This window comes from Providencia sp. M-27 (genome assembly GCF_011077905.1).
Lineage (GTDB): Bacteria > Pseudomonadota > Gammaproteobacteria > Enterobacterales > Enterobacteriaceae > Providencia > Providencia huaxiensis.
This window is the reverse complement of the sequence record NZ_JAALBT010000015.1, coordinates 1-88,524: the sequence shown is the minus strand read 5'-3', so window position 1 is coordinate 88,524 and position 88,524 is coordinate 1. Positions and strand designations below refer to the sequence as shown.

The window sequence follows — 88,524 nt, the reverse complement described above, 5'->3', positions numbered from 1 at the left end:
GTCACGCTGAAAATGCCGGCCTTTGAATGGGTTCATGTGCAGCTCCATCAGCAAAAGGGGATGATAAGTTTATCACCACCGACTATTTGCAACAGTGCCCAGAAAGCCACCTTTTCCATGACCGTTACACACTGATCCGGAATCGACTGGCTTTGGAAAGCCGGAGGGCAGGCTGATGCGGAGCTTGTTTATTCTTCCGTTTGCTGAGCTTCAACACATTGCGGCATGCGCACTGCGTTACCCGCTCATCTCTCGACGTAGTCTTTTGTGCTGCCTTAGCGTGATGTGCGTTTTCTGCCTTTGCTGGTTCTCTCTGGCCGGGTTTGAGGAAACCTCGTTGACACAGTCAACGCTATTGGGTGTCGGCTATATTTGTGGGGCTACATCCGCTATCGGTTGGGGCTTGAAAACCTCTGAAATGTCACACAATGCTCTGCGTATTGGCTTCGGTGTTTTCGCGATCATTGTTCTCTTGCTGAACATTGCGGATAACGGGTTTATTCGTGCCGTACACCTGCTTGCGGAAGGGCAATTATATTCACAGACCAACCGAGCTTCAGTGATGATGGCGCTGCGGGATATGTTACTGATTAACGCCGCTGCCAGTCTTAGCCCGTATGTCTTTTGGATCGGGTTGATGTGGATTGAGTTTCGCAACTTCCGCCATAATGCAACCTTTCGGACACATGCGCTATTGCGTATGGTCGCCAACTACAAGCTGGTGCTTTATCAGATTTTCATTGTGGCAGGGGCATCGTTGAGCCTGCTCCTATTGACCACCTGGACAGTGTTGCCGTTCATGCTTTCGCCGCTTATGACTGTCTGGGTTGCGCTATTTGTCTTCTTATCCATCTATCGCATTGAAAACGGATCCCCTCCAGAGTTTATCTTGCACGGCATTGCCACTGTAGGGCAGGTGCGCCGATGAAACTACCCTCGTCATTCTGCGCGCGCCTGCGTGTTTTCATTCAACTCGGTAAAGCGATCTGCACGAAAGGAGTGCTGAATATCATGTTTGACTCTCAATCATTTTCACCAATGGCGGATGACGCCAACCACAATCCAATTCCTACTGCGAACGTTTGTTGGCATCCCGTGGGCACCAAGGGGGAAGGGTTACCAAGCACTCCCGGCGTGTATCGCTTCCGTGTCCCGATGGAATCCAAGCCGGAGGAAACAGTTGAATTTCTGGCGCAGTTACGCTGGCGTAAACACGGTGTGCATCACGTCTTGATGCCAACCTTTGAATACGTACTGGACGATGAATTCATCACCTTGCCAGAAGGCACCCACTGGCGTCATCGCATGCCGGGTGATCCGGAAATGTTAGGTGCTACACAATTCCCGATCGCGCCAGAAATGGCAGACGGTGCAGCGGCATGCCCGTTCTGCCACCAACACCCCGTCATTGCCGGTGAAAAAATCAAAGAAGATGACGGCGATCGGTATTACACCCACATCCCCTACAAATTTAACCGATTCTGGTTCACCTGCTGCGAGTGGATAGGCAAAGCCCCGCGCCCAAGCATATCTGCACTGAAGCACGACTGGAGCCAACGTTAAGATGAAATACGCCAACCAGTATCTGGAGAAGAGCGTGCGTCCTCACTGGGCTAACGCCACTTTCACACAAAAAGTCTATCTGACGCTCTTCATGTTGTGGTTCAAAATCATGATGGCGCGAAATGGTGCGAAGCAGCAATATCGAAAACGTGGGTTACTGTCTGTTGCACTCTGGGCCAGTGCCGTCGGGTTTGTTGTGCGGGTCATCACCACTGATGTAGACAGCTGGCATTCACTGGCCGCGTTGTTCCTGTCGTGCATGATGTTATGCCTGATTGCGTTTGCAACACTTTGGACGCTATTCACAGCATTTATTCTACTGTTCAATTACACGTTAAGCTGGTGGGCTGGCTGGGTATATCCCACCAGCCATACCGAAGCTTTCATAACTATAGCGCAGGTGGAAGACGAGAACGCTCGTGCCGCTGCGCAGGCATATATCATGGCGTTTAGCCATCGCACAGTCACCCAGGTCACTATCGCGTTATCAATGATGTTTGCGGCAGATCAGGAGGTCAATGCCCAATGAGTCACTATGCTGACCACATGATTAAACACAACCGACGTTTCGGTACGCATGATGGTGTGGAATGTAGCTTTACCACTTACCTGCCTCACCAGCCTGAGTTCGCTTCGCCTGACAGCAACGATATGACGGAAGCTGAAATTGCCGCGTGCGTTGAAGCCTGGATGAAGTGGCTGCATTGGGAGGTCTATCCCGAAGTACATTTAAAACACCACGGAAAGCGTCCTGATTTTGTTGCCACGAAAGGTCCTTTTGTACAGGTCATTGAGTGCAAAAAAGCGATCGGTTTGCCGGTACTGGAACAAGCTATGGCCTGGTTCTATCCATATCGCAATAACAAGGTAGGCCTTCCCCATCTCATCTATGTGGCCTGTAAGAAGTCGTCTGCCCGCCGAGACTTTCCATTGTTACTCATGCGTCAGTGGGGTATCGGTTTGCTGGAAGTTGAGAAGTCGCCTTCACGAAAACTGCGTTATGACGGAGTCACCGAAAAGATCAGTGAAGCCCATTACTCTCTCAGGGTTCAGCTTGAACCTCGCATGGTTCCTGGCTCTCGTCATCAAGGGAAAATCTTGCGGGCTCAGCTTCACGACGATATGCGGATCGCCGTTGCGGGCACCACAGGCACGGGACAATTTATGACCGACTGGAAACGCACCATGATCCGTATTGAAACGTTGATGGGGGATGGTAAACAAAGGCATGTTGCTGAGATTGTTGACTGGTTAAACGTCAACGGTGGCTATCACTGGGCGAGCCGGAGTAGTGCGGTCAGCGGCATAAACACGTCATTGATGCGCCAAGGCTACGAATGTGAAGCCTATGGTTTTGAAGGTCGCGGCCATCGGTGGAAATTCGTTGAAGGAGTAACCCAAAAGGTCCTGAAAACTTCGTCACCCGAATGACTCGTGATTAACTCTCTACATACGAACTAACACTATCGTTGAGGTATCTCATGACATTTTGGCTGCTCAGTATTATCACACTACTGGTGCAACTCAGTTGGATTGCCATTTCTCCAGACAGCTATCATTCCTGGGCTTATATCCCTTGGATTGCTGCTGATTTGGGCATTGTCGCCTGGTACTTTTTTCGTCCCCATTCTGCGGACGTTTAATGCTGAGCGTCCTGCGTAATTTTTGTATCCTTCATCCGACCACCTGAGAGGTTGCTCATTTGCTAACGTTCATTGCTGCATTGCTGAGCATTACCTGCCTGACATTTTTGGGGCTGTCACTTATGCCTTATTTGTGCAGTCGGGCAGATGGCCTTGTCATGCGCAGGCGTGAAAAAGAGTGGTCATTTCTCTGTGGCTTAATTGCTCTGCTATCCGGCACCGGGGCCTACAAGTTGGCCGCTTACGTTTTTATGATCGGTTAGATGTTTTAAGGGGGTTACAGTGGTTTGGATTTGGGTGGGACTGGGCGCACTTTTTGGCATTATTGAGCTGTTCACATTGACTTTTTTTGGCCTATGGATGGCGCTGGCCGCGATAATTCCAGCAGCTATCACGCTGATTGCTCCTGATGTGAGTTTGCAGTGGCAGATTAGCATTTGGTGCATTGCAACGGTGTGTTGTGCGTTTTTCTGGGTGAAGTTCTCACGCAATAAGCCGAAGCGATACGTGGAAGAACCATTGATCGGCGAGGTCGGTCAATTGGCATTTGCGTTACCGGAAGGTGGGGAAAGTGTGATTTTGCTGACAAAGCCGGTTCAGGGTAACCAGCAATGGCCGTGTAAATCACAAGAGGTGCTGCCACGCGACGCTCGTGTCAGAATTGTGAGTGTTGGTAGTGGTGTTGTTTTAGTCGCCGCAGTGACTGCGGAATAACGTTGATTGGATAGGAAAAAAACATGATTGGACTTATCAGTCTTGCTGTTGTTGTTGTGTTTCTCGGTATCACGCTGTACCAGTGTGTGCGCATCGTGCCTCAGGCGGACCAATGGGTGGTCGAGCGCCTGGGTAAATACCATACGACGTTAAATCCCGGACTGAACATCCTGATCCCGTTTTTGGATAACATCGCCTACCGTATGTCGGCGAAAGATCAGATGATCGAAGTGAAAGGCATTGAAGCCATCACAAAAGATAACGCCATGACGCAGGTTAATGCGATTTGTTTCATTCGCGTCGCAGATCCGAAAAAAGCTGCCTACGGGGTTGATAACTTCAACACCGCCGTGCGTAATCTGGTCATGACCACGATCCGCAACGCCGTTGGTGGGATGGAGCTCGATGAGACGCTGACCAACCGTGACGAACTGGCCGCACGTTTACGTCAGAGTATGGACGTGCAGATGGTTGATTGGGGCCTAAGCCTGCGTACTGTGGATATTCAGGATATTACACCTTCCGACTCAATGCTGAAGTCAATGGAAAAGCAAGCTGCTGCGGTTCGTGAACGCAAAGCGACCGAAGAGCTCGCGGCCGGTAATAAAAATGCTGCCATTATGGAGGCGCAAGGCAAGAAGGAAGCCATGATCCTGGATGCAGAGGCGAAGCAGCAATCGGCTGTTCGCGAAGCTACTGCGCTGGAAACGCTGGCTAATGGGCAATTCAAAGCTTCGTCGAAATTGGCTGAAGCACTCACGATTGAGGGGGGGCGCGAAGCAATGAGTTTCCAGTTAGCGAACAACTATATTGAGACTCTCTCTGTGCTGGCAACCAGCCCTAACGCGAAAGTGGTGGCTATGCCCGCTGATTTGGCGCAAAGCGTTGGTGGTCTCATCAATGCAGGTTCCCTGATGTCTGTCGGTTCTGCTGTGTCCAAATAACCTCAATCGGCCATCACTTTGGTGGCCTTATCAGAAACGAAAGCCCGAGTCTGGTTCTCAAAATCTGTAAAACGAAACACAGACTCTGGCTCTGAAAATGGCGTAACCACATGAATAAATTAATCATTTTACCTCTGGCTTTTTTTCTGGCAGGATGTTCAACCACGTTTGGGTTATCACTTGATGAACGCTACCAATCTGCCTATGAAGAGGTGGTTACGGATCCCAGTTCTGACAACATGACTCGATATATGCAGCTGAGCAAAGAAGTCGCCGAGCGTGACATGCGAAAAGCAACTGCGGCCGCTGAATCTGCAACGCGTGAAAGCGATAAAGGCTTCACTGAATATTTCAAACAATATGGAAGCGAAAGCTTCAAGCGACAAAAAAGATAAGGACTCCCATGACTACACTAACTTCAAATGAATTCAACGCTGGCGCTCTGTGGGCTGCTTATATTTTGATGTCCACGACCCGCGACACCGCCAGTGCGGCTGAAATTTTAAGCCGCATCCCAAACCTTCATTATCTGGCAACACAAACCGCTGAGAAAGAACTCGTGTCGCTACGTGAGTTTGTCCTTAACGAATTGCCTCTGGGAACAGGGCACGGCTTTATCCGCATTGCTTACGGTGCCGAAGGTATCGGTAACGAAATCATTGATCTTCCGGCGAGCGGCGATGTCGATGAGCTGGTTGCAGCGCCTGGCGATACGCTACGATGGGTGGTGTACGGAGTCAGTGCTGACGGCGCTAAGCATGCGCTTATCTCTGCCATCGATATTCCTGATATTGCTCAAAAACATGCTGCGGAATTGGCATCACAACTCCTATAGCAATTGCGCCTCACCAGGGAATGCAATACAGTTAGCCAGCACCACTATTAAATATAAAAAAAGTGTTTTACCTCGTTAGACATAACGATCACCATGCCCGGCTTCCGGGCTTTTTTTATTTTCCTTTCCCTAAGAATGTTTCTGGAAAAGCACCCCATTTTGTCCCCCTTAAAGGTTTGTCATCTGACGCACATCCGTAAAATAAAGATGGTAATTCAGTCAACCATCAATACCAGAAGGATAGTCGTATGGCACAACGTGGTGTTAACAAAGTCATCATTGTCGGGAATCTCGGCCAAGATCCCGAACTCCGTGCAATGCAAAATGGTGGCTCTGTAGCCAATATTTCAATCGCAACATCTGAAACCTGGCGTGACAAGCAGACGGGTGAGCAACGAGAAAAAACAGAGTGGCATCGCGTTGTTTTCTTTGGAAAATTAGCCGATGTTGTTGGTGAGTACCTGCACAAAGGCTCGCAAATATATATCGAAGGACAACTTTCCACGCGTAAGTGGCAAGACCAAAGCGGCACGGATCGCTACACGACTGAGATCGTAGTCAATCCGGCTTCTGGTGGCACTATGCAAATGCTCGGTTCAGCCCCTGCCAGCGGGCAGCAACAGAACCAGCAAAACCCCCGCCAGGCAAATAATCAACCGAATAATGCACCTGGCGGCCAGCAAGGAGGATGGGGTGCTCCGCAACAAAATTCGCAACAGCACAGCCAAGGCGGTTGGGGTGCGCCAAATACCGACGACCCACCATTCTAACATCCACCATCGTTCCGTTATGCAGCCTTCCGGGCTGCATTACTGTTTCTATCTCTCGGAGTCTGACATGAACGAAATACAGGCATCACTGAATGCCATTCTCAACAACGGTAGTATCGGCCAGGCACTCAGTTACGCGGGGATTGCTGTGGCAGGCTTTGCTGTTGCGTCATTGCTGTTTCGTAGTGTGATGATGGTCATGCTGGGGGCGGTTGCTACATTCTATGTATTCTTCCTGAATACCCCTGAAGCGGCACTGGATAAGGCTACCGCAGCATCTTCCCAGCTGGTTACGCAAATGGCGCAGGCCAGTGAATGTGCGGCAGGCAAGATTGAGCATATCCGTAACATTGGTGTTGTGATCCGCAATGGTGACGTTTTAACCATTGCCGGAGATTGTGGATTGTTGCCGAGATAAGGTGTTTCGACAGCGGTTAAACCGGTGGTAGCATTCTTGTGTTACCACTTTTCACTCGCAGATATCACTGATTAAGAAATAAATTCTGCCGTAAATCAGAGAGGCTAAATTGAAAGCGTTCTTCAAAAAATTAATTTCATCGTTGTCTTGGGGAAACAAAAACAATAACACGATGGATGCCAAACAGCACCGCGATACCCTGTACCACATGCGACATGGCCGCGCGCCAGTGCATACGCATCCCGCTGATATGGAAAATCAGCATGATTGACCCAAAAACAACTAAAGCCCTGAATGAACTCGCGATGGGCGCTCAACACCATGAACATACCCTCCTGGCTGAAAATAGCCATTTAATGGAGGTTTTTATCTCGGATCCCCTGGAGAGAGGCTTTACCAAGTTCTTTTGGCGTCCCGAGTTTGGAAGCGACCGAACAAGAAGGGGAACGCTTCTTGGCTTGCGTGAGTGAGGCTTGGGCAACTCGGTATAACGCGAAAGCCCAAGAAACACTGTCAAAAAAAATCGCCGATAACAGTTCGACTGAGAATGACAACCTGTATCTGCTGACAATGTTCTATGCGCTACGCGGCCTGCTGGATAACCTGCTGCCGTTCATTGACTTACACAACTACCAACAATTTGAGCCAGAAGGCGCATTGGCACTTAACGAAATCGTTAATGGATTTGAGGCTGTCACCAATGGTGTTATCACCACTGAAAAGGTGAAGACTGACGTGTTTAGTGCTGGTGTTGAAAATGCCATCATGGCGCTGAATGAGCAAAAGCACATCCTTGCCAATAAAGGGCAAGATACCCGTGGCATTGAGCAATCCATAGGGATTATCAAAGCCTCACTACGTGGAGACAGATCGAATCCAATGCCAGGCCAACGTATCAATTAGCCCCTTGGGCGTAACAAGTGGAGAAATAACGTGAAAAACGGACAGTCTACGCACTCAATGACGACTAAAAAGCTACGCCGGAAGCTGTCCGGATACGGCCTTCGTGGTCAGTTTCTGAAACAACGGGTCCGCGATATCATCGCTGGGCCTCAATCTGGTAGTGGTGGTGATCGTGAATTTGCCTTCGGCTGGTCGCGTGACCAAATGGACAGACACATGCGGCGAGCGCTGATAGGGAAGGGCTACCGCGTGAAGTTTCAAGTCGATAATGCCGAGCGTGTAATTGATAAGCAAGCAGCTTTATTACCAGCTCGTCGTCGCAGTGTTATTTCCATTAGCCGTCGTTATTTAGGTTAGCCTTTGAACCGGCACGCCCTGTGCCGGTCTTCTTTTCCTCATTCGTCCTCGCGCCCTTTGCGGATAGTCTCTGCCAATTCAATGCCAATCTCGCTTAATGTGTACGCGACTTTTAGTGAGCGTGGGTCACGGTACTTGAGCAACAGCCTTCGCTCCACCAACGTTCTACAAGATATGCGCAAATTGGGGCGTTCTACCTCACAGGAACGGCCTTTGTTAAGGATCGAGAAGATGGCTGTGAAAGGAATTGGATTGCTGTTACGCGCCCTAATTTTAAGCAATACGTACATTACGTCTTGTTGTAACGATGAGTTCCGGTGTTGCGTGGTGTTTTCCATGTTTACGCCTAATCATATACGATATGAATAAGCTATCTTTAGCCTGGCTCCATGTCATCGTTTTTAGTCCTCGTTTTGTTGGCCTTTTCGGGCGAGTGGAAATCATGTCCGTAGTAGGATCGAGCTACCCGTCTGGGTGAACATTAACAAGGTGAAAAAACATGTTTAAACGTATCCGTGGCGTACCATTTCTGGCCGGAGCCATTGCCGCATTGTGTATGACCAGTGCCTTTGCTGAAATTCCTACCAATGCGAGTGGGCGACCTGTTGCCGGAAAATCAATGGCAGAATTCCAATCCTACAAAGCCAGCTGCCCTGAGTGCTTACAGGTTGCTCAGGACATTATTAAAATGCGCACCCAGCATTGTCAGCAAGCTGGTGATGTGGATCAGACTATCTTGCAGGACCCGATTTATCCCTACCTCAACGGCATCCGCGTCATGCTTGCCAATCGTGGGGGGTACAACAGCCCCATGTACACATCCGCACGCCAGGTATTCGAAGCCAACGTTAACTGTGAAAACAGCAGCGACTGGGTTGAACGCAGTCAGAAAGTTATCGAAAACACCTTTAGTGGCCCCAAGTAACCCAGCCAGATCATCAACCCGCTAAACCAGCGGGTTTTCTACGCAAAAATTTCGTGAGCCATATCACCCACGTTATGCTATCTCAAATTATCCAGAAGGACACACCATGAAAGACCCATGCTTATTGAACCTGCGGCAGTTGTTCATACAGGATCTGCAATCGCGCTTAAACATCAACCACGCCACGGCCGCTGAGCTAGTAGCCGCAGGCTTTGTCGATGATGATGATGACTCTGAACGTATCGACCTCAACGTGGAATGGAATGCCTGGGTCCGCTGCCACCATGCTCGCCTGAAACAACCGGCATCGCAATTGCTGACACCCGAAACGCATTCCGCTATCGCTACGATGCGTGCGTTGGCTGACGAATTTCGCGAGCACTTCGAAGAGCATGGCGAACATCACCATGCCGTCATCGCCCTGTATGACCGGGCAGACAGTGATTTTGGCTATGAGAATGTCACGCACCTAATTGCGGCACTGGATCGTCTGGTGGAGCACATCAACCAACCCGTCGATTTATCTTCTGACAGGGTCTATACCGCACAGGTCGCGGGGGCAGTTGCCGCCTATCGTCAAACCGTTATCGCCGCATTAGATGCGGTGGGTAAACCTTGGTCAGCATAATGCTCGCGTAGGTGAGTGAACTTTTTTCAACATCAGCAACCGGAGTAATTCATCATGAACATGAAGTCGATTTTGAACCAAACACTTGAGACGCTGAAAGAGAAAGGGGTCTGTGCTGACAATCTGCGAAAAGTCACGGCCCCCTCAGAGCTCATCACACAGCTGATCTCAACGCTGGCTAACCTGTCCGGTGATTACAAAGGCAGCTATTCCCCGGCTCCTGACTATCAAGGTTTGTTGCGCCAATTTAATGCCCTCCAGCAACTGAACGTCTCATTCGGCAAGCAACTGACTTTCTACCGTGAAAAAGCCAAGCAAGACAGAGACAATCCGGCTGAACTCAAGCGACTTCAAGATGAAGTTAACTCTGAGCGTGGGGCTAACGAGCAGTTGACAGCTGAAAATGAGCGCCTTCGTGCTGAACGACTGGAAGCGGATGCGGAAACGGAAAGACTCAAGGCGTTGGTGCTGACGCTGGGAGGGAACCCAGAGGCATGGGAAAGGAATGCACTATGACCGTTAATTCAGCGGCTGATCTGGCAATTACATTGAACGTCAGTGAAGCCGAAGCAACTCAGTTTGCACTCACTACTTGCCATCTTATGTTACAGCAGCCTGAATTACTGGCCGGGGATATTCTGCATTTTGCACAGCACGGAGCCTGGCTGGAGAATACAGATAAGCCCCTGCTCAAAGGTGAACCCGATACAGAAAGTGTGTTGATGGGGATGCGCGTTCTGATCTACAAATTGGGTAAGCACGAAGGTCCTAACGGTAAAGCCCGCCAGATGTACGACATGATGCGGCGGCTCGGATATTTTACTATGGCGGATTGTCTGCGTTAACAGAAGGCGATGGGGTCAAGTGACCCCATTTATTTTGTGAAGCCATAATACTTCACTTATCCTAAATAATTCGCTGTTTTGCTATTCGTCACCAGTTTGGGTCGAGGTAGTCTAATTATGACTACTTACTAAATTATAGGGATCCGACATGACCACAACTCTGAATCAGCAAGCGGCACCAAAGAAGCGTACCTTCAAAGATCTGCCAGGCTTCGACATCTCTGCAAATGACATGCTGCGTATCATCGATGCGCCTTGCATGATCATTAAGCGTGGTAACGTTCAGTTCAAAGTATTGGAAATGTTGACCCTGACCCTGGTAGGGGACAACCTGAGCGCGCTCGGTGTTGATTACAATACCGGGCAAGTGATCTCCCGTGGAGTGGTCCATAAAGCCAACGGTGATATGGTGGCCTCTGTACCTGCAACCCATATCAGCACCTTGTTCCGTAACATGAAAGGTGAAGAAACCGTGAATGTACGATGCGACCAAGACCGAAATCGCCTCATCATTCGTACCGGCAAAAATGCTTACAACATTCCTCTGTGTATGGACACAATCCCGGTTGTAGACGAGTCCGATTTGACAGCCAAGTACAGCATCACTTTCCCTGCCAATATGCTGCATCGAACCTTGCAACGTGTCATGCACTCTGCGGGTAAGAATGACGTTCGCCATTACATGAATGGGGTTTTCCTGAGTCTGGATAAAAATACCTTCAACGCCGTCGCGACCGATGGGCACCGAATGTCTGTAATGACTCAAGACGTACTGTTTACGAACGAACCACAAGAAGAGATCGTGACACCAGTAGCCCCTGCATCTCTGTCTGGGACTTCTTCTGGGGTCATCCTGCCGATCGAAGTATGTCCTATCCTCATGAAGTTGCTGGGTGCAAACCAAGGAAATTTCCGTATTGACTACAGCGAAAGTTACCTGACCTTTAACCTGGGTGATGTCACCTTGGTCTCCAATCTGATTAATGGCAGCTATCCCGATTGGCATCGTGTTGCAGGTGTTGTTAAGCACAATACAGAGAAGTTCAGCATAAATGCCTTGGTGCTCCGTGACGCATTAAGCCGTGCGCTGCCGCTCATCAATGCAGGCGCAGTCAGTAAGAATGCGAACAGTACAGGCGTATTCGTTTTCAAAAGTAATGCGCTGATGATTAAGTCCCCTAATCAAAACCTGATCGAGTGCAAGGAAGTGCTGGATATCGAAAAAGTGGCAGGGGAGCAGGAAGACAAAATTGAAATCGGCATCAACTGCGAATACCTGCTTCGCGCACTGAATAGCTTGATCTCACATTCAGACGAAGAAACAGAAATAACTGTTGCCCTGAAAGACACGGTAACAGGGTTGGAAATCGGCTTCGGCGATGACTGCTGCGACATCATCATGCCAGTCAGATTCTAACAAGTCGCACTAACTGTTTGTTTTGTTAACCAAAAGCAATCGCACGTCAATCGTGCAAAGCTGCTGGCATTTCCCACTGAAAAACAACGACAAATTGACCGCCTTTTCGAAGGGAATGGGAAACGTCAACGGTTATGATGAGAGCACTTTCTCCCGCATGGGTAACATTTATTTTTCAAAAGTTACCTCTTGCTCCACCAGCAATAAAGAAACTTGAGGATTTTACGTGGAACTGAAGCAATACCATGAAGAAGCCCTTCGCACCGAATCGGTGATCCCTAACATCAGCGGCGTGAGTGTGCCTCACCTGTATCTGTTGTTGTCAGCGGCTCACTCACTGGGTGAAATGCTGGACCAGTTTAAAAAAGGTATTTTTTACCGTAAACCGATTGACATTAATCGCTTTAAAAAAGGCCTGGCCGACCTGCAAGACCTGATCGGCACGCTTTCGCCGGAGTCCATTTCCGCTGATGAGCTGCATGACGACACCAACACCATGATGATGACTGGTTTTGACGGCAAAGCACACAATATCGGCCTCGGTTCCCTGGGTGCAATCGACTCGCGCATTCTGCATGCCTCTCTGGGTGTGTTTACTGAATCCGCAGAAATCTGCAAAGCGCTGGTGAACACGATTGAAGGACAGTCGCTGGACCTGGTTAACCTGTCTGAAGAGTTCGGCGACCTGAACTGGTATAGCCTGGGTGTTTTCCCATCGGCCTCCGGTATCCATTATGGCCGTATTCTGGAAACCAATATCGTCAAGCTGGCCGTCCGTTATCCAGAGAAGTTTGAAGCGTTCCTGGCACACGATGAGAACCGTAATCTCGTCGAAGAGCGCAAAGCGTTGGTAAACGGCATCAAGTAAGCCTTATCCATTCATGTGGGCAACGTGGGGTTGCCCGCTTTCTATGGTGAAATAATGAATACAGTTCTGAAGTGGGTTGGGGGTAAGCAAGGCGTCATGGCTCAGCTGAAGTTGGCGCTGCCAAAGGGTGCCCGTCTGATCGAACCTTTCTGTGGTTCGGGTGCAGTGATGATGAATACCGCGTATTCAAACTACGTACTGGCTGACATCAACGCCGACGTAATCAACACTTACGACACCATCCGCAACGCTGCTGAAAGCGTTATTGCTGCACTGTCTGAACTCTATGCTACGTGCCGTACTCGCGAACACTACGATGCGATCCGTAAAGAATTTAACGAACGTACAGCTGAGCCAGTCCGTATGGCCGCGATGTTCATCTACATGAACCGCCACGGGTATCGTGGTCTGTGCCGGTACAACAAGCGTAAAGGGGAGTTTAACGTACCCTGGGGCGATTACCGCAAACCCTATCTGCCAGAGAAAGAAATCCGCTACATGGCTGACCGCCTTGCAAATGTGGATCTGCTTTGCGCAGGCTATGAAGAAACGCTGAAACTGGCCGGTGAAGGTGACGTGGTCTACTGTGACCCGCCTTATGTCAATCCGGGCAAATTTACAGGTTATCACGCAAGCGGATTCTCTGAAGCCCAACAACGCGAGCTGGTGGGCATTTTGAATACTCTGCCGGAGGAAGGGGTGCATGTGGTGGCTTCCAGCCATGATGCCGAGAACATCCGCGAGATGTATGCCGGATTCGCAGTTAAAGGGTTTTCTGCCCCACGCAGTGTTTATAACGGAACGGGGGAAGGGAAAAAGGCGAATGAAATTATCGCTATCCGTCGGGCTGTATCTTCCGGCAAGACCTCAGCATGACCGTGCCGGTGTTTGAAATTCCACCGCTCAAGGATCCTCTAACTGAGCGATTCTGCGATGAAATTGCCATCATTCACCGGTATGACCCTGCTGAAGCTAGTCGCCAATACCTTGAATTTATCAAAGACAACAATGTGGTGTATTGGGTGCAATTGGCTATTCGTGACCGCATCCAGTACCTGTCAAAACAAAAATCAAAGGGCAAGCCCCTTCTGATTAAAAATCATAGTGAGGGAGCTATGCCTCTTTTTCGTCCCAAAAGTGTCGTGGTGTACCGCATCACCCGCCAGATTGACTTCAGTAACATCACAGAACAACTGAAACCCTTCATGTTTCAGCCGTGCGGCCCGCAGGATATGGCGCGCACTGGTTGGGTCAGCCCGCTGGGTGAAGAGTACGAAGAGCTTACTCACCAGGCGAATGGCCTCATTCTGCTGACTCAGCGTAACGAGAGCAAAATCATTCCTCCGGCCACGGTAAAAGAGCTCGTGCGCCAGCGTGTGACCAAGCTGGAAAAAGAGCAAAATCGTCGTCTGAAACGCACAGAAATTTCAGCGCTGAACGACCTGGTGCTAGGGGAATTGCTACCCAAAGCACTGAGTAAATACGCCAACATGAACATGTGGATTGATCCCAAATCCCGGCTGATCATAGTGGATACCACCAGCTTTAAACGCGCTGAAGACGCGGCAGCGCTCCTGCGTAAAACACTGGGCACTCTGCCTATCATACCTTTCACGTTAGAAACTCCGGTTGAGCTGAAGCTGACCGAGTGGGTTCGCTCTTCCGAGCTGCCTCCAGGCCTGGCGTTGTGCGATGAAGCGACCCTGGAAGCTATTCTGGAAGACGGTGGCGTTGTGACGACAAAACGACAAGATCTGGTTTGCGATGAGATTGCTAACCACATCGAAGCTGGCAAGTTGGTCACTAAGCTGGCGATGAGCTGGATGGAGCAACTTAATTTCGTCATCAACGACAGCTTTGTCATCTCAAGGCTGAACTTTGCTGACGCCCTCATTGAGCAAAACGATGATATTGATCGTGAAGATGAAGTGCAGAGGTTTGATGCAGACTTCGTTTTGTTTACCGGAGTCATTATGGAGCTCCTTGATCAGTTAATTGCTGCGTTCGGCGGGGAAGCTAAGTCCTCAACTGAAGCTGACGGGGGTGACAAAGAGGAAGGCGATGAAAGTGGTGAGGCGGCCGATAACAGCGAGCTGGATGACGACGAATAACGTGTAACCATACCGGGTATGAATTAGGTAATCGAAACCGAAGGTAACGTCTAATGCTTCGTTGGACTGAAGAACAGCAACGCGAATACGAACAGAGAATGGGCCGGAGCGCGAGTTCAAAATCGGTACCAAAGAAAGACGTGCAGCCTGTAACGCCCATCCAGCAAAGCCTTGAGTCTGCACCCGCAGAGTTGACAGCAAAGCTACGGACCCAAGCGCTGGGGCGGTTGCGAACGGGCACAATGAATAAAACAGAAGCACGCTACGCCGAACATCTGAAATGGCGTATGCATGCTGGTGAAGTCGCCTGGTTCAAGTTCGAATCAATCAAACTGCGCCTTGCCGACAAAACAACGTATACAGCGGACTTTTTCGTCATGCTGACCTCGGGTGATCTGGAGGTGCATGAAGTGAAAGGGCATTGGGAAGAGGACGCGAGAGTCAAGATAAAGCTTGCAGCAGAACACTATCCCTTCCGTTTTCTGGCCGTGAAATGGCTCAAAGATGAGGGAGGTTGGAATTTTGAAGACTTCTCTCCGTGGTACAACAAGGAAAATCCATGAGCGTAACTGATAGCGTGGTAAAGCAATTTTTCGAAACCTGGTTCTTATCCACGGAGCGCAAGAAGCGCAATGACGATACTTGGCAACCGCCCGTCGAGGGGCAAATGGATCCCTCCATGTATCACGTTCGCAAGGATGCGGCCTATGAAGCGTGGTTTGCCCGCAGCGATTACCCGCTGTTGAGTGCCAAAGCCATGACTTTGCCGGAAGAGATGTATCGATATTTGCAGAATGTCCGCAAAGCGCGTGAAGCCGAAATTAATAAAGAGCGCCCGCCTGCGGTACTGCGGGACTTGGGCGTTTCTTCACTTAGGGACCTGGCTGACTACCTGATCCGCAACGACATTGCGGACAGGCCGGTATAACAGGAATTACTCACCAAGACAGGCACGGGGGTGCGTCATGTCTTTCAAGATGATTGGATTGGCCGTATTTATTGCAGGTGTATTAGGGTTGGCCTACTTACTGTTTTTTACCGGGAAGTCGGAAAAAAAACCGGGCGGCGAAAAGGGGAGCCGGAAGCCAACGCTCGACGAGTTGTTTCCCATTGATGCCGAAACGGGTGAGCGAATTTATCAAAGGGAAGATCACGAAGGCGTGATATCCAGTGATGACGAACTGACTCCGGCCATTTACGTTGGGTACAAACGCCATAAATTTATTCTCCCGCGCGATGCCAGCAATCTGTACTCTCGCCTGATTGAGATGTTTGCCGACCAATATGCGGTTGCACCACGCGTCAGAGTGACCGACATTATTCAGGCCGAAGAAAAGGATTTTGAGAGCCAAAGTCTGGACGTCAAAAGTGCCATGCAGTTTATGTCGCGAATGAACTTTAACTTTGTTCTAAGCGATGTGCATAGCGGCGAAATTGTACTGGTCATGCTGACTGAAGAGCGACTGGCCGAATCTGAGAACAGTGCATTTCTGATTGGCCTGCTCAGCCACCTGAATATCCCGCTCTACCGCTACGAGCGCCTGGCAGATATCAGCGATAACGATCTCGCGATAGATATATCGGAGACCATCTCCGACGGTCAATTCGAATAAACCAAATGAAAGCCCGACTTGTTCGGGCTTTGTCGATTCTGAACTACTGATATCATGTATTTGTGAGATCACTTAAAGGGGGCGTGGAATGTCTCAATCCTATAGATATTGGACAGGTAACCTGTATACCGGATCCACGGTATTCATTCAGCACCAGGACGGTCATCTTTCCAAAGGTGAGGTCGTTAATGTTGCCGAACAACGGTTCATTGTTGCTGGCATTTCCTCTCCCTTTGATAAATTCACAGCAACCAGCATAGAAGGCGTTGTTGCACTACCTGATGAGTATGATGTCCGCGAACGCTATAGCATTCAGCGGCAGCGGGATTATCTGACACACCTGGATATATCGGCGCTTTCTTCTCATCAGATCAAACATCTCTATGCAGGTTTGCATCTCGCAAAGCGTGCTGGTGGAGGTGTATTGCCTGGCATGCCGATCGTTGAAACCCCGGAAGGGATATGTAGATATATACAAGAATTAAACCTAAGCACCTTGAGTGAAATTCAAGTGATGTACATGTTGGCTGGCTTAAAAATTGCCACGAAAAGTTAAAAAGAGGTTTTTATGACTACTCCTGAGCGGCCTCCTAAAAGAGCTCCGCGCCGTAAAAAAAACACGCGCAAAAAGCAAAAACACTGGTCGTACACAATTACGTCAAGGGAGTTCCTGATTGCATTTCTTTTGGTCTTGCTTGTGGCCGGGCTTTCCGTGATTTATTACTTGCGTTCGACAACCTTGATCACCACCTGGGATGTTGGCACGGTCACGCAGCCTGTTGTTCGAGCCTCAAATGAAACGGGCACTGGTTTGAAGACTGATTTCCAGACCACAAAAGGCCAATTTACTGTTCAGCTACAGATCTTCCCCAATCCGGGTCTGCCGCTTGAATTGCGCCAGTACCATCGCGGGAATTTCAAACTTTGCTATTTGATGGGTGACTACGAATATCAGTCTGGAAATGCCCTGTGCTTTGACATCCCGACAAGTGATGGCCTAACCATGAGCAGCAAATTGTAGTACCTGGAAAATTCAGTCAGCGGCACAAGCCGAAGTAAAATCGGCATTACAACCATTCCTGAGGAAGTGAAAATGAGCCAGTCACTGATAGCGCAACGCATTCATACCCAATTACCACCGAACTCGGTTGAGGGAGCTATTCAGGCGCTTGAAAATGTAGCCTTGCGATCGGGCGCGGACGTGTTAACTGTGACCATAATGCGCAACACGACCTACGCGAAGTTGGAAGAATACAGCGATGTGTTATCTCTTTCGCCAGAGCGGATCCTTCAGTCACTGGAGGGTATTCGAGGTCATGATGCACCGGCTCAGTTCTATAACGAGCAGCGTCTGCCGGAAATTTGCGATGCTTATATCTGGCCGACCGCTGAAGACTTTCGCGAGGCCCTCATGGAAGGCGGCTCTACGCCGGTATTCCTTTGCCCGAACTGCAATCAAGAGTCCGATCATGAAAGTGAATGCACCGCGCTGATCACGAATAAACGTGGTATACGCGTAAAATGTGGCTGGATCTTAAACCCGACCTCAGATACTCTACGTAACAGTATAAAAATACTCATACAAGCAGAGTTTTTGAACAACCTCCAGCTCCATCATACGTTTCGCCCCAAAGGAGTCGCTCTCCCGACGCGGGTTTGTTTCGATGAGTTCGGTGAGGATGTTGAAGACGACGTGTGTTGAGAGATAATAAGTAGTACCTCATTTTAATAGATGCCTCGTTAGGACGAGGCTTTTTTTTTGACTTTTTCCCTTCGTCAGCGGTTAGTCCCACCGGATAATAATTCTATTTCCAGTGAGGTACCCCATGACAAGTTTAGCCATCTACGAACCCAACCCCGCCACTGAATTTCAGCCGATACTTCCTCTGTATCAAGCTATAGATGGTCATCATGCCGGTATAACCCCACACGAAGGGTTTCGTCTGTTCAACGCACTTACGCAACTACTCGCAGAATACCACGATGCACGTAGCGAAATTGACTCATTGCACCTCGTCGTTATGGGTAAACGTCATAGCCAGGCATTTCGTTATTTTACTGACGGATGTAACAACTCGATAGGGACAACATTGGCCGTTGATTGTCTGTTTGATCTCCAGCGAGCCACCTGCGCATTGGATGAGTCCTTCTGGCAAAAAGTATTGGATCTCACTGGTGTACGTAATTTTATGCCAACCGCCCGGAAAGACGAGTGGTACAACACGCTTAGGCAGTGGCGCAAAGCATCTCCAGATCGACTTGCCGCCCTACGGCCTGTTGCCTTCACAGAAGAGAATGTGCTCGCCACTGCAAAAAGCCTGACCACTGAGAAAAAAGATTATTTCGCAGAAATGGTCGAAGGCGTATTCAAAAAACTGTCAGTGTTTCACAAAACTAACAAGGCTCAAGGTTTTAGTCCGAAGATGGTGATCACCAATTGCCTGCCATGCCGCGACTATAAACGCGGTTATGACAATATGGATTACCTCAGCGATCTGCGTAAAATCATCGGCCTCATGCAAGGCCGTCCTGGCGCTGAAATCGTGAATAAGTGGGCGTTGGAGCAATCCCTCAGCAGTAACGTGGGAGAATGGATATCGGTAGACGGTGGCGCGCTGACCTGTAAAGGCTTCCTTAACGGCAATGTACATATTCAGGTCTCCGAGACTGTTTGCGATGACCTCAATACGGTACTGGCTTACCGTATGCCAGGCCTCATCCCTCAATTCAAAGAGAGAGGAAAAACCAACAAGGCACCTCGAAACACGCAATACACGGGCGATTTAATTGATTACCGGATTGCGTTCCCAACCTGCACAGAATTGGCTGAAATGGCCCGAAACAACCAACACAGTGCGAAGCAATATGGTGCGGCTCCATTTACTATCGTGATGCCCCGACCATACCAATACACCGACTTGGTAAAAAAGGAACTTGATAGTATCTTCCGTATCCTTGGCGCGGTGGAGGTAAAGCCTGAAGTCTACGAGTTTGAATTCTGGCCGATGGACGCGTTTAAAGCGATCGCAATCAGTGGTACCTTGCCCGACCAAAAAACACATCAGTTCTACCCTACAACGGGGGACCTCCAGAAAGCGGCTATGGACGAATGCGACCCGCGTGAGGGTGATACTTTACTTGAACCCAGCATCGGCTTTGGTGCGCTACTTCGCAATTTGCCAGAAGGTGTTAAGGTGATCGGGGTCGAGGCAAACAATGTCGCAGCCATGTGCTCTCGCTTGCGCTGGGATACCCACCAGCAAGATTTCCTCAGTACCACGGTAACGCAACTGGGCCTATTTGAGCGTGTGTTAATGAATCCTCCATACTCCGACAATCGTTGGAAATTGCACCTACAGCATGCGCAGCAGTTTGTTAAGAGTGAAGGGCGTATTGTGGTTATCTTACCTGGAAGCGCTACTGACGAAAGTATTCAGGCGTTGATAGATCGTGAGTGTGATGTACATCAGGTCGGCCAATATGAAAATGCCTTTGAAGGAACTGGAGTGCAAGTTAGACTATTTACTATTGATTTCCATTAATATTCTCGGCCGTTAATGGGATTTGCCATAACGGCCGCACTGGTAAACCTATGAGTAAAACCGACTACGTTCTCCGAGCATTATCAAAAATTTCACACAAGCGCTGGGAGCACTACATCATTAATAGAATCTTTCACAAGTTGGATGATCCGCAGCTTGAGTTCGTTTGCCAGCAGTGCATCCGTAAGGAAGGAGAATCTGGAAAGATTTACCTTGCTGATCTGCTTTTCCCTCAACTTAAGCTGTATCTTGAGATAGACGAAGCACACCATGACAGCGATGATGCAAAAAAGGCTGACGGTATTCGTCGGTTAGATATTTTGGAAGCGACCGGATTTATTGAAAAACGCATTCCGACCAATAACCTAACCCTGGATGCCATCAATCAACTCGTTGACGAATTTATCCAGTTCGTCAGGGATAGAAAAGCCCAGCTGGAAATGCAAGGTTTGTTCCTCTCCTGGGACTATGAAGAACGCTATACTGCTCAAAAACATATTGATGCAGGTTTCCTGGAGGCGGGACCTTACGCTGTATTCAGATATCATCGTGATGCTTTACAGTGCTTTGGCTATGGAGATAAAGGCCACCATCAATCAGGAGGCTGGCGATTACCCAAAGCCGCTGTAGAAGCAATAGGGTTGACCGGGGATGTGATGGTTTGGTTTCCACGTTTATACAAGGCAGGAGAATGGGATAATTCACTTTCCATTAATGGCGATCTGATAAGGGAAGAAAGCCTTAATCCTGAGCGTAACTATAAGGAAACATGGTGTTACCGCATCGTAATGGCTCATTCGCGCGATGAACTGAATCGAACGCTATATCGATTTCTGGGGGTTTTCACCCAAGACGAGTCTGAATCAACTGAAGGCGTTAATGTTTTCAAGCGGGTAGATACACGCGTGAAGGTTTTTTCAGGGCAAAAATAGCACCGCGTTTTGTCGCCCATTTTACTTCGTCACAGGTTCACCTCATCTTAAAATGACGTCACACATAGGCAGGCATGTGGGTTCCAATGCCTGCCTTTTTTTATCTGCTGTTCATTTTTCTTCAGGACAATAGCGTGACTCAGTTTGTAAATTTGCGTGGAAAGCGACTGGCTTTCTCAGCCAATGAATCAACTTGCATTCCTCCTGGTGCTTCAGGCCTTATCTACCCGCAAGGGGCAGGGTTTATCATCACCGATGAGCAGGGGGCTGAAAGACTCTTCATCGAACATGACAAAGCCACAGGTATCTCCTGGTTCTTGAAAGTTGGCCGTCGTGGCGTTCGTCGCTGGTTTGAGCCGACTAACGATGAAACGCTCTATCATTTTGGGTTAGATGTTCTCGACTATAGCGCCTCGATCATTCTTGCCGGTCGTGTCCACCAGCAGTGTAAAAAGTACCTATCAATGACAGCCTCGAAATAAATCATCCTCCATTCTGCGTTGAAATTCTGAAAGAAAAGGAGGTCATTTCGATCTCCTTTGCATTCTTTGTCAGCAGTAGTTGCATGAGACAATTAACCCATTCGAAACCATTTAGGAAGAGTCATGGGTAACTTTAAATATTGGTTAAAGCTGGTGGTATACCGCTTCACATTGAGCAACGAAGATCTGGCCCAGTGCCTGGCTGACCGTCAGAGCATGGACGAGTTTCGCCGTAAAGCCTCGGATGTGAAGCAGCGTATGAAACTGCATGAACTCGCCGGGGGGCGTTGCAATGAAGATGGTGGGGAGGGAGTCCCGTTAACATTCCAGGGCGTTACTCTTAAGGCCTATCGTCCTGCCGAACGGACCGCCTTGCTCTCAACAACCTCTAACTCCAACGTTGTTGACCTCAATACCCGCCGAAAGCGCCGTGACCTCACCAATGTTATTTCCCACGCTTCGCCTCAAAAGCGTTGCGGCCAATAACCAACCTTCAAATAAGGGATGTCCAATGTCCAAAATGCGACACGCGAAAGTTAGCACCCGTTCGATCAAATCCATTTTCACCGAAACGTGTAAATCCTTTTTGAGCCCTTACGGTTTGCTCATGTTGATAGTCCCGACCTTTATCGGCGGAGGATTGCTTTCTTTGCTAATGCAGCGGCTTTCTATGGCCGATATCGGCTTTTTTATCCTCCAACCTGTTTTCATCACCTCGCTGGTGATGATGACCCTGACACAACAGAAAATCACGGGCAAAAGACTGCCATTTAAAAATCACATTCGGAACCTGATTGTGACTTTGTTTACTGGCCTTATTGCCACACTCTTGCTGGTATTTGTGCTTTGGTGCCTCAGCCTCTACATGCCGACAGCCAGCGCTGCCGCAAGTAATGCTCAAGTACCAGTACCGTTATCAACCCCTCCAGCCGTTCAGTCCCAGGGGTTCTTTTCATTGTTCCCAGTCTACTTCAACATGTACAGTCTGGTGACGTTCACGACCTTGCTCGTCCTGCCAATGATGATCATGTTCGTGGGGGCTGTAGTGTGTTGTGAAGGGGCGTTGTTCAGCAACTTCAAGGCCGTCGTCTTGGCCGTGTTCCGCAATGTCAGCATCATGATTGCCACTTCCATGCTATCCCTTGCCATGTTCGCACTGTGGTCGTACACGTCACTTAATAGTGACTGGCTGGTTTACACTGCGATCGTGCCCATTGCGCTAATCACTGCGGCTATCCATCGCATTGCCGTGCTGGCTTTACCCGTCGAAATGAAACCGTGAGGTTAACAATGAAAAGTTCTATCGCTATATTCATCGCGGTGCTCTCTCTGGGGTCTATTCCGGCTCAATCTGCACCTTTGCCGAAAGAATCCATAGGCGAAATTGCAGGCTCGCATGGCGCTGTACTCGCCGCAATCGCACAGTGCCGAGCCTACATTGAAAGCCCCAGTTCGCGCGGCAAAGAAATTGCCCGACAAATGCAGCGGGCGTTATCTAAAGCGCTAGGTGCTGAACAGGATTCTGATGAAAGGGCGCAGGCAATGACCGACTATATGCAGGAAACCGTTGAGAAATACACCGGCCAGCTAAAAACTCAGTTCGATGAGATCGGCGCAAGTTCAGATTTTCGTCGCGAGAAATGCGAGCAACTGATTGCCGGGAGCATTGCGCGTGCTGAACAAATAGACATCAAGCACGGGGTTAAATGATGATGTATGTGCTGATCGCGGCTGTCCTGATCTTGGTCCGTTTACTGTATGTTCAGGACAATAAAAACCGCGATTATCAATGGAAAATCACCAATGAAATGATAGTTAAGAGTGACGCTCTTAGTATCGTGATATCACCACATCACATTGGTGCGATGCCTGTATTGATCAGGGCATTGGTGAGAAGCCTTGAACACAACCGTGCTGCGGCCACGGCTTATCTACAACTTAATATTCCAATCAGCCCTGAAGCCAATGTCGCCGCATGTGAACTTCGATACGCGCAGGCCAGCGCTAAGCAAGCCCTATGTCGTGTCATCCTGTTGCTTACTGAATTGGAGAGGAAAGGGCAAATAGTTCGTCGGCTGGTGGACGATTTTCGAGCAACGGATTTGGATGCCGATGATGTCTTTACCGCTTTGGATGAACGCTACCCCTCTGATGAGCAACACACACCATTCATGCGTTTAAGCGATGTAATCCCAGGGCACTGGAACATAGGCGGTCAGCAATGAATAAGTTTCGCATTACCCATACATACGCCACCCGAAAAGATGATTTTTACGCAATAGAAACCATGATGAACTTGCACCAGGTGGATCTGGCTGTTGCTTACCTTCAGTTCATGCACTTCAACCTGCCGACCTTCAATTTCCTCAATGACGGGTTATGTGAATTGGATGTCATCGTGTTAATGCACCGTATATACGGCGCAAATATCATTACTGACCGCACTGCAATCAAGGCAGAGGTTGATCTCTATGTGAACTGGGAACATCAGTTAAGTCGCATTCATAAGACACTTCCTGAGTTACACGAGATAGCAAGGCCCGGCGTAAATGAAGGTATCCTGTTCCACCTGTGGGAAATGGGTAATCGGATCTTGCCGATGCTTAAGCAAACCAACCAGGCCTTGTACGATGAAGCCCTTCTTCAACTGCCACGTATTGATAGAGTGCTCAAAGGAACCTCTGTTGACCCCGCATGGGGCTGGGAATCTTTCGATGGCGAACGATGTGATGGTAATCTATATACCAAGCAGTCAACCCCTGACTTCCTTGTGAGGCTTTTTTGATGAATCGCCTAAGTGAGTTACCAAAAGGCGCTTTTTGGCCGCACTTGCTTGATGCTATTCGGCGCGATGTCTATGCCCAATTTGGTGGTGTTCTGGCCGTCCGGCAAGATGAAGTCAAGCGCGGCGTATCAACACCAGAGCTGGCTGCTACGCTGTTGAACGAGTACGCTTCCGGCCTTTGTATGTCTCTCGACATTGTCGGTGTGGAGCACGATTTACCACGAATGATGGCCGAGGCGGTCCGCAGTATCGACCCTAACTTCATGCTCAACACTACTCGCCGCTGGAAAGGTGCATCGATTATTTATACGGAACAGAAATGAACATTAAAAAATTGTTTGCCGTTAAAAAACCTTGCGCAAATTGTCCGTTCAGAACGACGGGAGGGATCCCGTTGACAGAGGGCCGTCTGGATGACATTAAGCGCACATTGCTTTCTTCTGATCAGGAGGTTTTTTTCTGCCACAAGACAACCTACCAGGGCGGTGCTGAAGACAGAGAGGAAGGGCAGTATCAGTCTTCAGGCCGTGAATCCTATTGTATGGGAGCAATGGCTTGGCTGTATGCAAATAACCAATTAAATCTTACAACCCGATTAGGTCTCCTTCTAGGCAACGTTGCCATTGACGAACTGGAAGTCGCCACAAAGGTCATTAATACCACTGCCCCATAAAAACTACCCTGTTGTGTAGGTTAAACCTGTAAGAATTGGCTATATGCTTTGAGCGTCCTAGCCAAAACAACCATCTCACAGGTTTAACGATGAATTTCTTACATCATGCATCTTCCGCACCGCTATGTAACAGCACTCAGCACGTCTTAGATAAACTAAACATGCATCACAGGGTTGTTCAAATGAGCGATTCCGATGGTGTAATGTCTCTATTCAGTGAACATCCCATTTCTAACAATGTCATCTATCACTCCCTGGGGGAGTGCTCAGACCCAGAGGCTGCATTTTTAAAACTCACGACTCAATTTCTTGAGCTTGAGCAGGCAGGAAAAACTGTTCTGAGCCTAATTCACTCAGACAATCTACCAGCAGTAGCCGCAGCGCTGAATGCCGGACTCAGTCCCAGTGGATTGATAGCGTTTAAAGATCCCAGGGGCGCTGATATCGATATTGTTGAACTGCATTATTCCAGCGCTAAATCTGGTCACGAATCCTTCACTCCATTCCCGCAAGAAGGCCTTACCGATGGCGTGGTAACGCTACGCATTTCAGCCCGACCCGATGGGCATCGTATGTTCCAAGACCACTACGACTCTGTCACTCGTTTTTGGTCTATCTATCCTGACATCCCATTCTCTCAGTTTGATAAAGACTGCCGTCTGGCAGGCCTATATTGGCTACTGGGGGAAAAAATGATGCTGTCTATTTTCGAAAATGAGACACAAGAATTAATTGGTCGGATCAGCCTTCGGCCTGTAGTGCCACCCAAGGTTGGTGATGTTGGCTACGGCGTTTTTTCAGGGTTCAGAGGAAAGGGGTATGCATCTCAGGCCCTGAAATTGCTTTCTGAGTGGCTGATGACTGATGGAGGATTTAATCGCCTTGAATTAGGAGTTAAACCCGAAAATGTGGCCTCCAAAAAAGTCGCGCTCAAGGCAGGCTATGTACATGAAGGAGTCAGTAAACACAGACTAATTAATCAAGATGGCACTTTCAGTGACCAACTAAGTTACGTCAAAACCAAACTCTGAAACACCAACCTTTCAACATAAGAGAATACCATGAAAGAAGATTTCCTTAGCTATATTGCATCGCGTGTAGATGGTGAGTGCGTTGTCAGGGCAAAACGGCTACCAGATAACGTCAGTGCTTTTCGACGTAGAAAAATTAAAGGCATTTTACGTCCAAACTCACTCATAGACCTCCAGCAAATAGTGATAGGTGCAAGTGAGTTTCCTAACACCCGGCTGCATCCTGTCAGCATTGGGTACAACTGGGGCCTGGGCTCTAGGGAGGATGTTGCGGACGGTAGCTACCTTGTTGAGTTACAAAAATTAAATGCAGTACGGAAAATTGATACAGACCAAGGCTGGGCAATTATTGAGCCTGGCGTGACCCAAGGCGAACTGTCTGAGCTGTTAATCGGCACCCAAAAAATGTTGAACATTACAGCATCTTCCGCTCACTCCAGCTTCCTCGGCAATGCCTTGGACAGAGGGGTGGGACTTCGTCATCAACGAACTGAAGACCTTGTCGGCATTGAAGTCCTGTTGCCGACGGGAAAAATCATCCGTGTTGGCTGGTGGCCCGGAAGTGTTGAAACGCCTATATACCCGCATGGTGTAGGCCCCTCATTAGTGCAGTTTTTTACGCAATCTAGTTTTGGTGTTGTTACGGCAGGGGTAATAAAACTACATACCCGCCCTGAAAGTACACATGTAGTCCGATTTAACTTCAGCCGAAAGTTGCTTTCACCAGCAATACAAACATTGAAGAAATGGGTGGCTAACGGCCTGAGTAGCGGCGTATTGAAGATCTATGACACCACGGCCAACTCAACCTATGGCGGTAGTGACGGATTATATACCGTTCACTTGTGTGTGGACGGTCTATCTGACGATGTCTCGCAACGAATCGGTTTGATTAAAAAATTGTGCGAATCTTCGCAGGTATTTACAAATGTGACATCGAATTCGGTAACTGAAGGTAATTATCCTGGGCCTGATGTGATCGCTAATTTGGTTGAAGCTGCCCATGTTGGCGATTCATCCCTAAATGACACTCTGCTTAGAAAAACGCTGGGAGCTAGACACGACAAAGTTGATACAGGTGGCACTGGCTGGATCTTTTTCCTTCCGTTGATTCCTTTCACTGCTGATGCGCTGGAAATGGCCTATCAGCTAATTGATGAAGTTCACAACGAAACCGGAGTTCTTTGCGGGGCTACGATCAACGCCCTTAGTGGTGATGTCATAGACCTGGTTGTCTCAATCGCTTTTAAGAAAAGCGAAAAAGAGTCGGCAGATTCATTGACCGCTTTAAGTAAATTACATGAAAAATTTACGGCGCAAGGATTTATCCCTTACCGGCTAGGTGTTGAACATGCCAAGTGGGCGGATCCAATTACTCCTGGTGTGGGTGAAAGAAGCTTTGTTCGTGAATTAAAGCAATTCATTGACCCCAATAACATTATCAGTAATGACAGATATTTATAGGTGATCGCAATGCACGCAATCTCATTCGAATCATTGTTACTTAATGCAAAAAAGCTGGCAAAGGAAGTTTCAGCTGAAGGTGGTGTACTTGAAGAACAGCGCCGACTACCTCCCCATATTGTTAACAAACTCAGGGAGATTGGCGTATTCAGGATGAATTTCCCATTAGGATGGGGAGGGCTGGAATTAACCTCACCTCAGCAAACCCAGGTTATCGAGCAACTGGCTATTGGTGATGCTGCTGTGGCTTGGTGTGCAATGATCGGCAGTGACTCAGGTATTTACTCAGGCTTTATAGATGAGCCTGTGGCGCGTGATATGTTCACCGTTGACTCGATTACGGCAGGCTGGATACATCCTCAAGGTAAAGCAGAGATAGTGCCTGGTGGATATCGTGTTTCCGGCCGCTGGCGGTTTGGCAGTGGCTTAAGTCATTGCGATATACTCAGCGCAGGGTGTTTCGTTTATCAGGATGGTAATCAGGTCGTTGATCGCCACGGAGCGCCAATTTGGCGGGTTATGATGGCAAAACCTGATGAGTACGAATTACACGATAACTGGCACACGACTGGTCTTGCCGGAAGTGGAAGTCGTGATTATGGTGCCAATAACATGTTCGTTCCCTACGAGCACAGTTTTAGTTTCAATGAGCCTTATCGCAAAGGGCCTTTACACGATGTTCCTGATGCTATCCTGCGCAACATGGCAGGAATACCACTCGGGATGGCGCGTGCTGCTCTGGACTATGCGATCAGCCTTGCTGAGCACAAATACGACCGCTCACTGTCGGTTTCGTGGAAAAAAAGTCCACGAGTGCAGGCGGTTCTTGCACGGTGTGAAATTGAGCTCTATAGCGCACGATGTGCCGTTTATTCATCACTGAATGAGCAATGGGATGGCCTTGTAGGTAAAGAGCCGCTGAGCAACGCTCACCGCATTACAGTTGCCCTGGCAAGGCAACAAGCATTCAAGGTTTCCCGTCAAATCATCTCAACCATTTATGACTTGGTGGGCGGTGCTTCGATATATAAAAACGAAACACCGATGGATAAATGGTTGCGCGACAGTTACACCATGAATCAGCACGCTGTTGCCAGTGAGTCTATTGTTCAGCAGTGTGGACAATTTCTACTAAACAACCATTCAAACAACCTGTTCATTTGATGTTTATTGGCTGGGTCATCCCCAGCCTTTAACGTGAGGCAAAAATGGTAACGGCAACTGTATCAAGCATGAGAGCTCTAAACTCTTACATCTATCGTGTAGTGATTCGACTTGAATCTGAACTAAATTATCAGCCCGGTCAATATGTTCAGGTTATTCTAAATTGCGGCCGATCTGGGTATTTTTCGATAGCTTCTCCCGAAAACTCAGGTGAGGTGATCGAGTTACATATCGCCGACACAAGGAAGCATGATAGTTTTCTCAAAAAACTAAAGGTCGGTGATGACGTTGTTGTTGCCGGGCCTATGGGGAACGCCTGGCTTCGTTCAGACAGCGGTAGGCCTGTCATCGTTCTGGCCTTTGGTTCTGGTTATTCTTATGCTCGCTCTATTTTACTCACTGAAGCAAATAAAGATTCGGAACGAAAGATAAGTTTTTACTGGGGTGTTCAGAATGAAAATGATTTTTATGAAAGAGATATTCTGGAGTCTCTACCTACGCGATTTACAGTGAATTTTCACCTGTTGAATCAAGCGCCAGGCTTCCCGGACATTATGAGTGCTTTGCTTGTGAAGTTATCAAATGCACATGCTTGCCTGGTGGATTACGATGTGTATTTGGTTGGTAAGCGGGATTACTGCTTGTTTGTTAGGGGCGAGATTTGTGAAAAACTCAGCGCGCTGCCCGAGCGGGTGTATGGTGACTCTTTCTGAAGCTATTTCTCCACTTAAAAATAGCCAGAAGTCTTTTTTAACGTAGTTATGGCTTGTCTCATATTGCTAGAATTCAATTTGGTTAGGATATTCTTAACGTGAAATTTTATAGTGTTCTCAGAAATTGATAGAGTCTGAGCGATCTCTTTGTAGGTTTTTCCATGTCCGGACAGTTGCAGCACCTGTAGTTCCCTGCTGCTAAGGATGTGTTGTTCTATTTCAGCCACTTCATTTTTTTTGGTTAACATCATCTCATGTAGGGTTATGATTTTTCTATATATATTATCATTTATTGGATGATGAGGTCGCTGGAGTTCGCTGGATGAATTGTCATTCCAAACACTAAAGGCCACTACGTTATCCATGTGGTCATGCAAAGGTATTGTGTATCCATTCAGTACACCAGGAATGGCATGGTCGGATATCTGAATATTTCTGACATCCTGATATGGTTTGCTACCAGCATCAGCCCAGTGAAAAGGCTGTATACTTTTTTTAGCACATGTCATGATAGGGTCTATGTGATGATATGATAGTTTTTCGTATCTAACCTGCCAGTGTGGTGGAAAGTTCGAGACGATTACGGAACCACCTTTTTTGCTTTTAGGCTGGACCGCATAGGAGAAGCCTTTGCATCCTAGCGCATCTGAAACCTTCAAAATTTGTTCAATAATATCAACGTCATCCAAGCTAAATAACCGTTTCACCGTAACCTCAGAGTACACAGCTATGACTACTCTTAGGATACCCGTCGTTCATTCAAAAATCATCATGATCTATGATAATGAAAGAATTCGTTACTTCTGAAAATTGATTTTTTTAGAATATTCAATTCTAATAAAATGTTCCTAAAAATATTTTGTTAGGTTAAAGTTCCGCGAGAATTTCAATTATGAATAAAAATAAATTTCAACTATGTGACATTTCAGACCAGATCCTATTGTCATTAAATGCAAAACCTCCGCGTAGAATCAGTCTAACCCAACAAGTTGAAAATCGTCTAAAATGCGCCTTAATTCTGGGGTTTCTTGCTCCAGGCCAAAAGATGATCACCAAGGAAATTGCAGAATCTTTAAACATGAGCATTACTCCTGTAAGAGAAGCACTGGTAAGGCTTTCTTCGTATGGAGCGTTACATGTTTCACCTTCCCACGCTTTTTTGGTTCCGGATATTCATCCTGATCGACTTATTGAATTGATGGGCATACGGAAGATGCTAGAACTACCCGCCATCACTCGTTCAATAAATATCATGTCTGACGAAGCGCTTAATTCACTGGTGGAATTGACGCTCGAACTCGAAGCGGCACACTTGTCGGGGGACATTAAAACCGCCGTTCTATTGCATTGGGCGTTGAGACTGCGGATGTTTACGCTTTCTGATTCCCCTGAGCTTATGGCGTTGATTACACAGCTTTGGGTAAGTGTGGGGCCTAGCTTCCACTTCCTCTATGAAACAACTTCCTTAGAGGAATGGCCTAAATATTATTATCCTTTGCGCGATGCTCTTATCAACAGAAATGCAGATCTTATAATTAAGATATTTACGAACTCCATCGACAGTGGTATGAAATTGTATATGGATATTCACGGGGAAGGTTGAGGTGATGCGGTTACTTGAATTCATTCATTACATGTACCGCAACCAAAAAAATAAGCTGCTCATCGCAATATTTATAATCGCCTTAATCATAGTCCGACTTGTTAGTCTGGGTGTTGATGCTACGACATTGCTTGGCTTCATACTTGGCCTTGCCTTTTTAATGTTAATGGGCAGGCAAAAGGCCGTAAGGACAATCGTTATATTGGTTGGTATGCCTTGTATTTTACTCGCTACCATCGCAGGCTATCACCCCCCAGAAGGATATCAGAGCAGCATTTCAGGCTTTGTCGCGGGTGGGTTTATCATGCTTCTGTATCGCGAGTATATTCTTTACCGGAATACCATCACAAAATAGCAACTAGACAATCATTCGCACCTGAATAATAATACTGTATATATTTACAGTTATTCAAAAGGTGGCGTTATGCAATTTTCATTATGTGAATTACCAGCGGGGATAAAACTGCCTTTTTTCGAGGCGCTCATTCCCGCAGGCTTTCCCTCCCCAGCCGCTGATTACGCCAAAAAAAACATAGACTTAAACGAATTATTAATAACACACCCGGCGGGAACCTATTTTTTGAGGGTATCAGGTACATCAATGATCGACGCCAATATTAGCGATGGTGACATTGTTATCGTAGACAGTAGCCTACAGGCGCATGACGGAAACATTATCATCGCTTCCATAGATGGCGAATTTACTATCAAAAAACTCCAAAAAACGCCGTATCCAGCACTTATCCCGATGAACCCAAGTTTTTCTCCAATTCCTATAGCTGATTGGGCTGAGTTCACCGTCTTTGGGGTTGTGACCTACGTTATTCACAAAACGTTATGATGTTTGCTCACTGCGACATTAACAGTTTTTATTGTTCGTGCGAGTCTGCTTTTAACCCGCGCCTCCAGGGCTTACCTATTGTTGTTCTGGCAAATAATGACCATATCGTAATCTCACGTTCAAAGGAGGCAAAGGCGCTGGGTATTAAAATGGGGGCTCTGTACTTTGAAAATGCAAATTTCTTTAAAAAAAACAATGTTCAAGTCTTCTCTTCAAATTACACCTTGTACCAGGATGTATCAGACAGAACTATGTCTGTGTTATCCACTTTTGCAGATGTCATGGAAGTATACTCAATAGACGAGGCCTTTCTGATCGTGCCAGAAAGTAAAAGGTTAGGGGGGTACGAGGAATTTGGCCGGGCCATCCAAAAAGACATTTTGCAAATTGCACATGTTCCTATTGGCGTTGGTTTTGGTCCGACAAAAACACTCGCCAAGCTGGCTAATCATGCGGCAAAGCGCTGGAGCAAAACCGGGGGCGTAGTCGAATTAAGCCAAAAAACCAGACAAAGAAAATTGATGTCATTATTACCGGTTGATGAGATTTGGGGGGTGGGTCGTCGCATTTCTGCCAAGCTGCGTATGATGGGCATTAATACCGCGTTAGAGTTGGCTGATGCTAATATCGCTACGATCCGAAAAACCTTCGGCGTTGTCGTTGAAAGGACGGTTCGTGAGCTCAACGGTGAGTCCTGTATTGAAATAGAAGAAGTGCGAAAAGTTAAAGAGCAAATTATTTCCTCGAAATCTTTTGGCAAAAAAGTTCAATGCTATGACGAAATGCACCAGGCAATTTGTTCCTATGCAGAGAGAGCGAGTGAGAAATTGAGGGCTGAAAAGCAACTGTGTGGCGTCGTCAGTGTATTCCTTGGCACAAGCCATTATTCGCCAGGCCCTTTGTATAGCAATCGGGCTACTGAGCGTCTGGTGTACGCTAGCGCAGACACAAGAGATATCATTAATGCCGCAGTTAAAGCTCTGGGGGCAATTTGGAGGGAAGGGTATCAATACCACCGAGCAGGCGTGATGCTGTCTGATTTTTCCGGTTCAAATGTTACTCAGTTCGACCTTTTTTCCACCGCCAAACCTTTTAAAAGAAGTGAAGAGTTGATGGCTCTATTGGATAACATGAATCGATCTGGAAAATTCAATATTGGCTTTGCTGGAAAAGGATGTGACCCATCCTGGGGAATGACGCGCGGCATGCTGTCTCCGGAATATACAACAAACGTCAATGACCTCCCGATTGCGAAGGTGCGTTGATCGTCAGGAAGGCATTGAAAAGGGTGCTTGCATCACCGAACATGGCAAAAGAAAGAGAAATGTGGGGGAGATAACTCCCCCACAAGACTACTCGTTACAGGAAAGAGTAGCTTGAACCACTGTATTTCCGCTGCTTACACTCAAAGAGCAAAGCCTATCTCGCATTAGCAGAGAGAAACACAAAACCGTAATACATACGGCAATCAGCCTAATAAGGGCAAACTTGGTCATTCCTCTTGACTCCTTTTGTTAAAGGAGGCAGAATCAAATTGCTACGTTTGGAGACTGCCTCGAATTATTGTCATATATAATTCGGGGCTTTCGTCTTTTTGGAACTTGCAAATGCTCGAACCAAAATGATTCAAGCACCCAAATCCATAATAACAGACTTTTACTTCCCACAAACATCTGATCTCATTAATCATCAGTATGACGAATGACCTCACCATCTGCATCTTCACCAGACGGGATATATAAATTTGGAATAATAAAACGGCGGTCCAGTTCTGGCTCTATCTCTGGCGCTTTACTTGTGGTTGCAATGACTATATTTGCAGGTAACAATGGATGCTTTTGAGATATGTATTCCTTTGCGTAACCGACGACTGCGGGATGGTAATCTAAACCAAATCCAGAGAAATTATCAGCCAAAAAATTTGCCCACGGCTTGCCTAAGCCTGGTAATTCTTTGGATTGATTGGAAGTAAATCTGCTAGTGCCTTTTAGGAGGGAATAAACAAAAGCAGCTGGTAAAGCAAACGAACCAACTGAGTGTTCCGGGTCTCCTCCATTAGCACTTGAAGTAAGGCTTACGTCGTATAGTAATATGTTGCTTCCCCATGAGTGGTGTACTATCCTGCCCAATTGATTGAAGTCAAAAGCTGAGTATCCTGTAGGTTCTTGTCTTTCATTTAAATACATTTTTTTTGCTTCGTAGTAAATTACCCCCTCGATGGTCACCTCATTAGATAAGATTACTTTAATAAAAAAAAGTACGTCCCCTGAAGCTGTCTCAGCCTTGCCTTTTTGCTTATATGACTCCCAAACAGTAGATTGGTTTTGCGATTTCCATTTCAATTGCTTCCCTAAGCTACCAATGGCATTCAATGCGTTCGTTGTTATCTGATTTTCATCCCAAGAACCATTTTTATCGGTTCGTAGTGCATTAGCTAAGACATCCTTAATAGATTTATCAGCTTCAATGATCCAGTCGTTTTTGTTTAATTCCGTCATTTAATATCCATATAAAAGTAGGTTAAAAGTGTAAGCTCATTGCTGTGCTTTGCTGTCTAGCGTTGCGTAATAGCCCGCGCCAGGCAGTGTCTCGGAAAGCTTGCGGTAATGAGCTAATCTCTCACGGAAATATTCTCTCAGGTGCTCTGGCTGCTCCTGTTCAACTTGAACATCAAGCACTTGCTTATTTAGTCGCTCTTTATAAGCAACGGCTGAAGCAGCAAGGTCAACATTAACCTTGTCCATTTCTTCTTTAGATAATTCCGCTAAGTTGTGTCCCATGTCGTGCCTTTAATTTAACGTCTAATCCATCGATCATAATATGGTTAAAGTATAAGTCTATGCACATTGAAAGATAACAAGATGCGTTGGCTCTCATTTTCATCTTTCAATTCCATTTCTGACACTTTGAGGTTCGAAATCTCCTCAGGAAACCCAATTGTTAAAATTGTTAACGCGATACATATAATGAGGATTATGTTAAATAAGCCATTGATTTATAAAGGCATTTCGCGATTATAATTTTATGCGTTCCTGCCCTACTCGTCTACTTGCAGGTTAATGCAAAATTACACAATGTTGAGTCACTTCAAAAAAAAGAGAGCAAACGCTCTCTTCTTTTCTTATTATCGAGTAGATATCAGATTAGTTAAACCACTCTGGATTCCTGGCTTTATCCATCACAAAAATCTGTTCAGTGCTCTGCATGACATCGTTCGGTGTCAGCATTAACTCATCGTGGCGCACGATAAATGGCCGAAGTCTCACTAGGCCATTTTTCTGGCTATAGATATTCATGACTGCGTGCATGCGTTCGCCGGGTGAAATCAAAGTGAGCCATTGGCGATAAGCGCCAGTGTTTTTGATGTAATTCACTAACGCAAAGCTGAGCGCGCCAGCATGCTTTTGCGATAATGCTTTTTTCCTACTTTTTTTAATGAGCTGAGCTATTGCCTCCACATGAGCCCCAATGGGCACATCAAGGTTTGTGCGCGCTGAATCAAAGTCCCGCTGTCCAATGGTCACCAAATGCACCTGATCATCTCGGTAGTCCCGCAGATAAAAAACATGGGAGGTAAACGGTGTTGAGTGAATGTGGTCTCCCAACTGCCAGCCAAATGCATTTAAGTTCGCGGCGGAAATCTGTTTATCAATTATTGCAGTCATTCTGAGCTCCTTCTGTACGTTAATACAGAAATGGTAAGCCCGCCCAGTCGCCTGACGAAATCACTTAACCGAGATCATGCGTAATAATTCAAGAAACAATGTCTGGCTTTTGAAATGCCCAATTAGCCAAGAAAGGCATTTATCCAAAGAGGATAAACCAATTTTGTCACAAAGGTTGGATGAAACGGCTAGTTTTATCGGCGCTTTTCAGTTGTGCGCACCATCGAGTGATTTGTTAAATTCTGGTTAATTTGTGCCCACATTGCACATAGGTCATTCATGCTGCATAAACGCGACCCACGGTGGTAAAAATGCAAATTATACTGAGCAAATATATACTTGCTGTAAGCAATGGAAAAATCGTGACAATTTTATCACGCATTTTCGCTTCAAATGTTCATTCGTGGTTTATGCATTTTTTGACCAAAAAAAGACTTCCATCTAATTCTGAAGAATGTATGATTTAAATCAATGCAAACGAATGTGAAGCATTGTATGTCTGGGTGGGGATCCAGTGTGGGGGGTGACTTTTAACGAGTCACCCCCTTTTTTACGGCTTAAACCTCACTCATATTCCATTAGTTTTTATGCATAAATATGCAATTACTAACACGCTGTTAATTGTACCGAAAAGGACAACAAAACAGGGTGCTTTTCCGTTGACCCTTATTTGGCAAAATCTATACCCTACAGGGAAAAGGTAAGGATTTGATTGACTGGAAAAACAATGAGCGAGAGCAACGAAGCAAAAAGTTACAAGCACATACAATTAATGCAGCGCATTACGAAAATGTCCACGGCTGAAGATTGGGAAAGTGCCCGTACTGAATGGTCATTACAGCAAGTTTTTCGGGCGCAGATAGCTGACCAGTGCTTGTGCGGCCATCAGCCAATCATAAAAATCTGCGTTATCAAAAATAAAACGAACAACAAGGCTGCAAGAGTTGGGAACTGCTGCGTCAATAAATTCATGGCTCTGGGTTCGGATGGCATTTTCAATGCAATTGATCGGATATCAAAAGACGGTACGAAAGCAGCCAGTCGAAAATTGCTTGAAATGGCATTGGCTCAATCCGTGATTACCCCCTGGGAATTTGAGTTTTACCTGAGCAACATCGACAAGCGGAAGCTAACGCAGAAACAACGGAAAACGCGTGAGTCTATCAATGCCAAATTAGCAGACATGGGTGAAGAAAGTCGTGCGCTGGTCTACGGTGCAAGTCACATCCAAACCGCATTCAATCAGAATGTCATCAACCAGTGGGAAAAGGACTTCGCATTGCGGACCTTTCCTATGAAAAAATTAACGGTCAAACAGCACGCGATACGAGCTAACATCCAAACCAAAATGATGCAGGCCGGGATTTCCAAAGCGCTACCGGAAACCACCGCAGAAGCGCAGGCCCTCGCAAAGGTTAGTGCCACCCCCTTCTGTGTCATTTCAGATCCTGAACAACTGGTAGTCAAATTGGCCGAGGCACGGGAAAAGGGCTATATCTCCGCCTGGGAAAAAGACATTTTTGAACGCAAGCATAACACTAAGGGATTCAGCACAATCGCTGAGCGTGCGGCAATCCTGCGTGTCAGAGCGGCTATACAGCGTCTGTTGAATGAGGGCTAATCCGTGAGCCCACATCACCTAACCATTCCACCAGCCCGACCTTCATTAACCGAGATTGCCCAGAAGGCAAGAATTATACTCGACGGGTTACTAGCACACTGCAATGTTTCCTCAACCAAGGGAACCTGTCTATATGCCAGTTTGATGCTGGCCGCAATGTTAACCCGAGGCGGCTATCCGACACGGATCCGTGGAGGTGATGGGTACGCTGACGGAGGGTTATACACATCATCATCTCAGCACGGCCATTATTGGTGTGAAGCAACTGCGGATAATGCTGACTTTATTGTTGACCTGACTGCGGATCAGTTTGGATTTGAGGTCGTGGTTATAAAGCGAGCAAATGCAACTGATTGGCCGAGATACATCCCCGGCTGCCAGGCAACCGTTGACCTGCACGTTAGCTTAAATCTAGAGGGCTAATCCAATGATGCCTTTGAAATTTAAATCAAGCTTTTTGATCGCCATTTTATCCACAAATTCTGTACATAACCCTGTGCAAAATAGGTCACAAAATTTCGATAGTGACTTGCCCTCGGTTAAAATATCAGCACTGTAGTAATCAAATAGGACCTCAACATGACTCAAGAGAACATCGCGTGGTCGATTACTGACGAACTCAAGCTTGTGAAGGGGCTGAAGGATAACTACTCTTTTACAGCCTTATCGTCAGTCATCGGTAAGGATGTGGAAGAAATTCAACGCAAGTGTATCGCGATGGATTTGTACATTGCCACTTGTGAAAACATTGATGACCTCAGCCAGATAACCCTGGTGCCAAATCACCAGGTCGGTATTGCTTGCTTGGGTAAAACTATGTCCGGCATTTATCGCAATCTGACCGAGATGGGATGGGCTCCACAGGTATGGCGTGGAGAGCAATCACTGCGGTCGCCTGAGTGGTGGACATCACGCCCTGCTCTTGCGTTTCGTTATAACGACGATGCTGACGCGCCTGCTCGCCGAACAGTTCACTTGCTCAATAACGGTAAGCCTTGGACTCCAGAGGATGTGGGCATGATGCTGACAGCTCTGTCTCAGCGCCCCAGTAAGGATGCACTAACGCAGGTACTGATGCGCAGCATGTCTAATATTATTCAACAGCTCTCTATCATGGGTTTGGTTCGTGTCGGAACTGCTGAAGACTCAGGGGAGGCCAAGGTCTGGATGTGCGCAACTATCCAGCCACGAGTGCTGTCGAAAATGCGTTATTTTGACGTGCTACCTATGTTGCACAATGGCTGGCTCATTGATGGTTTGCAATTAACAGCCCCAACCTGGTGGTCTGACGCAACCCAGATCACCGACCTGATTCCAGGCTCCTGGCCGCTGAAAGCTTCAGTCACAGAAGCCGATACACCAGTTCGGTGTAATGAGCACATGATGGCCGCTGCAACCTTGTTGAAAGCAGTGAATGCCAAACGACAGGCTATTGATACCGCAGCACCTCAACCCCCTCCTCTGGCTGAAAAAAACGCCACCCCCGCAGCTTCGACACCACCTACATCCACTGAAAAGCGCCAGCCAGCACCTGCTCGTGAAAAAACGCGCAACGGTAAATTATGGTTCGCTGGCAACTATAAATTCCTATTCACTTTACTTGGGGAGCATCATTCGCCAGACGTGATAGCCAAAAAAATGGATCGGACAGCAGGTGCAATCAGCTCACGCATTCAACTCATCGGCCTGACACGTTACATTAAAAGTGAGATTGAAGGTGAGAAAGGAACGGTCTGTATTGTCGATGAAGTTTCCATTGACACGCTACGCAAACAACCTGACTTTGTTAAAGATCAGCTGATAGGTGCTGGCTGGAAAGAGAAAGGAAACTTCCTATACTCACCTGACTGGTGGCTCAAATACCCCCACCAGCTGGGATGATCCAACAAGAAAAGGCAACCACATGGTTGCCTTTTTATTACCGACGTGTCAGTAAAGCTCTCCTGACGTTAGCAACAACACATCACCGACGATCGGCCCTTCCAGGCAAACATGTTCCTCCAGCAAAGTGGTGGCTCGTTGATTCAAACCCAGCTCGCTGTGTTTCGCGTCTTCATTCATGAGAACACGATCATAGACCACACCATTCAACGTGATGCCCTGACTTAGCTGAGAAAACTCAGGGTACCCTTTCAGAACGCTTTGAACGAATACAGGGTCAAGAAGCCCTTGCTCATCAGCCTTGGTGACTGTGGTATCACTCTGGCCGGTTCCTGCTCGGATAATCAATGCCATTAAAACCTCTGCGTTGGTAAGAGCCTTAATTATCTCATGGCACTGTATGGAGCCAGATTTTTTTCCCCCTCGTTTCGCTCTCCTTTTCTGTGTTTTTGTCAGAATGCCCGTGTTTAAATTGGGAACTGCCTACGCTGCCCGAAAGCGTTAAACGCCAGCCGGGTATGGACCCATTTTGACTGGAGAAGAAAAATGCCTAAGCTCGACTTGTTTGATGTGCTGATGATTGGTGGTGGAGTTGCCTTACTGGCTGGTCACTACATTTGGTCAAAATTCTTTAAGAAGCCGGATGATGAGGGAAAGGATTACGCCGAACCTCCGGCTATTATGTCAGCGGCCTCTCAAGCAGAAGAGGAAAACGATCACAACAAGCACTACCATTAATCAAAAGCCCCGGCAAAACCGGGGCTCTTCGTTTCTATGAATTGTGGTTCACGGCTGCGTTCTCAGTTGCTTCAGCAAACGCAGATTTCTATTTGCGAATCCAGACAACGTGATGAGTATCATTGTCATCACAAGTAAAGCACAGTTCAGTATTCGTGATATTCCTGCGATTTCAGCCGACTCCTGATACTTCACTTCAATGCTTGGTTTGGCATCATTAACAATGCTTGGCTCAAGTCGCTGGGCCAATTCATATAATCGATATGCCAACTCGCTATCCACAAAATAATTATCCCTCAAAATGCGAACACTGAGGGCTGCGACTCGGCTCGCTTTATCCAGAAGCTTGTTAGCTTCCTTCTCGTCAGAAGTGTTCTGCGCGGCCACAGCCAGAGCCTGAACCAATGCCACGCTTATGGACATCGCACGACGAGCGTCACCCGCAGCATAGCCTGAACGTATTTCACCTTCAAAAGCGGTAACCGCATTTGTATCATTGCTCCCCTTTTCCATCGCATCCTTCAGGATAAGGCCAACCCCTGGGTATTCTGTCGTGATCGCGCTCAGTAATTCATTAACCTCACCGGCAGGAATAAGTATTTCAGTCCGTACCGAAGTGGCGCTAGGTAACGATTTTGGTTCATCATGCGTCAGGATTATTGTTGAAAAAATGACACCGGCGACAGGCGCAATGATGATGAGGTACGATGCTTCTGACTGCATTATCGCAATCCCTACCACGACAACGGCCAATGCAACTAAAAATGGAATACTATACGAAAGGTATTTTTCAATAACCCCGCCGATTGTGACAAATCCCCCTTCTATCGACGCCCCTGAACCGAGAGACAAATTAACAGGTTTATTGATCGCCATAGCATGGAGTGTATCCAGTTCAAACTGTTGCATCCAACTGAATATCCAGACGAAACCCGCAAGCAGCAACAGGATGCAACCCGTCAAAAACAATCGATTTCGCTTGTGTTGAATACGTTTTTCAGTCGAGACAATATCTGGTTCTGTCTTAACCATTCCCCCCTCCGGACACTAAACGTTAAATGAGATGGCCGAATAACTCGGCCTATGATGTAACTGCTAAATTATTCCGCCAGTTCCAAAAGCAGTTCACGGCGGTGCTTCTGCCAGGCGTCTGTACGTTCAGATAGGCGAGCGTAGTGGCCTTCGCTTTCACGTTGGATCCGTTTAATCTCGCGCGCGGCACCGCCGATGGTGTTTGAAATGTGCTCCAATGTTGACTCATCATACACCGGGCGATGTCCTTCCCGTGCAATTCGGATGGAGCTCTCGCTGACCAAGTCTGCCTGGTGTCTCGCCTGCGCATTAACGACATCGCCCACTGCCTGAACCAGCTTTGAACGGTTGTTACTTTGTGTGGCCTGATCCACCAGCAAGTGAGCGCGTTTGGCAGATGGGAGTGTTACACGCTTGATGGTTTCAAACTGGTCAAGCATGTTGAGGTTATTTCGCTGCATCATTCGGATCATGGTCAAATCCTCAAAGCATTTCTGCTGCGTCATGATGATATCTACTTTGCGTTTTTTCAGTACGGCCAGCTGGTGGTCGATATTACTGACTTCCAAAGCAAGCAAATTGTTTTCTGGGTCGCTCTTCAATGCCTTGCGGCGCTGTTTCAGGGTGGCTTCAATATGCTCTATCGCGAAACCTGCGGCCACAATATTAATGCCCGACTCATGCACTTCGGCCAGCACTTCCTCATACAAAATGTCGAGGTTATTGTTGTGACCAATGAGATCAGTCGAGATGCTGGTGATGTCTTCCGTCAGTAAGCTGACTTGGTTTTTAACGTTGTCAAAACGGTCATTCGCCCGATGAGCGAGTCGAAGTGCGCGCGTCGCGTAGTACCCGAGCACTGGGATTTTCAGTAACAGCTGCTGCACCTTGCCAGGCTGTACAGACGTACTGATATCGCGAGCAAGTTCAACGATTTCATTCAGCCGCTTGCCGTCCTTGCCTTGGTTATAGACATGAACGTTTTCCAACAGCTTATCCAGATAGGCACCATCGGGTGATTTGCTGCGGCCAAAGTTATGTGCGCTCCTTGGATCGCCCAGCACAAGGGTGTTTGCGACGGCAGCGACCTGATCGCGCTGAGCTGGGGTGACGGCAAACTTTTCAGACTCTTTGTTCAAAATAATCTGATCAGCGGTGACAGTGATTGTGTTGGTCATATCAGCTACCCTTTTTAACGTTATCGTTGAGTTTGTTTACCAACGTTCGAAAACGCTGTTCGACTTGCGGATCTATCTCGATATTGGCCGCTCCACTTCGCAGTTGTTTTATTTGGTGATGCCAGATAGGGATTGCACTTTTCACAACCGCATCCAGAAGGTCTACCTCTGTTGCGGCAGAGTGCAGCAACATCCCTACCTGAACCTTATTCATTTCTGAAGAGGCTTTGGTGACTTCCAGATTAAGGATGCGTTGAGCTAAGCGGGTCAGTCCGTACTCCAACTGATCTGATAGCCCCTCCCCACTTTCACGATATTGGGCTATAAATGCCCGGCCTTCTTGGATGTAAGCGTCCAAAGCTTCAATGTCACGCGTATAGATTTGCTCAAGCGCCAACAAGATATGCACGCCTTTTTGCGCCTGCTCCAGTATCAATGGGGCTTGTGCCACCAGCCGATCGACACGACGACAATTCATGGTGAACTCAATCATGCGTGTTTCTTTTGACCCCGTCAGGGCATCCCAGATGCGGGACAGGAATCCCGTCTTGCGCTTGAAGTACACCGCAGGGTCACAAGCCTCAAGGTGCTTTACCAAGAGTGCGCTTGTTTCGCTGATTTTCGTATCTTCAGATCCCGATTTCATGGCTTCTTCCAGCGTCATTTTGTTACCGTTGAAATCAAGGATGTCATCGGAATGGGACAGTAATTTGGGACCAAAGCTAACAACGCCTATCGCGTCATTGACGAACGCGGGTAATTGCCGAGCAATCAGGCTGGTGGACATGCGCACTCCTAAAGAACAATAGAATCTACCTTCAAGCTATCACGACAAATTTGCTGACAAAGAAAATGAGGTCAATTTTTATCAGTAATAAGCCCCCTTTTTTTCGTCTTCGTTTTGTCGATGAAAAAACTCAGTCACCGGTTAGGTGTTCGGTATCCTGTCCGCATCCATAAACAGGAGGAAGCTATGCTCCGATTCGTACCATTGATGATCTTGACTGGCCGCCTACGGCTCAACCGCGTATTCACGTTACTGACTGACGGTGCTGTTTCTGTTGCCTTTTGGTTCTGTTTATCGGGGGAATTAACTTGGATTGTCCCAGTCGGTTTGCTGGCTCTTTTCTTACTGGTTTTTGCGGTGATCGGGTATCGCTGTTATTACCTGCCGGTAAAAACGAATCGGGTAATCCGTGTACGCTTTAGTCGTGATGACCAATTCGTCAACTTGTCCCTCATAATCATGGAAGGAGGCGAAGAAATAGAGTATCCATTGGCCGTAAAAATGGCGCAAGGTAGCGCATATCACTTCTACCTGTTGTCAATTTACATACGCCTGGCTGATTCACTCACTCGTTACGCGCGTTCTTTGAAGGCGGTGCATTCATGAATGGGCTCGGTATTTTATTTGTCGGGCTGGTGGCAGTTTTGGGCCGAGATGTCATCAAACGCCGAAAACCGCAACCCTGGCTTGTGATCGCCCTTGCCTTGTCCGTGACGTTGTTTGTCAGTGATCGGTGGATAGGCTCAATCTACAGCGTCCCTACGGGCTCCATGCAGCCCACCTATAAAGTAGGTGACTATGTTACGGCGGTCAGGCTGGGGGGATTGCTGGACGATGGCCGATTAATGCGCGGCGATGTAGCTGTGTTCAAGGCTCCTTCAGTACCTCGCACGCTTTATACAAAGCGCATTATCGGCATTCCCGGTGATGTGGTTGAATTTGACACAGACAAAACGTATCGAGTCAATGGTAGGGTACTGGGGCAAAAAACCGAAGAAAAAGGTGGTTTCCTTGTGTTCTCGGCCTGTGATGAGCGCACTGGTAAACCGTACAGATTTGTGATCGATACACACGCTGCTTATGTACCAACAAAAGGTCGCTGGGTTATTCCTGAAGGCTATTACTTTATGGCCGGGGACAACCGTGATCACTCATGGGATAGTCGTTACTGGGAAAACCCACCTGGCACACCAAAGCCTTTACGAGGATTGGTCCCGCATGACCGGATTCATGCCCGTGTCATACACACATTGTTCAATTTTAATCCGTTCAACAATTACGATGCGCTCGACGTACAAATGGCAGTGATCCGCCAAGGTGCAGATGGTGCGCGAAAATGATGATTGAAATCTTCTACCAGACAAAATCACCTGAAATGGTGGCTGAATTCGCTCGTGCCGTAGAAGCCTACAATGAGTGGAGAGCTCAGACTCTGGCTGTCTGTGAACGGCTTGGGTTCATCAACTTTTCAGGACCAGACTTCTGCGTACCTGAATATTTTTTCCGCTCACGTTATGAACACATCCAAAAAGTGACCGGCTTTAAGTTGGCCGGGGATGATTCCCTTTTGGCTGAGACTGATCACATTCCCTATGCCTTGCGTCATGACAACCCTGCTGGTGAGGCTGTCTCTCGTGAGCTAATGCAATTAGCTGTAAATGCTTTGACTGCGCTAGGTGTTGATTGTGCGCTATACGGTGAGCCTGGTGCAATGGGATATCAACGCGCTATCTGCATGATGCTGGGCATTAATCAGCGCGTCACGGCAGGGGCTGTCATTGGTTTTTCCCAAATATGGGCAATATCTGACGAGCAAGGAAACTTCTCTCTCGTTTGCTCCATTCCCGTGAATGCCCGTGAAGATACCATGACCTATGAACTACCGGATATGCCTGAAGGCTGGGAGGATATATCGGCTCAGCAGGTAATCCACTTATTCAATAACCACAATTCCATCGTCATGAAGGAGTAATGCAATGAAATATCTGTCAGTTTTGATGGTTCTAATCCTTGGGGGGTGCGCTAACGTCGGGCCGGGAAAGCCGATGCCTGTGACACCTCTGTCAGCCCCAGCGCAACAGAAAGCGCCGAGCAAAGAGGTGACGACGGATCCAGTGACGGAGCTGGATGCACTACAAGTCTTATTTAACGAAGGGCTCGCTGAGGATGCTCAGTATGAAAGCGCCCGATTTATTGAGGGGAGCAACCAAACCATGATTATCGCGTCTGTCCTAAATGTCCCCTGCCAAATGGTTTTTCGGTTTGTTGAAGCAACGAACGGGGATTTTTGGATCCCCAACCAAATCGCATGCGATAACCAGGATGCTATGGCTGGGTACGTGCCTGCGGCCGAAACTGGAGTGATTTCGTCAGCGGATCTGCCGATGATAAACTCGGCACATTCAAATGACTAAGCTACTTTGTTGAGGTTTATATGGTTTTGCGTGTGGTGAACTACGTTTTAATGTTAATGATAGCTGGTGTTTATGCCCTGGCTGTATATGCCAGTAAGAATGAGGCCGAGCTCTTCCACATTATCGGTGTTGGAAACATGGCTTTGTTCTGTGCCGCTGTATTTTTGCTGGCCCGCAAAGAAATTTACTACATCTGGGCAACGTATGTCTTATCACTAGTGGTTTACTATGCTGTCATTTCACCATACCTACCTCTCATCCCTGAAATTGTCGTTTACGGCACGCCATCCGTAGTGGGGTTGATTGCCGTTTACGACATCGTGATTCTAAATTCCAATGAGCTGTCGGTGAGGGCCAAGGCTCGCCGGGCTTGGCCTAAAAAACGAAAATAGGTGCAGTAAATGTCGAAAGGAAAGAAACGTCAGGTTACACCCGAAAAGGCAATGCGGATCCGCTTCTATGGTATGTCGGGCCTGATTATAGTGCTCAATACGATTTTTGCGGGGAGCTCGAAAATTCAGCTGATTTCCTTTCTGCTGACGTTGTCCATTTTCCTGTTTTTCACGTTCTCTGGGCGGGTTGTTGTCGGAACGTGGTTCAGAAAAGAAAATTGGCGCACTTTAAATGCCCCTCAGACCACATTGCTATTTCGTGTCTATATCGGGCTTCCAATCGCGGCAATCACGGTCCTTCTCTATGCTTATGGGTATCAAGGTGCCATCAGCCAGGCGATTGTCGATGTGTTGTTCCCGCCCGGTGAGAAGGTTGAAGACAAAATGGTCTCTGTCATGAACCTGCTCCATGCCAAACTACCGCTGCTAGTGGGTGCTTTCCTTTTCTATATCGGCTTGTGTTTCTTTGTTGGGACGGTCGTTAAATATCTTCAGTTATCGGCTTCAGGGCGTGCGCTTGGCAAGCTAAAAGGAGTCGTCAATGCACGTCAGGTCTTAGAGCGAATGACGTGGGATCAGTTCGAAAAAGTGGTTTGCAAGTTCTTCGAAACTAAAGGCTATCGCGCCCGTGTTACTCAGGCTGGCGCTGACGGTGGTGTGGATGTTGAGCTTCAGGGTTTCGGCCACCGGGAAATGGTGCAATGCAAACACTGGAAAACAAACCGTGTCGGTGTTGCTATTGTCCGCGAAATTTACGGTGTGGTGCTCGCAGACGGCTTTCACCGTGGATTCATTATTACGTCAGGCCTGTTTACCGATGAAGCATGGAAGTTCGCTCAACGCGAAAATGTGAAAGGAAAGGTTATTTTACTCGACGGTACACAACTGATCGAAATGATTAAAGGGAATGGAGAGTTAGAACAGAATCCCCCTAAGTCCCAAGCAACCACTCAATCCATTGATGCGAAAGAGCCGTTGTGCCCGGTATGCGGCGGAAAGATGGTTCTTCGAAAATCTGGCAAGTCAGCATTCTTTGGTTGCTCCCTATTCCCAGACTGTCGTGGTACCCGCGAACTGTAGTCGTTCACCTTTTCTTTCATGGAGCGCCGTTTAGTCGGCGTTCTTTTTTTATATCCACTCCATCTGAAAAGGGAAGCAAAACGCAGACCTTTTCGCCCTTCTGAATTTCGGCAGCGGAAGCAATGCCGTTATAATCACCAAGCAATCCAACCAGGCAGTGAGGGTAACACTGTTGGTCATGGGCTCCGTTCTGCGGGGTTTGTTAAATAGGCTGAACTGCGACGGGGTAAACATAACGAACGTTGCAGTGATCGGTAATGTGCATGAATGAATTTGAGGGGAAATAGATGACTGAGAAACGCGGCACTGGCGCTGAATACGGTCAGGAAATTTTGCGTGAACGCTCTGCGGAAGCGGACACGCCTGAACCAACGAAGAAAGTATCGAAGAAGACGGTGCTTTCCGTGATCGTAGCGGCCATTATCGCAGGGGGTGCGATGACGGCTGTTATTTTAACGAGCGATAAAACTCCGGCTGAGAAAGTCGAAGCTATGTCGGTTAATATCGGTAACGACGGTGTTGCGCTGACTGATAAAGTCAAAGAGGACATTGAGAACAGCGGCACTCAAGCTCATGAGTCTGAACTGACTAATGCCGAAGCCGTAACAACTGATAGCAAAAACGAGCCGCAAACGCCCGCGTTGGAAATTGCCGAACTGAAGAAGAACAGTTTGCCTGAAACTAAAACTCCGGTTGAAGCCGAAGTGGTTGAGCCTGTTATGCCTACGGCAGAAATCCTTCCGGCTGAAGATGTCGTTAAGGCAGAGCAATCTGCTCCAATTGCGGCCAGCAATGAGCGGGAGTATGACCCGGCCAAGTTTGGGATCGCTGAGGAAAATTCACCTGAAGCCGACGTTTCCCCTTCACTGGGCGGTGACGTAAAAGCGGCCCCAGTGGCTGAAGAGCAAGCGAAGGCTGAACTGCCAGCGCCTGAGCCAGTACCAACTCCTGTACCAACTCAGGCGGCTGAGCCTGCACCAGCAGGCTCACCAGAACCTATCCGACCGGAGCGCGTTGAGCTCCCCGCTACTAATCAGTTCGCTCAACCTATGACGATGACGGGTTCGGATCTGAACTACACAGGTTCGGCGTTGAAAGTTGAGTATAAAGCTCAACAACAGGATACCGTTTATCTCTACAGCACGTTTGCTGCCAAAATCTTCCTGCTACCAACGGATAAGGGTGAGAACATAAGTGCCTACCTGTCAGACGAGAAAGGTTGGCAACTGAAATTGCTGCCTGGCGGTATTCTCCGTGTCCAGCGCAGTGAAAATAAGGCCTCCTGGTCGCAAGCAACGGATCTGTTTATCGTTGCAGGCAAGCGAACCTATTCACTGATTCTCCAAGGTGTTGGTGAGCCGGGCCAGCGGACTGACTCCCTTCGTTACATTTCGGCGGAGCCTGAACAAAAGCCGAAATCAAAAAAGTAAGATCAATGGGACAGGCGTATCCTTGATACGCCTTTTTTATCGGAGTAAATATGATAAGCCCTCTTATTGATGGAATCCGTCTCATTGCGACAAGCTACTGTATCAGCATTCCTCACGCCGAATGGACACCACAACATTCATACCTAGTTTGTCGTGCGCTTCTTCAGCGGGGTGTTTTCGGTGGTAAGGCAATGTTGGGAACTCGGCTAACGCGACATAAAGAGGCGGTTAACGATGGTGATCACGGCGTTTTTTCAATATCTCATACGCAGTATGGCTGGTTAGTCCTGGAGGATGGCACCATTCTTGACCCGGTTGGTTGCCTGCAAAATACCGATGACAGTGGTGAGCCACAGTACCGTATTGAGTATGATTCGGCCTGCTATATTGACGGCATCGACCCTATGACCTGCGATCGAAGTGAGTTACCAAAGCACTTCAGTGAAGATGAAATTTATCGAGTTAAGCGCGGCGTAATGCGTGAGATTTGTTCCCGCGCGCTGGGCTATACGTTGCAGGTTGAAGGCTTAACAATGGCAGAGGTGGTGTTTCTTCTGAATCAGCCGCTAAGTGTGTTTGGTGGGCACTCCCGCATGCTCTATGAGCACTTTATGGGGTTGGGTCTGAGTCGTGTGATGCCTATTTCCAAGGTGAATGTCATCAACCCTACCCTGGCGAAAAAGCTATGGGAGGTGTTCTTTGTCGATACTAACGAGAGCGAGCTCACCGCCATTTTGCGTTGAACAAAAAAACCACTCGATATATAGAGTGGTTTTCAGTTCGCTAACTTGACACTTCCAACTTAATAGCTCATCTCCGGCTCGGTCCCGCCTGCCCAACGGCGTTCCCAATGCTCCAGATAAACCTCAGCCACTTCTGGTAAATTATACAACACGATCGCATTTTCACTGTTTCGCTTATTCGCACTATCGCTGTAGTTGAAAGATCCAGTTTCCACCGTTTGCCGGTCAACCACGATGAACTTGTCGTGCATGATGGCATATCGCCCGTTGGTTCGGATTGGGATCTTAGCCAGTCTTACCGTATTCATCGCTGATATAGAGTGCTTGCTCTTATTGCCTTTCTCATCCACCACAATCTTGACATCAATACCACGCTTCTTTGCTGCCACCAGCTCTTTCACGATATCTCTCGATGTAAAGGAATATGCGGCCAGGCGGAGCTCTGACTTTGCCGAGCGGATAGCATTGATGATCGCCTTCTGGGCTGACCCTTCTGGCGAGAAGCCAATTACGATTTGCGTTTGGTGGTTTATCTGCGCGCCTTTCTGTGCGCGTGGAGGGATTTGTTCGCTTTGTTCTTGGCTACTACCCAGACCGTTAAGCAGATCGTCAAATTTAAACGCGAATGCGTTTTGGGCTGATAACGAGAGAGTGAAAGCCAAGGAACTGACCAAAAGCTTTTTCTTGAGATCCATGAGTCACCATTTTAGAAGTTTGTAATTGCACTAACCATTACAACACAGGGAAAACAAGCAACAAAACGTTTAGCCATGCGATTTGTTCACCTTTTTTCTACATGCAGAAAACTCAATAAATCAGATTTTTATCCATTACATCTAACCATTTCCCTTTTTGCATCAAAAAGTCACCTTATTTCTCATGTTTCAAGGTATTTCTGTCAGGCTTTTTTAATGAATCAGGTATTCGGTATCTGTATATTTATCTGCGTTCCCTGCTGAAACCCGTTAAATAGTCAGGTGAACATCCAAAAACTGAAATTTAACTCAAGAAAGGATGTTAACGATGAAAACTATCTCCGCCCGTAACCTGAAATCTGTTCTGGCTGCTTCCGCTGTTCTGGCTCTGGGCGTGACCGCCGTTTACGCGAAAGGTACCGAGCAAACTGGTTTTAGCGAAGTGTGGGCCACAATCACTTCCTACATGCAGGGTTCTCTGGGCCGCGTGCTGGTGGGTCTGATCGTCATCGTCGGCGTTGCTGCTGCGGTTGTTCGCCAGTCCCTGATGACCTTCGCGGTCGCTGTTGGTGCGGCCATCGGCCTGTACTACGCGCCGGATATCATCAACGGCATGATGACTTCCACCAGCGCCGTAACGACCGCCCTGCCAGCTGGCATCTAATTCAGCGGCTACGGCCAGCATCAAGAAAACCCGACTTCGGTCGGGTTTTTGCTTTGTAGCGCAAATTACAGCGAGCTTTGTAGGTCTGCGACAAATGGCTTAATATCACGTTCAAACACTTCAGAAATGACTTCTGATACTGCTTTTACCCTAGCGAGTTCAGCGGCATCTTTATGTACGACTTTCCACACTTCATATTTTTTCTTTCTGGCCTTATCCGGCCATATTCGAATTAACTCAGGATACCGTTGCTCTTGGTAGCATGGCAGTTCCCCTAAAGCCATTCCCGAACGCACAAAGGTTGTGAGTAAGAAGCTTGATGTCAGCCTGGCTACAACCCGCGCATCTCGGCGAGATTCACCTACCATCGTATCAGGTACAGGGCTGCTGAATTTATTGTCGTATAAAGCGATATCATGGTTAGCAAGGTGCTGGCCGAGTTCTGGTGGGCCAAACTTATCAAGGTATGTCTGGGTTGCGTATAGGCCGACATCCCAGCTCCCTAGCCTTTTAGCAATTAGATCTGGTGCCGCAGGTCTTTGGATTCGCACGGCAATTTCAGCTTCACCACGCGACATATCTGCCATCTGTGCGCCAAGTTTCATGGTGACATTAATATTGGGGTAGCGATCTCTCAATATCTTAACTGCTGACATTAGGAATTCGACTGCAAGCCTGTCTGTAGTAGCTATTGATACGTCACCGGAGAATTCACCATTAGATCCTTCACTCAAGCGCAGAAAGGAAACAGAGTTACGCTCCATTTCCTGGGCGATACCTAACACTCTTTCTGCCACTTCAGTAGGAACTAATCCATCTGGCGTGCGGTAAAACAGTTTAGCACCGAGTTGTTTTTCTAAATTTGTTAGCCTTCGACTTACCGTGGTCTGATCCATCGACAAACGAATCGATGCCCCCCTCAAGGAATTGGTTCGAAAAGCAGCAAGGAAAACTTTGACGTCGTCCCATCCCGATAAATACATGCATCCTCCCCATGCAAAATTGCAGCCTAGGATTGTATTTTTGCAATTTACTTTTTTGAAGTAAACAAAAAGGGAGGCGCATTAAAAATGCAACCTCCCTTTTTGGTCTGAAATGCTGGTGATTAGATAATTTGACCAACCCACAAAAAATACCACAAAGAAGCATAGCCAAGCACCCAGGCCCCTACTAAAGCACGAAATCGGCGCTGATATGCACTACGTGTTTTATGCTTGAACATCTGCTGGGCGATGATGCAACCCGGCCAACCACCGAGAAAGGCCAGCGCATCAAGCGTTAATTCCTCTACTCGCGGGCCTCTCTCGATAGCCTGTTGCTTGTCCTTACGATACACGTAAATCGAAATGAGGCTCCAGGCAATCATCCACAGCACCGAGTATGCGTAAAACATCATTTATTCCTCTCATCAATATTCGTGGAGAGATAATCCCGAAGGTTTGTCATCGCAAGCGTAGTGCGATCTTCCACTTCCTCAGCTGTATCAAAGAACTTCGCCAGTTTACGATTGGCCTTTCTTAGTGCTTTTGTTGCTATATCCTGCTGCACCAGAAACGCCTCACTGCGCTGCTCATCCAGACTTTGAATGGTTAGTTCGTTTAACTGCATTGTGGCATCCTGCACGGCCTTTTGCAGTTGCTTTTTCTTTTGTGCCTGCCGGTCAGACTCACGAAGGGCGCGCGTGCTCTTCATATACAGCGTGCGTAACGTTTTAACAAGGCTATCTGGGCTAATGGGCTCGCTATTTAAGGGTTCTTCATCGGGATTCTTCATGCACTTATGGCCTGTTGTTGTGGGGATTTCTAAACCGGTAACCACTACCGAGTTTTACGATAATACCTCCCCAAATTTATCGTCTCTATGAGACACCGAATGAATCCACTAGTCAGCCTTTTTTGTCCCCGATCCGCTCTCCTTTTTTGTGCCAACTCGGTTGTATAAATCGTACCATTTATGTCCATTTCAACCGACAGGAAGGCTCATGGCAGCAACTGACGAGCAACAGAGGATTATCGACTACAAGGCTGAGCCCGGATCGATGGTTTGCGTGCAGGCCTATGCAGGCTCGGGCAAAACATTCACACTAAAGGTCTATGCCGACACGCATAAAGACAAGAAGATGCTTTACTTGGTCTTCAATAAGTCTATCCGTGAAGAGGCGGAGAAAAAATTCCCTAAAAACGTGGAGTGCAAAACCTCTCATGCGCTGGCCGCTGCACGCTTTAAGCATTATCGCCATAAAACAAAGTTGAATATTCAGGTTAAAGAGTACCGCGATCTGATGGAGGAAGAGGATTGGCGCGTGGTCAAACTGGCTATCAATGGCCTTTCACACTTTATGAACTCAGCTGACTATGAAATTAACACGACCCACGTATTAAAAGATCTCGGCAACATTGACAAAATCCCACCTTCACGCGTGGATTCGGCATTGCGCGCAGCGCGTCGGATCTGGAAGCAACAAATCGATCAGGAATCTGACGTGCCTTGCACGAATAACACGTTACTGAAGCTTTATCAGATGTCTAACCCTGCATTGGATTCGGTCTATGACATTATCCTGTTCGATGAAGCTCAGGACGCCAACCCCGTGACACTCGATATTGTGCTCAATAACAAGTGTGCGAAGTTATTTGTCGGCGATAAGCATCAAATGATTAACCGCTGGCGTGGTGCAGAGAATGCGCTGGACGTTGTTGAAGAAAAAGGCGCGTCAGTCCTCAGGCTGACAAAGTCTTTCCGCTTTGGCCCAATGGTTGCAGCTCTTGCCAATGTGGTCTTATCCATGATTGGCGAAACCCACCCACTTGTAGGGTTGGGTAAGCTGGATGAAGTTTGTCAGCCTCATGAAATCGCCGAACATGGCTTCCATGCTGTTATCTCACGAACGTACATGGGAGTCATTTCTTCTGCCTATGAGGCTATCCTGATGGGGAAGCGTGTCATGTGGAATGGTGGTATCGGTAAGTACAATCTGGGGGAGTTGCTTGATCTTCACGCCATGAAAACAAGTAACTATGAAGCTATTAAAAACCCTCGGGTGCTGACAGATTACGGTAACTGGGCCAACTTCCAGGAGATTGCCGAAACGACCAAAGACACGAACATGATGCGGGCTATCAGGTTGATGGAAAACTACGTTGATATCCCCGGCATGGTCGATACGATGCGCCTGAATGAGGCTCGTACCCACAAAGATGCTGATCTTATTATCACCACGGCTCACACATCCAAGGGCATGGAATGGGATAACGTTATCCTCAATGATGATTACCCAAGCATTATTGAAGCTTTGATGATGAAGAAATCGAAACAAAGCATTATTGATGAGATGAACCTGCTTTATGTCGCGATTACCCGCACACAGAGCCGCATCAACATTAATGGCTCAATGATGGAGCTGCTGGAACAATATAACCATAGGCGAGAACGAAACGAATCCATCATTATCGTGTAAAGAAAAGGCCCGTAATGGGCCTTTATTCAATAAGACTAAGGTCTTGATCGGATGATATCTTTTCTGCCTTCACTATTGGTTTTATTAATATCTATCTCTGGGAATTTATTTTTTAAATTCTCTATTAAAGAAGCCAATTCCATTTGCAATGACATTGAAAGCGAGCCAATAACATCCCAAGCCATCTGAGCATCGCTGCTTTCGTACCTTTTTCTCCCTGGAAATATATAATCAAGTCCATTCTGGTGATGATCATAAAAAAACTGACCAGCTTCAACTAATTGACTCCAGTTTTCATAAATATTGTTCAGTATTTTGAAAGTTGTAGTGTCATACAAATAAAATGCACTTGACTTGAATATCGCTCTAAATGATTCCCAGCAGGTTGAGCCATCAAAATACATTATGTTAGGCAATGCCTCAAAATAATAATCAAGTATATTTGTATCGAGATAATTCATTAAACCGGTCAGGGTATTAATATCACTCTGGCGCTTGATTTTTTCTGTTATGGCTGGGTCAGATTCATTAGGGTATGCAGGGTTATTAGAGGTGATCAATTCAATGGCGAATATAAGTAACTTTTCTAGGTTTTTCTTTCCGTCATCTCTATTCGAATTATATAGTGAAACCCTCTGCTTATTGATGTCAAATGGTAGGTCTTTGGGGCCATGCCCTTCGCTACTATTCAACAAAGTAATTATTCGCCCCCAACCTATTTTTGCAACTGCAAAACCCAGTTCAAACATAACGTTAGGATTTGGAAATTCATTTTTAGGTGTCCCATTTTGAGGTATCACTGTCACATCGCTAATCACGATTTGTGATGCCGATATTTTAGCCAATATAGTTGCTAAAATGTCAGGACTTCCTGATGAGTAATCCGTGGCTTGATCCCATTCATATATGAATGTTGATTGTTTTTCATTCAGATGCGTCACTGCTTTTGTTAAAGCATCACGAATATAGAACCTATTTTTGCGTTCGTCATAGCTTGATTGCCAAGAATAGAAAATCTTGACTTTTTCCTTTTCGCCTTCCATTCATTCCACTTATAATTAATGTTTTAATGACTAATTATATCAACATTTAAGACGATTTGAGACGGAAGATTTTAATAACCTTTAGAATAAATCAATGGCTTTTCTGGGATACTCAATGAACATTAAAAAATGCCCGGCGAAACCGGGCATCAACATTTATTTTTTGGCCTGTGCCGGTGCGGGAGCTTTCTCTAAACCACCTTTCACCATTCGCTCAATGACGTCAACGAAGCCTGCGAATGGTCTCGCGCCGACAATGCTTTCACGTTCACCGGTTTTGTTGTCGATCACGATGGTAGTTGGCGTCCCGTTTACGCCGTCTTTGGTACCGGCATCCATATCACGCTTGATGCGCTGGATGATTTTCGGATCCTGCATACAGGTGTCAAACGCTGCTTTATCCAGCTCAAACAATGCAGGGATGCCTGCGCTGTCTTCAAAGCCTTTGCCATTGCCCTGCGTGTGCTCAAACCAGTAGTTGGTCGCACCCCAGAAGCCTTTCGGTCCTTTTTGCTCTGCCACGCACTCTGCTGTCATTGCCGCTTTGGTTGCCATTGGCTCATGAAAAGCCAGGTTGAAGTGACGCCATTCCCAGTTCACCGCGCCATTATTGGCCGTATCGACCAGATATTTCGGCGTCTTATGGAACTGCTTACAGAACGGACATTCCAGGTCTTCATAATTCACCAGCGTGAATCGTGCGTCCGGATTACCGTAGATGTAGCGCCCGTCTTTGTTGACACTGACCTGTTCCCAGCCTTTGTATAGTTCAGCGCGTTTCTCTGCCAGCTTATCTTCCTCCAAACCGGCTAACGCAGCTTGTACCGCCGACTTAACATCACCGTTAGCACCAACGCCACCACCACCGGATTTAGCCAACTGCGCAAAGTGCCCCTCAACACTTGCGGATATGCTTTTGCTAAAGTTTTCGACTTCAACCACCTGCGATTGAAGCGCGTTAAGTTTGGTCTTGATGGCGCTCGTTTGCACGGCAGTGTAAAGACTTGCGCCCATTGACACAGCAATCATCACGCCAATTGCAATTGGCCCAACGACTTGAATTTTATTGACTTGCTTGGACATTATTTTCTTACCCCACTTAAGAATTAATTAGTCACTTAAAATTTGGTGAACTGGTTATCGACATACATCTTGAGTCGATACTGACGCAGTTCTTCCGGTTCGCCACGGGTCAGCACGTCAATTTCATGCTGGCTCAGACGGTAACCTGGTGTAGAGCAATAACGCTCTTTAATTTGCAGGTACTCGCCACGTTTGGCAGTTTGCTTATTGTTCGGCAGCATGAACGAATTTTCATCGCAGAACCTGGGTGACTGAGTAAATGTCCCGCGCGGGCCGTTAGCATAGGCACTGCTGGATACACTGGTCAGTAAAATCTGGGTGTCCAGATCGTGTGCAACATACCGCTTACCCGTTTGGTCATGAACGGCATATGGGCTCACAAGCGTATGCTCATAGCCTGGGTGGCGCAGTGCAGCACCGCCACGTTCAGTGCTGTAGTAAGACTCTGAAAACTCATAGCCTTCAGGGTAAGTCGCCTTGACCACCGTCACCTGCGTTTCATCAACATAGGTGCGTTCAGGGGCCTTTGGTTCATCCGCTGCACACCCGGTCAAGGTGGCTATGACTAAGGTTGCCAACAATGGCAATGCGAAACGTTTACGGGTTTTCATCACTTCTTCTCCGGTTAGAAAGCACAGACATTATCCTTTTTTTTAAAATTGCCAGTTACCGTTTTAGCCGACAAAACGATGGCCTTTTCGTTCCTGCACACCCCCAGTCATGGGTTATCGTACTTGCACTACAACGGAGAGCTTTAAATGCTGAAGATCATCAAAACGCTGTTTGGCAAAAAAAATGAGGAACAGAGCGAGATTAACATCCCCCTGGAGACCCTCGAAGAAATCGACTCTATGCGCGACGGTGTGGATTCAATGGTTGTACGGGGTGACATTTTGCGCTACCCGCCTGCCGAAATTGGTTTTCCAGCACTGATACCGGGAAGCTACATTCTGCGTGAAAAGCAGACCGATATGATCCAGGCCATTAAACGCGAACTGAATATCCGAGATAGCGAATTTGAGCAGCTGATGATGCCGATGCTTGATAGCTTTGCGAACTTCGTGCAGCTGTTCCCTGCATCGGAACACCACCACCACCGAGCGCAGAGTGGACTGATGCGCCATTCTCTTGAAGTATGTTTCCAGAGCATCCGTAAAGCCAAAAACATTGAATTCGATTCGATGGAAATGCCCGTGGTGAAATCCAGCCGCATGTTGGCCTGGCGTCTTGCGATTGCGACAGCGGGCCTTCTGCATGACATTGGCAAGCCGTTTACCGATTACGAAGTCTGGGACAAATCCGGCACCTATCACTGGCCTCCGGGGCGCACCCCGATCCATGAATGGGCAAAAGCCAATAAAATTGAACGTTACTTCCTCGTTTGGAAGAGCTCGCGCCACCAGCAGCACCACTCCAGCACCACCGCCATGATGATGATGATCATGCCGCAAATCCTGCATGAGTTCCTGCTGAGCGAAGGCAACGACATCTATAACGAGCTGACTCGGGCAATGGCCGTGAGTACCGTTCGCCTGGATGCCACTGAAGAAAACGCCCCTGAAATGAAAAACAAGATCCTTAAAATTGTGAAGGAATCTGACGTTATTTCTGTCCGCCACGACCTGCAACGCTACGGCGGTGATGCGGTACGTGCAACGCAATCGGGTGTGCCTGCGGTCCAACGCATCGTAGATGCCATGCGCCACCTACTTAAGAAAGGAGTGTGGCAACCCAACAAACCCGGCAACCCGATTTGGGTCACCACCTATGGCGTGTTTATCGTTTGGGGTACTGCGGTCAAAGACATCACCAACACCGTGAAGAAGTCCGGTGCAGTGATCCCGCAGTCGGCCAACAGTCTGGCTGATCTGATGATGAGCTACAAATTGTGCATTCCGAACGTAAATAAAAACGAAGATACCGCATATTGGCGAATTGCCCCACACATCATGAATGACCGCGATTCGCGTAACAGTAAAGAGCCGAAAGTAGCGCTGAGTTGCCTGCGTCTAATCTCTCCGGACGTTCTGTTTGTGGACACAATGGAGCCGCTGCCTATTTCCTCCCGTATCCGAATTGAGAGCGAATGGCGTGAATTCCAGACCAGTAAAGGGAAAAACATCCCTATGCTGAAAGAAAGTCGTCCTTTCGTGGGGAATAAAGAGCCGCGTGAAAACAGCATTCCGGCTGACGTCGATCCTGAAATCCTGAAAGGTGGCACTCTGCTGCCGGATGAGAATGACAATCCGCTGGATAATATGTTTGGAGCCTCGAATCCGGTGACCTCTGATAACGCCCACGAGCTACTGCATCACTTGAATCTTCTGTCTGATGCTGACTACGAAAAAGTGAATGCCCGTCAGGACGCGAAAGCCAAAGCACAAGCGGAATTGGCTAATCAAAAACCAGGGGTAGCATTCCAGACTCCAATTGAACAAAGTCAGCCTGTTAAAACCTCTTCGCCCGAAGCAAAAATAGCCAAAGTTGGGCCACAACAACGGAGCCTGAAAGACGTTTTGAGCAAGCAAGATACCTCTGCCGAAATGCCCCCTCCAATCATGTCGGAGCCAGAGCATTATCAGGAGCCAGAGTTTGACCGTGAAACCTTATCTTTGTGGGAGACTCTCAAAAACCACGCTGTCGCTGATGGGTATCAAAATGACGAACAGAATCTGGTTGAGAAAAAACCGGCTATCGACCCTATGTCTGATGCAAGAGCAAAAATCCAACGCGTACAGGACGAAGTGGACAATGGGAATTTTACGCCAGTGACCCCGGAAAATGATTTTGGCTACAACAAGAATAACGAGGTGGCATTTGGTACCGAACAACTGACTGCACTGCACCAAGACCAAAGCCCATTGTTCCGCAATGCCTCAGATCTTGCCAAGGACAAACTCGCGTCCTACGTGGCCGCGAATCAGTCTGCCCTTTTCCATGAAAGCGGCCACTGCTGCATCATCCTGGAGAACGGGGTTGAGGACTCACTCTTCGAACCGATGCGGGATGCAGATTGGATCTGGTATCCGTTTATGGAGGCTCCTTGCGAGTATTACACCCATCGTTCGCAAATGTGTTTCTACTTGCGTAAAGAGCTCAATACTGACATCGACCAGCTTTCAGGTCACCGTTATCGTGCCAGCCTAAGTCCGTTTGACCTGACCGACATCAGTGTGGATATGACCGAAGTCTATCGCGCCATTGCCACCAAAGGGGCAAATAAAACTGCGTTCAATGGCGACCCAGTGATCGCCTTGTCCTCGCTGCAAAAACGCCGTATTGCACAAGATCTGAACATCAACGCAAATCAGTTCCAACAGGTACTGATCGATAATTTCGACTACGTGACCCGTACTGGTGTCGATTACATCCTCGTTAACAGCAATATTCAAAATTTCATGGTGAATGATAATGAGTGAGTGGAGTTATAACATGCGCTGGCGTCCCAACTTTGAGGCGCTGGAAATTGCAGGCTGGGGTGTGGGGATTGCTGCCTCACTGGCGGTCAATGCCGCATTCAATATGCCTGCGGTTCCTTGTTATTTGGCTGTTGCGGTACAAGCGGCCTATGCGGCTCGTTCCGTACCTTCCGCATGGGATATTTACAAGCATAAGAGCCGGTTAAAGCGAAAGCCTAACGTTCTGAAAATGGAGTTGGAATCCGTTATTGATGTCATGATGAAATTCCCCGACAGCTACCTGCTGGGGTATGGTTTTGAATGGGGTCAACCTGAAGGTCAGTTAGCCTCCGAACTCATCAAGCGCGACATCAAAAAGTTCGTTAGCAAGGTGCCAGAAAACTTCATGGGTTTGGGTTGGATCCATGCGCTTGGTGAAAAGCAACAATGGATACGAGTCGCTGAAGATCTGCTGTCATTGCATACCCTGGTGACCGGTACAACCGGTTCAGGTAAAACAACATACTATAAGTTGCTCATCCTTCAGGCAGCACTGAAGAAACAACCGCTCATTCTCATCGACCCGAAAAACGATGAAGAGTTGGCTGACTGGATGGAAATGTGTCTGCGTTTGGTGAACCGCGAAGATAAATTCAACTACATGTCGCTGGCGCACCCGGAGAAATCCGCGCGCATTTCTCCGATCACCAACTACACTCGTGCAGGTGAAGTAGCTAACCGTATTACATCCGTTATCCAGCGTGCCGATGGCACCAGTGACCCGTTCGTATCGTTCGGTATCATGTCCTTAACCACAGTCGTAGAACTGATGAAAATCTGCGAATTGAAACCCACGCTCAAGAACGTGAAAACCCAGTTGGGGTCGGATGTATCATCTCTGGCTGATCTCATCATCAAATCAGTGACCAAAATTGGCCGTCAGGTGCTCGGTGAAGATGACTTTGACCGTATTTTCGCCATGCGCATGGATCGTTATGCAAACAAAGCGAAGGGGCCAAAGGAAATCGCTGATATTTGCGCCGAAATTTACCGCAACGACATCAAAGCAAACCGCAGCTTCCCAAGCATTGAAGCAGGGCTGGATATGCTCGGCCACCAGCGTGAGCACTTCCAGAAGATGATCCTCAACGTGATGCCTATCCTCAGCCAGCTGACTCAGGGTTTCATGGCTGAATTACTATCCCCGGACAGTGACGATGAATCCCAGTTGAATGACTTCCGCCCTATCTCCAACGTGCGCGACATCATCACAACCGGAGGCATGCTGTACATGGGGCTAGACTCCTTAGCGGATGCAGAAACTGGTTCGGCGGTGGGCTCTATCTTCTTGTCAGACATCACCAGTGTGTCAGCGGACGTGTACAACTTTATGAAACCACGCGGGGATGACCTGGCCCCAGTGATGGTTCTTATCGACGAAGCTGCTGAGGTCATTAACGATCAAGTGATCAAGATGTTGAACAAAACCCGTGGCGCGGGCTTCCGCCTATTTATTTCATCTCAGTCCACCAGCGACTTTGAGGCGCGCCTGGGGTCTGAAGCCAAGATGAAACAAATCGTCACCAACACCAACCACTTTACTGCGTTGCGTACCCCCGATCCTGATGCGCAAGAGGCCGTCATGAAGCGTGTACCAATGACCAAGTTCAAGTATGTCATGCGCGGGCATGGCTCCAGTGCTGGTGCTGACCCTGAAATGATCTCTGGTTCGGTCAGTGAACGCATTATGGAAGAAGAAGGCGAGTTGTTCCCTTCTCCGTTGCTGGGCTGGTTACCAAACCTTGAATTTATGGCAATTAACCAGGCGAACAAAATCGTCAAAGGTAAAGTGCCCATCATTATGTCACCGAAGGGAGATAAGGCCTTCAACCAGGCCAGTAAGAAAGCCCTGAAGTTCCTCAAACTGTACGAGAAGAAAGTTCGGGGTGAGAAGTCGCGTATTCGTGTTGGGGGTAAAAAGTCATGATCAAAATGAAAACCTATTTTTTACGTAAAGAAGATTGCAACGCGTATGACAGCTTAACGCTGGTGTGGCCGTGTGTTGAGCCTATTACGCAATCACTCATCTCCTTACTGCCTAGCACCCTGACTAAGGGGCTGGTGGCCGATGCGGTGCAGTCCTCGGTGATGGCATATAACCAACAGGTTGATTGCCCTCTAAATGACTGGGAACGCCTGGCGGTTTATTTCATTACGTTGGCTAATTTCGTCACCGAGCACCTTGGCGGAAAAATAGGGTTCAACGAGCTGGCAACTACAAGTCAGTTACCCCGCAGGCTGAATAGCGAGCTCATTAATGCGGTGGCGGATAAACTCGCATTAAGGATCTTACATGCTTGACCAATTAACCGAAGAGAAATGGCCCCAGACGATAAAGATGATTATCATCTTCAGTACGGCAATACTGTTCGTCATTTCCATGTTTTTCCCGGCCTCGTATTTTTACGAGAACGTGAAAAAAGAAGTTGCCTGGGGCCAGCGATTGATCGGCGATACGGATTTCACACCAGTGATCTCGGACGTCAACAAAAACTACCGTTCATTCTTTGTAAATACTGGAGTGGATGGCTTCTTGCGTGACTTCTATGAGCTCGATTCATCCGATATGGCAAATCAAGGTGGTCCACTTTTCCTTTTCGCTTCCATCTTCCGAAACATGGCCGAAAACCTGAATTACTGGTTTTATATGATCGTGTATCGATTGACCCTGAATATATACTGGCTTCCGTACATGCTTGTGGTCACACTTCCCTCTCTCTTTGCTGGGATCATGCGCTGGAACGCTAAGCGATACACGTTTGCCTATTCGTCACCGTTTCTTAACCGCCGCAGCATGGTGCTGATTGGTTGGGGGATTTACAGTATTTTGCTGTCACTGTTTGTCCCTCTGCCAGTACCGCCGATGATTGGTGCCCTCATCATGATTGTGATGATCCCAATAGGCAGTTCGTTGCTCATCAGTAACCTTCCAAAACGCATCTAAATTCCTCCCCCGAAAAGCACCGCGTTTTGCGGTGCTTTTCATTATCAGCGCCAAAACCGGAATGGTAAATTATCCCCCGAGGTGAACTATGAATGAACTGAAGCACGTCTATCTGTCCGGACTCTTGTGTATTGCCTTTTCAGTCTGTCTGGGCGCGGGTGTTCTGCTTACTGATAAGTCTGAGCAGATCCACGAGTTGAATACGGTCCTCCACAAGTCCAGCTACTTAACCGACCGGGACAAGATGGACCGTGAAATGGCTGAAGTATTGTTGCCACGGCTACAAGCCCAGCAGGAAGAAATGAAAAAACGCGGGGCAATAAAGAAACCTGACATGGTTTACGTCCCTGAACAATTACAGCAATCCCGAGGTTATTAATGGCTAAGCGTACAGGTTTGAAAAGCGTCATTTATGGCATTCCATTGGCTGTCATGATCGCCACTTCGGGGTTCGTCGCCTACACGTTGGATAAACAAACGCGCCTGCTTAACGACTTGGCCGTTGTCGCTGATATGCAGCGCAATGTCATCAGTAATCGGGGGGATTTGGAAGCAGCGTTCGACCGTTATATTGCGGCCTCTGGGCTAAAAGTCAACGAACAGTCTAAAGGGGCAAATTCGATTGGCTTCAGTACCGGTAAAAAACCGTCTGAGTCTTACGCGCCGTCTACAGATAGTGAGCGTATTTACGGCAATCCTGACGCACAGTTTTACGTCATTGAGTATTCCGATTTTGAATGCCCGTACTGCAAAACCCATTTCCCGCAAATGATGGATCTGGTGGATTCCTCGTCCGGCAATATCGCGATGGTGTTCAAGCACGTTCCGGTACACGGCCAGGCATCACGCACCGAATCTCTCGCCTCTGAATGTGCCGCAGAGCAAGGTGGAAATCCGGCATTTTATAAGATGGCACGGGCTATTTTTGCGGATACCCGCTCCGACGGTCACGGTATGGCAACGCCATTGGACAAATTGGCTGAAAACAATGGGCTGGATGGGCAGCGCATTATTGAGTGCGTTAACGCCGCTCGCCCAAGCGCAAAAATTGCGGAAGATGTGAAAGAGGCCGCGCGACTCAATATTCAACAAACGCCTGCAAACATCGTGGTGTACGGCGATAAATCGGCAATGGTGCAAGGCTCGGTCAACGGGACAGGCCTGATGCAAATGATGGCGCAATTGGCCCAAGGGGGTGAGAAGTAAAAGAGTCCGGGCATTGTGTTAAAGCACCCGAAGGGGTTCGGGTATTTCGATTCATAATTGGGGGTAAGAATGAGTGAGCCAGTCCACATCTCGCATTCTGTCGATGATCCGCCGAAGTTCTTCTTCTGGAGCGTTGATGAAGCGATGCCATTTTTCGTTTTCCTGGGTATCGGGGTCTTTACGGGCCGTATCTTTACGATGTCACTCATCGGCATCGTGATCACTCGGTTCTATGGCAGCTTTCTGCAAAAGGCGTCAGAAAAATACTTTCTGCATCTGTGTTACTGGAAGTTCGGTGTTTCTTTCGGGAAAAGCACCATTGTACCTAACGCATTCGACCGGGAATTTATTGTATGAAGAGCAAAGATTTTAAAAAGGGTTTGCTGAACATGAAAGGCGAAAACACCACGCTGAAACTGGTGTTGGTTGTTTCGATTATCTGCATCGGCATTCTCTCCAGCACATTAATGAACCGTTCACAGATCGTGACCATTGTTCCACCCAACCTGACCGAAACCACTTGGTTAGATGAAAAGACGGCCGGACAGCCTTACATGCAGGCATGGGCTATCTATTTGGCTAACTCTATGGGTAACGCAACACCTGAGTCAGTGGACATGCTGAAGAAATCTATCGGCCCATTCCTGGATGCGGGTATTTACACGCAAGTCATGAAGCGCATTGATGACCAGATTGACCAGATTAAGCGTGATCGTATCAGTCTGAGCTTTACACCGACTCGCGTATACCACGACCCCAAAGCCCCTGGCACCTACTTCGTAGAAGGCAGTCAAGGTCTTGAAGGGATCGCCGGTAACCCTATCGTGAAGCCCGTTACGTTCCAAATGACAATTGATGTGAAAGGTTACCGACCTGTGCTGACCTTTATCAACATCAAGCAAGGTAAAGCCGAATTGCCGAGCGACAAAAAAGGCGACAAATAAATCCAGGGAACACTGTCCCGTAAATTTCGTCACCCGCCTCGTGCGGGTTATAACCACATTGAGCGCTTTTACGATGACGTAAAAGCTAGGTAAACAAAGTGAGCAGCATTAACAAAACCGTCGCGGTAACTTCCTGTGTATTGCGTCTGTCACTGTTCGGGGGAACAAATGTTGAATAGTAAACACGTTAAAATATTGGCGCTGATGATTGCGTCAATCACCGCCGGGCCATCCATTGCGAATGGCCTTGACGTTAATAGCAATACACTGTCAGTCGATAACGGCGTCGTACTCCAGCGTTCTGGGGACTCTGCATCTGAAGAGCCTGTTGTCGTTGCATCGAAAAAAGGTAATCACACAGCAACTGCGGGCGCATCAACCAATGCCAGTTCCAGTGATAATCCTGCCGTAGACGGCATTAACGTCCAACCGGTCCCTAACGCCATTGTTCAGCCTGTCCGATTAACTGATGATGTCATCCCTTCTCGCCAGGATCTGATTGTAGAGCCCGGCGTAAATACCCTGATCCCGATTTCTCTCGGCCAGCTTAACCGTATCGTGACGCCGTTCGAGAGACCAACAGTGAAGCGCTTGCAACTGACTGACGTAAAAGTCAGCGTACAAGGCAATGTGATCTATGTTTCAACGACCTCAACCAATCCGGTCGCACTGTATATCAGCGAAAAAGGTGACGAAAGTGTCGCGCTGTCTTTGTCTCTGGTTCCGCAAAAGATTGCACCAGTACAAGCTTCGTTAATGCTTTCGCGTAAAGTCGGTAATGCTCCGGCCGGAGCGGGGCATGCGCAGTCAGCAGGGGTGATGTACGGCGGTAACGAAGCCAAAGCTCGTAAATGGGAGCAGAAAGACAACTACGTCGAAACGATCCGAAACATTCTTCGGGCTGTTGCGTTGGGCGATATTCCTCCTGGCTATGCAATGGGCAATTTAGGCTCTGGTCATAGCATTCCAAACTGTAACTTCAGCACAGGTACAGCGCAGGACAATATCAAATACAGCTTTGCTGGCGGCCAATATATTCAGGGCAGTCAGTTCAGTGTCATCGTGGGCGTTGCGCAGAATACCGGCGCTTCTACCATCACGGTAGACGAGTCACTTTGCACTCACCCTAACCTCGCCGCGCGCGCACTCTGGAGCCGGAACACGCTCCAGCCGGGCCAAAAGACTGAAGCCTACTTTGTCATTCGCAATCAGTCACAGCAGGCACAGGTTGATGATTCTGTACGTCCTAAATTAGCGGAGTAATAAAAAGATGAGTAAATTGAAAGAACGCTGGGACACGCTGGACGCCAAGAAAAAACGTCTTTTTGTGTTGGGGGGTACGTTTGTTGTACTGATCCCAGCTATCCTCCTGCTGATGCCTGAATCGCGCACACCTGCGGCGCGCGGGCCATCAGAGCAAGTTATTTCCAGTGTATTGACTGACACTGACACCCAGGGGGTTAGCCAGAACGCGATCGCTGCTCGCCTGCGCGCTTTAGGGGAAGCGATTGAAAAGCAAAACTCAAACATCACGGATTTGAAAAAATCCATTAACGTTGACGAAATCAACAAGCGCCTGATCGCCATTGAGCAACAACAACGCACCGACCGTATTGAACAAGAAAAGCTGAAAAAACGTGTTGCTGAAGGCTCTACCGTATTGCCTTACTCCAAATCAGTTCGGTCAAAAGACGTCTACAGCGGCGATAATAATGCTAAGCAAGGTGTAGAGAAGTTAACGTCGGACAGTGTTCACGAAAACCTGAATAACGACGGCACGCTCCAACGAGTGTACGAAAACACCCAGCAGCCGAACCCCGCTGATTTTGCTGCGGATAAAGACGCCAAAGGTAAAGACGGTAAGGCGGCACCACAAGCAACGCCGGATATTATCTCTGTGCATGAGGACATAAAAGAGGTCGCTGCCGCTGATCCTGATGATGATCCAGCATTCCAAACCTACCTCCCAGCGACCTCAATCCTGAGTGGTGTCTTCATTTCAGGTATGGATGCACCGACGTCACAGAACGCTCGCAAAGACCCCTACCCAGCGCTTATCCGCATCAAGAAAGACGCCATCCTGCCGAACCGCTTCCGTGCGGACGTGCGTGAGTGTGGCATGTTGGCCGCTGGATTTGGCGAGCTGTCGTCCGAACGCGGCTACTTCCGCTCTGAGGTGATCACCTGCATTCGTGATGATGGTGCTGTATTTGAATCTCCACTCGATGCGTATGCAGTGGGGGAAGATGGTAAGGCTGGTGTACGTGGTCGTCTGGTTACCAAGCAAGGTCAATACCTGGCGAAAGCCTTGACCGCAGGCTTTTTACAGGCTGCGTCATCGTTGTTTAGCGTCCAGAACATTCCGACTATCAACGTTACCCGCGATAACAACAGCGGTAAGAAAAACAACACGCCTTATGAGCAAGTGATGAGCAGCGAAGCCCTTCAAGGTGCTGCTATCGCTGGTGTTGGTGGAGCATTAGAACGCTTGGCCGATTTCTACATGAACATGGCCGGTGATCTGTTCCCTGTTATCGAAATCGATCCGGGTCGCAGTGTCGATTTTATCGTTCAAAAAGGTGTAACGCTGAAATTTACCCGCGTCAAGCCTAATGGCAAAGCAACGCCTACCACTTTCAATTCTAACGGGACTCACTAATTATGTGGAAAAAACGTCTTTTAGCAATCTGTGTCGCAGTAACTGGTCTGGCCGCATTGTCTGGTTGTTCGCTGGTGGATGGGAATTCAGAATACGGCTGTAAAGGTATGCCCAATGCTGTCACTTGTATGAACATCCGCGACATCCACCAGCTGACCGATGGTGATGACTACCAAGATCGCATTGATGCGGTGTCGGAACAACAGCTGTCTGGTAAACCAGTAGATCTGAAGCGAAACAGTGTTGCAGGTACCGCCGGGGCTGGTGGTGTGGCAACTGGTGGTCGTTATGTACCTGTCCCTGCTGCTACCGCAAACCCTCAGCCAATCCGTACTCAGGCACAGGTAATGCGTGTGTTGGTTGACCCTTATGAATCCGCAGACGGTGATCTGAACGTCCCTGGCTATGTGTACACCGAAATTGAACCTCGCCGCTGGGAAGTTGGCGCGTCACATGCATCGACCCGGAGTGCTGTTATTCGACCAATGAGCACGCCTCCAGTGGCGGCACAAGCCCCTCAAACACCGAGCAAATAATGCTCCAATTGAAATTAATGCAAACTGAATGATTTGATATTCCCCCTCAAATACAGTCAGTTGTGTTATAAAAGCCGCCTAGTGCGGCTTTCTTTCATTTAGGGTCTCATTGCTATTTATAAGGATTGTGATTAAAATTACAGACGCATGGTAACCATACCGCATTTTGCCAATGCTGACATTCGATGTGTGACTTACCCCTCGCATTGGATAAACCCCACTCAGACATATTGGTAAATGGATTCATGCGCAAGGCCGTTCCCCCTCGAACGGCCTTACCTTTTTCTAATCCTGCAAAAATCCCCCTTAAAGAGAACGCTGTTTTTTGACCTCGTTTTGCTGGCCTTTTCGCTGTTAATCCGCCTTTTCACCATTGAAAATGTAGCCTCATTCACAGGAGCACTCCAATGACGCTACGCAAGAAAGTATTATCCCTGATTCTGTCCGCCAGCTTCGCCGCTTCCGCTTTTGCCGGTGCAGATGTGAACGCTGATACTGTGTTTAACAACAAAGCCTTCATGAACGCGCCGAAGGAAAGCAAAGACGTCAAGCGCTTCGTTGTGCCAACCAACGGCATTATCGCGCTGGAAGTTGACGGCAAAGTCAACCTGCTGTCGTCAAATGGCCGGTACCTGTTCAAAGGCACCATGTACGACACTTGGGCCAAGAAAGACCTGACCACACTTGATGAGATCACCAAGTATGCCAGCATCATTCCGATCAAAGAGCTGAAACTGAACATCGCTGATCTTCAACCTGCCGTTTGGGGCGACGGACCTAAAAAAGTCATTCTATTCACTGACCCGAACTGCGTGCATTGTGCCGCAGCCCTTAATCAGCTGGCTGACCTAGACCCGCACGAATACACCGTTAACGTTCTGTCCCTGGGTGCCCTCGGCGAGCCAAGCCAAATCCGTAACAAAGAGCTGTACTGTGCTTCAGATCGCTACCGTGCCGACCGCGCTATTATCGCGCATGAAAAAACCAAATTTGACCAGGTTAAAGACTGTGATATGCAGGCATTGGCACGCCGCACAATCACCGCTCAGGTGTTAGGCGTCAGTATGGTGCCATTCATCATTCGAGACGACGGTGCTTTCAGCATCGGCGCACCAAAACAAGGTCTGAAAGCCTTCCTGGCTGGTCAATAAGTTCTTCTTTCTGTGGGGTTAGAATGAGCGAATCAATCATCATACAGCGTTTGAAGTCTATCAAACGCTTCTCAGATGTGTGCCCGGTTCGGGCATACGATGAGAAAAACCACATTTTCCTATGTGACAATAAATATATCGGTTTCGGCTTCCTTTGCCGTCCCTTATCCGGTACCAGCGGTAAAGAGATGCAGCAATTACAAACATTGCTGTCCTCAAATTTCCCGGCGAAAACCATTGTGCAGTTCGACCTGATTGCCAGCCCGAATATCGTTGGCAAAATTAACCAGATGGACGTTCTGCGCATGGACTGTGATGACGAAGTATTGCGCGATGCAATCTACAACCGTTCTAAGTTTCTGCTTCACAGCACCGACTATCCTATGAAGGGTACGGGTACCCGTGTCCGCAACTGTTTGTTGCTGATCACGGTGAAGGTGCCGGTGAAAAACGAATACGACATGCGAGAAGAAGAATTCAACCTGATTTCTGAATTCCGCAACACGTTTGACACCACGCTGGGGATCATGGGCTTGTGCCCTGCTACACTGACGCGCGACCGTTACATCGATGTGCTTTCTTCCATTTTAAATCAGGGGGAAACTGCTTCGTGGCGTGACCGTAATCCGCTACAAGTGCAAGACGATTTGATGATCTCTGAGCAACTGGTTGACCCTGACCGAGAGTTCTTCATTCGCAATAAATACTGTGCCTTCGGCAATCCAGAAGACGAAGACCAGCGAGGTGAGCGTCACACAGGCACAACATTTGTGCGCACATTAAGCGCCAAAAAACTACCTAAGCGGTTTTTCCCTGGGCAAGCTCAATATTTCCTCGGCGATATGATGAGCGGCGCTACTGGTATTAAATCGTCCTGCATTATCTCCATGAGCATGATCTTCTTCGACCAGCAAAACGCGAAGACCAAGTTCACGCAAAAGCGTAACTGGATCGTGCAGCAAACCGATGGGCCAATGGTGAAATGGATCCCATCGTTGAAAACTATCCGAGAAGGTTACGACCTGCTGAGTGACAAGCTGGACAACGGCGAGCCAATTTGTAAAGCCAAATTCACAGTGACTATCTTCTCAAACTCCAAAGACGGTGTATTCCGTGCTAGCCAGGAAGCGGCCAGCTACCTCAACACCTATCAATTCAAAATGATCCCGGATAGCTACTTTGTTGCGCCTATTTTCCTCTCGTCCCTGCCTATGTTCAACGAGGCTGGTGCTGAGAAATCAATGGGCCGTTACCGCACGCTGGCACTGAGTGAAGCTTTGGTTATCTCACCACTTTACGCTGACTGGCAAGGTACCAGTAACCCGGCGTTAATGCTGACTTCCCGATCGGGGCAGGTGCAGATGCTCGACCTGTTCGACTCTGATACAAACTACAACGCCTGTATTGCGGCAGAGTCCGGTTCTGGTAAGTCGTTCTTAACCAACTACATTATTACCGCTTATCGCAGTCTGGGAGCGAAGGTGTGGTGTATCGACGTAGGGGACTCGTACAAAAACATTTGTGAGACCTACAACGGGGACTACCTGGACTTCCATCCGGATAAGAAGCCATGTCTCAACTTCTTTGAACTGATTGAAGACTACTTCGGTGAAAACCCGGATAACGAAGACGGCGGTGAAGAAGACCTGATTATCGGTCTCCTATCTGTGATGGCTGCGCCTAAGGCTGGTCTGAACGACTTCGAAGAAGCTCGTATGAAAGAACACGTTGCCAATCTCGTTCGCAAGCACGGTAAAGAGACTACCGTTGATATGGTTGCGGAATCACTTCTGGCGGATGAAGAGAACGACATTAAACGTTTGGGGCACCAATTGTACCCATTCACCAGCCGGGGTCAGTACGGCAAGTTCTTCGTAGGCAAAAACAACATTGACTTCCGTAACCCGTTTACGGTTCTGGAACTGTCGCGCCTGGAAAGCTCTGAGCACCTGAAGCAGGTTGTGCTGTTACAGCTGATTTACCAAATCCAGCAAGACATGTTTATGGGCGATCGCGGCCAGATGAAAATCGTGGTTATCGATGAAGCCTGGGCTTTACTCAAAGGAAACATCGGCGCGTTCATTGAAAAAGGTTACCGCCGCTTCCGTAAATACAACGGCGCTGCCATTACGATCACGCAATCCATTAACGATATTTACAAAGATAGCGTCGGAAAATCTATCGCCGACAACTCTGCGTTTATGCTGTTACTGGGTCAGAGTGAATCTGCGATCAACGAAGCTCAGCACCACCAGCGCTTAGCACTGGATGATGCAGGGTACCGTTTCTTGAAAACGGTGCGTTCAAGCCGAGGGGTTTACTCCGAAATTTACGTTATCTCCAAATCCGGTCAGGGGATTAGCCGGTTGATTGTGGATCCGTTCTCCATGCTGCTGTACTCGACAGCGCCGGATGACGTGGCAGCTATCAGAAAACGTAAAGCACAGGGCATGTCCACCCAGGATGCCATCAATTCAATTCTTGAAGAACGACAACGAGGTATAGCCGCATGATTAAGACCGCAGCTGTTTCATTACTCTGCGGGTTTCTGGGAGCCGCCCTTTATGGGCGGTTCGTCCCTCCCGCTGCACCAACTGACTACATTGCTGTGGTTAGTTATACCGGGGCAAATGGAAAGGTTCTCAGCGACCCTCAAATCAAACTGGTTCATGCGCGCGCCGAGGCAATGGCGAAAGCTGGCTACATGGTCCTCAATGAGTCCGCTCTATACAAATATCCTGCCTATATGCAGATCCCGCAAACAGTTTCTTCGTCAGGCAACTAACCGGGGGTATCGTGGTCATGGCCGCAGCGAACTCACTTTGGAAGAAGATTTATAAGCAAAAGCGACCGTGGAAAAAACATGCTTTGCTGATGTTGCTGGTGGGGGCGATCTCTGCGCCATCAAGTTATTACGTGTTGCATCGTTTCGAAATTGGTATTGACCCTCAAAATAACCAGTGCTTACCCCCTTACCGTATTTATCTGGTAGATAAGCACGACACTACCCCCGTTAAAGGCACTACCTTTGCTTTCAGTTCGAAATACATGGGTGAGTCAGGGAAAGGCATCAAAATGGTGGACGGGGTCGGTGGGGATGCCATCTCTGTGAATGATGAAGAGACCACAGTAAATGGTTCGATGGTCGGTGAAGGCCTAGCGCTTGCCACAGAATCAGGTCACACCCCTCAAGAACTTACTCGCAATGGAGTTATCCCTGAGGGTCGGATCTGGCTTATGGGCCGAACAAAACTCAGCTTCGACTCTCGCTACTGGGGATCGGTGCCGGAAACACAAATCATAGGAAGGGCCTACCCGATATGGTAATCCAACTAAAAGTCACGAAGTTTCGCAAAGCTCTCATCGCATTGGCCGTGTTTAGTAGCATGGCCTATTCTGTCAGTGCGGCATCACTGCCTTTGACGGATTTACCCTCTCGCCCTGCTGAGGTAACGGATAATGAGAAGGCCGATATTGATAGCCTCATCCGTGTAGCAAGAGAGCAACAAAAAAATGAAGAAGCTAATGCAAAGTCAGCGCGTGAAAATAACCGCGAAATGCTTCGAAAAATGCCAGAAACGCGTACTGACAATGAAATGATAAGTGACACTGTCACTGGCGCAATTGCAGATGCTGACGTTGCGGACGGTAAACAAAACAAAATGGCCGGTGATTTTTACTATGTGCTAGTTTCTGCATCACTGTCTGATAAGGAAATTAAAGACATGATGACCGACTACGATGGCCGCAGGGATGTCTCGTTGGTTATTCGTGGCGTTACTGATAAAGCAAAATTAATGGACGAACTCACTCGCTGGCAACAGCTGGTGCTCGACTCCGGTGCAGAAGTGACAGTTAATCTGGATCCGGTCATCTTCAAAGATAATGCCGTTACCGCAGTTCCAACCATCATCCATGAGAAAGATGGTGAGTTTGTAGCCAGCGTATCTGGCATCTCGAATATCGACTTCCTGAAGGGTAAAACCGGTAAGCTGGGTACCGCAGGCCCTACGAAAGAAGTCGTGGAGCGCAGCCTGCTGGACATGATTGAAGAAGGGGTTAAAAATCTCGACTTTGAGCAAATGAAAAAAGACGCTTTGAACAACTATTGGCCTCGCCAGCGCCAGGAATTTGAAGTGTTCCCGACAGTTAAGAAGCGCGCAACCCACACCATCGATCCTACGGTAATCATTCCCCAAGATATTGTCACGCCTGAAGGGGTTGTCGTCGCTAAAAAAGGAAAGGTGAATCCGTTAGATGTGATTCCGTTCGGCCAGAAGCTGATAGTGTTTGATGCCAGCGTGCCGTGGCAGCGTGACTTTGCGCGCCATGAGTACGAAAACACGGAGCCAGGCATCAATCCCATTCTGATCACAACGAACGTATACGGTGATGGCTGGGATACGTTCAAAGATGCAGCGCAGCATTACGGTGAGAAAGCCCGACTCTACATGATCCAGCCAGGTATGTCTGAGCGCTTTGGTATTGAAGCGGTACCCAGTATCGTCACTGCTGACAGAAAAGTATTCATCATCAATGAGTACCCTGAAGCCAACTATGCTAATAAGGTGGCAAAATGAAATCCTTACACAAAAAATTAAAATCATTCAGTTTGCACCTAATCGCTGCCACGGCTGTTTCCTTATGCTTTGCAGGCAATGCAATGGCTGATAAAACAGCCGAGACTGCGCCTGCGGTGAATGAGGTATGCCGTGATAATCAACTTCTTTCCTTCAAGCTTTTTACCGACGTATGCTGGGGGTGTATTTTCCCAATCAAGGTTGCAGGAATTACAATGGGCCCCTCCGGTAAAGTGCCAGACAATGCCGCTAGTGGTATGGCGTGTGCTTGCCAAGACGGTCTTGGGGTGTATCACCCAGGCGTGCTGACAGCTATGTGGGAGCCCCGCAAAATCATCGAACTGACACGCACGCCAGGCTGCATGTCTTCGCTGGGAGGGGTTAACCTTAACCTCGGCAATAACCTTCAGTACGGCATCCAAACCGACGGCGGTGATGAAGAGCGACGTAATAAGTTTTCAATCAGCTTCTATAACGCCCACATGTACGCTCTTCCTCTGTTGCGTATGCTTGACCTGTATTTGCCGGGGCAATGTACTGCTGACCCGTACAGTGACTTTGATGTGGTTAGTTTCTCTGAGATTGACCCAACCTGGAACAACACAGCTTTGGCTTTCTTCCAGAACCCGGAATCGGCTGCGGTTGCAAACGTCGTGGCACAGCAAGCTTGTGCATTAGAGGCAGCGGCTCAATTCGCGGGGAAACAACCAATGGACTCGCTTTGGTGGTGTGCGGGCTCTTGGGGAGGGCAATACCCATTGACGGGATCGGTGCGCAGTATGGACACGACTCGAACAACCAGCTTGGCCGGTATTCGCGAGCTTGCTGTTGAACACCGTCGTGGTTTGGCTTACCGGACTATGGGGAATGATACAGTCTGCCGGTCAAAGATCTACCCGACCTTACCTAAGCAGCAATACAAACTGAATATGTTCAGTCCGACACCTGAAACCAAAGAAGGCCATGAAGTCGGTGAATCCCCATATCAGTGGCAAGGTGGAATGTATCGCTACCCCACAGGAAAAGGCCAAGACTCAACATACATGATCTATCAATGGATGGATTGCTGCCGAACTATTTAACTCGCAGTTTTGATTGAATCAGACCCTTGTATATCTACAAGGGTTTTTTATTACCACCCTATTTGTGGAGTTACCGTAATATCACATTCTTTTGAAGAACTTTGTCTGCATGAATCTTTCAATTTTTCAAAAGCGATTATGTATTCTTCAGCTGGCTTATACCCTTTAACCTTTGCTTTATTAATCAGAAAAATACCGAAATCAACATCTTTGGGAAATCCAGCACCATCTATATACATTGTTCCTAATGTAAATTCCGCCCTGGCAGAGCCTTGACCTGCGGCCTGGTGAAACCAATATCCTGCTAACCGATAGTTAACCTTACCGTTTTTTCCGAAGTAATAATGTAACGCAAGGGATTCCTGGGATTTAAGATGGTTTTGTTTGGCAGCTTTAAGAAATGATTGTTCTGCGAGGTCGAACTTACCCTCGTTCGAATACCGCCAACCTTCTTGATACAGATTTTCAAGATCGTTCGTGATTTGCGTGTGGGGGGGATTTGTATTTTGTTGCTGTGTATTTGCACCTAGGGCAGGAAGGCACAAGGAGAAAGTTAGCAGAGCAATGGCTGTCTTCTTCATAGAAACCTATTTGTTATTTTATTAATTAAATCAAACAGAGGATGCGAAGAACGTTAACAAATATTTCACTAATTGCAAGCAAGCGCATACAGAAAAGGCAGGTGGGTGGCCTGCCTTGGTGAGGGGGCTTGATGAGAGGGTAATTACGCTTCGGTATGGCTTTCGGTTTGCGTGGCTTCAGCTTCGCTTTGCTCTTTGTTCGCTGGGCTCGCAACATCTGCATTCTTGCCATTATTGTCGTTCAGTTCTTCGACAGTGGCCGATGCGTGCCGGTCAAGGGTGTTAACCATGTTGCGAATACTGTCGCGCAAGCGGGTTTTATAGTCATCCACTTCATCCTGATTAAACAGGTTGTTCAACCACAAGCGATCAAGCAGCGTTATCAGCTCATCGAAGCTACGGAACAAACGCACTACACGCATGGCATCAGGAGTACGTACTCGAATGCTGTAGTCGCGCGGGGCCGTATACGAAACCTCTTCAATACGACTCGTTCCAGAAGCCTCGGCCTCTTCAAGAACTTTAGTCAGCGTTGAAATGCCGAAGCTAATTTCTTTTTCTGGTCCCGCCAGGATTTCACTCACGGCTTTTTTGGTGCGGTCAATCGCCCCTTTTACACCGAGGCGTTCCAGTCCGGTGCTGTTAATGGTCAGATTAAACAGCGCCTTTGACATCAAATTGTAGTGGCGTTGCTGCATGCGAATACCTTCTTGCGTTTGCAGCTGGAACGGTACGGTGATCTCCGGGTTAGAGTATTCGCGGCGTTCGCGTGTAGGTGCCTGCCCTTTGTTTTGCGTAGGCTCCGGCGAACGTGTACGGTTGCCACGGTTGTTACGTTTGATTTGACCCTGCTTTGCGTTATCAGTCACTTTAGCCTTCTCTGTAGTTGCCATGATTTATCCTCACATTTAGTCGCATTTAAGCCTGACTATTTAGTCATACGAAAACGGTCAAGTCATGGGAAAAGGCCAGCATTTCGCGGAAGAAAAACAGTTCTTGATTTGACTGGTTATCTGAAGTAGGCTTTTGTAACAGCCTAGCTGATGGCCTACTCTCTTCTCAGCATAACTTCAAACGCGAACCCGTAACTTCGGTGTGAATATACCACCGCCCCCTGGTAGCCTAACTGGCTTTCCTCACGGGTTTCGCACGCCTAAATCAGGCCAGAGCATCTCTGACGTGTTCTTGTTCTTTGAACAAAACATGTCACCTTGCCGCCCTAGCAAAGGGTATTTTTGGATCTCAATCCAAACCAAAAAAATTGTTAACTTCCTCTTATCTCAACTCCTGCGTTTTGTCTGTGTCCGGACTTCGTTTTTACGATGTCTGTCGCTTTGTTTACATCCATTGAATCCTCACATTTCAGGGTGTTTCTCTGTGGCCGGACTTCGCATATAAATTTATGGTGAATATTATGTCTTCTTTCGAATTGCAAGGCTTTGTTTATATTGGCATGTTCCTCTCGTTGTTCTGGCGTCCTAAGAACGCTTCGTTCGTAGTGCCAGCTGGCATTGCTTTTTATATTTTCACGGCTGGATTTGTGCAATCCACTATTCCTTTAATCATTGCCTGTGGCTGTCTGACTCTGTCAGCTGTTGTTCTGGCTGTTCAAATCATGTCTCGTTTCTCTACTGAAGATGACGAACTTGATGAGTCTGACGATTCTGATGATTCCACCACTTCAAGCGCCAAGCGTCCTTCTCGCACTGTTATCACTGAGCACGAAGGTAAGTTGGTTTCTTTTGGTATGGCTCATTGGAAAAATGACCGTTCAAACGATATGTCCTTCTATGTTGAAATCGAAGGGCAAAATAAAGTTTGGGCTATTGGTCTTAAAAAAGCTGTCGAGAATTCTGGTGCTAAAATTGGTGACACTGTTGTTTTCTGGAAAGACTCCGAAGTGCGCACCAGTAAAGCTCAGGTTCTTGATCGCAAGGGTAATGTGACTGGTTATCGCGACCTTGAAACTGACAAACGTCGTGGTCTCTGGATCATGGAAGTTGTTAGCTGATATTCACTAATCTCTCTTAAACAAGCCCAGATTCCTGGGCTTTTAACTATTTTAAATCTATTAATTTCAAGGTGATTTATGATTATCATTAATGCTTCCACGTTCGAAAACTGTATTCGTTGTGGTAGTCCTTGTCAGTTGGAAGGCTTTGATGCTTCCCGCAATACCTATACCCTCAATTGTAATGATTGTGGATGGCATTGCTGTCACCATGAAGGTGCTGATGATTGCCCTCTTTGTATCAGTCAAAATGATGATATTGCACTTCGTGAATGCGGCGTTAAAAACCGGACTGAAGCTATCAAGTTGATGGCCAAAGTTAAATTCATGTTGGCTTCAGTAGCATGCAATATTGGTAAGAATCGATTGAGAAAAAAAGATCGTTCACGTCTAGAAGACGCATTCATGATCTTTGTCCATCTGGATGGAACGAGCTACTCCAATAGCTTTACCTATCGCGCCACCCTGGACTTCATTCATCGTCGATACCTTCAATTAGCTGCTGCGTATCATTGAGTTTCGAATGTTCTTCTATCATTTTTCATCTTAACCTCCCAAGAAACCCAGCCTATGCTGGGTTTTTTTTTGCCTTTCGATTGACCCTTACGCTCCTATCGCTTACTCTGTTCTGGCGATTACATCGCATAACTTCCGGCAATAGCCCTTAACCAAAACACCTAATTTCGGCCACCAGCGCCTCTACGAATGAATCCCGCATTCATTCTCACGGCTTTTTCATGCCTACAAAACAGAATTCGACAGCCCGGTGCCCTATAAGGCTCCGGGCTTTTTGCTGCTCGTCGAACCGGTGTTTTTCCTCACGCTGAGGAATATCAGTGCGTCCAGTCACTCTACTGGGCATTGCAATACCCTTAACTTCCCTTCCTAAACAGACTGTACCTGAGATTTAACCTCAGGCTAGTCAGGCCTTTCCAGGCATAAACTTTCTAAATATTTTAAATCTATTAATTGAGGTATTAACTATGTTCTCCAAAGCTAAAGGTAAAGTAGCGATCGACCCTCGTTATACTCCCGCTAAAAACGGTAATGACTCTGTCATTTTTTTCCGTTTGGGTTGTGAAATGAAGATCAACTCGCAAAAAGTGATTGAGTTTTTCCCTATCAAGGCTTTCGGTAAAGTTGCTGATTTTCTCCACAATACCATCAAGAAAGACTCTGAGATCTCTATCGAAGCTATCGCTCGCACAGCTCGCTATGTGAAAGATGGTTCCGATGTTCAGCGTACTGAGTTCCATGCATTCTCCGTTCACGATATTGCGACCAACCTGGTCGTTGATACGCGAATTAATGATGCTAATCCTCAGTCTTACGTTGCTCCAATCACTGCTTCGACACCAACTCAACAACCACTGCGTTCGCCTGAATTACAGGCGCGTCTGGATGCTGAGTTAGTTGTTCAGAAGATGAGTTATGACGAAGTGAAAACGATCGGTAACAAGTTCCGTGCAGCACTCCAGCAAGCACAGAAAAGTGCCGCAGCCAAGAGAGAAGCCAAACAACAGCCGCCCGCTCAACAACCTACCGTTAAGCAAACTGTGACAGCTCGTAGCAGTGCGATCTTCGTACCTTCTACAAAGCCTACCGTCACAGACCAACTCATTGCAGCTCGTGCAATGGTTAGTAATGGCAGTTATTCCGATATGCGCGGTTAATACTCCGCAGTAAACGCCACTCGTTGAGTGGCGTTTTCATATCTGTTTGGTCAATTTTTAAATCTATTAAATATGAGGTACTACCATGTCTTATTCGAACAATGCCCGTCGCGCTTATGACAACAATAACGCGAAAAGAGCCAACACTGACATCACGGTCAGAGTTGACACAGTGACCCGTCACATGATGACTCTAGGTAGTCAGTTTGAAAAGGCTGCAATGCACCCACATATCTCTTTCCAGAGAGAGTGTGTGTTTGCCAAGCACATCATTAACAACAGTGACTATCTCACTGGTATTGCGTTAACTAACCCGCGTTCTTTCGAGACTGCGTTTTTACAGTTAGCGAGTTCCGGTTTGACACTCGACCCTGCACAGAAACAGGCATATCTGGTTCCACGCAATAATCGGGTGATCTTGGATGTCTCTTATCTCGGCCTGATCAAAATGGCTACAGATGAAGGACTCTGCCAAGACATTGTTGCTGAATTGGTGTTTGAGAATGATGCAGTATTTAAGCCACAAGGTCGTCGTAATAGTCCGATCCATGAGTTTGACCCATTTGCTAGCAAAGGGGATTTGATTCTGACGGTGACGGATAAAGGTACCTTAGGCGCTCGCGGTAACTTCCGTGGTGTCTATGTGGACTTTCTCATGCGAGATGGCCGCAACCTCGTTTACTTTGTAACTGTTGAAGATTTAGCCGCTGCTCGCGCAGTTTCTGAATCTTGGAAAAAAGTTGATAAAAGAGCATTATCTCCGTGGACAACATTCCCGTGGAAAATGGTTCTGAAATCCGCCCTTAAACAAACCGTTCATTTAATCCCAGGCAACCGAACTCGAATCAGCGCAGTGATTGATTATCTCAATACCTACGGTGAAGAAGGGTTCAAGTCTTCCGCTCATGTCCCTGTTGAAGCTGCTGCTGCTGAAATGGCTCAACGTCAAGCTGCTCAGGCTGCTAACAATGATGTTGCTTCATCTCAGCCTATTGTTGCTGACGACAGTGTTATTGAGGGTGAAATTGTTGCTCATGATGACGTCGCTCCCCCTGCGCAATCGGCCCAACCCGTTGAGAAGGCATCTCAGCCTGCGTCACAGGAAGCTCAGTCAGCTCCAGTTGATGTTCAACCCAAGTCTGATGCGGGTGGATCTCAGCCAGAAGAACTTCAAGTTCCGATGTCTGAAATTCCAGGTGTTCGTCAAAGCAGTTTCAAACGAATTGCGAAACTCGTTACCCGCGCAGAAAAAACGCTGGCTTACGAAACCATGATCGCCGAACTGAAAGACGCATTTTCTTTCAACGACAGCGAATTGGCTTACGCAAAACGTCAATTGGAACAATCGCGCCGTGACCTGCTCAGTACGAAAGTTTCTGAGTCAGTTCACATGTGTGATTTTGGGATCGCAAATGACTTTGTTAATCGTCTTGCTGACGGGGAGTTTAAAGCCAGTGCAGCCCAGTGGGTTTCTTCTGTTGAAGCTGAAACTAACTCCATGCAAGTGCTCTACTCTCAAGCTCTTCAGTCCGGTCAATTCGACGAACTTGAATCTGCCTTGAATTCAGTCAAACACAAAGGTCTCAAAGAGATGTTGTGCAACCTGATTTCAACAGCTAAAGCAGCATAAAACATAACCGGCATTTATTGCCGGTTTTTTAATTTTATAAATTTATTAATGGTGATCGTATGTCTGATTCAATCTGTGAAATTGTCGATATTGAACAAGGAACTCCAGAGTGGCACAAATGGCGTAGAACAGGTGTTACGGCAACATGCTCCCCAATTCTCTTGGGTGCGCCTGGAGCTATGAAAACGCCTTATCAGTTATACCTTCAGTATGCAGGCTTGCTTGCTTCTGAAGATCTATCTGCGATTAAGCAGGTGGATGCCGGTAACAAACTCGAAGCGCTTGCGCGGTCTTACTGCGAAAGTGAATTGGGGCAAATAGCCTCACCCTTTTGCGTTCGACATGCCAAGTACCCGTTCATGATAGCTTCGCTTGATGGACAGCTCGATGACCGTTCTGTACTGGAGATCAAGAATCTCTCAGAGAAAAAACATTTAGCTATCCTCGAACAAGGTTCAGCCTCGCCGGAATTTAAATATTACTTCTGGCAGGTGCAGCATCAGTTATTCGTAACAGGTGCCCCGCAAGCTTATCTTGTTTTCTGGTCCGCTAAAGATCAGCCGAAGATTTTCCTTATCAAACCTAACCAGGGCGCTTTCACACGTTTGTTTGCTGCATGCAAAGAGTTCTGGGAACGTTTAAATCAAAAGGTAGCTCCGGCTTTTGATAAACAGCAAGACATCCTGCTGGTTTCTGATGCCGATATTCTGGCCCAAACCAGTGAATTTACTGCTCCAGATGATCTCTCTGCTCGTATCGCTGACATCCGCCGTCAAGTTGCGAATGTCCGCGCCAAAGAAGCCGAGTTTGAAGCCGTGAAAGCCCAGTTGTCTAATCTTGAAGAAACGCTTAAGGCGTCGATTCAAGGTCTTGCAACAGGTCTTGGTTTCAAAAGCACAGACCCTGTCCGTATTGATGGGTTTGGTTTTCGCTATCTGGAAAGTAAAGTCAAAGGTCGCACTAACTGGAAAATGATCGCTGAGCGTCTTAATGTGACTGCTGAGCAATATCCGGACTGTGTGACTCAGGAGTCTCTTCGCTCCAGCCTGTCTGTCTATGAGTATGAAGCTTCCCCAGAGGACAGCGTTTATATTCCACCTGAAGCCATCAAACCTGTTGTGGCAGAAGGAGATGCACTCACCGGTGTTGAAGACAATGCCTTGTTGTTGTTTTAACTCTCTCACACCCGACTTCGGTCGGGTTTTTTCTTGTTGACCCAGCTGTAAGAATTGATTATTGTAGCGGTGCGGTACACACCGCCTAACTTCTGGCAACCTGCCCCTAAACACCTAATTTCGGCCATATCGCCATTCTGAATGCGTTTACTCTCATTCACACGGCACACGCATATCTGTACCAAATTCGATAGCCCGTTGCTTTTTAAGCAGCGGGTTTTTTTATGCGTCGAAAACGGTGTTTCGTTCTCAAGCTGAGAACAACAAGTGCCTCCAGTCACTCTACTGGAACTTTGCAATACCTTAAATCTCGCCTCTTTTCTGAGGCCTTAAACCTTTTAAATCTATTAATTTTAGGAGTCTCTCCATGTCCATCGTTAATCTGACTGCATATAAAGCATCCGACGCACAACGCGAAATGGGTGTGATTGATGTTGAACGTGACATTTCACAAATCATTCGTGAAAAACTCTCGTTCAATGACTGCCCCACCGTTTCGTTAATGCAGCAACGTGCCGACGAACTAGCAGATATCGCTTTGCTGCTGTGTTCCCGTCACCAGGCTGAAGGTGTTTTGGTTTATGCCAAAACCTACTTTATGCCAACCCTGATCACCGCGCTTTCCGAGCGTGGTATTACGGCGTTTGCCACTTATGCACCTAAGTCGATTGTCTGTGAACAAGGACAAATGAGTAGCCGGTATACACATTCCAATCTGGTTTGCTGTTCTCCTGCTGCTTAATTCGACGACTCTTCACTTTTAAATTCCCTAACTCTTTTAAATCTATCTAAATTATTGAGGTAATACATGTCTACTTTTAACACTACTCTAGCTGCTGATACCCTGGTTCGTAACGTCGCAATCTCTCCGGAATTATTCGGCGTTGTCATTCCAGAACACATGAAAGCGCAGGTTAAACCGTATGCTGGTTTCGCTGCGGATAATGCATTCAGTGCTGCCATCCCTAGCCGAAATGATCATTACGTGTTTGAGCCGTCTCTGCGTGCGTCTGTCCTGATGTGGATTAACTACCCTCAGGGTCAGTCGCTGTGGATCTCCGGCCCTACAGGCTGCGGTAAAACCAGTATTGTTGAGCAAGTTGCCGCTCGACTGAACTGGCCTTTGATGAAAACAACAGCTTCTCAGGATTTGGACATTAATAGTCTTGTCGGTGGTCTTCGTCTCGTTTGCGACACAATGACCGGTGATACCCGTACAGACTTCCTTTATGGTCCTCTGGCACTTGCTTACAAATTTGGCCTCATTTTCCTTTTGGATGAATACGACCAACTTGACCCAAGCTGTGCTAACGCTTTTAACGCGATCTTAGAAGGTGGGAATCTTGTTATTCCTGAAACCAACGAAGTGATCAAAAAGCATCCTAACTTCCGTTTTGTCGCTACAGCCAACTCGATCGGCCAAGGTGATTTAACGGGTGTCTATGGTGGTGTAAAAGTGCTGAACGTCGCGAACCTCGATCGCTATATGTTCATCAACGCGAATTACATGCCAAAAGACGTTGAAACCTCGTTAATCAAGAAGTTCATTTCAGATGAAGTGCTCGCAGGTAAGTTTGTTGAAATCGCTAACATCATTCGTAAGTTGTTTGTCGGCAGTGATATCGCTGGTGATTTTAATCAGTCCAATGACAGTTCTTCTGTCAAGGTATCCGCTGTTTCGCCAGACACGCGATTGTCTGTTACGTGCTCTACTCGCTCGCTGATTGCCTGGGTTGAACGTTTCTCGCTGATGAATAAGGCCAAAATGCCTGAAGCTCTGCAAGTTTCCTTCGACTTACAAATCGGTAACCGTGCCGGTGCTGATGATAAGCGTGCTCTGCATGCCATCCTCAAAGCGGTATTCGGTTAAACCTTGTTAACACCTCTCTAAATGCAATTCTCTAAATAAATAATGGCCCATTTCTGGGCCTTTTTAATATTTTAAATTTATAAATAAAAGGTAACTAATATGTCTACGAATAACCAAACTCACACTCAAGTTTTAGACCAATTAATCCTGGTTTCTCTTTCTGAGATTTCCTGCATTAGCGGCCGTAAAAAGCTGCAACGTCAAGACTTAGGTGAAAATGCCGAACTGCCACCAGAAGTCATGGTGTCTCTTGGTTCTAAGAAAGTGATTGACCCGCAGTTGATTAACCCGTTTGAACGCTTTAAGAACAAGGCTAAGAAAGCTTGTTTGTCCTACGGTGTTGCTTTCATGGGCGGCTATGCTGTCCCAACGGATAAGGTCAATGCACTCATCGATGAACTGAAGGATGTGAAGCAAGAGTTTTATGACTACAAAAAAGAATTTTTGAAGGCTGATTTTAATGGCTGGATTAATTCATTTGAGGAAAAGTATCGTGCAATCCTTGTGCGCGATGCCGCGATTGATATCGGCTATATGGATTCCCAAATTCAATTTGGGTTTACTGCGATTCATATCACTCCTTATGGCAATGCCATCATTCAAGATGGTTTTGCAAGTCAGGTAAAAAGTCTGGCAGATGAAGTCTATGAAGACGTTGCCTCCGTTGCTGACAAGTTCTTAAAGAACCTGAATAGCAAAGATGCAATCAGTCAACACACACTGAATCCGCTACGTCGTTCTGCTGAAAAACTTCGTACTCTGGCGTTTATTGACCCCAGTGTTGAAGGTCTGTGCGAGTACATGTCTCAAGTGCTTGATAACTTACCTTTGACAGGCAAAGTTACCGGTCAAGACTACAACAATGCATTATCCCTTCTAAACAACCTCCGCGATCCACAAGCTGCTAAGTCGTTTGTATCGTTGCTTTCAAATCCGCAAGCTGATTCTGGTTTGGATGCCTCTTTGGTTCTCGACGCCTCTTTTGAGTTGCCGACTACCGATTTGGTTTCTCCACCAGCACAACCTGCTTTGGAAACAACACCAGCCACTCCTGCTGACGTGGTTCCACACACGAACGCATTCGCTGTTGCTGAAACGATTGATGATAGCTTCTTGGCCGACCTGCCACTCGACTTGCCTCCGGCCGGTCCTGTTGCAGACCCGGTTGTTACAGTGGCTGATACGTCAAGCACTGTTGAAGTTAATCAGCCTGCTGGTTCTGTTGAAGTTGTTGATGATAGCGCGCTGCTGAGTTCTTTCGTCGTTCCTGCTGCCGCTGTCGATTTGAATGCCCCGGCTTCTGCTACTCCAGTTAATCTGGATTTTGCTGATACCGATTCAGACGATGGGATCATGATGTTCTAAATCTAAGGCCCCTTTACGGGCCTTTTTTAATTTCCTAAATATGGACTTGGTTATGCAAAAGTATCTTTTGTGCAACAACGAGTTACTTGTTGAGTTTAGTAAATACGGTGAGCAGCTTCCTATGGCTTTTGCTGTGTTGTTTGGTAATACCCTGCCCTGGCTTGGTGTTTCTGAAACTGATTTCGACATCCTCCGTTTAGGCCCGTCTCACTCTCTCTACCGCTTTACCTGGCAACAGGTACTGCAAAACGCCTCGGTGACTTTGGATAGCAAAACGTTTTTTTTACGTTTGGCTGACAACGGTGACCTTCGCACCTGTTTGAAACGTCCTTAACGACTCGTTTTCGTCCTTTTAAATTTATATTAAATCTATTGTGAGGTAAGTATGGGTATTTATAACTCTCTGCCCGTCGTTGCACGCGCCCTGAGCGATCAGCTCGGAGTGAATGTAACTGTTGGTGGTTCTACGGCTTGTGCTTCTCAGCAAGGTTCTTCATTCACTATCAACATTCCTTTCTATAAGGATGCTGAAAAATTGTCTGACGTCCTTCTGGGTTATTTGGTTCACGAAGCTGCGCATGTCAAATACACAGAATTTCCGATTCTGAAAGAAGACATTCCTGCTCGTGCCAAACAAGGCTACAACCCAAGTGTTCTTGGTAAGTTGGTAAACATAACCGAAGATCTTCGTATTGAACGTGCGATAGGTCGTCGCTTTCCCGGAGTGCCTTCATTTCTCAAAGCGTTAAATCACTTTGTTTTTAATGAGGACACGAAACCAACTGATGATCCTGCTGTAGCATTTATCAACGGTTTACTCTTGTGTGGTTTCAAACGGTATCACGCACTTAACATTCCTGTTGATCAAGCCCAATCAGACTTCATTCGCTTATTCGGACAAAACATGTTTGATACAGCGATGGACATTCTCGGTTTGGCGATTAACGCGCCTTCCATTGCCGACTGTCTGGATATTTCCTGTCGTCTTTACGATCTTGCAGTAGATGCTTTTAACGATAATCAACAAGACCAACATGATCTGCCTCCTGAGACCGGTGACGATTCACAATCCGAACCAAGCAGTGATAACTCACAGCCTGGCGAAGATAATGATAGTGCTGACTCTAATGTAGATGCTGGCGATGGCTCTTCTGACGGTCAATCGTCTCAAGGTACTTCCGCTCAGCCTGGTAATGAACCTGAAAATGGTGACAGCCCTGCTTCTGGCAGTGATGTTTCCACCAGCGTTTCTACCAGCTCAACACCGTCTAAATCAGACCATTCAGACCCTTTTGCCAATGTCACTGATGATAATCTCAACGAGGTTATTAAAGGTGCTGGTGAACGCTTGAATGACTGTATTAAAGACAACGTTTCTCCAAGTGAACGCACACCTGCTGCTACCCCGTTCGGTATTGCTCCGGCTAAGCGTCACGCAACCAGAGAAGCTTCGGTTCTCCGAGGTGTTCAGGCTGCGTCTGGCCTTCGTCAGTCAATGCACGGGCTACTACAAGGTATGCAACAAACTCGTCGTACACACAAAGAAACGGGTCGTGTTATGGATACGCGTCGGCTGACTTCGGCTCTTTTAGGAGAAACCAAGTTATTCCGACACAAATCTAAAGCTGTTGAGTTCAACTCTGCCTTTACTGTTCTGCTTGATTCAAGCAGTTCATTGGGTTCTGACATGGTTGAAGCTGAAGCCGCTGTTGTCTCCTTGCTCTTTGCGTTGGACGGCATCAAAGGTGTTTCGACTTCGGCCTATCATTTCCCACATGCCACCGCAAATAACGTTGGCTTGCTAAAAGCGCGTGAACAAAGCTTCCGGGCTGCGGTTAACGCTAAGCAATTTGGTATTAGCGCAAATGGTTGTACGCCACTGGAACAAGCTTTATGGCCTGCGTTCAGTGACTTGCTAAATGCGCGCGCTGATCGCCATGTCATGGTCGTGGTCACTGATGGTAAGCCCGATAACTCCGGGCCTGTTATTCAGATGGTTAATGACGCGAAAAAAGAAGGTGTGATTGTTATTGGTATTGGCTTCGGCGGTGCTAATTCAAACATTATGACTTCTCTATTCGATGATACTGGTGTTGCTGTAGGTTCTGTCTCTGCCCTTCGCGGAAAGCTTCTCGAAGTCTCCCGCAAAGCTTTAACTCGTTAATTTTAAAACCTTCCTAAACAAATCCTTAGCCTCCTGCTTTGCATGAGGCCGGGTTTTTAATTCCTAAATTTATTTTAAATCTATTAAAGGTGATCAAAATGACTATGTCCAAAAATGCATTTGCTCATGAAAATCAGCTGTCCTTCAACGAACTGTTTGAAGCTGACGACCGGACTTATGAAGCAATTTGCGCTGCCAAAGATGATCGTTATGAATTGCGTTATTCGCAACAGATGGCTTACGAAATTATTCGTGACTCTCTGTACATCATGACGGCCCCCAGAAGCAACGTTGAACAGCGTGTTGATGAAATTCTCTGGATCTTCTCTGATAAAAATCAGTCGGATCTGTGCTCTTTCACTAGCTGCTGCTTCTTCGCCAAACTGGACCCAGAAGAGACTCGTATGAGTGTTCTGCATCGCTGGAAGCATGACCTGGCTGAACAAGATCGTTTAATTCAGTCGAACCACTACGATGCGCCATCAAATATGGACTTCGTTGAATCACAGCGTCGCGGTTTCGAAAAATACAAGAAGGCGTTCTATCACTACTACCCGAACGAAGCTGCTCGGAAGTGTGCATAACCGCTTAAAGAATAACGCTGGCATTTGTCAGCGTTTTACTTTCTCTTGGAGATATTCATCATGGCTAAATATATTAATTTTGATACTTCTGTCGTTGAACCACAAAGCGGCTTTACCGTTGAAATGATTGATGACCTCATTGGTTACGTGCATGGCAATTCACCAAAGCGTAGTGTTAGTTTGTTTGAAAACCTACCCGTTTTTGAAGAGTCTTTCGTGATCAATACGTACCACCCAATGGCCCCGGATTCACTAGAAATACACTTCTTCCGTGATGAGACAGGTAATTGGTGGCCGTACATGACCGTTGATGCACTGTGTTTAGTGCATACGTTAACGACATACGGCTACGGTCTGATGGGCTCAGAGGGTTAAGCAATGCTGATACCTTATGTGTCTTTCACATCAAATAAACGGTCATATTTAATCCGCGAAACCTCAATTTCTCAGTCCTGGCCTGATAGTCGCCATGCTGATGTTGAGACCTTTGTGCTCTCTACTGGCAAAGTGCTTCGCGCCACCAACATTAAACGTTTTAACTTCATCGATATTGCTGCACATCAGGATCCTATTCCTGTCACAGTAAACGATAATATTAACTTCTGAAAAGCAAAGGCCCCGTAGCGGGCCTTTCGTTTTGGTGAACTGTATGAGTGCTTGTGCATTGATTGAATACAATAACGCTTCCGCGAAACTGCGTGGCGTTGTCGTTCCGGGTGATGAAGCTTGTATTAAATATGCTTTATCACGTTGGGCAGTGATTGCATTTCGTATCCGCAATACAGACGACAAATTCACCCGCATACCGGTTGAGGATTGGATGGAAGGCATTCAGGCAACTGTTAGCCCCTCCCCTGCTCGCGAACGCATTCTGGCCGCATTGGCTCGTTGCAAGCCCGGTATCTTTTAATTTTCTAAATTCATAAATCTATTAAAGAGGTACGTATGTCTCATTCTGTCGAATTGAGCATTTACGGATTCGTATCTGAAAAGATGCGCCTTTGGCCCACTTCTGATGTTCAGGAGCAAGCTGACTTGGCGTTAATTCATTCCGATATGTTAACTGTGAAATTGCTTAACGATCGTGGACTTGGCATTGCCAATACTGCGTTTGGTATTAATCAGGGCACTGTTGCAAATAGTCGGTGGTGATAAACTTATCATCCCCTTTTGCTGATGGAGCTGCACATGAACCCATTCAAAGGCCGGCATTTTCAGCGTGAC

At 47.5% G+C, this 88,524-nt stretch carries 109 protein-coding genes; 90 read left to right on the top strand and 19 right to left on the bottom strand.

What is annotated here, in order from left to right; all coding sequences use genetic code 11:
• Nucleotides 1–337: 337 nt before the first annotated feature.
• The 13 genes from G6Q48_RS22925 to G6Q48_RS17930 all read left to right on the top strand — a co-directional run bounded on the left by G6Q48_RS22925 (nt 338) and on the right by G6Q48_RS17930 (nt 7,790).
• Nucleotides 338–928, top strand: coding sequence for a hypothetical protein (locus G6Q48_RS22925; RefSeq protein WP_042847373.1), 591 nt, complete (start codon nt 338–340; stop codon nt 926–928).
• Complete coding sequence (locus tag G6Q48_RS17985) at nt 925–1,563, top strand: hypothetical protein (protein ID WP_113767330.1); 639 nt, start codon at nt 925–927, stop codon at nt 1,561–1,563. Before G6Q48_RS22925 ends, G6Q48_RS17985 begins: the two co-directional genes overlap by 4 nt.
• 1 nt (nt 1,564) lies before the next feature.
• A complete protein-coding gene (locus G6Q48_RS17980) occupies nt 1,565–2,092 on the top strand; it encodes a hypothetical protein (RefSeq protein WP_042847371.1) in 528 nt (175 codons plus the stop codon).
• A complete protein-coding gene (locus G6Q48_RS17975) occupies nt 2,089–2,994 on the top strand; it encodes a hypothetical protein (protein ID WP_042847368.1) in 906 nt (301 codons plus the stop codon). The genes G6Q48_RS17980 and G6Q48_RS17975 overlap by 4 nt, the downstream gene beginning before the upstream one ends.
• 50 nt (nt 2,995–3,044) lie before the next feature.
• A complete protein-coding gene (locus G6Q48_RS17970) occupies nt 3,045–3,206 on the top strand; it encodes a hypothetical protein (RefSeq protein ID WP_162762211.1) in 162 nt (53 codons plus the stop codon).
• 282 nt (nt 3,207–3,488) lie between these two features.
• Nucleotides 3,489–3,920, top strand: coding sequence for an NfeD family protein (locus tag G6Q48_RS17965; protein ID WP_042847366.1), 432 nt, complete (start codon nt 3,489–3,491; stop codon nt 3,918–3,920).
• A 23-nt stretch (nt 3,921–3,943) separates the two neighbouring features.
• Entirely contained in the window at nt 3,944–4,864 is a 921-nt protein-coding gene (locus tag G6Q48_RS17960) for an SPFH domain-containing protein (protein WP_042847363.1), read from the top strand.
• A gap of 110 nt (nt 4,865–4,974) precedes the next feature.
• Nucleotides 4,975–5,259 carry a hypothetical protein gene (locus G6Q48_RS17955; protein WP_042847360.1) on the top strand — a complete coding sequence of 95 codons (285 nt, stop codon included), beginning with the start codon at nt 4,975–4,977 and terminating at the stop codon, nt 5,257–5,259.
• A gap of 8 nt (nt 5,260–5,267) precedes the next feature.
• Nucleotides 5,268–5,699, top strand: coding sequence for a hypothetical protein (locus tag G6Q48_RS22920; protein ID WP_042847357.1), 432 nt, complete (start codon nt 5,268–5,270; stop codon nt 5,697–5,699).
• Between the two features lie 248 nt (nt 5,700–5,947).
• Nucleotides 5,948–6,469 (top strand): single-stranded DNA-binding protein, encoded by a 522-nt coding sequence (ssb, locus tag G6Q48_RS17945; RefSeq protein WP_052219401.1) that lies wholly within the window; start codon nt 5,948–5,950, stop codon nt 6,467–6,469.
• Nucleotides 6,470–6,536: 67 nt separating this feature from the next.
• On the top strand, nt 6,537–6,887 hold the full coding sequence (locus tag G6Q48_RS17940) for a hypothetical protein (protein WP_042847355.1): 351 nt from the start codon (nt 6,537–6,539) through the stop codon (nt 6,885–6,887).
• A 109-nt stretch (nt 6,888–6,996) separates the two neighbouring features.
• Nucleotides 6,997–7,158 carry a hypothetical protein gene (locus tag G6Q48_RS17935; protein WP_161595381.1) on the top strand — a complete coding sequence of 54 codons (162 nt, stop codon included), beginning with the start codon at nt 6,997–6,999 and terminating at the stop codon, nt 7,156–7,158.
• A gap of 149 nt (nt 7,159–7,307) precedes the next feature.
• Nucleotides 7,308–7,790 carry a hypothetical protein gene (locus tag G6Q48_RS17930; RefSeq protein ID WP_162762209.1) on the top strand — a complete coding sequence of 161 codons (483 nt, stop codon included), beginning with the start codon at nt 7,308–7,310 and terminating at the stop codon, nt 7,788–7,790.
• 630 nt (nt 7,791–8,420) lie between these two features.
• Here the strand turns inward: G6Q48_RS17930 and G6Q48_RS22450 are convergent.
• The gene (locus G6Q48_RS22450) at nt 8,421–8,543 is read right to left on the bottom strand and encodes a hypothetical protein (protein WP_256372935.1); all 123 of its coding nucleotides are present in this window, start codon (nt 8,541–8,543) and stop codon (nt 8,421–8,423) included.
• Between the two features lie 103 nt (nt 8,544–8,646).
• Between G6Q48_RS22450 and G6Q48_RS17925 the strand changes: the two genes are divergently transcribed.
• The 28 genes from G6Q48_RS17925 (at nt 8,647) to G6Q48_RS17790 (ending at nt 29,340) form a co-directional block, all read left to right on the top strand.
• Entirely contained in the window at nt 8,647–9,072 is a 426-nt protein-coding gene (locus tag G6Q48_RS17925) for a hypothetical protein (protein WP_042847343.1), read from the top strand.
• Nucleotides 9,073–9,178: 106 nt separating this feature from the next.
• Nucleotides 9,179–9,700: a hypothetical protein gene (locus tag G6Q48_RS17920; RefSeq protein ID WP_042847341.1), complete on the top strand. Its 522-nt coding sequence runs from the start codon at nt 9,179–9,181 to the stop codon at nt 9,698–9,700.
• A gap of 54 nt (nt 9,701–9,754) precedes the next feature.
• Nucleotides 9,755–10,216, top strand: a complete 462-nt coding sequence (locus G6Q48_RS22915; protein ID WP_042847339.1) for a hypothetical protein — start codon at nt 9,755–9,757, stop codon at nt 10,214–10,216.
• Nucleotides 10,213–10,545, top strand: coding sequence for a hypothetical protein (locus tag G6Q48_RS17910; RefSeq protein WP_166267808.1), 333 nt, complete (start codon nt 10,213–10,215; stop codon nt 10,543–10,545). Before G6Q48_RS22915 ends, G6Q48_RS17910 begins: the two co-directional genes overlap by 4 nt.
• 148 nt (nt 10,546–10,693) lie before the next feature.
• Nucleotides 10,694–11,962, top strand: a complete 1,269-nt coding sequence (locus tag G6Q48_RS17905) for a DNA polymerase III subunit beta (RefSeq protein ID WP_226617165.1) — start codon at nt 10,694–10,696, stop codon at nt 11,960–11,962.
• Between the two features lie 226 nt (nt 11,963–12,188).
• Nucleotides 12,189–12,830: a nucleoside triphosphate pyrophosphohydrolase family protein gene (locus tag G6Q48_RS17900; RefSeq protein WP_052219399.1), complete on the top strand. Its 642-nt coding sequence runs from the start codon at nt 12,189–12,191 to the stop codon at nt 12,828–12,830.
• Between the two features lie 54 nt (nt 12,831–12,884).
• On the top strand, nt 12,885–13,706 hold the full coding sequence (locus tag G6Q48_RS17895) for a DNA adenine methylase (protein WP_166267806.1): 822 nt from the start codon (nt 12,885–12,887) through the stop codon (nt 13,704–13,706).
• 239 nt (nt 13,707–13,945) lie between these two features.
• Nucleotides 13,946–14,941 (top strand): recombination-associated protein RdgC, encoded by a 996-nt coding sequence (gene rdgC / locus G6Q48_RS17890; RefSeq protein ID WP_042847513.1) that lies wholly within the window; start codon nt 13,946–13,948, stop codon nt 14,939–14,941.
• A gap of 242 nt (nt 14,942–15,183) precedes the next feature.
• Nucleotides 15,184–15,504 carry a DUF1064 domain-containing protein gene (locus G6Q48_RS17885; protein WP_052219416.1) on the top strand — a complete coding sequence of 107 codons (321 nt, stop codon included), beginning with the start codon at nt 15,184–15,186 and terminating at the stop codon, nt 15,502–15,504.
• Nucleotides 15,501–15,869: a hypothetical protein gene (locus tag G6Q48_RS17880; RefSeq protein WP_042847335.1), complete on the top strand. Its 369-nt coding sequence runs from the start codon at nt 15,501–15,503 to the stop codon at nt 15,867–15,869. Before G6Q48_RS17885 ends, G6Q48_RS17880 begins: the two co-directional genes overlap by 4 nt.
• A gap of 37 nt (nt 15,870–15,906) precedes the next feature.
• Nucleotides 15,907–16,554 (top strand): DUF2726 domain-containing protein, encoded by a 648-nt coding sequence (locus tag G6Q48_RS17875; protein ID WP_052219397.1) that lies wholly within the window; start codon nt 15,907–15,909, stop codon nt 16,552–16,554.
• Between the two features lie 88 nt (nt 16,555–16,642).
• Nucleotides 16,643–17,110: a hypothetical protein gene (locus G6Q48_RS17870; protein ID WP_042847333.1), complete on the top strand. Its 468-nt coding sequence runs from the start codon at nt 16,643–16,645 to the stop codon at nt 17,108–17,110.
• Between the two features lie 12 nt (nt 17,111–17,122).
• Nucleotides 17,123–17,575, top strand: coding sequence for a hypothetical protein (locus tag G6Q48_RS17865; protein ID WP_042847331.1), 453 nt, complete (start codon nt 17,123–17,125; stop codon nt 17,573–17,575).
• A 72-nt stretch (nt 17,576–17,647) separates the two neighbouring features.
• Complete coding sequence (locus G6Q48_RS17860) at nt 17,648–18,256, top strand: hypothetical protein (RefSeq protein ID WP_042847330.1); 609 nt, start codon at nt 17,648–17,650, stop codon at nt 18,254–18,256.
• A gap of 124 nt (nt 18,257–18,380) precedes the next feature.
• The gene (locus tag G6Q48_RS17855; RefSeq protein WP_052219395.1) at nt 18,381–20,096 is read left to right on the top strand and encodes a DUF4942 domain-containing protein; all 1,716 of its coding nucleotides are present in this window, start codon (nt 18,381–18,383) and stop codon (nt 20,094–20,096) included.
• 50 nt (nt 20,097–20,146) lie between these two features.
• Entirely contained in the window at nt 20,147–21,028 is an 882-nt protein-coding gene (locus G6Q48_RS17850; RefSeq protein WP_042847328.1) for an AbaSI family restriction endonuclease, read from the top strand.
• 152 nt (nt 21,029–21,180) lie between these two features.
• Nucleotides 21,181–21,510, top strand: coding sequence for a hypothetical protein (locus tag G6Q48_RS17845; RefSeq protein WP_166267804.1), 330 nt, complete (start codon nt 21,181–21,183; stop codon nt 21,508–21,510).
• A 123-nt stretch (nt 21,511–21,633) separates the two neighbouring features.
• Complete coding sequence (locus G6Q48_RS17840; protein ID WP_042847325.1) at nt 21,634–21,996, top strand: hypothetical protein; 363 nt, start codon at nt 21,634–21,636, stop codon at nt 21,994–21,996.
• 25 nt (nt 21,997–22,021) lie between these two features.
• On the top strand, nt 22,022–22,792 hold the full coding sequence (locus G6Q48_RS17835; protein ID WP_042847323.1) for a hypothetical protein: 771 nt from the start codon (nt 22,022–22,024) through the stop codon (nt 22,790–22,792).
• A gap of 8 nt (nt 22,793–22,800) precedes the next feature.
• A complete protein-coding gene (locus G6Q48_RS17830; RefSeq protein WP_042847321.1) occupies nt 22,801–23,220 on the top strand; it encodes a hypothetical protein in 420 nt (139 codons plus the stop codon).
• 32 nt (nt 23,221–23,252) lie between these two features.
• On the top strand, nt 23,253–23,735 hold the full coding sequence (locus G6Q48_RS17825; RefSeq protein ID WP_166267802.1) for a hypothetical protein: 483 nt from the start codon (nt 23,253–23,255) through the stop codon (nt 23,733–23,735).
• Nucleotides 23,732–24,295, top strand: coding sequence for a hypothetical protein (locus G6Q48_RS17820; RefSeq protein ID WP_042847318.1), 564 nt, complete (start codon nt 23,732–23,734; stop codon nt 24,293–24,295). Before G6Q48_RS17825 ends, G6Q48_RS17820 begins: the two co-directional genes overlap by 4 nt.
• Nucleotides 24,295–24,618 (top strand): hypothetical protein, encoded by a 324-nt coding sequence (locus G6Q48_RS22910; protein ID WP_042847315.1) that lies wholly within the window; start codon nt 24,295–24,297, stop codon nt 24,616–24,618. Before G6Q48_RS17820 ends, G6Q48_RS22910 begins: the two co-directional genes overlap by 1 nt.
• A 71-nt stretch (nt 24,619–24,689) precedes the next feature.
• Nucleotides 24,690–24,968 carry a hypothetical protein gene (locus G6Q48_RS17810; RefSeq protein WP_226617167.1) on the top strand — a complete coding sequence of 93 codons (279 nt, stop codon included), beginning with the start codon at nt 24,690–24,692 and terminating at the stop codon, nt 24,966–24,968.
• Between the two features lie 182 nt (nt 24,969–25,150).
• The gene (locus tag G6Q48_RS17805; protein WP_166267800.1) at nt 25,151–25,999 is read left to right on the top strand and encodes a GNAT family N-acetyltransferase; all 849 of its coding nucleotides are present in this window, start codon (nt 25,151–25,153) and stop codon (nt 25,997–25,999) included.
• Nucleotides 26,000–26,029: 30 nt separating this feature from the next.
• Complete coding sequence (locus G6Q48_RS17800) at nt 26,030–27,463, top strand: FAD-binding oxidoreductase (protein ID WP_072035188.1); 1,434 nt, start codon at nt 26,030–26,032, stop codon at nt 27,461–27,463.
• 9 nt (nt 27,464–27,472) lie between these two features.
• Nucleotides 27,473–28,627, top strand: coding sequence for an acyl-CoA dehydrogenase family protein (locus G6Q48_RS17795; protein WP_042847312.1), 1,155 nt, complete (start codon nt 27,473–27,475; stop codon nt 28,625–28,627).
• A 44-nt stretch (nt 28,628–28,671) separates the two neighbouring features.
• A complete protein-coding gene (locus tag G6Q48_RS17790; RefSeq protein WP_042847309.1) occupies nt 28,672–29,340 on the top strand; it encodes a hypothetical protein in 669 nt (222 codons plus the stop codon).
• A gap of 14 nt (nt 29,341–29,354) precedes the next feature.
• Here G6Q48_RS17790 and G6Q48_RS17785 read toward each other — a convergent pair whose 3' ends face one another.
• Nucleotides 29,355–30,029, bottom strand: coding sequence for a helix-turn-helix transcriptional regulator (locus G6Q48_RS17785; RefSeq protein ID WP_162762206.1), 675 nt, complete (start codon nt 30,027–30,029; stop codon nt 29,355–29,357).
• A 203-nt stretch (nt 30,030–30,232) separates the two neighbouring features.
• On the opposite strand from G6Q48_RS17785, the gene G6Q48_RS17780 reads away from it, so the two are divergent.
• From G6Q48_RS17780 to umuC, 4 genes are all read left to right on the top strand, one after another.
• A complete protein-coding gene (locus G6Q48_RS17780; RefSeq protein ID WP_166267798.1) occupies nt 30,233–30,943 on the top strand; it encodes a GntR family transcriptional regulator in 711 nt (236 codons plus the stop codon).
• A gap of 4 nt (nt 30,944–30,947) precedes the next feature.
• On the top strand, nt 30,948–31,298 hold the full coding sequence (locus G6Q48_RS22905) for a hypothetical protein (protein WP_042847307.1): 351 nt from the start codon (nt 30,948–30,950) through the stop codon (nt 31,296–31,298).
• A gap of 69 nt (nt 31,299–31,367) precedes the next feature.
• Nucleotides 31,368–31,784 carry a translesion error-prone DNA polymerase V autoproteolytic subunit gene (umuD, locus tag G6Q48_RS17770; protein ID WP_042847304.1) on the top strand — a complete coding sequence of 139 codons (417 nt, stop codon included), beginning with the start codon at nt 31,368–31,370 and terminating at the stop codon, nt 31,782–31,784.
• On the top strand, nt 31,784–33,049 hold the full coding sequence (umuC, locus tag G6Q48_RS17765) for a translesion error-prone DNA polymerase V subunit UmuC (protein WP_042847494.1): 1,266 nt from the start codon (nt 31,784–31,786) through the stop codon (nt 33,047–33,049). The genes umuD and umuC overlap by 1 nt, the downstream gene beginning before the upstream one ends.
• A gap of 87 nt (nt 33,050–33,136) precedes the next feature.
• On the opposite strand, the gene G6Q48_RS17760 is transcribed toward umuC, so the two are convergent.
• The 4 genes from G6Q48_RS17760 to G6Q48_RS17745 form a co-directional block, all read right to left on the bottom strand.
• Nucleotides 33,137–33,280, bottom strand: a complete 144-nt coding sequence (locus G6Q48_RS17760) for a Hok/Gef family protein (RefSeq protein WP_072035187.1) — start codon at nt 33,278–33,280, stop codon at nt 33,137–33,139.
• A gap of 186 nt (nt 33,281–33,466) precedes the next feature.
• Entirely contained in the window at nt 33,467–34,282 is an 816-nt protein-coding gene (locus tag G6Q48_RS17755; RefSeq protein ID WP_042847303.1) for a hypothetical protein, read from the bottom strand.
• A gap of 36 nt (nt 34,283–34,318) precedes the next feature.
• Nucleotides 34,319–34,564, bottom strand: a complete 246-nt coding sequence (locus tag G6Q48_RS17750) for a DNA polymerase III subunit theta (protein WP_166267796.1) — start codon at nt 34,562–34,564, stop codon at nt 34,319–34,321.
• Between the two features lie 363 nt (nt 34,565–34,927).
• Nucleotides 34,928–35,449, bottom strand: a complete 522-nt coding sequence (locus tag G6Q48_RS17745; protein WP_042847299.1) for a hypothetical protein — start codon at nt 35,447–35,449, stop codon at nt 34,928–34,930.
• A 727-nt stretch (nt 35,450–36,176) separates the two neighbouring features.
• Between G6Q48_RS17745 and G6Q48_RS17740 the strand changes: the two genes are divergently transcribed.
• The 3 genes from G6Q48_RS17740 to G6Q48_RS17730 all read left to right on the top strand — a co-directional run bounded on the left by G6Q48_RS17740 (nt 36,177) and on the right by G6Q48_RS17730 (nt 38,951).
• Nucleotides 36,177–37,070, top strand: coding sequence for a hypothetical protein (locus G6Q48_RS17740; protein ID WP_052219389.1), 894 nt, complete (start codon nt 36,177–36,179; stop codon nt 37,068–37,070).
• A 3-nt stretch (nt 37,071–37,073) separates the two neighbouring features.
• Complete coding sequence (locus tag G6Q48_RS17735) at nt 37,074–37,493, top strand: hypothetical protein (RefSeq protein WP_226617171.1); 420 nt, start codon at nt 37,074–37,076, stop codon at nt 37,491–37,493.
• Between the two features lie 423 nt (nt 37,494–37,916).
• A complete protein-coding gene (locus tag G6Q48_RS17730) occupies nt 37,917–38,951 on the top strand; it encodes a hypothetical protein (protein ID WP_162762205.1) in 1,035 nt (344 codons plus the stop codon).
• 48 nt (nt 38,952–38,999) lie between these two features.
• Here G6Q48_RS17730 and G6Q48_RS22900 read toward each other — a convergent pair whose 3' ends face one another.
• Nucleotides 39,000–39,305: a hypothetical protein gene (locus G6Q48_RS22900; protein WP_042847295.1), complete on the bottom strand. Its 306-nt coding sequence runs from the start codon at nt 39,303–39,305 to the stop codon at nt 39,000–39,002.
• A 192-nt stretch (nt 39,306–39,497) separates the two neighbouring features.
• Here G6Q48_RS22900 and G6Q48_RS22895 point away from each other — a divergent pair, with 192 nt between their 5' ends.
• Nucleotides 39,498–39,689, top strand: coding sequence for a hypothetical protein (locus G6Q48_RS22895; RefSeq protein ID WP_042847293.1), 192 nt, complete (start codon nt 39,498–39,500; stop codon nt 39,687–39,689).
• 48 nt (nt 39,690–39,737) lie between these two features.
• On the opposite strand, the gene G6Q48_RS17715 is transcribed toward G6Q48_RS22895, so the two are convergent.
• The 3 genes from G6Q48_RS17715 to G6Q48_RS17705 all read right to left on the bottom strand — a co-directional run bounded on the left by G6Q48_RS17715 (nt 39,738) and on the right by G6Q48_RS17705 (nt 42,686).
• Nucleotides 39,738–40,541, bottom strand: coding sequence for a hypothetical protein (locus G6Q48_RS17715; RefSeq protein ID WP_166267794.1), 804 nt, complete (start codon nt 40,539–40,541; stop codon nt 39,738–39,740).
• A gap of 248 nt (nt 40,542–40,789) precedes the next feature.
• Nucleotides 40,790–41,899 carry a toxic anion resistance protein gene (locus G6Q48_RS17710; RefSeq protein ID WP_042847288.1) on the bottom strand — a complete coding sequence of 370 codons (1,110 nt, stop codon included), beginning with the start codon at nt 41,897–41,899 and terminating at the stop codon, nt 40,790–40,792.
• Between the two features lies 1 nt (nt 41,900).
• Nucleotides 41,901–42,686: a hypothetical protein gene (locus G6Q48_RS17705; protein ID WP_042847286.1), complete on the bottom strand. Its 786-nt coding sequence runs from the start codon at nt 42,684–42,686 to the stop codon at nt 41,901–41,903.
• 186 nt (nt 42,687–42,872) lie between these two features.
• Here G6Q48_RS17705 and G6Q48_RS22890 point away from each other — a divergent pair, with 186 nt between their 5' ends.
• The 8 genes from G6Q48_RS22890 to G6Q48_RS17665 all read left to right on the top strand — a co-directional run bounded on the left by G6Q48_RS22890 (nt 42,873) and on the right by G6Q48_RS17665 (nt 48,745).
• Complete coding sequence (locus G6Q48_RS22890; RefSeq protein WP_042847283.1) at nt 42,873–43,292, top strand: hypothetical protein; 420 nt, start codon at nt 42,873–42,875, stop codon at nt 43,290–43,292.
• On the top strand, nt 43,289–44,026 hold the full coding sequence (lepB, locus tag G6Q48_RS17695; protein WP_052219387.1) for a signal peptidase I: 738 nt from the start codon (nt 43,289–43,291) through the stop codon (nt 44,024–44,026). The genes G6Q48_RS22890 and lepB (G6Q48_RS17695) overlap by 4 nt, the downstream gene beginning before the upstream one ends.
• Nucleotides 44,023–44,658, top strand: coding sequence for a hypothetical protein (locus G6Q48_RS17690; protein ID WP_042847282.1), 636 nt, complete (start codon nt 44,023–44,025; stop codon nt 44,656–44,658). The genes lepB (G6Q48_RS17695) and G6Q48_RS17690 overlap by 4 nt, the downstream gene beginning before the upstream one ends.
• A 4-nt stretch (nt 44,659–44,662) precedes the next feature.
• Nucleotides 44,663–45,100 (top strand): hypothetical protein, encoded by a 438-nt coding sequence (locus G6Q48_RS17685; RefSeq protein WP_042847279.1) that lies wholly within the window; start codon nt 44,663–44,665, stop codon nt 45,098–45,100.
• Nucleotides 45,101–45,120: 20 nt separating this feature from the next.
• Nucleotides 45,121–45,492, top strand: a complete 372-nt coding sequence (locus G6Q48_RS17680; protein ID WP_042847277.1) for a hypothetical protein — start codon at nt 45,121–45,123, stop codon at nt 45,490–45,492.
• Between the two features lie 9 nt (nt 45,493–45,501).
• The gene (locus G6Q48_RS17675; RefSeq protein ID WP_052219386.1) at nt 45,502–46,572 is read left to right on the top strand and encodes a restriction endonuclease; all 1,071 of its coding nucleotides are present in this window, start codon (nt 45,502–45,504) and stop codon (nt 46,570–46,572) included.
• Nucleotides 46,573–46,859: 287 nt separating this feature from the next.
• On the top strand, nt 46,860–48,002 hold the full coding sequence (locus G6Q48_RS17670) for a hypothetical protein (protein WP_042847275.1): 1,143 nt from the start codon (nt 46,860–46,862) through the stop codon (nt 48,000–48,002).
• A 50-nt stretch (nt 48,003–48,052) separates the two neighbouring features.
• A complete protein-coding gene (locus G6Q48_RS17665; protein WP_052219385.1) occupies nt 48,053–48,745 on the top strand; it encodes a hypothetical protein in 693 nt (230 codons plus the stop codon).
• Nucleotides 48,746–48,804: 59 nt separating this feature from the next.
• Here G6Q48_RS17665 and G6Q48_RS17660 read toward each other — a convergent pair whose 3' ends face one another.
• Entirely contained in the window at nt 48,805–49,440 is a 636-nt protein-coding gene (locus G6Q48_RS17660; RefSeq protein WP_080750914.1) for a phospholipase D family nuclease, read from the bottom strand.
• A gap of 328 nt (nt 49,441–49,768) precedes the next feature.
• Here G6Q48_RS17660 and traA point away from each other — a divergent pair, with 328 nt between their 5' ends.
• Nucleotides 49,769–50,104, top strand: coding sequence for a TraA family conjugative transfer protein (gene traA / locus G6Q48_RS17655; RefSeq protein ID WP_042847274.1), 336 nt, complete (start codon nt 49,769–49,771; stop codon nt 50,102–50,104).
• 65 nt (nt 50,105–50,169) lie between these two features.
• Here the strand turns inward: traA and G6Q48_RS17650 are convergent, their stop codons facing one another.
• The 3 genes from G6Q48_RS17650 to G6Q48_RS17640 form a co-directional block, all read right to left on the bottom strand.
• Nucleotides 50,170–51,087 (bottom strand): LysR family transcriptional regulator, encoded by a 918-nt coding sequence (locus G6Q48_RS17650; protein ID WP_042847272.1) that lies wholly within the window; start codon nt 51,085–51,087, stop codon nt 50,170–50,172.
• A gap of 122 nt (nt 51,088–51,209) precedes the next feature.
• Entirely contained in the window at nt 51,210–51,500 is a 291-nt protein-coding gene (locus tag G6Q48_RS17645; RefSeq protein ID WP_226617172.1) for a DUF1294 domain-containing protein, read from the bottom strand.
• Nucleotides 51,497–51,877, bottom strand: coding sequence for a hypothetical protein (locus tag G6Q48_RS17640; protein ID WP_042847269.1), 381 nt, complete (start codon nt 51,875–51,877; stop codon nt 51,497–51,499). The genes G6Q48_RS17645 and G6Q48_RS17640 overlap by 4 nt, the downstream gene beginning before the upstream one ends.
• A gap of 208 nt (nt 51,878–52,085) precedes the next feature.
• Between G6Q48_RS17640 and G6Q48_RS17635 the strand changes: the two genes are divergently transcribed.
• Entirely contained in the window at nt 52,086–53,561 is a 1,476-nt protein-coding gene (locus G6Q48_RS17635; protein WP_042847267.1) for a 3'-5' exonuclease, read from the top strand.
• Nucleotides 53,562–53,596: 35 nt separating this feature from the next.
• Here the strand turns inward: G6Q48_RS17635 and G6Q48_RS17630 are convergent, their stop codons facing one another.
• From G6Q48_RS17630 to G6Q48_RS17620, 3 genes are all read right to left on the bottom strand, one after another.
• On the bottom strand, nt 53,597–54,604 hold the full coding sequence (locus G6Q48_RS17630) for a hypothetical protein (protein ID WP_052219384.1): 1,008 nt from the start codon (nt 54,602–54,604) through the stop codon (nt 53,597–53,599).
• 156 nt (nt 54,605–54,760) lie between these two features.
• The gene (locus G6Q48_RS17625; RefSeq protein ID WP_052219383.1) at nt 54,761–55,687 is read right to left on the bottom strand and encodes a thioredoxin domain-containing protein; all 927 of its coding nucleotides are present in this window, start codon (nt 55,685–55,687) and stop codon (nt 54,761–54,763) included.
• A gap of 35 nt (nt 55,688–55,722) precedes the next feature.
• Nucleotides 55,723–56,298 (bottom strand): hypothetical protein, encoded by a 576-nt coding sequence (locus G6Q48_RS17620; RefSeq protein ID WP_042847265.1) that lies wholly within the window; start codon nt 56,296–56,298, stop codon nt 55,723–55,725.
• 147 nt (nt 56,299–56,445) lie between these two features.
• On the opposite strand from G6Q48_RS17620, the gene mobH reads away from it, so the two are divergent.
• The 17 genes from mobH to G6Q48_RS17535 all read left to right on the top strand — a co-directional run bounded on the left by mobH (nt 56,446) and on the right by G6Q48_RS17535 (nt 74,247).
• A complete protein-coding gene (gene mobH / locus G6Q48_RS17615) occupies nt 56,446–59,106 on the top strand; it encodes a MobH family relaxase (RefSeq protein ID WP_166267792.1) in 2,661 nt (886 codons plus the stop codon).
• Nucleotides 59,107–59,119: 13 nt separating this feature from the next.
• A complete protein-coding gene (traD, locus tag G6Q48_RS17610; protein ID WP_226617175.1) occupies nt 59,120–61,072 on the top strand; it encodes a conjugative transfer system coupling protein TraD in 1,953 nt (650 codons plus the stop codon).
• Nucleotides 61,069–61,446 (top strand): hypothetical protein, encoded by a 378-nt coding sequence (locus tag G6Q48_RS22885; RefSeq protein WP_052219382.1) that lies wholly within the window; start codon nt 61,069–61,071, stop codon nt 61,444–61,446. Before traD ends, G6Q48_RS22885 begins: the two co-directional genes overlap by 4 nt.
• On the top strand, nt 61,439–62,089 hold the full coding sequence (locus tag G6Q48_RS17600; RefSeq protein ID WP_042847258.1) for a DUF4400 domain-containing protein: 651 nt from the start codon (nt 61,439–61,441) through the stop codon (nt 62,087–62,089). The genes G6Q48_RS22885 and G6Q48_RS17600 overlap by 8 nt, the downstream gene beginning before the upstream one ends.
• An 88-nt stretch (nt 62,090–62,177) precedes the next feature.
• Nucleotides 62,178–62,468 (top strand): hypothetical protein, encoded by a 291-nt coding sequence (locus tag G6Q48_RS17595; RefSeq protein WP_042847256.1) that lies wholly within the window; start codon nt 62,178–62,180, stop codon nt 62,466–62,468.
• Nucleotides 62,468–63,295, top strand: coding sequence for a DsbA family protein (locus G6Q48_RS17590; protein ID WP_042847254.1), 828 nt, complete (start codon nt 62,468–62,470; stop codon nt 63,293–63,295). The genes G6Q48_RS17595 and G6Q48_RS17590 overlap by 1 nt, the downstream gene beginning before the upstream one ends.
• 69 nt (nt 63,296–63,364) lie before the next feature.
• A complete protein-coding gene (gene traL, locus G6Q48_RS17585) occupies nt 63,365–63,652 on the top strand; it encodes a type IV conjugative transfer system protein TraL (RefSeq protein WP_042847251.1) in 288 nt (95 codons plus the stop codon).
• On the top strand, nt 63,649–64,239 hold the full coding sequence (locus G6Q48_RS17580; RefSeq protein WP_052219381.1) for a TraE/TraK family type IV conjugative transfer system protein: 591 nt from the start codon (nt 63,649–63,651) through the stop codon (nt 64,237–64,239). The genes traL and G6Q48_RS17580 overlap by 4 nt, the downstream gene beginning before the upstream one ends.
• Before the next feature lie 168 nt (nt 64,240–64,407).
• Complete coding sequence (locus G6Q48_RS17575; protein WP_166267790.1) at nt 64,408–65,502, top strand: TraK domain-containing protein; 1,095 nt, start codon at nt 64,408–64,410, stop codon at nt 65,500–65,502.
• 7 nt (nt 65,503–65,509) lie between these two features.
• Nucleotides 65,510–66,898, top strand: a complete 1,389-nt coding sequence (locus G6Q48_RS17570; RefSeq protein ID WP_052219380.1) for a TrbI/VirB10 family protein — start codon at nt 65,510–65,512, stop codon at nt 66,896–66,898.
• 2 nt (nt 66,899–66,900) lie between these two features.
• Nucleotides 66,901–67,434 carry a type IV conjugative transfer system lipoprotein TraV gene (gene traV, locus G6Q48_RS17565; RefSeq protein ID WP_042847246.1) on the top strand — a complete coding sequence of 178 codons (534 nt, stop codon included), beginning with the start codon at nt 66,901–66,903 and terminating at the stop codon, nt 67,432–67,434.
• A gap of 407 nt (nt 67,435–67,841) precedes the next feature.
• Nucleotides 67,842–68,585 (top strand): DsbC family protein, encoded by a 744-nt coding sequence (locus G6Q48_RS17560; protein WP_042847243.1) that lies wholly within the window; start codon nt 67,842–67,844, stop codon nt 68,583–68,585.
• A gap of 23 nt (nt 68,586–68,608) precedes the next feature.
• Nucleotides 68,609–71,098, top strand: a complete 2,490-nt coding sequence (traC, locus tag G6Q48_RS17555) for a type IV secretion system protein TraC (RefSeq protein WP_042847241.1) — start codon at nt 68,609–68,611, stop codon at nt 71,096–71,098.
• Nucleotides 71,095–71,370 carry a hypothetical protein gene (locus G6Q48_RS22880; protein ID WP_042847240.1) on the top strand — a complete coding sequence of 92 codons (276 nt, stop codon included), beginning with the start codon at nt 71,095–71,097 and terminating at the stop codon, nt 71,368–71,370. The genes traC and G6Q48_RS22880 overlap by 4 nt, the downstream gene beginning before the upstream one ends.
• Nucleotides 71,371–71,459: 89 nt before the next feature.
• A complete protein-coding gene (gene lepB, locus G6Q48_RS17545) occupies nt 71,460–71,912 on the top strand; it encodes a signal peptidase I (RefSeq protein ID WP_226617185.1) in 453 nt (150 codons plus the stop codon).
• Nucleotides 71,906–73,165, top strand: coding sequence for a TrbC family F-type conjugative pilus assembly protein (locus G6Q48_RS17540; RefSeq protein WP_173424828.1), 1,260 nt, complete (start codon nt 71,906–71,908; stop codon nt 73,163–73,165). The genes lepB (G6Q48_RS17545) and G6Q48_RS17540 overlap by 7 nt, the downstream gene beginning before the upstream one ends.
• Complete coding sequence (locus G6Q48_RS17535; RefSeq protein WP_226617178.1) at nt 73,162–74,247, top strand: TraU family protein; 1,086 nt, start codon at nt 73,162–73,164, stop codon at nt 74,245–74,247. Before G6Q48_RS17540 ends, G6Q48_RS17535 begins: the two co-directional genes overlap by 4 nt.
• Nucleotides 74,248–74,297: 50 nt before the next feature.
• Here G6Q48_RS17535 and G6Q48_RS17530 read toward each other — a convergent pair whose 3' ends face one another.
• Nucleotides 74,298–74,828: a tetratricopeptide repeat protein gene (locus G6Q48_RS17530; RefSeq protein WP_042847238.1), complete on the bottom strand. Its 531-nt coding sequence runs from the start codon at nt 74,826–74,828 to the stop codon at nt 74,298–74,300.
• A 143-nt stretch (nt 74,829–74,971) separates the two neighbouring features.
• Entirely contained in the window at nt 74,972–75,721 is a 750-nt protein-coding gene (locus G6Q48_RS17525) for an AcaB family transcriptional regulator (RefSeq protein ID WP_052219379.1), read from the bottom strand.
• A 647-nt stretch (nt 75,722–76,368) separates the two neighbouring features.
• Here G6Q48_RS17525 and G6Q48_RS22875 point away from each other — a divergent pair.
• The 14 genes from G6Q48_RS22875 (at nt 76,369) to G6Q48_RS17455 (ending at nt 88,210) form a co-directional block, all read left to right on the top strand.
• Nucleotides 76,369–76,839 carry a hypothetical protein gene (locus tag G6Q48_RS22875; protein WP_162762202.1) on the top strand — a complete coding sequence of 157 codons (471 nt, stop codon included), beginning with the start codon at nt 76,369–76,371 and terminating at the stop codon, nt 76,837–76,839.
• A gap of 78 nt (nt 76,840–76,917) precedes the next feature.
• Nucleotides 76,918–77,355 carry a hypothetical protein gene (locus tag G6Q48_RS22870; RefSeq protein ID WP_042847236.1) on the top strand — a complete coding sequence of 146 codons (438 nt, stop codon included), beginning with the start codon at nt 76,918–76,920 and terminating at the stop codon, nt 77,353–77,355.
• 467 nt (nt 77,356–77,822) lie between these two features.
• Nucleotides 77,823–78,512 (top strand): single-stranded DNA-binding protein, encoded by a 690-nt coding sequence (locus G6Q48_RS17510; RefSeq protein WP_052219378.1) that lies wholly within the window; start codon nt 77,823–77,825, stop codon nt 78,510–78,512.
• A gap of 85 nt (nt 78,513–78,597) precedes the next feature.
• Entirely contained in the window at nt 78,598–80,142 is a 1,545-nt protein-coding gene (locus G6Q48_RS17505; protein WP_042847235.1) for a recombinase RecT, read from the top strand.
• A 59-nt stretch (nt 80,143–80,201) separates the two neighbouring features.
• Nucleotides 80,202–81,317 carry a lambda-exonuclease family protein gene (locus G6Q48_RS17500; RefSeq protein WP_052219377.1) on the top strand — a complete coding sequence of 372 codons (1,116 nt, stop codon included), beginning with the start codon at nt 80,202–80,204 and terminating at the stop codon, nt 81,315–81,317.
• 367 nt (nt 81,318–81,684) lie between these two features.
• Nucleotides 81,685–82,059, top strand: a complete 375-nt coding sequence (locus G6Q48_RS17495; RefSeq protein ID WP_042847234.1) for a hypothetical protein — start codon at nt 81,685–81,687, stop codon at nt 82,057–82,059.
• 66 nt (nt 82,060–82,125) lie between these two features.
• Complete coding sequence (locus G6Q48_RS17490; protein ID WP_042847233.1) at nt 82,126–83,187, top strand: AAA family ATPase; 1,062 nt, start codon at nt 82,126–82,128, stop codon at nt 83,185–83,187.
• A gap of 99 nt (nt 83,188–83,286) precedes the next feature.
• The gene (locus tag G6Q48_RS17485; protein WP_052219376.1) at nt 83,287–84,552 is read left to right on the top strand and encodes a DUF3150 domain-containing protein; all 1,266 of its coding nucleotides are present in this window, start codon (nt 83,287–83,289) and stop codon (nt 84,550–84,552) included.
• A 52-nt stretch (nt 84,553–84,604) separates the two neighbouring features.
• Nucleotides 84,605–84,886: a hypothetical protein gene (locus G6Q48_RS17480; protein WP_042847232.1), complete on the top strand. Its 282-nt coding sequence runs from the start codon at nt 84,605–84,607 to the stop codon at nt 84,884–84,886.
• Between the two features lie 51 nt (nt 84,887–84,937).
• Nucleotides 84,938–86,716 (top strand): VWA domain-containing protein, encoded by a 1,779-nt coding sequence (locus G6Q48_RS17475; RefSeq protein WP_166267788.1) that lies wholly within the window; start codon nt 84,938–84,940, stop codon nt 86,714–86,716.
• 98 nt (nt 86,717–86,814) lie between these two features.
• Nucleotides 86,815–87,300, top strand: coding sequence for a hypothetical protein (locus G6Q48_RS17470; RefSeq protein ID WP_042847230.1), 486 nt, complete (start codon nt 86,815–86,817; stop codon nt 87,298–87,300).
• Between the two features lie 60 nt (nt 87,301–87,360).
• The gene (locus G6Q48_RS17465; RefSeq protein ID WP_042847229.1) at nt 87,361–87,675 is read left to right on the top strand and encodes a hypothetical protein; all 315 of its coding nucleotides are present in this window, start codon (nt 87,361–87,363) and stop codon (nt 87,673–87,675) included.
• 3 nt (nt 87,676–87,678) lie between these two features.
• Nucleotides 87,679–87,906 (top strand): hypothetical protein, encoded by a 228-nt coding sequence (locus tag G6Q48_RS17460; protein ID WP_042847228.1) that lies wholly within the window; start codon nt 87,679–87,681, stop codon nt 87,904–87,906.
• 43 nt (nt 87,907–87,949) lie between these two features.
• Complete coding sequence (locus G6Q48_RS17455; protein WP_042847227.1) at nt 87,950–88,210, top strand: hypothetical protein; 261 nt, start codon at nt 87,950–87,952, stop codon at nt 88,208–88,210.
• The last annotated feature ends 314 nt before the right edge of the window (nt 88,211–88,524 follow it).

Excerpts from the sequence above, each read along its gene's own strand:
- G6Q48_RS17985 (WP_113767330.1), top strand. The coding sequence starts at position 925 with ATGAAACTACCCTCGTCATTCTGCGCGCGCCTGCGTGTTTTCATTCAA.
- G6Q48_RS17980 (WP_042847371.1), top strand. The coding sequence starts at position 1,565 with ATGAAATACGCCAACCAGTATCTGGAGAAGAGCGTGCGTCCTCACTGG.
- G6Q48_RS17975 (WP_042847368.1), top strand. The coding sequence starts at position 2,089 with ATGAGTCACTATGCTGACCACATGATTAAACACAACCGACGTTTCGGT.
- G6Q48_RS17970 (WP_162762211.1), top strand. The coding sequence starts at position 3,045 with ATGACATTTTGGCTGCTCAGTATTATCACACTACTGGTGCAACTCAGT.
- G6Q48_RS17960 (WP_042847363.1), top strand. The coding sequence starts at position 3,944 with ATGATTGGACTTATCAGTCTTGCTGTTGTTGTTGTGTTTCTCGGTATC.
- G6Q48_RS17955 (WP_042847360.1), top strand. The coding sequence starts at position 4,975 with ATGAATAAATTAATCATTTTACCTCTGGCTTTTTTTCTGGCAGGATGT.
- G6Q48_RS22920 (WP_042847357.1), top strand. The coding sequence starts at position 5,268 with ATGACTACACTAACTTCAAATGAATTCAACGCTGGCGCTCTGTGGGCT.
- ssb (WP_052219401.1), top strand. The coding sequence starts at position 5,948 with ATGGCACAACGTGGTGTTAACAAAGTCATCATTGTCGGGAATCTCGGC.
- G6Q48_RS17940 (WP_042847355.1), top strand. The coding sequence starts at position 6,537 with ATGAACGAAATACAGGCATCACTGAATGCCATTCTCAACAACGGTAGT.
- G6Q48_RS22450 (WP_256372935.1), bottom strand. The coding sequence starts at position 8,543 with ATGACATGGAGCCAGGCTAAAGATAGCTTATTCATATCGTATATGATT.
- G6Q48_RS17925 (WP_042847343.1), top strand. The coding sequence starts at position 8,647 with ATGTTTAAACGTATCCGTGGCGTACCATTTCTGGCCGGAGCCATTGCC.
- G6Q48_RS17920 (WP_042847341.1), top strand. The coding sequence starts at position 9,179 with ATGAAAGACCCATGCTTATTGAACCTGCGGCAGTTGTTCATACAGGAT.
- G6Q48_RS22915 (WP_042847339.1), top strand. The coding sequence starts at position 9,755 with ATGAACATGAAGTCGATTTTGAACCAAACACTTGAGACGCTGAAAGAG.
- G6Q48_RS17910 (WP_166267808.1), top strand. The coding sequence starts at position 10,213 with ATGACCGTTAATTCAGCGGCTGATCTGGCAATTACATTGAACGTCAGT.
- G6Q48_RS17905 (WP_226617165.1), top strand. The coding sequence starts at position 10,694 with ATGACCACAACTCTGAATCAGCAAGCGGCACCAAAGAAGCGTACCTTC.
- G6Q48_RS17895 (WP_166267806.1), top strand. The coding sequence starts at position 12,885 with ATGAATACAGTTCTGAAGTGGGTTGGGGGTAAGCAAGGCGTCATGGCT.
- rdgC (WP_042847513.1), top strand. The coding sequence starts at position 13,946 with ATGCCTCTTTTTCGTCCCAAAAGTGTCGTGGTGTACCGCATCACCCGC.
- G6Q48_RS17885 (WP_052219416.1), top strand. The coding sequence starts at position 15,184 with ATGAATAAAACAGAAGCACGCTACGCCGAACATCTGAAATGGCGTATG.
- G6Q48_RS17880 (WP_042847335.1), top strand. The coding sequence starts at position 15,501 with ATGAGCGTAACTGATAGCGTGGTAAAGCAATTTTTCGAAACCTGGTTC.
- G6Q48_RS17875 (WP_052219397.1), top strand. The coding sequence starts at position 15,907 with ATGTCTTTCAAGATGATTGGATTGGCCGTATTTATTGCAGGTGTATTA.
- G6Q48_RS17870 (WP_042847333.1), top strand. The coding sequence starts at position 16,643 with ATGTCTCAATCCTATAGATATTGGACAGGTAACCTGTATACCGGATCC.
- G6Q48_RS17865 (WP_042847331.1), top strand. The coding sequence starts at position 17,123 with ATGACTACTCCTGAGCGGCCTCCTAAAAGAGCTCCGCGCCGTAAAAAA.
- G6Q48_RS17860 (WP_042847330.1), top strand. The coding sequence starts at position 17,648 with ATGAGCCAGTCACTGATAGCGCAACGCATTCATACCCAATTACCACCG.
- G6Q48_RS17855 (WP_052219395.1), top strand. The coding sequence starts at position 18,381 with ATGACAAGTTTAGCCATCTACGAACCCAACCCCGCCACTGAATTTCAG.
- G6Q48_RS17850 (WP_042847328.1), top strand. The coding sequence starts at position 20,147 with ATGAGTAAAACCGACTACGTTCTCCGAGCATTATCAAAAATTTCACAC.
- G6Q48_RS17840 (WP_042847325.1), top strand. The coding sequence starts at position 21,634 with ATGGGTAACTTTAAATATTGGTTAAAGCTGGTGGTATACCGCTTCACA.
- G6Q48_RS17835 (WP_042847323.1), top strand. The coding sequence starts at position 22,022 with ATGTCCAAAATGCGACACGCGAAAGTTAGCACCCGTTCGATCAAATCC.
- G6Q48_RS17830 (WP_042847321.1), top strand. The coding sequence starts at position 22,801 with ATGAAAAGTTCTATCGCTATATTCATCGCGGTGCTCTCTCTGGGGTCT.
- G6Q48_RS17820 (WP_042847318.1), top strand. The coding sequence starts at position 23,732 with ATGAATAAGTTTCGCATTACCCATACATACGCCACCCGAAAAGATGAT.
- G6Q48_RS22910 (WP_042847315.1), top strand. The coding sequence starts at position 24,295 with ATGAATCGCCTAAGTGAGTTACCAAAAGGCGCTTTTTGGCCGCACTTG.
- G6Q48_RS17805 (WP_166267800.1), top strand. The coding sequence starts at position 25,151 with ATGAGCGATTCCGATGGTGTAATGTCTCTATTCAGTGAACATCCCATT.
- G6Q48_RS17800 (WP_072035188.1), top strand. The coding sequence starts at position 26,030 with ATGAAAGAAGATTTCCTTAGCTATATTGCATCGCGTGTAGATGGTGAG.
- G6Q48_RS17795 (WP_042847312.1), top strand. The coding sequence starts at position 27,473 with ATGCACGCAATCTCATTCGAATCATTGTTACTTAATGCAAAAAAGCTG.
- G6Q48_RS17790 (WP_042847309.1), top strand. The coding sequence starts at position 28,672 with ATGGTAACGGCAACTGTATCAAGCATGAGAGCTCTAAACTCTTACATC.
- G6Q48_RS17780 (WP_166267798.1), top strand. The coding sequence starts at position 30,233 with ATGAATAAAAATAAATTTCAACTATGTGACATTTCAGACCAGATCCTA.
- G6Q48_RS22905 (WP_042847307.1), top strand. The coding sequence starts at position 30,948 with ATGCGGTTACTTGAATTCATTCATTACATGTACCGCAACCAAAAAAAT.
- umuD (WP_042847304.1), top strand. The coding sequence starts at position 31,368 with ATGCAATTTTCATTATGTGAATTACCAGCGGGGATAAAACTGCCTTTT.
- umuC (WP_042847494.1), top strand. The coding sequence starts at position 31,784 with ATGTTTGCTCACTGCGACATTAACAGTTTTTATTGTTCGTGCGAGTCT.
- G6Q48_RS17760 (WP_072035187.1), bottom strand. The coding sequence starts at position 33,280 with ATGACCAAGTTTGCCCTTATTAGGCTGATTGCCGTATGTATTACGGTT.
- G6Q48_RS17755 (WP_042847303.1), bottom strand. The coding sequence starts at position 34,282 with ATGACGGAATTAAACAAAAACGACTGGATCATTGAAGCTGATAAATCT.
- G6Q48_RS17750 (WP_166267796.1), bottom strand. The coding sequence starts at position 34,564 with ATGGGACACAACTTAGCGGAATTATCTAAAGAAGAAATGGACAAGGTT.
- G6Q48_RS17745 (WP_042847299.1), bottom strand. The coding sequence starts at position 35,449 with ATGACTGCAATAATTGATAAACAGATTTCCGCCGCGAACTTAAATGCA.
- G6Q48_RS17740 (WP_052219389.1), top strand. The coding sequence starts at position 36,177 with ATGAGCGAGAGCAACGAAGCAAAAAGTTACAAGCACATACAATTAATG.
- G6Q48_RS17730 (WP_162762205.1), top strand. The coding sequence starts at position 37,917 with ATGGGATGGGCTCCACAGGTATGGCGTGGAGAGCAATCACTGCGGTCG.
- G6Q48_RS22900 (WP_042847295.1), bottom strand. The coding sequence starts at position 39,305 with ATGGCATTGATTATCCGAGCAGGAACCGGCCAGAGTGATACCACAGTC.
- G6Q48_RS22895 (WP_042847293.1), top strand. The coding sequence starts at position 39,498 with ATGCCTAAGCTCGACTTGTTTGATGTGCTGATGATTGGTGGTGGAGTT.
- G6Q48_RS17710 (WP_042847288.1), bottom strand. The coding sequence starts at position 41,899 with ATGACCAACACAATCACTGTCACCGCTGATCAGATTATTTTGAACAAA.
- G6Q48_RS17705 (WP_042847286.1), bottom strand. The coding sequence starts at position 42,686 with ATGTCCACCAGCCTGATTGCTCGGCAATTACCCGCGTTCGTCAATGAC.
- G6Q48_RS22890 (WP_042847283.1), top strand. The coding sequence starts at position 42,873 with ATGCTCCGATTCGTACCATTGATGATCTTGACTGGCCGCCTACGGCTC.
- lepB (WP_052219387.1), top strand. The coding sequence starts at position 43,289 with ATGAATGGGCTCGGTATTTTATTTGTCGGGCTGGTGGCAGTTTTGGGC.
- G6Q48_RS17690 (WP_042847282.1), top strand. The coding sequence starts at position 44,023 with ATGATGATTGAAATCTTCTACCAGACAAAATCACCTGAAATGGTGGCT.
- G6Q48_RS17685 (WP_042847279.1), top strand. The coding sequence starts at position 44,663 with ATGAAATATCTGTCAGTTTTGATGGTTCTAATCCTTGGGGGGTGCGCT.
- G6Q48_RS17680 (WP_042847277.1), top strand. The coding sequence starts at position 45,121 with ATGGTTTTGCGTGTGGTGAACTACGTTTTAATGTTAATGATAGCTGGT.
- G6Q48_RS17675 (WP_052219386.1), top strand. The coding sequence starts at position 45,502 with ATGTCGAAAGGAAAGAAACGTCAGGTTACACCCGAAAAGGCAATGCGG.
- G6Q48_RS17670 (WP_042847275.1), top strand. The coding sequence starts at position 46,860 with ATGACTGAGAAACGCGGCACTGGCGCTGAATACGGTCAGGAAATTTTG.
- G6Q48_RS17665 (WP_052219385.1), top strand. The coding sequence starts at position 48,053 with ATGATAAGCCCTCTTATTGATGGAATCCGTCTCATTGCGACAAGCTAC.
- G6Q48_RS17660 (WP_080750914.1), bottom strand. The coding sequence starts at position 49,440 with ATGGATCTCAAGAAAAAGCTTTTGGTCAGTTCCTTGGCTTTCACTCTC.
- traA (WP_042847274.1), top strand. The coding sequence starts at position 49,769 with ATGAAAACTATCTCCGCCCGTAACCTGAAATCTGTTCTGGCTGCTTCC.
- G6Q48_RS17650 (WP_042847272.1), bottom strand. The coding sequence starts at position 51,087 with ATGTATTTATCGGGATGGGACGACGTCAAAGTTTTCCTTGCTGCTTTT.
- G6Q48_RS17645 (WP_226617172.1), bottom strand. The coding sequence starts at position 51,500 with ATGATGTTTTACGCATACTCGGTGCTGTGGATGATTGCCTGGAGCCTC.
- G6Q48_RS17640 (WP_042847269.1), bottom strand. The coding sequence starts at position 51,877 with ATGAAGAATCCCGATGAAGAACCCTTAAATAGCGAGCCCATTAGCCCA.
- G6Q48_RS17635 (WP_042847267.1), top strand. The coding sequence starts at position 52,086 with ATGGCAGCAACTGACGAGCAACAGAGGATTATCGACTACAAGGCTGAG.
- G6Q48_RS17630 (WP_052219384.1), bottom strand. The coding sequence starts at position 54,604 with ATGGAAGGCGAAAAGGAAAAAGTCAAGATTTTCTATTCTTGGCAATCA.
- G6Q48_RS17625 (WP_052219383.1), bottom strand. The coding sequence starts at position 55,687 with ATGTCCAAGCAAGTCAATAAAATTCAAGTCGTTGGGCCAATTGCAATT.
- G6Q48_RS17620 (WP_042847265.1), bottom strand. The coding sequence starts at position 56,298 with ATGAAAACCCGTAAACGTTTCGCATTGCCATTGTTGGCAACCTTAGTC.
- mobH (WP_166267792.1), top strand. The coding sequence starts at position 56,446 with ATGCTGAAGATCATCAAAACGCTGTTTGGCAAAAAAAATGAGGAACAG.
- traD (WP_226617175.1), top strand. The coding sequence starts at position 59,120 with ATGCGCTGGCGTCCCAACTTTGAGGCGCTGGAAATTGCAGGCTGGGGT.
- G6Q48_RS22885 (WP_052219382.1), top strand. The coding sequence starts at position 61,069 with ATGATCAAAATGAAAACCTATTTTTTACGTAAAGAAGATTGCAACGCG.
- G6Q48_RS17600 (WP_042847258.1), top strand. The coding sequence starts at position 61,439 with ATGCTTGACCAATTAACCGAAGAGAAATGGCCCCAGACGATAAAGATG.
- G6Q48_RS17595 (WP_042847256.1), top strand. The coding sequence starts at position 62,178 with ATGAATGAACTGAAGCACGTCTATCTGTCCGGACTCTTGTGTATTGCC.
- G6Q48_RS17590 (WP_042847254.1), top strand. The coding sequence starts at position 62,468 with ATGGCTAAGCGTACAGGTTTGAAAAGCGTCATTTATGGCATTCCATTG.
- traL (WP_042847251.1), top strand. The coding sequence starts at position 63,365 with ATGAGTGAGCCAGTCCACATCTCGCATTCTGTCGATGATCCGCCGAAG.
- G6Q48_RS17580 (WP_052219381.1), top strand. The coding sequence starts at position 63,649 with ATGAAGAGCAAAGATTTTAAAAAGGGTTTGCTGAACATGAAAGGCGAA.
- G6Q48_RS17575 (WP_166267790.1), top strand. The coding sequence starts at position 64,408 with ATGTTGAATAGTAAACACGTTAAAATATTGGCGCTGATGATTGCGTCA.
- G6Q48_RS17570 (WP_052219380.1), top strand. The coding sequence starts at position 65,510 with ATGAGTAAATTGAAAGAACGCTGGGACACGCTGGACGCCAAGAAAAAA.
- traV (WP_042847246.1), top strand. The coding sequence starts at position 66,901 with ATGTGGAAAAAACGTCTTTTAGCAATCTGTGTCGCAGTAACTGGTCTG.
- G6Q48_RS17560 (WP_042847243.1), top strand. The coding sequence starts at position 67,842 with ATGACGCTACGCAAGAAAGTATTATCCCTGATTCTGTCCGCCAGCTTC.
- traC (WP_042847241.1), top strand. The coding sequence starts at position 68,609 with ATGAGCGAATCAATCATCATACAGCGTTTGAAGTCTATCAAACGCTTC.
- G6Q48_RS22880 (WP_042847240.1), top strand. The coding sequence starts at position 71,095 with ATGATTAAGACCGCAGCTGTTTCATTACTCTGCGGGTTTCTGGGAGCC.
- lepB (WP_226617185.1), top strand. The coding sequence starts at position 71,460 with ATGTTGCTGGTGGGGGCGATCTCTGCGCCATCAAGTTATTACGTGTTG.
- G6Q48_RS17540 (WP_173424828.1), top strand. The coding sequence starts at position 71,906 with ATGGTAATCCAACTAAAAGTCACGAAGTTTCGCAAAGCTCTCATCGCA.
- G6Q48_RS17535 (WP_226617178.1), top strand. The coding sequence starts at position 73,162 with ATGAAATCCTTACACAAAAAATTAAAATCATTCAGTTTGCACCTAATC.
- G6Q48_RS17530 (WP_042847238.1), bottom strand. The coding sequence starts at position 74,828 with ATGAAGAAGACAGCCATTGCTCTGCTAACTTTCTCCTTGTGCCTTCCT.
- G6Q48_RS17525 (WP_052219379.1), bottom strand. The coding sequence starts at position 75,721 with ATGGCAACTACAGAGAAGGCTAAAGTGACTGATAACGCAAAGCAGGGT.
- G6Q48_RS22870 (WP_042847236.1), top strand. The coding sequence starts at position 76,918 with ATGATTATCATTAATGCTTCCACGTTCGAAAACTGTATTCGTTGTGGT.
- G6Q48_RS17510 (WP_052219378.1), top strand. The coding sequence starts at position 77,823 with ATGTTCTCCAAAGCTAAAGGTAAAGTAGCGATCGACCCTCGTTATACT.
- G6Q48_RS17505 (WP_042847235.1), top strand. The coding sequence starts at position 78,598 with ATGTCTTATTCGAACAATGCCCGTCGCGCTTATGACAACAATAACGCG.
- G6Q48_RS17500 (WP_052219377.1), top strand. The coding sequence starts at position 80,202 with ATGTCTGATTCAATCTGTGAAATTGTCGATATTGAACAAGGAACTCCA.
- G6Q48_RS17495 (WP_042847234.1), top strand. The coding sequence starts at position 81,685 with ATGTCCATCGTTAATCTGACTGCATATAAAGCATCCGACGCACAACGC.
- G6Q48_RS17490 (WP_042847233.1), top strand. The coding sequence starts at position 82,126 with ATGTCTACTTTTAACACTACTCTAGCTGCTGATACCCTGGTTCGTAAC.
- G6Q48_RS17485 (WP_052219376.1), top strand. The coding sequence starts at position 83,287 with ATGTCTACGAATAACCAAACTCACACTCAAGTTTTAGACCAATTAATC.
- G6Q48_RS17480 (WP_042847232.1), top strand. The coding sequence starts at position 84,605 with ATGCAAAAGTATCTTTTGTGCAACAACGAGTTACTTGTTGAGTTTAGT.
- G6Q48_RS17475 (WP_166267788.1), top strand. The coding sequence starts at position 84,938 with ATGGGTATTTATAACTCTCTGCCCGTCGTTGCACGCGCCCTGAGCGAT.
- G6Q48_RS17470 (WP_042847230.1), top strand. The coding sequence starts at position 86,815 with ATGACTATGTCCAAAAATGCATTTGCTCATGAAAATCAGCTGTCCTTC.
- G6Q48_RS17465 (WP_042847229.1), top strand. The coding sequence starts at position 87,361 with ATGGCTAAATATATTAATTTTGATACTTCTGTCGTTGAACCACAAAGC.
- G6Q48_RS17460 (WP_042847228.1), top strand. The coding sequence starts at position 87,679 with ATGCTGATACCTTATGTGTCTTTCACATCAAATAAACGGTCATATTTA.
- G6Q48_RS17455 (WP_042847227.1), top strand. The coding sequence starts at position 87,950 with ATGAGTGCTTGTGCATTGATTGAATACAATAACGCTTCCGCGAAACTG.